The organism is Pseudomonas sp. ZY71, assembly GCF_036542145.1.
In the GTDB taxonomy this organism is placed as follows: domain Bacteria; phylum Pseudomonadota; class Gammaproteobacteria; order Pseudomonadales; family Pseudomonadaceae; genus Aquipseudomonas; species Aquipseudomonas koreensis_A.
The window spans coordinates 3,502,457-3,617,799 of the sequence record NZ_CP144274.1 but is presented as its reverse complement, the minus strand read 5'-3'; the positions used below and the strand labels follow the sequence as shown (position 1 = coordinate 3,617,799).

Annotated in this window: 99 protein-coding genes, 1 tRNA gene and 6 pseudogenes (2 of these 106 running past the window's edge); 56 read left to right on the top strand and 50 right to left on the bottom strand. The window is 58.4% G+C overall.

The annotated features are described in order from the left end of the window. The 5 genes and pseudogenes from VY732_RS15975 to VY732_RS15955 form a co-directional block, all read left to right on the top strand. On the top strand, nucleotides 1-386 hold the 3' end of the coding sequence (locus tag VY732_RS15975; RefSeq protein ID WP_154905268.1) for an acyl-CoA dehydrogenase C-terminal domain-containing protein. The gene continues 1,405 nt to the left of window position 1, outside the view; the window shows 386 of its 1,791 coding nt (coding positions 1,406-1,791); the start codon falls outside the window, past its left edge; it ends in the stop codon at nucleotides 384-386. A gap of 67 nt (nucleotides 387-453) precedes the next feature. Further along, entirely contained in the window at nucleotides 454-1,617 is a 1,164-nt protein-coding gene (locus tag VY732_RS15970) for an iron-containing alcohol dehydrogenase (RefSeq protein WP_154905267.1), read from the top strand. Between the two features lie 31 nt (nucleotides 1,618-1,648). Further along, nucleotides 1,649-2,083: an acyl-CoA thioesterase gene (locus tag VY732_RS15965; RefSeq protein WP_154905266.1), complete on the top strand. Its 435-nt coding sequence runs from the start codon at nucleotides 1,649-1,651 to the stop codon at nucleotides 2,081-2,083. Nucleotides 2,084-2,378: 295 nt separating this feature from the next. Further along, complete coding sequence (locus tag VY732_RS15960) at nucleotides 2,379-3,302, top strand: AMP-binding protein (protein WP_190329698.1); 924 nt, start codon at nucleotides 2,379-2,381, stop codon at nucleotides 3,300-3,302. Between the two features lie 35 nt (nucleotides 3,303-3,337). Beyond that, nucleotides 3,338-4,521: pseudogene (locus tag VY732_RS15955) on the top strand (acetyl-CoA C-acyltransferase). A 146-nt stretch (nucleotides 4,522-4,667) separates the two neighbouring features. Here the strand turns inward: VY732_RS15955 and VY732_RS15950 are convergent. The 6 genes and pseudogenes from VY732_RS15950 to VY732_RS15930 form a co-directional block, all read right to left on the bottom strand. Beyond that, nucleotides 4,668-5,831 (bottom strand): serine hydrolase domain-containing protein, encoded by a 1,164-nt coding sequence (locus VY732_RS15950; protein ID WP_154905263.1) that lies wholly within the window; start codon nucleotides 5,829-5,831, stop codon nucleotides 4,668-4,670. 118 nt (nucleotides 5,832-5,949) lie between these two features. Beyond that, on the bottom strand, nucleotides 5,950-6,627 hold the full coding sequence (locus VY732_RS15945) for a Crp/Fnr family transcriptional regulator (protein ID WP_163909910.1): 678 nt from the start codon (nucleotides 6,625-6,627) through the stop codon (nucleotides 5,950-5,952). Nucleotides 6,628-6,758: 131 nt separating this feature from the next. Beyond that, nucleotides 6,759-7,607, bottom strand: a complete 849-nt coding sequence (locus VY732_RS15940) for an SDR family oxidoreductase (protein ID WP_154905261.1) — start codon at nucleotides 7,605-7,607, stop codon at nucleotides 6,759-6,761. A gap of 69 nt (nucleotides 7,608-7,676) precedes the next feature. Further along, nucleotides 7,677-8,264 (bottom strand): annotated as a pseudogene (locus VY732_RS29995) (methyl-accepting chemotaxis protein); the annotation flags it as partial. 318 nt (nucleotides 8,265-8,582) lie between these two features. Next, nucleotides 8,583-9,314: pseudogene (locus tag VY732_RS29990) on the bottom strand (MCP four helix bundle domain-containing protein); the annotation flags it as partial. Nucleotides 9,315-9,389: 75 nt separating this feature from the next. After that, a pseudogene (locus VY732_RS15930) lies at nucleotides 9,390-9,839 on the bottom strand (transposase); the annotation flags it as partial. A 308-nt stretch (nucleotides 9,840-10,147) separates the two neighbouring features. Between VY732_RS15930 and VY732_RS15925 the strand changes: the two are divergent. The 3 genes and pseudogenes from VY732_RS15925 (at nucleotide 10,148) to VY732_RS15915 (ending at nucleotide 13,911) form a co-directional block, all read left to right on the top strand. Beyond that, nucleotides 10,148-11,008 carry a chemotaxis protein CheW gene (locus VY732_RS15925; protein ID WP_154905259.1) on the top strand — a complete coding sequence of 287 codons (861 nt, stop codon included), beginning with the start codon at nucleotides 10,148-10,150 and terminating at the stop codon, nucleotides 11,006-11,008. Nucleotides 11,009-11,021: 13 nt separating this feature from the next. After that, nucleotides 11,022-13,031: pseudogene (locus VY732_RS15920) on the top strand (PAS domain S-box protein); the annotation flags it as partial. Nucleotides 13,032-13,140: 109 nt separating this feature from the next. Continuing rightward, on the top strand, nucleotides 13,141-13,911 hold the full coding sequence (locus tag VY732_RS15915; RefSeq protein ID WP_223841598.1) for a putative bifunctional diguanylate cyclase/phosphodiesterase: 771 nt from the start codon (nucleotides 13,141-13,143) through the stop codon (nucleotides 13,909-13,911). Nucleotides 13,912-14,031: 120 nt separating this feature from the next. Here VY732_RS15915 and VY732_RS15910 read toward each other — a convergent pair whose 3' ends face one another. The 9 genes from VY732_RS15910 to VY732_RS15870 all read right to left on the bottom strand — a co-directional run bounded on the left by VY732_RS15910 (nucleotide 14,032) and on the right by VY732_RS15870 (nucleotide 24,458). Next, nucleotides 14,032-14,436 (bottom strand): phosphate ABC transporter substrate-binding protein, encoded by a 405-nt coding sequence (locus VY732_RS15910; protein WP_154905256.1) that lies wholly within the window; start codon nucleotides 14,434-14,436, stop codon nucleotides 14,032-14,034. A gap of 11 nt (nucleotides 14,437-14,447) precedes the next feature. Then, nucleotides 14,448-15,599: a hypothetical protein gene (locus VY732_RS15905; protein ID WP_154905255.1), complete on the bottom strand. Its 1,152-nt coding sequence runs from the start codon at nucleotides 15,597-15,599 to the stop codon at nucleotides 14,448-14,450. Nucleotides 15,600-15,623: 24 nt separating this feature from the next. Continuing rightward, nucleotides 15,624-17,246 carry a methyl-accepting chemotaxis protein gene (locus VY732_RS15900; RefSeq protein ID WP_154905354.1) on the bottom strand — a complete coding sequence of 541 codons (1,623 nt, stop codon included), beginning with the start codon at nucleotides 17,244-17,246 and terminating at the stop codon, nucleotides 15,624-15,626. A gap of 108 nt (nucleotides 17,247-17,354) precedes the next feature. Continuing rightward, nucleotides 17,355-19,067 carry a GMC oxidoreductase gene (locus tag VY732_RS15895; protein WP_154905254.1) on the bottom strand — a complete coding sequence of 571 codons (1,713 nt, stop codon included), beginning with the start codon at nucleotides 19,065-19,067 and terminating at the stop codon, nucleotides 17,355-17,357. Nucleotides 19,068-19,127: 60 nt separating this feature from the next. Beyond that, entirely contained in the window at nucleotides 19,128-20,588 is a 1,461-nt protein-coding gene (locus tag VY732_RS15890; RefSeq protein ID WP_154905253.1) for a class I adenylate-forming enzyme family protein, read from the bottom strand. Between the two features lie 39 nt (nucleotides 20,589-20,627). After that, on the bottom strand, nucleotides 20,628-21,554 hold the full coding sequence (locus VY732_RS15885) for an alpha/beta hydrolase (RefSeq protein ID WP_154905252.1): 927 nt from the start codon (nucleotides 21,552-21,554) through the stop codon (nucleotides 20,628-20,630). Continuing rightward, entirely contained in the window at nucleotides 21,551-22,420 is an 870-nt protein-coding gene (locus VY732_RS15880; protein ID WP_223841597.1) for an enoyl-CoA hydratase/isomerase family protein, read from the bottom strand. The genes VY732_RS15885 and VY732_RS15880 overlap by 4 nt, the downstream gene beginning before the upstream one ends. A gap of 545 nt (nucleotides 22,421-22,965) precedes the next feature. Next, nucleotides 22,966-23,592, bottom strand: coding sequence for a TetR/AcrR family transcriptional regulator (locus VY732_RS15875; protein ID WP_223841641.1), 627 nt, complete (start codon nucleotides 23,590-23,592; stop codon nucleotides 22,966-22,968). 182 nt (nucleotides 23,593-23,774) lie between these two features. Further along, on the bottom strand, nucleotides 23,775-24,458 hold the full coding sequence (locus VY732_RS15870) for a TetR/AcrR family transcriptional regulator (protein WP_154905249.1): 684 nt from the start codon (nucleotides 24,456-24,458) through the stop codon (nucleotides 23,775-23,777). A 194-nt stretch (nucleotides 24,459-24,652) separates the two neighbouring features. Here VY732_RS15870 and VY732_RS15865 point away from each other — a divergent pair, with 194 nt between their 5' ends. The 4 genes from VY732_RS15865 to VY732_RS15850 all read left to right on the top strand — a co-directional run bounded on the left by VY732_RS15865 (nucleotide 24,653) and on the right by VY732_RS15850 (nucleotide 27,529). After that, nucleotides 24,653-25,060, top strand: coding sequence for a hypothetical protein (locus tag VY732_RS15865; RefSeq protein WP_154905248.1), 408 nt, complete (start codon nucleotides 24,653-24,655; stop codon nucleotides 25,058-25,060). An 85-nt stretch (nucleotides 25,061-25,145) separates the two neighbouring features. Beyond that, the gene (locus tag VY732_RS15860; protein WP_154905247.1) at nucleotides 25,146-25,604 is read left to right on the top strand and encodes a DUF2147 domain-containing protein; all 459 of its coding nucleotides are present in this window, start codon (nucleotides 25,146-25,148) and stop codon (nucleotides 25,602-25,604) included. 9 nt (nucleotides 25,605-25,613) lie between these two features. Further along, nucleotides 25,614-26,615 (top strand): NADP-dependent oxidoreductase, encoded by a 1,002-nt coding sequence (locus VY732_RS15855; protein WP_154905246.1) that lies wholly within the window; start codon nucleotides 25,614-25,616, stop codon nucleotides 26,613-26,615. 11 nt (nucleotides 26,616-26,626) lie between these two features. Next, nucleotides 26,627-27,529, top strand: coding sequence for an alpha/beta fold hydrolase (locus VY732_RS15850; protein ID WP_154905245.1), 903 nt, complete (start codon nucleotides 26,627-26,629; stop codon nucleotides 27,527-27,529). A 51-nt stretch (nucleotides 27,530-27,580) separates the two neighbouring features. Here the strand turns inward: VY732_RS15850 and VY732_RS15845 are convergent, their stop codons facing one another. The 6 genes from VY732_RS15845 to VY732_RS15820 all read right to left on the bottom strand — a co-directional run bounded on the left by VY732_RS15845 (nucleotide 27,581) and on the right by VY732_RS15820 (nucleotide 33,370). Continuing rightward, nucleotides 27,581-28,450 carry a transporter gene (locus VY732_RS15845; protein ID WP_154905244.1) on the bottom strand — a complete coding sequence of 290 codons (870 nt, stop codon included), beginning with the start codon at nucleotides 28,448-28,450 and terminating at the stop codon, nucleotides 27,581-27,583. A 148-nt stretch (nucleotides 28,451-28,598) separates the two neighbouring features. Beyond that, complete coding sequence (locus VY732_RS15840; protein WP_154905243.1) at nucleotides 28,599-29,660, bottom strand: alpha/beta fold hydrolase; 1,062 nt, start codon at nucleotides 29,658-29,660, stop codon at nucleotides 28,599-28,601. A gap of 33 nt (nucleotides 29,661-29,693) precedes the next feature. After that, the gene (locus VY732_RS15835; protein ID WP_154905242.1) at nucleotides 29,694-30,224 is read right to left on the bottom strand and encodes a 2,4'-dihydroxyacetophenone dioxygenase family protein; all 531 of its coding nucleotides are present in this window, start codon (nucleotides 30,222-30,224) and stop codon (nucleotides 29,694-29,696) included. 85 nt (nucleotides 30,225-30,309) lie between these two features. Continuing rightward, complete coding sequence (locus VY732_RS15830) at nucleotides 30,310-31,392, bottom strand: zinc-binding dehydrogenase (protein ID WP_204280803.1); 1,083 nt, start codon at nucleotides 31,390-31,392, stop codon at nucleotides 30,310-30,312. A gap of 351 nt (nucleotides 31,393-31,743) precedes the next feature. Then, nucleotides 31,744-32,742, bottom strand: a complete 999-nt coding sequence (locus VY732_RS15825) for an AraC family transcriptional regulator (RefSeq protein ID WP_154905241.1) — start codon at nucleotides 32,740-32,742, stop codon at nucleotides 31,744-31,746. A 46-nt stretch (nucleotides 32,743-32,788) separates the two neighbouring features. Then, nucleotides 32,789-33,370, bottom strand: coding sequence for a TetR/AcrR family transcriptional regulator (locus tag VY732_RS15820; protein WP_154905240.1), 582 nt, complete (start codon nucleotides 33,368-33,370; stop codon nucleotides 32,789-32,791). A 183-nt stretch (nucleotides 33,371-33,553) separates the two neighbouring features. Between VY732_RS15820 and VY732_RS15815 the strand changes: the two genes are divergently transcribed. The 4 genes from VY732_RS15815 to VY732_RS15800 all read left to right on the top strand — a co-directional run bounded on the left by VY732_RS15815 (nucleotide 33,554) and on the right by VY732_RS15800 (nucleotide 37,600). After that, entirely contained in the window at nucleotides 33,554-34,648 is a 1,095-nt protein-coding gene (locus VY732_RS15815; protein WP_154905239.1) for an alkene reductase, read from the top strand. A 69-nt stretch (nucleotides 34,649-34,717) separates the two neighbouring features. Further along, nucleotides 34,718-35,506: an SDR family NAD(P)-dependent oxidoreductase gene (locus VY732_RS15810; protein WP_154905238.1), complete on the top strand. Its 789-nt coding sequence runs from the start codon at nucleotides 34,718-34,720 to the stop codon at nucleotides 35,504-35,506. Nucleotides 35,507-35,618: 112 nt separating this feature from the next. Beyond that, entirely contained in the window at nucleotides 35,619-36,482 is an 864-nt protein-coding gene (locus VY732_RS15805; protein WP_154905237.1) for an alpha/beta fold hydrolase, read from the top strand. A gap of 974 nt (nucleotides 36,483-37,456) precedes the next feature. Further along, a complete protein-coding gene (locus VY732_RS15800) occupies nucleotides 37,457-37,600 on the top strand; it encodes a zinc-binding dehydrogenase (protein ID WP_239511989.1) in 144 nt (47 codons plus the stop codon). Nucleotides 37,601-37,986: 386 nt separating this feature from the next. On the opposite strand, the gene VY732_RS15795 is transcribed toward VY732_RS15800, so the two are convergent. The 3 genes from VY732_RS15795 to VY732_RS15785 all read right to left on the bottom strand — a co-directional run bounded on the left by VY732_RS15795 (nucleotide 37,987) and on the right by VY732_RS15785 (nucleotide 41,333). Next, a complete protein-coding gene (locus VY732_RS15795) occupies nucleotides 37,987-38,529 on the bottom strand; it encodes an ankyrin repeat domain-containing protein (RefSeq protein WP_154905236.1) in 543 nt (180 codons plus the stop codon). Nucleotides 38,530-38,604: 75 nt separating this feature from the next. Further along, the gene (gene katB, locus VY732_RS15790) at nucleotides 38,605-40,146 is read right to left on the bottom strand and encodes a catalase KatB (RefSeq protein WP_154905235.1); all 1,542 of its coding nucleotides are present in this window, start codon (nucleotides 40,144-40,146) and stop codon (nucleotides 38,605-38,607) included. 575 nt (nucleotides 40,147-40,721) lie between these two features. Continuing rightward, the gene (locus tag VY732_RS15785; protein ID WP_154905234.1) at nucleotides 40,722-41,333 is read right to left on the bottom strand and encodes a TetR/AcrR family transcriptional regulator; all 612 of its coding nucleotides are present in this window, start codon (nucleotides 41,331-41,333) and stop codon (nucleotides 40,722-40,724) included. A 417-nt stretch (nucleotides 41,334-41,750) separates the two neighbouring features. Here VY732_RS15785 and VY732_RS15780 point away from each other — a divergent pair, with 417 nt between their 5' ends. The 6 genes and pseudogenes from VY732_RS15780 (at nucleotide 41,751) to VY732_RS15760 (ending at nucleotide 46,779) form a co-directional block, all read left to right on the top strand. Then, entirely contained in the window at nucleotides 41,751-42,332 is a 582-nt protein-coding gene (locus tag VY732_RS15780) for a TetR/AcrR family transcriptional regulator (protein ID WP_154905233.1), read from the top strand. A 145-nt stretch (nucleotides 42,333-42,477) separates the two neighbouring features. Next, complete coding sequence (acuI, locus tag VY732_RS15775) at nucleotides 42,478-43,464, top strand: acrylyl-CoA reductase (NADPH) (protein WP_154905232.1); 987 nt, start codon at nucleotides 42,478-42,480, stop codon at nucleotides 43,462-43,464. Nucleotides 43,465-43,490: 26 nt separating this feature from the next. Beyond that, nucleotides 43,491-44,354 carry an enoyl-CoA hydratase/isomerase family protein gene (locus VY732_RS15770; protein WP_154905231.1) on the top strand — a complete coding sequence of 288 codons (864 nt, stop codon included), beginning with the start codon at nucleotides 43,491-43,493 and terminating at the stop codon, nucleotides 44,352-44,354. Between the two features lie 308 nt (nucleotides 44,355-44,662). Further along, nucleotides 44,663-44,896, top strand: a complete 234-nt coding sequence (locus VY732_RS15765; protein ID WP_154905351.1) for a hypothetical protein — start codon at nucleotides 44,663-44,665, stop codon at nucleotides 44,894-44,896. A 22-nt stretch (nucleotides 44,897-44,918) separates the two neighbouring features. Then, a pseudogene (locus VY732_RS29985) lies at nucleotides 44,919-45,206 on the top strand (double zinc ribbon domain-containing protein); the annotation flags it as partial. A gap of 34 nt (nucleotides 45,207-45,240) precedes the next feature. Beyond that, the gene (locus VY732_RS15760) at nucleotides 45,241-46,779 is read left to right on the top strand and encodes an adenylate/guanylate cyclase domain-containing protein (RefSeq protein WP_223841594.1); all 1,539 of its coding nucleotides are present in this window, start codon (nucleotides 45,241-45,243) and stop codon (nucleotides 46,777-46,779) included. 21 nt (nucleotides 46,780-46,800) lie between these two features. Here VY732_RS15760 and VY732_RS15755 read toward each other — a convergent pair whose 3' ends face one another. Next, a complete protein-coding gene (locus VY732_RS15755; protein WP_154905229.1) occupies nucleotides 46,801-47,112 on the bottom strand; it encodes a hypothetical protein in 312 nt (103 codons plus the stop codon). A 270-nt stretch (nucleotides 47,113-47,382) separates the two neighbouring features. On the opposite strand from VY732_RS15755, the gene VY732_RS15750 reads away from it, so the two are divergent. Then, nucleotides 47,383-47,583, top strand: a complete 201-nt coding sequence (locus tag VY732_RS15750; RefSeq protein WP_154905228.1) for a hypothetical protein — start codon at nucleotides 47,383-47,385, stop codon at nucleotides 47,581-47,583. Between the two features lie 596 nt (nucleotides 47,584-48,179). Here the strand turns inward: VY732_RS15750 and VY732_RS15745 are convergent. Further along, nucleotides 48,180-48,267 (bottom strand) — tRNA-Ser (locus VY732_RS15745). A 122-nt stretch (nucleotides 48,268-48,389) separates the two neighbouring features. Between VY732_RS15745 and VY732_RS15740 the strand changes: the two genes are divergently transcribed. Beyond that, complete coding sequence (locus tag VY732_RS15740; protein WP_008081508.1) at nucleotides 48,390-49,061, top strand: Bax inhibitor-1/YccA family protein; 672 nt, start codon at nucleotides 48,390-48,392, stop codon at nucleotides 49,059-49,061. Between the two features lie 78 nt (nucleotides 49,062-49,139). Here the strand turns inward: VY732_RS15740 and VY732_RS15735 are convergent, their stop codons facing one another. Next, nucleotides 49,140-49,460, bottom strand: a complete 321-nt coding sequence (locus VY732_RS15735) for a YceK/YidQ family lipoprotein (RefSeq protein WP_331691167.1) — start codon at nucleotides 49,458-49,460, stop codon at nucleotides 49,140-49,142. A 57-nt stretch (nucleotides 49,461-49,517) separates the two neighbouring features. Continuing rightward, nucleotides 49,518-49,955, bottom strand: coding sequence for an Lrp/AsnC family transcriptional regulator (locus VY732_RS15730; protein WP_116032466.1), 438 nt, complete (start codon nucleotides 49,953-49,955; stop codon nucleotides 49,518-49,520). 138 nt (nucleotides 49,956-50,093) lie between these two features. On the opposite strand from VY732_RS15730, the gene VY732_RS15725 reads away from it, so the two are divergent. Next, the gene (locus VY732_RS15725; RefSeq protein ID WP_331691166.1) at nucleotides 50,094-50,987 is read left to right on the top strand and encodes a DMT family transporter; all 894 of its coding nucleotides are present in this window, start codon (nucleotides 50,094-50,096) and stop codon (nucleotides 50,985-50,987) included. Nucleotides 50,988-50,990: 3 nt separating this feature from the next. On the opposite strand, the gene VY732_RS15720 is transcribed toward VY732_RS15725, so the two are convergent. The 4 genes from VY732_RS15720 to VY732_RS15705 form a co-directional block, all read right to left on the bottom strand. Next, nucleotides 50,991-52,031 carry an FUSC family protein gene (locus VY732_RS15720; RefSeq protein ID WP_331691164.1) on the bottom strand — a complete coding sequence of 347 codons (1,041 nt, stop codon included), beginning with the start codon at nucleotides 52,029-52,031 and terminating at the stop codon, nucleotides 50,991-50,993. A 61-nt stretch (nucleotides 52,032-52,092) separates the two neighbouring features. Next, nucleotides 52,093-53,052, bottom strand: a complete 960-nt coding sequence (locus VY732_RS15715) for an HlyD family secretion protein (protein WP_077572665.1) — start codon at nucleotides 53,050-53,052, stop codon at nucleotides 52,093-52,095. A 5-nt stretch (nucleotides 53,053-53,057) separates the two neighbouring features. Continuing rightward, nucleotides 53,058-53,408, bottom strand: a complete 351-nt coding sequence (locus tag VY732_RS15710; protein ID WP_116032458.1) for a DUF3302 domain-containing protein — start codon at nucleotides 53,406-53,408, stop codon at nucleotides 53,058-53,060. Nucleotides 53,409-53,538: 130 nt separating this feature from the next. Beyond that, nucleotides 53,539-55,164 (bottom strand): NADP-dependent glyceraldehyde-3-phosphate dehydrogenase, encoded by a 1,626-nt coding sequence (locus VY732_RS15705; protein ID WP_331691163.1) that lies wholly within the window; start codon nucleotides 55,162-55,164, stop codon nucleotides 53,539-53,541. Nucleotides 55,165-55,554: 390 nt separating this feature from the next. On the opposite strand from VY732_RS15705, the gene VY732_RS15700 reads away from it, so the two are divergent. The 14 genes from VY732_RS15700 (at nucleotide 55,555) to VY732_RS15635 (ending at nucleotide 69,748) form a co-directional block, all read left to right on the top strand. Continuing rightward, nucleotides 55,555-55,911, top strand: coding sequence for a c-type cytochrome (locus VY732_RS15700; RefSeq protein ID WP_331691162.1), 357 nt, complete (start codon nucleotides 55,555-55,557; stop codon nucleotides 55,909-55,911). Nucleotides 55,912-55,987: 76 nt separating this feature from the next. Further along, a complete protein-coding gene (locus VY732_RS15695; protein ID WP_331695879.1) occupies nucleotides 55,988-57,316 on the top strand; it encodes a D-arabinono-1,4-lactone oxidase in 1,329 nt (442 codons plus the stop codon). A gap of 74 nt (nucleotides 57,317-57,390) precedes the next feature. Then, nucleotides 57,391-58,599: a DSD1 family PLP-dependent enzyme gene (locus VY732_RS15690; RefSeq protein ID WP_331695878.1), complete on the top strand. Its 1,209-nt coding sequence runs from the start codon at nucleotides 57,391-57,393 to the stop codon at nucleotides 58,597-58,599. A gap of 261 nt (nucleotides 58,600-58,860) precedes the next feature. Then, nucleotides 58,861-59,472 (top strand): transposase, encoded by a 612-nt coding sequence (locus tag VY732_RS29980; RefSeq protein WP_007915478.1) that lies wholly within the window; start codon nucleotides 58,861-58,863, stop codon nucleotides 59,470-59,472. Between the two features lie 56 nt (nucleotides 59,473-59,528). Next, nucleotides 59,529-61,127 (top strand): ShlB/FhaC/HecB family hemolysin secretion/activation protein, encoded by a 1,599-nt coding sequence (locus VY732_RS15680; protein ID WP_331691161.1) that lies wholly within the window; start codon nucleotides 59,529-59,531, stop codon nucleotides 61,125-61,127. 12 nt (nucleotides 61,128-61,139) lie between these two features. Beyond that, nucleotides 61,140-62,936 (top strand): DUF2341 domain-containing protein, encoded by a 1,797-nt coding sequence (locus VY732_RS15675; RefSeq protein WP_331691160.1) that lies wholly within the window; start codon nucleotides 61,140-61,142, stop codon nucleotides 62,934-62,936. An 11-nt stretch (nucleotides 62,937-62,947) separates the two neighbouring features. Further along, the gene (locus VY732_RS15670; RefSeq protein WP_331691159.1) at nucleotides 62,948-63,373 is read left to right on the top strand and encodes an ExbD/TolR family protein; all 426 of its coding nucleotides are present in this window, start codon (nucleotides 62,948-62,950) and stop codon (nucleotides 63,371-63,373) included. A 3-nt stretch (nucleotides 63,374-63,376) separates the two neighbouring features. After that, nucleotides 63,377-64,081, top strand: a complete 705-nt coding sequence (locus tag VY732_RS15665; protein ID WP_331691158.1) for an energy transducer TonB family protein — start codon at nucleotides 63,377-63,379, stop codon at nucleotides 64,079-64,081. Nucleotides 64,082-64,120: 39 nt separating this feature from the next. Next, entirely contained in the window at nucleotides 64,121-65,818 is a 1,698-nt protein-coding gene (locus tag VY732_RS15660; protein ID WP_108224805.1) for a putative porin, read from the top strand. Nucleotides 65,819-65,835: 17 nt separating this feature from the next. After that, the gene (locus tag VY732_RS15655) at nucleotides 65,836-66,465 is read left to right on the top strand and encodes a DNA repair protein (protein WP_331691157.1); all 630 of its coding nucleotides are present in this window, start codon (nucleotides 65,836-65,838) and stop codon (nucleotides 66,463-66,465) included. A gap of 17 nt (nucleotides 66,466-66,482) precedes the next feature. After that, the gene (locus tag VY732_RS15650) at nucleotides 66,483-66,953 is read left to right on the top strand and encodes a YbjN domain-containing protein (protein WP_127928070.1); all 471 of its coding nucleotides are present in this window, start codon (nucleotides 66,483-66,485) and stop codon (nucleotides 66,951-66,953) included. Further along, the gene (locus tag VY732_RS15645) at nucleotides 66,950-67,897 is read left to right on the top strand and encodes a peptidylprolyl isomerase (protein WP_331691156.1); all 948 of its coding nucleotides are present in this window, start codon (nucleotides 66,950-66,952) and stop codon (nucleotides 67,895-67,897) included. Before VY732_RS15650 ends, VY732_RS15645 begins: the two co-directional genes overlap by 4 nt. Before the next feature lie 158 nt (nucleotides 67,898-68,055). Then, nucleotides 68,056-69,036 carry a LysR family transcriptional regulator gene (locus VY732_RS15640; protein WP_331691155.1) on the top strand — a complete coding sequence of 327 codons (981 nt, stop codon included), beginning with the start codon at nucleotides 68,056-68,058 and terminating at the stop codon, nucleotides 69,034-69,036. A gap of 193 nt (nucleotides 69,037-69,229) precedes the next feature. Further along, the gene (locus VY732_RS15635; protein ID WP_077572681.1) at nucleotides 69,230-69,748 is read left to right on the top strand and encodes a GNAT family N-acetyltransferase; all 519 of its coding nucleotides are present in this window, start codon (nucleotides 69,230-69,232) and stop codon (nucleotides 69,746-69,748) included. Between the two features lies 1 nt (nucleotide 69,749). On the opposite strand, the gene VY732_RS15630 is transcribed toward VY732_RS15635, so the two are convergent. Further along, complete coding sequence (locus VY732_RS15630; RefSeq protein WP_331691154.1) at nucleotides 69,750-70,442, bottom strand: aspartate/glutamate racemase family protein; 693 nt, start codon at nucleotides 70,440-70,442, stop codon at nucleotides 69,750-69,752. 212 nt (nucleotides 70,443-70,654) lie between these two features. Here VY732_RS15630 and VY732_RS15625 point away from each other — a divergent pair, with 212 nt between their 5' ends. Next, a complete protein-coding gene (locus VY732_RS15625) occupies nucleotides 70,655-71,146 on the top strand; it encodes a hypothetical protein (protein WP_331691153.1) in 492 nt (163 codons plus the stop codon). A 416-nt stretch (nucleotides 71,147-71,562) separates the two neighbouring features. Here the strand turns inward: VY732_RS15625 and VY732_RS15620 are convergent, their stop codons facing one another. Together VY732_RS15620 and ccoN are read right to left on the bottom strand one after the other, a co-directional pair. Beyond that, entirely contained in the window at nucleotides 71,563-71,781 is a 219-nt protein-coding gene (locus VY732_RS15620) for a hypothetical protein (RefSeq protein WP_016983187.1), read from the bottom strand. 18 nt (nucleotides 71,782-71,799) lie between these two features. Then, the gene (ccoN, locus tag VY732_RS15615; RefSeq protein WP_116033033.1) at nucleotides 71,800-73,227 is read right to left on the bottom strand and encodes a cytochrome-c oxidase, cbb3-type subunit I; all 1,428 of its coding nucleotides are present in this window, start codon (nucleotides 73,225-73,227) and stop codon (nucleotides 71,800-71,802) included. A gap of 349 nt (nucleotides 73,228-73,576) precedes the next feature. Here ccoN and VY732_RS15610 point away from each other — a divergent pair, with 349 nt between their 5' ends. The 4 genes from VY732_RS15610 to VY732_RS15595 all read left to right on the top strand — a co-directional run bounded on the left by VY732_RS15610 (nucleotide 73,577) and on the right by VY732_RS15595 (nucleotide 78,304). Next, the gene (locus VY732_RS15610) at nucleotides 73,577-75,250 is read left to right on the top strand and encodes a nitrite/sulfite reductase (RefSeq protein WP_331691152.1); all 1,674 of its coding nucleotides are present in this window, start codon (nucleotides 73,577-73,579) and stop codon (nucleotides 75,248-75,250) included. Further along, nucleotides 75,247-75,726, top strand: a complete 480-nt coding sequence (locus tag VY732_RS15605; RefSeq protein WP_077572685.1) for a DUF934 domain-containing protein — start codon at nucleotides 75,247-75,249, stop codon at nucleotides 75,724-75,726. The genes VY732_RS15610 and VY732_RS15605 overlap by 4 nt, the downstream gene beginning before the upstream one ends. A gap of 233 nt (nucleotides 75,727-75,959) precedes the next feature. After that, nucleotides 75,960-76,934 (top strand): hypothetical protein, encoded by a 975-nt coding sequence (locus VY732_RS15600; protein WP_331691151.1) that lies wholly within the window; start codon nucleotides 75,960-75,962, stop codon nucleotides 76,932-76,934. A 695-nt stretch (nucleotides 76,935-77,629) separates the two neighbouring features. Then, entirely contained in the window at nucleotides 77,630-78,304 is a 675-nt protein-coding gene (locus tag VY732_RS15595; RefSeq protein ID WP_331691150.1) for a DUF3313 domain-containing protein, read from the top strand. Nucleotides 78,305-78,353: 49 nt separating this feature from the next. Here VY732_RS15595 and VY732_RS15590 read toward each other — a convergent pair whose 3' ends face one another. Further along, complete coding sequence (locus tag VY732_RS15590; protein ID WP_331691149.1) at nucleotides 78,354-79,349, bottom strand: DUF3829 domain-containing protein; 996 nt, start codon at nucleotides 79,347-79,349, stop codon at nucleotides 78,354-78,356. Further along, nucleotides 79,346-80,974: a J domain-containing protein gene (locus VY732_RS15585; protein ID WP_331691148.1), complete on the bottom strand. Its 1,629-nt coding sequence runs from the start codon at nucleotides 80,972-80,974 to the stop codon at nucleotides 79,346-79,348. The genes VY732_RS15590 and VY732_RS15585 overlap by 4 nt, the downstream gene beginning before the upstream one ends. A gap of 641 nt (nucleotides 80,975-81,615) precedes the next feature. On the opposite strand from VY732_RS15585, the gene VY732_RS15580 reads away from it, so the two are divergent. Continuing rightward, nucleotides 81,616-81,984, top strand: a complete 369-nt coding sequence (locus VY732_RS15580; RefSeq protein ID WP_077572690.1) for a DUF6124 family protein — start codon at nucleotides 81,616-81,618, stop codon at nucleotides 81,982-81,984. 254 nt (nucleotides 81,985-82,238) lie between these two features. Here VY732_RS15580 and VY732_RS15575 read toward each other — a convergent pair whose 3' ends face one another. Further along, a complete protein-coding gene (locus VY732_RS15575) occupies nucleotides 82,239-82,664 on the bottom strand; it encodes a YciI family protein (protein ID WP_331691147.1) in 426 nt (141 codons plus the stop codon). A 340-nt stretch (nucleotides 82,665-83,004) separates the two neighbouring features. Between VY732_RS15575 and tpx the strand changes: the two genes are divergently transcribed. The 7 genes from tpx to VY732_RS15540 all read left to right on the top strand — a co-directional run bounded on the left by tpx (nucleotide 83,005) and on the right by VY732_RS15540 (nucleotide 96,130). Beyond that, complete coding sequence (gene tpx / locus VY732_RS15570; RefSeq protein ID WP_016987527.1) at nucleotides 83,005-83,505, top strand: thiol peroxidase; 501 nt, start codon at nucleotides 83,005-83,007, stop codon at nucleotides 83,503-83,505. 175 nt (nucleotides 83,506-83,680) lie between these two features. Then, entirely contained in the window at nucleotides 83,681-84,988 is a 1,308-nt protein-coding gene (locus tag VY732_RS15565) for an MdtA/MuxA family multidrug efflux RND transporter periplasmic adaptor subunit (protein WP_123593354.1), read from the top strand. Then, nucleotides 84,985-88,086 (top strand): MdtB/MuxB family multidrug efflux RND transporter permease subunit, encoded by a 3,102-nt coding sequence (locus tag VY732_RS15560; protein ID WP_331691146.1) that lies wholly within the window; start codon nucleotides 84,985-84,987, stop codon nucleotides 88,084-88,086. The genes VY732_RS15565 and VY732_RS15560 overlap by 4 nt, the downstream gene beginning before the upstream one ends. Nucleotides 88,087-88,228: 142 nt before the next feature. Beyond that, nucleotides 88,229-91,336 (top strand): efflux RND transporter permease subunit, encoded by a 3,108-nt coding sequence (locus VY732_RS15555; RefSeq protein ID WP_331691145.1) that lies wholly within the window; start codon nucleotides 88,229-88,231, stop codon nucleotides 91,334-91,336. Beyond that, nucleotides 91,333-92,805 (top strand): efflux transporter outer membrane subunit, encoded by a 1,473-nt coding sequence (locus VY732_RS15550; RefSeq protein ID WP_331691144.1) that lies wholly within the window; start codon nucleotides 91,333-91,335, stop codon nucleotides 92,803-92,805. Before VY732_RS15555 ends, VY732_RS15550 begins: the two co-directional genes overlap by 4 nt. Nucleotides 92,806-93,106: 301 nt before the next feature. After that, nucleotides 93,107-95,188, top strand: coding sequence for a putative bifunctional diguanylate cyclase/phosphodiesterase (locus VY732_RS15545; RefSeq protein ID WP_331691143.1), 2,082 nt, complete (start codon nucleotides 93,107-93,109; stop codon nucleotides 95,186-95,188). Nucleotides 95,189-95,383: 195 nt separating this feature from the next. After that, complete coding sequence (locus VY732_RS15540) at nucleotides 95,384-96,130, top strand: SDR family oxidoreductase (protein WP_038368973.1); 747 nt, start codon at nucleotides 95,384-95,386, stop codon at nucleotides 96,128-96,130. 116 nt (nucleotides 96,131-96,246) lie between these two features. Here the strand turns inward: VY732_RS15540 and mapR are convergent, their stop codons facing one another. The 3 genes from mapR to VY732_RS15525 all read right to left on the bottom strand — a co-directional run bounded on the left by mapR (nucleotide 96,247) and on the right by VY732_RS15525 (nucleotide 99,951). Further along, the gene (mapR, locus tag VY732_RS15535; RefSeq protein ID WP_034155962.1) at nucleotides 96,247-97,656 is read right to left on the bottom strand and encodes a GntR family transcriptional regulator MpaR; all 1,410 of its coding nucleotides are present in this window, start codon (nucleotides 97,654-97,656) and stop codon (nucleotides 96,247-96,249) included. A gap of 420 nt (nucleotides 97,657-98,076) precedes the next feature. Beyond that, nucleotides 98,077-99,507, bottom strand: coding sequence for a cytochrome c oxidase accessory protein CcoG (ccoG, locus tag VY732_RS15530; protein WP_331691142.1), 1,431 nt, complete (start codon nucleotides 99,505-99,507; stop codon nucleotides 98,077-98,079). Between the two features lie 195 nt (nucleotides 99,508-99,702). After that, nucleotides 99,703-99,951, bottom strand: coding sequence for a DUF3203 family protein (locus VY732_RS15525; protein WP_077572698.1), 249 nt, complete (start codon nucleotides 99,949-99,951; stop codon nucleotides 99,703-99,705). A 125-nt stretch (nucleotides 99,952-100,076) separates the two neighbouring features. On the opposite strand from VY732_RS15525, the gene VY732_RS15520 reads away from it, so the two are divergent. Next, complete coding sequence (locus VY732_RS15520; protein WP_123593350.1) at nucleotides 100,077-100,589, top strand: MgtC/SapB family protein; 513 nt, start codon at nucleotides 100,077-100,079, stop codon at nucleotides 100,587-100,589. A gap of 107 nt (nucleotides 100,590-100,696) precedes the next feature. On the opposite strand, the gene VY732_RS15515 is transcribed toward VY732_RS15520, so the two are convergent. Then, complete coding sequence (locus VY732_RS15515; RefSeq protein ID WP_164979430.1) at nucleotides 100,697-100,855, bottom strand: hypothetical protein; 159 nt, start codon at nucleotides 100,853-100,855, stop codon at nucleotides 100,697-100,699. 217 nt (nucleotides 100,856-101,072) lie between these two features. On the opposite strand from VY732_RS15515, the gene VY732_RS15510 reads away from it, so the two are divergent. The 3 genes from VY732_RS15510 to glgB all read left to right on the top strand — a co-directional run bounded on the left by VY732_RS15510 (nucleotide 101,073) and on the right by glgB (nucleotide 108,812). Continuing rightward, nucleotides 101,073-103,067: an alpha-1,4-glucan--maltose-1-phosphate maltosyltransferase gene (locus tag VY732_RS15510; protein ID WP_331691141.1), complete on the top strand. Its 1,995-nt coding sequence runs from the start codon at nucleotides 101,073-101,075 to the stop codon at nucleotides 103,065-103,067. 169 nt (nucleotides 103,068-103,236) lie between these two features. Continuing rightward, a complete protein-coding gene (gene treS, locus VY732_RS15505; protein ID WP_331691140.1) occupies nucleotides 103,237-106,578 on the top strand; it encodes a maltose alpha-D-glucosyltransferase in 3,342 nt (1,113 codons plus the stop codon). A 2-nt stretch (nucleotides 106,579-106,580) separates the two neighbouring features. Continuing rightward, the gene (gene glgB, locus VY732_RS15500) at nucleotides 106,581-108,812 is read left to right on the top strand and encodes a 1,4-alpha-glucan branching protein GlgB (RefSeq protein ID WP_212621948.1); all 2,232 of its coding nucleotides are present in this window, start codon (nucleotides 106,581-106,583) and stop codon (nucleotides 108,810-108,812) included. A 122-nt stretch (nucleotides 108,813-108,934) separates the two neighbouring features. On the opposite strand, the gene VY732_RS15495 is transcribed toward glgB, so the two are convergent. The 8 genes from VY732_RS15495 to glgX form a co-directional block, all read right to left on the bottom strand. Then, on the bottom strand, nucleotides 108,935-110,002 hold the full coding sequence (locus VY732_RS15495) for an autotransporter outer membrane beta-barrel domain-containing protein (RefSeq protein ID WP_331691139.1): 1,068 nt from the start codon (nucleotides 110,000-110,002) through the stop codon (nucleotides 108,935-108,937). A 389-nt stretch (nucleotides 110,003-110,391) separates the two neighbouring features. Beyond that, complete coding sequence (locus VY732_RS15490) at nucleotides 110,392-111,174, bottom strand: endonuclease/exonuclease/phosphatase family protein (protein ID WP_331691138.1); 783 nt, start codon at nucleotides 111,172-111,174, stop codon at nucleotides 110,392-110,394. Nucleotides 111,175-111,372: 198 nt separating this feature from the next. Then, nucleotides 111,373-112,131 (bottom strand): PIG-L deacetylase family protein, encoded by a 759-nt coding sequence (locus VY732_RS15485; protein ID WP_331691137.1) that lies wholly within the window; start codon nucleotides 112,129-112,131, stop codon nucleotides 111,373-111,375. A 156-nt stretch (nucleotides 112,132-112,287) separates the two neighbouring features. Continuing rightward, nucleotides 112,288-112,974, bottom strand: a complete 687-nt coding sequence (locus VY732_RS15480) for a glycosyltransferase (RefSeq protein ID WP_331691136.1) — start codon at nucleotides 112,972-112,974, stop codon at nucleotides 112,288-112,290. Continuing rightward, complete coding sequence (locus tag VY732_RS15475; RefSeq protein ID WP_331691135.1) at nucleotides 112,971-113,570, bottom strand: SAM-dependent methyltransferase; 600 nt, start codon at nucleotides 113,568-113,570, stop codon at nucleotides 112,971-112,973. The genes VY732_RS15480 and VY732_RS15475 overlap by 4 nt, the downstream gene beginning before the upstream one ends. Next, a complete protein-coding gene (locus VY732_RS15470; RefSeq protein WP_331695877.1) occupies nucleotides 113,567-114,325 on the bottom strand; it encodes a PIG-L deacetylase family protein in 759 nt (252 codons plus the stop codon). Before VY732_RS15470 ends, VY732_RS15475 begins: the two co-directional genes overlap by 4 nt. Next, the gene (locus tag VY732_RS15465) at nucleotides 114,322-115,320 is read right to left on the bottom strand and encodes an acyl-CoA dehydrogenase family protein (protein WP_123593344.1); all 999 of its coding nucleotides are present in this window, start codon (nucleotides 115,318-115,320) and stop codon (nucleotides 114,322-114,324) included. The genes VY732_RS15470 and VY732_RS15465 overlap by 4 nt, the downstream gene beginning before the upstream one ends. Nucleotide 115,321: 1 nt before the next feature. Continuing rightward, nucleotides 115,322-115,343, bottom strand: the final stretch of a protein-coding gene (glgX, locus tag VY732_RS15460) for a glycogen debranching protein GlgX (RefSeq protein ID WP_331691134.1). The gene runs 2,138 nt beyond the window's last position; only the last 22 of its 2,160 coding nucleotides appear in the window; its start codon lies beyond the right edge, outside the window; it ends in the stop codon at nucleotides 115,322-115,324.

Sequence of the window (115,343 nt, the reverse complement as noted above, 5' to 3'; positions counted from 1 at the left end):
CGGTGCAGGTCGAAGCGGCGGGTACTCAGGCATCGCTGCGGGAAATGACCGAAGCGGTAGGGCTGCGTCTCGCCGAGTGGCGTGCACTTGGCACCTTGGTCGTCGATGCTTGTCGGCGCGATCCTCAGGAGATCGGTGCCGTGTCCGTCGATTTCCTTGCCTACTCCGCTTATGTGTTGCTGGCCGGCCTGTGGTTGCAGGTCGCGGTGCGTGCCAGTGCTACGTTGGCGGCAGGTAGTGATGAATCCACCTTCTACCGAGCCAAGCTACAAGCCGCCGATTTTTATTGGCGCCGGGTGCTTCCACGTGCCAGTGGTCACCGCGAAGCCTTGCTGGGTGGCGCGGATTGTTTGATGTCGATGGCCGAGGACGATTTCGCGTTCTGATGGCAGTAACCCGCATCAACCGATGCGGGCATTTCGAATAACGACGACAACAATAAGGACCTCTCGTATGCAGCCTTTCAGCTTTGCCACTACCGCCCAGATTCTCAGTGAAGCCGGCGCGGCCTCGCGCTTGGCCAGCCTGTGCTGCGAGCGCGGGGCGCACGCGGTATTAATCGTCACCGACCCGGGCATCGCCCGGCTGGGTCTACTCGATACGTTGCTGCCAGGTTTTGCTGCCGAGCAGTTGAAGGTCTCGGTGTTTGACGAGGTATTGGCCGATCCGCCGCAGGACTGTGTGCTTGCGGTGGTGCAGCAGGCCCGTGAAATGGGTGCCGACTTGATCGTCGGCTTTGGTGGCGGCAGCTCGATGGATGTGGCCAAGCTGGTCGCGTTGCTTGCGCACCCGGAGTGCCAGCAGGACCTGGCTGCGATCTACGGCGTTGGGAATGCCAAAGGGCGTCGCCTACCGTTGATTCAGGTGCCGACCACGGCCGGCACCGGCTCTGAGGTGACTCCGATTGCCATTGTAACCACCGGTGAAACCACCAAGATGGGCATCGTTTCACCGTTGTTGCTGCCTGACCTGGCGTTGCTTGATGCCGACCTGACCTTGGGGCTGCCGGCGGCGGTGACGGCGGCTACCGGTATTGATGCCATGGTACATGCGATTGAGGCCTATACCAGCAAGCTCAAGCGCAACCCAATGTCCAGCCTGCTGGCGCGCGAGGCGCTGGGGCTGCTCGCGGCGAACATCGACCAAGCGGTACACAACGGCGGTAACCGCGAGGCTCGCCAGGCGATGCTGCTCGGCGCGTGTATGGCCGGGCAGGCGTTTGCCAACGCCCCGGTGGCGGCTGTGCATGCACTGGCGTATCCGTTGGGTGGGCATTTTCATATACCCCATGGTCTGTCCAACGCCTTGGTGTTGCCACATGTGCTGCGCTTCAACCTGCCTGTTGCCGCGCCACTGTATGCCGAACTGGCACCGCTGCTGTTGGGGGGGCGTCTGCGCGCCGGCGATACGCAAAGCCTGAGCGAGCAGTTTGTCGTCGAGCTGGCGGCGCTCGGTCCACGCTGTGGACTGCCCAGTCGCCTTCGCGATGCCGGCGTGACTAAGGCCATGCTCGGGCAGTTGGCTCACGACGCGATGCAACAGCAGCGCTTGTTGGTCAACAACCCTCGTGAGGTTAGCGAGTCTGATGCGTTGGCGATCTACCAGGCCGCGTACTGATGTCCCTCATTACCGAATGGATCGAGCACCCATGAACCCGACGCAACCCTCGCGCTGCGACTATCGTCATTTCCAGATGATCGGAACCCGTTGGCACGACAACGACCTCTATGGGCACGTGAACAACGTCGTCTACTACAGCTTTTTCGACAGCGCGGTGAACAGCTGGCTAATCGAAGAGGGCGGCCTGGACATTCATGACGGCCCAGTGGTCGGCTACGTGGTCAGCTCCGGCTGTGACTACTTTGCTTCCATCGCCTTTCCCGAACGGATCGAGGTCGGTTTGGTGGTCGGTAAACTCGGTAACAGTTCGGTGCAATACGACCTGGCGATTTTCAAATCGGGTGAAGACTCCGCCTGTGCAGCCGGGCGCTTCGTGCATGTCTTCGTCGACCGCAATAATAACCGTCCTGTCCCTATTCCTGAGTCCTTGCGCATTGCACTGGCCCGGCTGCTGCGTGACTGAAAATCCCGCACTTTATGTGGCATTGCTCGAGGCGAGTCGGCGTGAAGGGGGTCGGTGACGCGGGATTTTACGGTGTTCAGACTACTTTTTCCGAGAGAGAGAGACTGTTGTCGCAGTTCGGATCAGCTGTCAGCTAAGTGAGAGTAGAAAAAAGCTCTAACAATGTCTTCTGGGCGACGTTGTTTAGCGCCTGGGTCCCCTACCATCGGCCTCGACGGTGTCACCCAATAATAATCAAGGTGCTTATCCGGAGGCTGTTCCAATGATTGGATTGACTCTCGCTGACGTTGCTCGTATGACTGATCAACCCCGGCCCGAGCGCAAGGTTCTCGTGTGTGGCGATCGAGAAACGACCGCCTCGCAACTTGACTTGCACGCCACCCGGGTGGCCAACGGTTTGTGGGATTTTGGCCTTGAAGATCGAGAGCGTATTGCGATCCTTGATCATCACAGCGATCAGTTCTACGAAATCTGGCTAGGTGCTGCTAGAACAAATCTTGTTCTGACACCGTTGAGCATTCACCTTTCGGCATCCGAAGTGGCTCAGGTGCTAGTGGATTGCGGACCTCGCGTCTTGTTCATCGGAGCAGATTTCGAAGAGTTACTCTCGCAGATTCGGCCCCAACTCACATTTGTCGAGCAAATCATTACCACTGGCGATGCCTATGTGGCGTGGCGGGATGAGCAATCTACTGTCGCGGCGAAACCAACCATGAAGGCGTCCGATGACTGCCTCCAGGTGTATACCTGCGACTCAACCGACCTGCCAAAGGGCGTTCAGCTTACAAGCGATAGCATTTTCAAAGCCCCGCTTGCCGCGTTATTAGCGGGAGAAATTAGTCCATACCGTGACATCGGGCCTGATGACATAGTGCTGCTCTGCTTACCCAATGGTCACATTGCCGGTTCTATTCTCGGTGCATTGGGTTTGGCCGTAGGCGCTCGCCTGGTCGTGATTCATGATTTTGTTCCCTCCCAAATAGTTGCGTTAATCGAACGAGAGCGAGTGACGTTGAGCATCATGGTGCCTGCGATGATCAGAAGTCTTGTCGCAGAACTTAAGCAGTCGGGACGTACCTGCGCCAGCTTGAATACCCGCATTTACAGTGCCGCGCCCATGGCGACCAGCGTGCTGATAAAGACAATGGAAAAACTTCCATATAGCAGGTTCGGGCAAATTTATGGACTGATGCAAACGTCTGGTCCGATCTCGGCATAGCTGTACCGAAAGCCTAAATCCACGAGGTGATTCAAATGCGTGAAGCTGTAATCGTATCGACTGCCCGTACACCCATTGGCCGTGCCTTTCGAGGCGCGTTCAACGACACTAAGTCGCCGACGCTCATGGCACATGCCATCCGCCATGCTGTTGATCGATCGGGACTGGAAGGCGATGTGTTCGAGGATGCGGTGATTGGGACGGTGCTTTCTGCAGGCACTGCTGGCGGGAACCTCGCTCGTACTTCAGTGTTTGCCGCCGGTCTGCCGGTGACAGTGTCTGGCCAAACCATGGATCGACAATGCGCGTCGGGGCTGATGGCTATTGCTACGGCGGCAAAGCAGATCATTTTTGATGGTATGGAAGCCACCATCGCAGGTGGGCAGGAGAACATCTCCGCAGTACAGAACGACTACTTCAACTGGAGCTTGAAAGAAGCTGATCCAGCAGTGGTCGCGCACGTCCAGAATGCCTATATGCCCATGTTACTCACCGCTGAATTCGTATCGGGCAAGTATGGTATTTCTCGCGAAGATCAGGATCGCTACTCGCTCGAGTCTCAGCTTCGTACCGCCCGCGCTCAAGCGCTCGGCCTGCTGGATGCTGAAATCGTTCCCTTCCAGGCGCGAGTGAAGGTTCAGGACAAGACCACGGGCGAGATTAGCTTTAAAGATGTGCTGTTGAGCAAAGATGAGGGTAATCGCGCCGATACCACTTATGAAGGTCTTTCCCAACTGAAACCAGTTGTTGAGGGGGAGTCATCACGGGGGGCAACGCCAGTCAGCTGTCCGATGGCGCCTCAGCTTGTGTACTTACCGAAGCGCGATTTGCAGAGCGTCGGGGGCTGGAACCTCTGGGGGTCTATCGCGGGATGACCGTAGCAGGCTGTGCACCCGAGGAGATGGGCATCGGGCCGATCCACGCTATTCCGAAGCTCCTGAAACAGCACGGTCTAAGAGTCTCGGACATCGGCTTGTGGGAATTGAACGAGGCGTTCGCTTGCCAGGTGCTTTACTGCCGCAATCAACTTGATATAGACCCAGCGTTATACAACGTAAACGGTGGAAGCATATCGATTGGTCATCCTTATGGTATGACTGGCGCGCGCCTTGTTGGGCACGCACTGCTCGAGGGCAAACGTCGAGGAGTGAAATTCGTAGTCGTATCTATGTGTATCGGCGGCGGCATGGGCGCAGCTGGGTTATTCGAGGTCGTCTAGGTCGTTTTAAAAAGACCATCACCTCCAGGTTTTGGGGTGACGCAAAGGAGCCACGTCCCTTTGCGTCGCCCCATTTTTTCGAACGCCATTGATAGCGGTAACCTTCTCAACTCCGGCGCCCATGCAGATGTGGACACCATTGCATCTCAGAGCGTCTTTTTCACCGAGGCGTAGACGGCATCGCGGATAGCGAACGGGAAAGTGCCGGACATGCCCTCAAAGGCGGTATTGGTCAGTGAAACCACCGTCAGTTTTTTGATTGGGTCGACGAACCAGTAATGACCATAGACGCCACCCCATTGAAGCGTGCCCTGGCCTTGAGGTGAATTGGATTTACTGGCATCGGACAGAACCGCCCAACCGTAACCGAAGCCCCACCCTGGTCCCTGGGTTTGTGCTTGGATACCCACGTGATCCTGCATCATTTTCTGCGTCGTCTGCGATGTAAGCAGCCCAGTGCCGCCCGTACGAACCGCTTCAAGAAAGCGCAACAGATCACCAGCCGTGCCAACCATGCCCGCACCACCGGAATGGTAGGACTCTGGGTTCAGGACACGGCTCGGCGCGAAGCGTACCGCGCCTTGAAGTCCTGGAATGTCGAGAGGCACTGAAATGCCGTCGTTCATCTCCATCGGTTCGAGTGCGCCATCCACATAAGGTTTGGCTAGCCGGGCGAGATCGCTGACCTGAAATCCGGTATCCAGCATTTTCAGAGGGCCGGTCACACGATCACGTACTACTTCACCCAAGCGGCGGCCTTCAACCCGCTCGATCACGGCTCCGAGCACGTCGATGGCAAGTGAATAGTTCCAGCCCTTACCGGGTGCGAACAGCAGTGGAGCGGCAGTCAGACGACCGAGGTTCTCATCAATACCGAGTCCTGGTTGATCCAGCCCGTCGGATACATTGAGACGGTGATAATCGCTGGCGTCCGGCATCGCGAAACGGTAACCCAGGCCACCTGTGTGAGTGAGGAGTTGATGAATCGTGATGCTTGGGGCACTTCCGTCAGCCATGCGAGGACGGAAGTTCGGGAGATAACGGGTTACTGGCGCATCGAGAGCAAGGTGTCCGTCTTCCACCAAGCCCATGACCGTGGCCGAGACAACTGGCTTGGTGAAGGAGGCCAATCGAAAAATCGTATTCTCTCGCATGGAGGTACTGGCTTCACGATCAGCCTGTCCGGCTGCATTGATGTAGACCAGTTCGCCATCCTGGCTGACAAGCACGACGGCACCAACGATACGGCGTTGATTAATGGCTTGCTGGATCACACCGTCCAGTCGTGTGTTCAAGAATGAATGTGGCATAGCGTTCCTCTCTTCAAAGTAGGCTTCCCGGTTTACATACCGGCAAGCACGTCCAGGCGCGTTGGCCGGACGCTTTCCGATATTGAGGGGAAACGTTTTCCAGATTGCATTGTGTAAGCTATCGTTCGTTCAAGCGGTGATGCTCTCGAACGTAACGGTTCAGCCCTGGCAGGTCCTTGATAGTGATCTTGCCGTAGAGCGGCTCTATCAGGCCCAGCCCTCTCAGTTCGTTGACCACTCGATTGACGCTTTGGCGTGTGCTTCCGACCATGAGGCCTATATCTACCTGAGAAAGCAGCAAGTCGATCCCTCGATCAGTAGGCTTCTGCAGGTCACTGAGTTGAGCAAAGCGGGACGCGATTCTTGCCGCGACCGGCAAGGTCAGCAGCTCCTCTATCAACTGAAGTGCTCCCCGCAAGCGACGGTTGATCTGGCATGCGAGCGCCGTTTCAACTTCATGGTGCTGTTCGCGCAGCAGTTTCAAGTCACTCGCCGACCAGACCCTCAATTTGGTTTCTCCCCGGGTAGTCAGCGTGACGGGGGAGGGCTCGTCATCAGTCACGGGAGCATCGGCTACTATGTCGCCTGGTCCATAGACGTAGAGCAGAACTTCCTGGCCGTCCTCGGTGAGGATGCATTTTCGGATGGCTCCGGAAACGATCTGGAAAATTTCCGTTACTCGATCGCCGTTTTGATACAGGATCTTCGAATCGGCAACGGTTCTTGGATGAGCACATCGCAAAACGGTATCCCGTACTTGAGGGCTCAGTTCATCGATCCAGTTGAAGCCTTTCATTTTTGGTGGCAGCTCCATCGTAGGCAATGTGCATCGGGATCCTGTTGGAAAGCGAGGTCGATCCGGGCTCGGCCGGTCGCGCTTTCGGATGTCTCGTCCTGGTTCGTTTTCGAGAGTTGTAAACCTCTCCGTTATCGAGCAATGCGTTGGACGATCCAGCGGCTGAGGGCTGACGGCGCGAGACGAGTGGCGATCGCCAGGAATCCGGCTTGCAGGCCGACAGTCCAGTGGGTTTTGTGGTTGCGTCGTTTTGCCGTCGCGCAAGCCCATACCGTGGATGCGACGTCGTGCGGTGTGAGCCGAATGCCCAGCGATTTTGCGCTGGGGATACGACCGTAATCATCAGCCATTGCGGTCTTTACGAAGCTCGGCCAGATATCGCTCACGCGGATGCCGAACTTGCTCCATTCCAGGTCGAGCCCTTCGGTGAATCCGCGCACGGCAAACTTGGTCGCCGAGTAGGTGGCCAGTTCAGGCTGGCCATAGATTGCGGTGGCCGAGGCCATATTGATGACATGAGAGGAGGGCGTCCCTCGCAGGTATTGGAAGGCGCTGTGGCAGCCGGTGATCATTCCCTGAACGTTCACGTCAAGCATTGCATGGTGTCTGGTCAACGGAACGGCTTCAAACTGCCCGGCTGTAAGAATCCCCGCATTATTGAGCAGCACGTCAAGCCGCTGGCCGCTTTGCGCCCAGAACTCCGTAAGAACCCGTTCCCATGCTGAAGGATCGCTTACGTTGAGAGCTCCAGAGATGGAGTTTCCTTCCCCCAAGGTCGCGGCGACCGCAGCGACACCCTCTGAATCTATATCGTATAGACCAACGAACCAACCGCGCTGCGCAAACAACTCAGCGCAGGCACGACCGATTCCGGAAGCAGCGCCTGTGACGAGGATTGCTGGCCTCCATTCTGGAAGAGGGGATTCGGACGGATTCCTGGCGGCTCGATTACTCTGCACCACAGTGATATGCGGTTTCATATTGTTGGTTTCCTCACGTGATGAACATTCATGTTTTCGAATAGGAATACCGCGACAGGAAAGGACTGTTCATAATGAAAATTTCAGTACCATTTCCCGTAACCCCTGAGCAAGTTTGGAAAGTTCGACACTGGCAACGTTAGACTGGCCTGCACCTTCGGCAGATTGCATTGACAGTTGACGAATATTGATCAAGTTGCGATCGACGTCACGAGTCACTTCTGCTTGTTGCCCGGCAGCGCTAGCAATGAGGAGATTACGCTCAGTGATTAGCTCAACTGCAGAAGCTATTTCATCCAGGGCACTGCCTGCGGAACTTGCCGTCGAAAGGGTGTTTTCTGCGCGCTTCGTACACTCAGTCATGGACTGTGTCGCGCCATCGACGTAACTTTGAATACCTGAAATCATTGATTCGATTTCAATCGTCGCTAGTTGAGTTCTGCGAGCCAGAGCCCGTACCTCGTCTGCCACAACAGCGAAGCCGCGGCCGCTTTCGCCAGCACGAGCGGCCTCAATGGCGGCATTGAGCGCTAGCAAGTTAGTCTGGTCTGCAATATTACGAATCACATCCAACACTCGGCCAACTTCTTTGCTCTTGTCAGCCAGTTCTAAAACCAGGACTGAGGTATTGCTCAAATCGTCCGCCACGCTTTTAATTGCACCGATTGTTGCAATGACTCTGTCGCGGCCCTGTTGAGAGGAGCGATTGGCAATGATTGATGAGTCGGAGGCGGAGACCGCATTTCGTGCTACATCGTCTACAGCCATCGTCATTTGACTGACCGCTGCAGCGGCCTGGATCACTTCTTCACTTTGCTTCTGCATGTGCTCAGCACTTTTGGTCGTGGCCGTCTGCATGCGTTCTGCTGAATCAGCCACTTTGTCTGCTGTGGTCGAGATAACCCTGATAGTGCTACTTAGACTGGATTGCATTCTAAGCAGGGCATTGAGCAGTTCTGCCAGTTCGTCCGTACCCTTGACGTTTACAGTCTCGGATAGGTTACCGTCGGCAATAGCCTGGGCTAACCCTGAAGCCATACGCAATCGTTGTGTAATGTTGCGAGTAAGAAGCCACGCCATGACTACTGTTAACGATATTACCCCAAACACAAGTCCCCGCATGAGTGCATTAAATGCTATGGCAACGCTCCGGGCATAGGCTGCAGCGTTCTGGTTAATTTTTTCTTCCATGTCGATCATTTGGTTAACGACCCGTAGCCATTCCACAAACGCAGGCCGGGCTTCGGTAAGCATGACTTCCGTTGCCTGAGGAACTTGGTCGCTCATTCGCAGGCTTACAACTTTGTCGATCAAGGGTAAGGCTCTTGCTTCTACCTCTTTGATTTTAGCGAGCGCCGCCAACTCTTCGTTTGTTATATCAACGCGGGACGAAAATAGTTTGTCCATAGACACGGTCGCCTGAGCGTAGTTTGCGCCAAGCTGTTCTATTTTTTTGAGTTCGTAGTCGATGTCCTGCTTTTTCTCAATCAGCAGGATATCGCGCAAGAGTATCGCACGGTCATGCACACTTCCTCGGAAGTTTACAGCTTCTCGACTTTTCAAGTTGTTGACGTCATTGATTAACGTCAGGGTATCCTCGATTTCTTTAACTCTACTCATGGCCAGCAGCATAGCGGCTAGTGTTAGAGCCAGCACAAAAGAAAATCCTAACCCCAACTTCTGCCCTACGCTCAAATTTGGTCCCATTTTTATCATCGTCTGTCAGTATTGTTAAAGTGAGAACCCGTTCTGCTGATTCCCGAAAAGTTACCGTTGGCAACGCGTACTTTGTGTCTGGACCAATGTGGCGTCGACGATGGTGCCTTGACGCAGTGACAGCCCCTGATTACCCAAATAGCCATCGACCATTGCCTGGATGCCAGCAGCCAGTTCGTGCTTCTCCAGAAAGCGACGGAAGTTGAGGAGGGTGATTTCATCCGGGATACGCCTCAGGTTCAGCCCCGTGAACAGGAGCAGAATCGTGGTTTCGTATAGCGCCTCTTCCATCGCCGGATCGCTGTAACCAAACCAATCTTGCATCAGGTGAATACGCAGCATCGCCATCAATGGGTATGCCGTATGGCCAATTTCACTCTGGAGAAAGTACGGCTCGACCAGAGCGATCAGGCGTTCCCACGGCACCAGCCAATCCATCTCGATCAGAAACAGTTCCTTGCGGGTTTGCTTGCGCTTAGCGTCGTAGTCGGCATCGGCGAAGGTAATCGGCGTCATCGGAAAGCTCGAGCAGGAGTGGGCGTATTGCGACCATACTATAACGCTGTTATTCTGCACAATAACAATGTTATATAATTTGAATCGATAACCGATGGTTGGTGGTGCCCTGAGCAGAGCTGATAGCCGCTAGGCGATGGACATTACAAATGGAGCACCGATCCGCTCTCCATACGTATCAGCAGAGGATCCAGAAAAATGAGGAAGGCGCATATTCTCCCCCCGGTTTTTGACACAGGACGCCTGGCAGCGGCATTTGCCGGAGGGCTCAGCCATCGAATGGAGAGTCCACATATGAGCATTACAATATGAGCCATCTATCGTTCTGGCTGTGGTTGACCGTAGCTTTCTGCATCGTGATGCTCGTCGCTTTGGGTATTTTTTACTGGGGCAACTTGAGCATCAACGCCGAGCCCAATGCCCCCATCGAGCCCATTGTCGAGGTTGAACCCAACGAATTGGAGCGGATCAAGCAAAGTGCACTGGGGCAGCTCGAGTACATTTCTGCCGTTCTGCACAGATCCACCAGCAACGCCTTGAAAGCCGACCGAACAGTTGGTCTAGAGGCGCCTATCATCACCCGTGACAATCAGTTCGACACTCTTGCCGAAAAAATGCATCAATTGATCGAGGTAACCTCCCACCTGCTTGAAAAAAGGCAGATCCTTGCAAGTACAGCCATCGATCGACTGTTGACCAGCAACGACACAACACCAAACGGGCACTATCTCTTTTTCACCCTCAACAGAGAGCCATTCGCGGTGAGCGTCTTAAGTGTCGATTCCATCGTCGAGGCTACTCAACTCATCATAAAACCGAGCATATCGCCGAAGCTCCGCCAGGCGATCAGGGTGCGAAACTCTCTGGTACCGGTGATTGACCTGGGGGCGCACCTCAGTGGAAGGCCCATCAACGTTGGTTTGAGCACCCGTATCGTCATCCTCGAAGTGAGCAGCGGCGATCGTATGCAAATGATCGGAGTGATGGTCGATGCGGTCGGCAAAGTGCTGGAAATTCCCCGGGTGGAAGTCGAACCGCCAGCGCCCTCCGACAGCAAGATCCACAACGACTTCAGCGCCGGCACGATCTCGGTTAACAACCGTACGGTCACCTTGCTCGACATCGGGCGAGGGTTGCTGACGAATGAGTTCCTCGTGATGCGCTCTTGATCGGTAAAACAAGATGACAAGCATGAATGCGGAACCATTCTTTACTAACCCTTACGACGACAGCCCGCCCGCGGAGCAAGCGGATACTGCCCACCGGCTCTACCGCAAGGCATTCGAGAACAATACCGATTGTTTGGCCTTTTACGAACTCGGTGAAGACAGCCGCTTGCGCATCCACGAAGTGAATCCGGCGTTTGAGCGGCTGCTCGGTCTGGACCGGGCAGGACTGCTCGGACGCTGCCTGGATGAGCTGCTGCCTGAAGCTATTGCCTGTCGAATAGTGAGCGACAGCCGCACCTGCCTTGCTACCGGAGCACCGATCGACATCGAGTATGAACTCGACCTGGCCATCAATCGTCGTTACTTCCTGCACAGTCTGATCCCTATGCAAGATGGGGCTGAATCCATTACACGCCTCTTTCATATCGCCCGCGACGTCACTGCAAGCAAGCGCTATGAACAGCAATTGCTGAGCGACAAGCTGACATTTTGCACTTTGGTCGAGAACACCCCCGATACCATCGCCCGCTACGACCGCCAATGCCTGCGTACCTACGCCAACCCCGCCTTCGCCCATATGGCCGGAGTATCCGCTGCGACTCTGCTCGGTAAAAAACCCAGTCACGCATCCAGCCCCCCCCAGATGCTCGCCTACGAGGCCGTGTTGCTGGAGGTGCTGCGCAGCGGCCAGCCCGACGAATACGAACTGGCTTGGCCTGGCGCCGACGGTCGCCTGATCAATAGCCACATCCGCATCGTCCCGGAGCGGGTTGCTGACGGCGAGGTGGTCAGCGTGTTGGCCGTGGGGCGCGATATCACCCAATTGCGACACACCGAGCAAGAGTTGCAGATCAGGGAACAGGCGTTCCGCACACTGGTGGAAAACTCGCTGGACGTCATAGTGCGCTTTGACCGCGAAGGCCGGCGTGTCTACTTCAACCCCGCCTACGAGCGGTTATGTGGCATTCCTGTCGACGAGGTCATGGGCACTCCCATTACCCACAGAAGCCCGCTTCCGGAAGAGATGACGAGGCACTATCACAGAGGCATCCTGAAGATCCTGCAGGGTGGCGAACCCGACACAGTGGAGGCCACTTGGATCAAGGCCAATGGCGAGCAGATCGTCCAGCATGTCCAGGCTGTGCCCGAACTCGACCAGAACGGCCAAGTCACCAGCGTGCTCACTATCGCCCGCGACATATCGGCTCTCAAGGCAACCGAGAGGCGTCTGGAACAGGCTGAAGCCATGGCTCACCTTGGGCACTGGCAACTGGACTATCAACTCGGAACCTTGCGGCTGTCGGCGGAGCTCTGTCGCATGCTCAACAAGCCCTGCGGTTGGTTGCCGTCCCTGAGTGAAGTTCTCACTCTACTCGTGCTTGAGGATCGTGGGCGGGTTTTCGGGCATATCCACCAAGCCTTCTCTGAGCGCAGCACATCCCTGATGCTGGAGTACTGCATCGCAGTAGGCGAACAGCACCTGCATCTGCATTCTTATCTGAGTATTGAATACGCTGCCGATGGCACACCGATACAAATGCTCGGTACCGCCCAGGACATCAGCAAACTGAAAGCCTATCAGAAACGACTGCATACTCTGGCCTTCTATGACGCGTTGACCGAACTACCCAACCGTGCACTGTTCAAAGAGCGTCTGCAGAACGCTCTGCTCCAGGCCGAACGCAGTGCTCGCCAGGTCGCGTTGGGGATACTCGACCTCGATAACTTCAAGGTGATAAACGATACGCTGGGCCACGGGGCTGGCGATGAGTTGTTGCGGGAAGTCGCCAAACGCTTGCGAGATTCCGTGCGCAGCATCGATACCGTGGCTCGTCTCGGAGGTGACGAGTTTGCCCTGATCTTGCCCCACCTCATCACCACAGTCGACTTGGACAGCATAGGCAGAAAAATTCTGCAGGCCATCACGGGTATCTACTGGATTCAGAGTCGGGAAATCTTCGTATCCGGCAGCCTCGGCATCGCCCGCAATCCGACAGATGCCGATAACATCGCCGAGCTTTTGCAATTCGCCGATTCGGCTATGTACTACGTCAAGGCGCGCGGCCGAAACAATGTTCAGCTCTATTCGCCGCACCTGACCCAACAGACCACAGACCACAGAGCGCCTGGCCTTGGCAGCCAGCTTGCGACGTGCGCAGCACAACGGCGAGCTGGCGTTGCACTATCAACCGCAAGTCGACTTGGCCAGTGGGCGCCTGATCGGCGCCGAAGCTCTGCTGCGCTGGGACCACCCGCAGCACGGGCAGGTACCGCCGGACACGTTCATTCCGATTGCCGAGGAAACCGGGTTGATCGTCGGCATCGGCGAATGGGTTCTGGACATGGCCTGTCGCCGTGCCGTCGCCTGGAACCGTGGCGATCGCTACCCGCCACTGAAAATAGCCGTCAATCTGTCGCCGCGGCAGTTCCAGATGAACGACTTGCTTGCCTCATTTCGCAGGATCATGCTGGACACCGGCTGCAAATCGGGCTGGTTGGCGCTGGAAATAACTGAAGGCTTGTTGCTGGACAACAATATTGCCGTACGCGAAACCCTCGAACAGCTGAATGCCATGGGTCTTGCCATCGCCATCGACGATTTCGGCACAGGCTATTCAGCACTCAGTTACCTGAGTCGCTTGCCCATCGAAACGCTGAAAATAGACCGTTCTTTCATCCACGACATTGAACACAACCGCGATAGCGCCGAGCTGGTCAAGGCAATTATCTCCATGGCCCACAGCCTGCGCTTATCGCTGATAGCCGAAGGCGTCGAAGAAAATTTCCAGCAAGAATTTCTGCAACGCTACGGCTGCCAAAGTGCGCAGGGCTGGCTGTATGGAAAACCCGTGTCGCAAGAGGATTTCGAAAACCTGTTGCTATTCCAGGATCGCGGACGGTGATACTTCTAGCGCGACTCCACGACAGTCAGGCGGGTTGTACTTACGCGCAACGCACCCAGCTTGGCGCACGCAAAAAAAAGCTTGGCGCGTGGCACCAAGCTTTTGATTCAACCTAAGAGATCAAGGCAAGATGAACAGTACTTTGACCTTGTCACTCACCGCCGATTTATCCACGTAACCGATAGCATCTGCCTGCGAAGCTACTTGGGTGATGACGGCTCCGTCGTCCGCTACGCTGGGCAACGGTTGACCCTTGCCGGTAAACACCAGACCCGACCAATAGGACTTGAGCTGCGACTCATTCTTGTTGGTCACAGCGCTGTAGAACTTGTCCTTAGTGGGGTTCCAGGGAGTCTGGTCCACACCCTTGAGCGAACTGTCCTTACCGAGAAAAATATTTGCCACTTCCGACTGGGTGGGTGTCGAACTTGCGCCTGTGTTGACGATCACCGCCACTTCGGCCTGAGCCAACGAGCCAAAGGTCAGTAACGTGCAGGCGCTGAGAGCGCTAATGGTAAGTTTCATTTTTGCTCTCCTTAGAATACGAAATCGACGCCGATACTGAAGATGTCACCGTCGAAATTACGCGAGGGGTTGCCGAAAGCGCCAGAACTCTGGGCAAACAGAATATTGTTGACGGTTTCCTGGGGGGTCTTGATGAAAACACCTGAAGTACCACCATGGGTGTCTACTCGCTTGAACTCGCCCTTGACTACAACTGACGGGGTGACGTTGTAGTTCAGGCCATAGGTCCAGGAGCTTTCGTGCCCAGAGTCATCTTTCATCTGGCCATAGGTGACGTGAGCCAGGAAATCGCCGAAGCGGCGCCCACCCATGAAGTACATTGCGTCAACGGGACTTGCTCCGGCTACAGTGCGATGAGTCAATTCGTCGCTGCTGACCCATACGCCGTTATCGTATTGGTAACCCAGCGAGGTAAACGCAGTATGGGTGCTATCAAGTTCAATGATTGTCTGGTCCACCATTCCGAACGGCGTGCTGACAACCGCGCGGTCATTAGAGGTCACATCCGTCTCGGCATAGCTGATACGCAGTGAACCGAAATCGTTGACGGCCAACGTAGCGTTAGCGGCAAAATAATTCTTGTAGTCCGCGTCGTAAAGCTTATCGAGTATGAATAATTTACGATTGTTGGCGACACCGCCGGACACCTGAACAGTCAGCGAGCCAAACGACAATGGCTCGGTATAGATAAAGTCGGCACCTTCGTAGTTGCTGATTTGGACCTGACTGTAGACTTCGTCTGGCAGACGAATCCAAGGGTTGGTGTAACCCACATTGAGCGTTTCCGAGTACATATAAGTCGATCCGCCCAGGCGGCCGACGCGGAACTTCAATTTATCGGTTGCCTGCCATGACAGGTATAGCCACTCCAGATTCCCCTGCCACTCATCTTGTTGTGGCTTGATGATCGCTTGAGCGGTCAAGCCGACAGTATCGGTAATACCGTACTGGAGTTGCCCACCCAGCTTCGACAGTTGGTCCCCCCGCCAATGATCGGTCGTCTGACCGGTGATGCCGTAACCATGGCTATCGTCCGCACCGCCCAGGTGCGTGACCCCCAAGGTACCAAAGCCATTGAAACGATAGTCGCCTTGATCCAGCGCGAACGCCGGACTGCTCGCCACGCACAACGCAGCGATACTTAAGACTCTTGTACTGATCATTCGGTTTGCTCTCTAAGTGTTGTGTTAAACGCTGAACTGGGCTGTTGCCGCCCTTAGGTCATCGCCTGTGCCAACCAACTGTTCGCCAAGGCGAGCAGTGGCGTCGGCACCATTAGCCGATGTTTGTGAATCGAGCTTGAGCACTTCAGTCTCTCGCTGGATAGAGTTCGACAGGTCGATTTGCTCATGGGTGAACTGAGCGATACCTGCATTCAACTCATTGATCTGGTGCACTGCTCCCGCAATGGCTTCCAGCGTTTGGGTGGCCTGCACTGAGCGTTCGATGCTGGCTTGGGCTTTGTCGCCATTGAGCACCATGATGTTGAGTACTCTGTTTGCACTGCTCTGCAAGCGCTGAATGATGTGCTGGATTTCGGCAGTGGACGCCGTGGTCTTCTGTGCTAGGTTGCGCACTTCATCGGCCACCACCGCAAACCCACGTCCTTGATCACCTGCGCGGGCTGCCTCGATGGCGGCGTTGAGTGCCAACAGATTGGTCTGTTCGGCAATATTACGGATGACGGTCAGGACGGAACCCACTTGCTGGGTTTCCTCTTCCAGTTGTTGCATAGCCTGCACGGCGTCAAGCACGCTGACACCGAGGTCACTGATGTTGTTCGACAGCCCGCCGATATTTTGGCGAGCGGAGTCGGCCTGCTTGAAAGCTGCACTAGCCTCCTGCGAGGCCAGTTGGGAGCGTTGCGCAACTTCCTGGATACTGACTGTCATCGTATGGATATCGCTGCTGATCGAATCGATACGACCTTGCTGGGACTTGGTGTTTTCTTCTGAACTCTGTGTCAGCAGGTAGAGATGCTTGGACATATCACCCAATGGGCTCGCCGCATCAACTATCTGGTGGATGGTTGCCTGCAACTTATTGAGAAAACTGTTGAACAGTTTGATCATTTCTCCAATTTCATCGTCCGAACGCACATCAACTCGTCGTGTCAGGTCGCCGTCGCCGCTGGCAATAGCTGTGAGGGAGTCAATCACGCCGTGGACGTTGTTCATGATCCTCCGAATGATTAGCACCGAACCTATGGTTACCAGCAAAACGAGTATCGCCGTCAGAATGTATCCAGCACGAGTGGTGGTGGCGTTATCCTTGCGGGTCTGCACCAGGCTGGCCTGAAAATCCTGGTAGGCATTGGTCCGGAAGGTTTCACCCAGCACTTGGGCGGTCTTTAGGTCAATGCTCATGCGGTCGATGTTGGGGCGTAAGCTTTCGAAGGTACCGGAGCCCTTAATCAGCTGCTCGGACGTCGAGAAAGCGTTATCGGAGTAGCGTTTGATCGCATCGTTCCACACCGTCAGTTTTTGACTGCGCACAGGCTGGTGCTCGGAAAGTTTTTTAAGCTCATCTTGCTTGGCAATAATTTCAGCAACCACTTTGCGCCCCTCGTTGAGGGTCTCCATCTCACCGGCAGCGACAGCGCTGTTGAGTTGACCCGGCAAGCGGGAAAACTGGAAGATCACGGCGTCTGCTTTTTCAAGCGTTGGATAACTGCCGTTTTCCAGCTCGAACAAGCGGGTGTCCGTGTTTGACAACTGCAAAGAGGTATAACCGACAAAAACCAGCAGTCCCAAAAGTGCCACTGCTGGCATGACCGACAACTTCAATGTCAGGGATGTTTTACTTAGCATTGATTGGTTTCTCAAAGGCGCAGCAGTGACGTTTAGAGTGCGCAAGGCAATGCTTGCCAGCCGGAACTCCATTGACCATTAGGATGGGTGTACAACCCACCTGCACCATTACAAAGGTGGCAGGATCGGAATCTGTATCGAGGCCACGCGCTGGCCATCGGGATGGCTGGGCGTGACACTGGAGGGTCTCGGAGCGACCACCGCATCTCGCTTATGAGTACCTTCCTCATTGCTCCGACTGGCCTCTGGAATCTGCGCCATTGCGTACTCAGCGAGTGCCGTGATGGTCAGCGCAGGATTTACTCCAGGATTTGCCGGCATCGCTGAGCCGTCACAAACCAGCATGTTTTGATAACCAAAAACGTGCAGATTCCGGTCAATCACTCCGCTTTTGGCGTCTGCGCCGATGACAGCACCACCCAGTACATGGGCGGTTGTCGGAATATTGCCCAACGCTTCCAATACGTTACTTTGGGCAATGCCGCCGGTGTGTCTGGCCAGCCATCGGGCCGCCTGGTTACCCATCTCGATGTATGTCGGGTTTGGCTTGTCGCGATTCTGCTCGGTGACGAGGCGATAGCCACTGCCCAGCCAACGCTTCCTGGGACGTAGTGCGATTGCATTGTCCAATGTCTGCATCACCAGCAGCATCACCATGTTTCGGCTCCAGCCAAATGGCCACAGCGACTTGAGCCACCGCACCGGGTGCAACACGATATTTCCCATCCACTTTAGTGGCCGCGTTACGCGGTTACCGTTACCGACCAACAGTGTGCTCATTAAACTCAGGAAGTCGGCGTTGCGGCCGTAGGTGAGAAACTCAATATGGGTATCTTGATCGACGTGCACACTGCTGCTGGCGGTGACATCGTTCCAGGTTTTGCGGTCCTGAGGCAGGCGCACGTTCAGAACTGACTCGCTATTGGTGCGTACCAGTTCACCGAGACGATCGCTGATCCGGGGCAGCGAGCCGCCGTGCTTGCAGTTGGCTAACAATTCATTGGTACCGAGCGCCCCGCCGGCGAAGATTACTCCGCGAGCGGTATAGGTCTGGCGATCACGAGCGAACCAGGCTCCGGGACGCTGGGTGGTCACGCGATAACCCTCGCTGCCATCGGCAGCCCCGAGCGGGATCACATCAACGACCTCATGCTCTGCCAGGACCTGCACTCCGCGCTTCTGCGCAAACCACAGGTAGTTTTTCACCAGCGAGTTTACGGCACCGACGCGACAGCCCACCATGCAGGCACCACAGCGCGTGCACCCTGTACGGTCAGGGCCCTCCCCGCCGAAATAGGGGTCCTTGACGGTCTTGCCCGGCTCACCAAAGAACACCCCAGTGGGGGCGCGAGTGAAGGTGTCTTCGGTTCCGAAGTGTCGCGCCATCTCTCGAGCTAGTTGTTGGTTAGTCGAATCGAAAGGCACCGTTTTTACGCCAAGCATGCGTTCGGCCGTATCGTAGTGGGGCTGCAACAGACTGTTCCAGTGACCGAGCTCGCGCCACTGCACGTTTTCGAAGAACGCTGGCTTGGCGCGATACAACACACCGCCGTACACGGTGCTGCCGCCACCGACACCCGTCTGGCTGGGGAAAAAGACATGGCGAAACAGCGACATTCGCATAATGCCCTTCAAGCCCAATGCGGGTGCCCATAAGTACTTGCTGAACTGCCAGGCCGATTTGGGAAGGTCCTCATCGCGATAACTTCGGCCGCGCTCGAGCACTCCCACGCGATAGCCTTTCTCCACGAGGCGCAGTGCCGAGACGCTGCCGCCAAATCCCGATCCGATCACCAGCCAGTCGAAGTCGGTGTTTTTCATAGTGTGTTCCCTTCTACGTGCCAGCTGCTTGCCGTCTAATGTCCATCAGGGAATTACGCGTCAATCGACCCATTCGATCCACATCTTGCGCAGCCTCAGCTTGTCGACCTTGCCCACGGCGTTCTTTGGCAGGCTGTCGATGATGTTGATCATGGAAGGTCTTTTGTAGCGCGTGAGCCGGTAGGTACAGTGCTCGTTCAAGTCCTCATGGGTTCCGGTTGATCCCGAACGAAACGTGACGTAGGCAACCACAATTTCGCCAAAAGTATCGTCGGGGACACCGAGCACCGCGGCTTCGAGAACCCCGGGGAATTCGTAAAGAGCATCTTCGATTTCCTTTGGATAGATATTCTCGCCGCCGCGAATGATCATCTCTTTAAGGCGCCCGACGATGGCCAGGTAACCGTCCTCATCGATCCGACCAATGTCGCCTGTGTGCAGCCAGCCATCGATGATGGTCTTGGCTGTTTCTTCAGGTTTTCCAAGGTAACCGCGCATGACGTTGGCGCCTTGCACCAGCACCTCGCCAATTTCGCCTTGTGGCAGATGCAGCCCCCTGGGATCGGCGATTGCGATGCGCTGCCCGGCTAAAGGCAGGCCGACAGTACCGACCTTGCGCAGGCCGTCGAAGGGGTTCATGGTCGAAGCGCAGGTGCCCTCGGACAGCCCATATCCCTCAAGCAGCGGAAAACCGAAGCGATCTTCAAATTTTTGCAGGAGTTCCGCCGATGCAGGCGCCGCGCCGCAGATGCCGTACCGAAGACTGGAGGTATCGGGTTTGACCTCACAAGGTAACGAGCTAAGCATTGCGTAGATGGTTGGAACGGCGGAAAAGTACGAAGGTTGAAGCGATTCGACGTCATCAAAAAAAGTGTCGACATTAAAACGCTTGCGCATCGTAACCCGACCTCCGCTGGATAGCGGAAGCAGGGTACTCACCAAAATGCCGTTAACGTGGAACAGCGGCAGCACCATTAAACAATGGTCCGCTGACGAGACCTTGAGCGACTGCCGGCCCATTTCCGACATAGCCTCAATGTTGGCATGATCGAGCATCACACCTTTTGGCAGACCAGTGGTGCCACTGGTGTAGATCAACAAAGCCAGTGCGGCAGGCTCTTCGAACGGTATACCTGTGCAGGGCGCCCCAGTTTCCAGAGAGGCTGCTGACAGGGTCGGCAGATTCGGGACTATGGTTTCACCGCTGGAGTTGATGAGCAGCTTCGCCCCTGAATCAGCCAATTGATGGGTGGCTTCTTTGATGGTAAGCCCTGGGTTAATAGGCGTGACCGCCGCCCCCAGACGCCAGGCGGCGAACATCGCCACCACAAACTCCACCTGATTGGGTAGCATGAGGGCGACGACATCCGCGAAGCCGACCCCCTTATCCGAAAATACTCCCGCTGCCGCGAGGACCCTAGAGTGGAACTGTTGGTTAGTCAGTTGGGTGGTATCGTCAGCGATGCACGGCGCATCAGGCTCGGAAGCTGCGCGCAGATCTGGAAGTTTGGAAAAGCTCATTTTTGTTGTTCTCTCCGAAAAATGACGGAAATGTTTTAATTAGTTGGCTGAAGGGCGGAGTAGGTGTTTTGTCAAAAATTGGACCTGATCCGACACCAGTTCTTCGAACGCCTCGCCCATGTAGAACTCGAAATGCCCAGCGCTATACAGTTTGGTTTCTCCATGCGGCGCCTTGCGCACCAGAGCGATCGTCTGTTCCGGTGGCGTGACGGTGTCAGTGGTGCTGACGCAAAACAGGATGGGGAATTTCACCTTCGAGGCGGATCGACCGGGTCGATAAGCCATGATCTCCGGGAGCACCCGCGCGGCGACGTGATTGACGAAAACCACGCCCTTTGGCATCAGGGCCAGATAGCCCGGCAAGGCGTCATGGGCATTCATCAAAGCCGGTTTACCGGGAGCTGCAGCGATTGGCACCATCACGGGAGGACGCCCCAGCAGCTTGGCTGCAAAATCACGCAGGAGCACCGGGGCTACCTGTAGCGAACCCTTCAAGCCCAGTGCAGCGGCGGAGGCCAGACCGTCGGTAAAAGGACATTGGCTAATGGCCGCCAGTAACTCGGGATGTCGGCTGGCCACGGTAATCGCATGGCCACCACCAAACGAGCTTCCCCATACGGCAGCCCGGCTCCCGTCGACATCGGCGCAACCTTTGACGAAGTCCAGCGCTGCATCCCAGTCCTCTAGTTGGCGCTTCACCGACATCAACTGTCTGGGCTGACCACCGCTGTCACCGAAATAGCGGTAGGTGAAGGCCAATGTAGCGATTCCCGCAGCAGCGAAGCGCTCAGAAAAGGCATCGAGGCGCATCTCACGAATCGCACCAAGCCCGTGACCGAGTATTACGATAGGCGGATTTTTCACTCCGACCGGCAAGTAGAGCCAGGCCGAACAGTAGGCTTCACCCGAGTCAAAGCGGATGTCCTTGCGTGTAAATGTGTATGGAAGTGGTGACATTTGATTCATTTCTTGCCCCCTTCGTTTGACAGGGGCAAGGAGCCTTGCTCAAGCGTTTGCTCGAAAATGGCCGGGTTGTAGAACGGTACACCGCCGTCGCGATCGGTCCGTTCAAGGTATTCGACCATCAGCGATTGAGCAGTTTCGGTCGGTGAGATCTTGATAAATTCGGTACGCTCTATATGCAGCCCCTCATCGAGGGTGCTGGATCCGCCGAAGTACACGGCCCGCTTGATTGCCTCAATAGACCCCCTGGATCGGGAGCCCAGATACCCGGCCAATTCGACGGCTCGATCCAGCAGCGCATCTGGCGCAACCACTTCGTCGATATAGCCAATTTCGAGGGCTTTGTGTGGCGACACCGGGCGGCCTTCGAGCATCATCATAAGCGCTCGATGGGCGCCGATCAGCCGTGGCAATCGCTGACTGCCGCCGCCACCGGGAAGGATTCCAAGAAGCACTTCTGGCTGCCCGATAAAGAAATCGCCGTCCGCCATCAGGCGGGCGTCGCAGGCAAGCGCGAGTTCACTACCAAGCCCCAGCGCAGAGCCGTTTAGAGCGGCGACGAAAATGACGCCACTGCGGTTCATCCGCAAAAAAGTGTCGTGCAGCTTGTCAAGCTGCATCCCACCGTCCAGCGGTGTAATGGACGCCGCTGCCGCTAAAGGTGGAACACCGCGAACATTCTTCGCGGTTCTTGCGATCACCGAAGCGAGACCCCGCCCGACTGTCGGAATACTCTTTCCGCCTTCCTGCAGCCAACGAACGTCTGCATGACCAATGAAACGCTCAGGATGAGTGCCGATGAGCACCACAGCTTTGATTGCGGCATCGCTCTCGACTTTGTCCAAAAGCGCCGATAGCTCGTTGGCCATGTCCAGTCCCATCAGCCCATGTGGACCTCCATCCAGCCGTGCAATCAACACAGAGCTACGGGGCTCAAAATCAAGGTGCGTGCTCGGCGTATATGTCTTTGTCATTTTTATTAGACCCTCTGGTGATACGCGTGGAGAGCAGGTCCGCGCTCCATCTGAAATATCCATCGCCTGACGGCTATCAGCTCTGCTTGGGTGATAACTATCGGTTCAAAATAATAACACTGTTATTGAGCAACATAACACCGTTATTCCGTGATCGCAATACACCTCCCTTGCACGAGCTTCCTGATGATGTCGATGACCTTCGCCGACACCGAATACGATATTGAAAGTCTAGTCGGAGGGGGACTTGAAACGGCTGCGCGAACAGCACCGCGGGGTAGAAAAACGGCGCTCACATTCCCGATTAGCCGACGCTTATGGGGAGCTCTTCGGTTGATCGAGGAACCGCTGACCCAGTTGGTCGCGGCAAGAATGGGAATACCCACCGAGAAATCGCGGTGGCTGCTCAAGCACCTTGTTGAAGCGGCGTATCTTCAGCTTTATTCGCGCGTTGCCCCCAAGCCCACAACAATGTTGGTGCACGTCGCTACCAGGATCTCCGAAGCAGGATCGTTGATGCCAGCGAAGAAACCCGCGAGTTCGAGCATGATAAATCCATGCGCGGCACTCCACAGTTGAAGTGCAATGAGGGCTGGATCTACCTTATCGACACATTTCGCGTCAGCCAGACGAGTGCATGCTTTGAGCAGCACCGAATAGGTCGAGTTGCGCTCTGCCGAATACCCGCTTGAAGCGGGCGCCGGGGTTCCACGTGAGGAGCTGTATCTACCGTCAATCGAAAGGCCGAACATCAAGTCATACAGGTGGGGATTGATATGTGCCAAGTCCCGGCACGCCAACACCATCGTACACAGGTCGACAATCGGGTCATCGGTAACAGGGACGCATTCGAAGACAGCAGTCAACCGGCTGAATCCCTCGTCGGAAACCGCTTGAAGAAGCTCCGAAACACCACCGAAGTACGTGTAAACCCCCATAGTCGACAGGCCGGCTTCGCTCGACACGGAGCGCGCCTTGACTTCGGAGGGACCGCTTGTAGCAAGCACGCGGATGGTCGCCTCGACGAGGCGAATGCGGGCATTGGGGAGTGAGTGATCATAGGTCATGCGCAAAAGAGTGACATAACAACGTTATACTTATCAAATCACATTGTGAGATGACCTAGCTTGCCAGTAGGGGAATGCCAGGTGGGTAGTGAAGAGTGGCAGGGCCGCATTCTGCACGCGGCGCCTGCGTGCTCGAGCTGAAACACCCATTGCACCGCGCTACCGACTGGTTGCGTGGTTTTTCAACTTTCGAGAGGGCTTGCCCACCCAGCAATCACGCCCGCAGTGGAAAATTCCACTTTTTCGCGTTTCGCTCCCAAGCCAATAACAATATTATTGCACATAGGCACCAGGATTTCCGAAGGGGGATCAGCCACATCCGTGAAGTGACCTCCGAGCTCAAGCATGATGAATCCATGCGCGGCACTCCACAGTTGTAGTGCAACGAGGGAAGGATCGACCTTACGAATGCATTTCTTATCAACCAGGCGGGTGCACGCTTTGACCAGAACAGAGTAAGTCATCTTGTACTCCGCCGAGTGTTCATTAGACACGGGCGTCGTGGTGCCACGTGAGGGGGTGTATCTGCCGTCTATTGATAGGCCGAACATCAAGTCATACAGGTGAGGATTGATTCGTGCGACGTCCCGGCACGCCAAAACCATCGTACAGAGATCGGCAACCGGATCCTCTGTAATGGGTACGCGATCGAAGACGGCAGTCAGCCGCTTGAATCCCTCGTTGGCGACGGCTTGAAGAAGTTCTGGCACACCGCCGAAGTGCGTGTAAACGCCCATGGTTGATAGGCCGGCTTCGCTCGACACAGAGCGGGCCTTGACTTCGGATGGGCCGCTTGTCGCAAGCACGCGGATGGTCGCCTCGACGAGGCGGGTGGGGGCATTAGGGAGTGAGTTATCAAAGGTCATGTTGCAATAGTGCCATAACGGCGTTATATTTATCAAATAACAGTGTTATACAGCAGGCGGTTAGAGGCCTAAGCAGGGCTGATGGGGGGTATCGATGCCAGGGGCATTCGGGGGCGTATCTCGAAGACGGTGAAGCGCAATAGGTGCTACGCCGGGTCCATCTACAACGAAAAACAATACTTTAGGATCTTCCAATGCAAATCAACTTCAGAAGTCTCGCAATCCTGTCCGCGTTCCTCTTCTTCGCCCTGGCTTTCACCTGGATGTTTGCCCCCAATATTTTGCTGGCAAGCTGGGGCGTCGATTTCTCTGACTCCGTCGGGCTGGTCGGACGCCGTGGGGCGGCGTTGTATGCGGGGATAGGTGTCATGTTTTTTTCGGCAAGAAATGCGGGGCCGTCCTTGGCGCGCTCATCTTTGATCGCAGGCTTTGTCGTGACCTGCTTGATACTCGCCGTCCTTGGTGTATTTGAACTGGCTATGGGGCATGCGGGCTTTCGGATCTTGTCTGCCGTTCTCATCGAAGTCGCGCTCATCTTCGCGTTCCTTTACGTCTCACGTGCCTCAAAAAGCGACCTTCAAACTGGAAGCACAATTCGATAGTCGTGAGGCACAAGACCCATTTCACAATCCGCAAAATGGCATCAAGTCGACAATAAAAATACGCTCAACCATGAGGATTCAGGCAATGCGCACTTTGAAAAAAGCAGGTGTCATCGGACTCACCCTAGCAGCAGCAGTCATGTCATCGGCACTGTGGGCAGACGACAACTCTCCCGTTGGTCTGTGGAAAAACATCGACGATGTCAGCGGTAAGCCGAGGGGGTTGATTCGAATCACCGAATCCGATGGCGCTCTGAAGGGCGTTATCGAAAAAGTGTTTCCCGCCCCCAACGAAGATCAGAATCCGAAGTGCGACAAATGTGACGGCGTGAACAAAAATGCGCCAATTGTCGGCCTGACTATTTTGACCAACTTGCGAAAGGACGGTGATGAATACACCGATGGCCAAATCCTCGATCCGGAAAATGGCAAGGTCTATAGCAGTAAAGTCAGCCTGACCGACAATGGCAAAAAGCTCAGCGTGCGCGGCTACATTGGCACGCCGCTGCTGGGGCGTTCACAGACCTGGGTACGCCAGGAATAAGGAAGTACGATGAAAGCATTTATTATCGATCGCTATGGAAAAAAGGTTGCGTTGCGGGTGACCGAAATGCCGGAACCTGAATTGGGCAAGGATGATGTTTTAGTCCAGATCCATGCGGCGGGTGTGAACCCCCTGGATGTAAAAATCAGGGACGGTGAGTTCAAGATGATTTTGCCTTATCGTATGCCGCTTATTCTGGGCAATGATTTGGCCGGGGTCGTCGTGCGGGTTGGCTCACAAGTGCAGCAATTCAAGCCGGGCGATGAGGTCTATGCGCGGCCAGATGATGATCGAATCGGTGCATTCGCCGAATTCATTGCTATCAATCAAGGCTCGCTGGCGATCAAGCCGAAAGATCTCACGATGGAAGAAGCTGCTTCTATCCCTCTGGTTGGCTTGACGGCCTGGCAGGCGCTGGTCGAAAAAGCGGACGTGAAGAAAGGCCAAAAGGTGTTAATTCATGCGGGCTCCGGTGGTGTAGGCACGCTGGCCATTCAGCTGGCCAAGCATCTGGGAGCGATCGTTGCGACGACCACGAGCACGGCGAATGTCGAGTGGGTAAAGCGCCTCGGTGCCGATATCGTGATCGATTACCGCAAAGACGATTTTGAAAAGGTCCTGCACGACTACGATGTGGTCTTGAACAGCCTGGGCACAGAGACTCTCGAGAAGTCGTTACGCATCCTAAAACCGGGTGGAAAGCTCATCTCAATCTCTGGGCCACCGGATGTGGACTTTGCGAAAAGCGCTGGGTTGTCCGGGTTCCTGAAACTGGTCATGGGCCTGTTGAGTTATGGGATCAGGAAAAAAGCCAAACGTCGTGGTGTCAGCTATTCATTCCTTTACATGAGAGCCAGTGGTGAGCAATTGCGTGAGCTTACTGCACTCATCGATTCCCGGATCATACGTCCGGTGGTGGACCGGGTTTTTCCATTCGAATCGACCCCGGATGCCTTAGCCTATGTTGAAACCGGTCGGGCAAAAGGCAAGGTCATCGTCAAGGTAAAATAACGAGTCGACCAATGTTCGAAAACTTCGAAACGCAGAGAATCACTGTAGGCGATATGGACATCGCCTGTGTTGCAGCGGGTGAAGGTGAGCCCGTATTGATGCTGCACGGTTTCCCCCAAACCATGGCGCTCTGGGCGCGTATCGCGCCTGGACTGGTCGCGCGTGGCTTTCGGGTTGTCTGTGCTGATTTGCGTGGGTATGGCGCATCGCAGAAGCCGCCGGCTCAGCCGGATCTGTCAAATTACGGATTTCGCGCCATGGCCGCGGATCAGGTCGGACTGATGCGTGTGCTCGGACATGAACGGTTCCATCTTGTTGGACACGACCGTGGCGCGCGCACTGCATACCGGATGACGCTGGATCATCCGGGCGTGGTGGCTAGCGTCACGCTGATGGACATCGTTCCTACGGCTGTGATGCTGACAGATCTGCGCAAGGACGTAGGCCACAGTTACTGGCATTGGTTTTTCCTTTCTCAGCCCGCACCCTTTCCGGAGCGCATGATTGAGGCGGATCCCGATTTCTTTTTCGAGAGCTGCCTATTCGGCTGGGGTGCCGCAGGGCCGGAGGATTTCGATGCTGACCAACTGGCGGCATATCGGAAAGCCTGGCGTGATCCAGCAACGATCGCTGGGTTTTGCAACGACTATCGCGCCGCCCTCACGGTGGATCTGGAAGACGATTTGTCCGATTCCGGACGACGCATCACCGCGCCCGCGCTGATTCTCTATGGCGCCTCGGGTGCGATGGCCAAGCACTATAATTTACCCGCCACTTGGGCGGATCGCTGCACCGTGATGGAGGCTTCTGCGATAGTGGGCGGCCATTTTTTTGCTGATTCTCGGCCGGGCGAGGTCATTGAGCGAGTCGCCGCATTTTTGGCAAACCATCCCATGCAATCGAAGTTTTCGTAAAGCGCGACGCCTCGCTTGGAGGCGGCGTGCTCATCGTCTCCGGCGTGAGGTTTAGAACAAGGTCGCGATACGGAGCTGGAATATCACATCTTGTTGGAAGCCCCCCCGTACATCGATGTCGGTGCCTACCATGCCCTGAATCTGCACTGTTGGCGCGATGAAGGTGCTGGCAAAGACGCGGAGTTGATCCTCGCGGGTGCGGGTACCGCTATCGATGCCGTTCAAGGTTGATTTACCGCCAAAGGTGCCCGAATAACCGAAAGACAGGGCGGTGGCGGGTGTGAAGTTGTAGCTGAGATACGACTGAACCTGATAGGTGGGATCGTGACTGACCTGGATACCGTCATTGGTGTGGTCGAAGCGGAAACTGGCATCTGCCGCGATGTCCAGTTTGACGCCATGGCCGAGTCCCTGGCTGAAACCGATCTGCTGCGTCAGGGCGACTGCTCCCGAGCCAAGCGAGGCTTCCAAAGGATGGTACGCACCGGTCGGCAAGGTGATGTAGCTGGTAAAGCCGAGAGTGGTGCCGGTCGGGTCCGTGGAGTGCAGCGCCCAAATCGCGGCGCCTAGCGTTAGATCGCCTATTCCGTTGTTTCTGGAAAGGTCGTTGCCACCAATTTTTGCGTCGGTGATCTTGCCGAATGGCAGGACAGCTTGCACTGCCCAGTCGATTCCATCTGTCTGGCCATAGTAGAGCGCGCGCTCTATTCCAAGGGCCAACCGGTCACTGGAATCGGGTACCTTGTTGCCGTCTTTGTCCTTGAACTGGCTGCCTGTCGCATAGTTTGCGTAGTGCACCAATGCAACAGTGCCTGCCGGCAGGTGGACATAATCGCCGGGGGCGAGGTCAAGCGCTGCGGCGTGTTCCGAACCGAGTACCAAAGTGAGGCAGATTGCTGTTCTGAATGTCGTAATTCTCATTGTATCGACTCGCTATATTATTGTTGTTTTTAGCTTTTTTTCAGGCGACCTTTTCCATCACTCAAGGCCTGGATCAAGGTGAGTTGCTGTGGCGCAGTAAGGGGGAGGGCCCAATCAATCCGGGCCCGACCAATCACTCAGTGAGTGGTCACAGGTTTTGCAGAAAGGTCAGCAACGCCTCATTGACGGCTTCGGGCTTTTCCTGTGGGGTCCAGTGCCCGCAATCTTTGATGATGAGCGTCCCACGCAGGTCGGTGCATTGCTCACCGGCTCGGGCGATCGATTGCTGGCTCCAGATGGTGGAAACGTCGCGGTCCCCTCCGATAAAGAGCGCAGGCATGTCTATCGTCCTGCCCTCGTATTGACCCAGTTCTTCCCAATCGAGATCGGCGTTGCGGTAGTAGTTGAGGGGGGCGGCAAGTCCGCTGTATTCCAATTCAGCTGCCCAGAGATCCAGATCGTCCTGACTGAACCAGGCTGGCAACGTATCCGGCTTCACCAGCAAGTCGTCGAATTGACCCGACCGGGGTACGCACATCGTGGCGCGTACGAATTGCGTGAGTGCTTCTTCGGGCAATTGCGTCAGGTCAACACCGATAAGTTCAGGCGGGAGAGGGGGATCAGCTGACAAGCTGTAGAAGACGCTGGCGAGCCAGCCCGGAAGGTCGCTTTCTGCATCGCGTAGTGCGCGATTATCAGGAAGGCAGAAATACTCCTGATAGAACAGCAGGTCCGGTCCGGCGATTTCCCGTTCCGCGATGCTTGGACGAACCTTGCCAAAGGTATTGCCCGGCAGGCACGCAAGTCCACGCCCGCCGAAAGGCATGCTAATGCCGACAACGGCATGAAAAACATCCGGCCTTGTCCATGCCGCCGTCCAGGCCACTGGCGCACCGATGTCGTGGCCGACGATCACGGCACTGGACTCGCCGAGTGCCTCCACGACGCCGACGCAGTCCGCGACCAGTTCGCTGATGCGGTAGGCGCGCGCGTCGCCGGGCTTGGATGATCTGCCATAGCCCCGCATGTCCATGGCTACTGCGCGATATCCGGCGGCCGACAAGGCTGCCAGCTGATGCCGCCACGAATGCCAGGATTCGGGAAACCCATGGCAGAGCAGGACCATTGGCCCCGACAAGCCGGCGATGGTCAGGTGGATACGTTGTTCATTGACTTGAACAGTTCTTGATTCCCAGTTGCTGGTATTCATTGAAAAACCTTCATTGTGGGCAGGCTCGGGAACCTAGTCGTGTGCGTATCGCGCGGTACCGCCAGTCAGGTATTGGACACCTTCATCACCGTTCGCCTGATCCCATTGCTCGGTCAGTTTCTGAACTGTGATTGCGTCGAGCACTGAATGAAATTGGCCATCGTCGGTGAAGCCGATGTTGGCTCCATTCACGATAAACAAAACGACCGTGTCGCCCTTGTTCGTATCGGGGACGTAGAAGGTGTGCATCGATGAAGCGGGTTCGTAGAGATAGGAGCCCGCTGTCTGAACCTGATCCGGGTACTCGGTATAAATCCAGCTACCTTTCAGCGTGTAGCCATGGACACCCCCAGTGTGCAGGTGAGTCGGCAACTTCGCGCCTGGGGCGAAGATTCCCATGACGGTCCAGATTCCGAGCTCGGGGTCAATGAACAACGGTTGAAAACTGACGCCGGGCCCCGCCGCATCCTTGAGGACCGGAATGTCGTTTATGTTGAGTGTGAGCAGCCGATCCTGCGGGAGCGAGAAAACCGGCGTCTTGCTTGCAGCCTGTGTACTGGTCATGGGATAGCCCTTGTCATTGTTATGGCGTTGTGTGAATCCGGACGACTGATTTCGGCCAGTGTTGTTTGCCGGCCGGGTCAGCCATTCATGGAATGATGATGACCTTGGCGTCCCGTTCCGGGTCCGCGAGCCGGTCGAAAGCATCCTGTACACCGTTCAGCCCGACATGGCTGGTGATGAGCGCGTCGACCTGGAGTCGGCCCGACGCAACATGGTCGAATGCCTGGGCGAACTCTTCGAACGAGTAGGCAATACAGAAGGAGAGATCGATTTCCTTCATGATGGCGAAGGACGGATAGAAGGTGTCCCGCTCCATGCAAAGACCCGCCACGACCACTTTTGAGCACGGCGCAGCGCCGGCCAGAATCTGCTGGATCACCCCCGGTACGCCGACGCACTCGAAGATCACTGAGGGGCGGAAGGGGAACCCGGCGAACATCCCGGTCTGACGACCATATCGGGATGGATCCGACGTACCGGCCATAGTTTTCCAAGAGTCATAAGGAGAATTTTCCCGTGGGTCGACCACAACGTCGGCACCGAGCTTCGCGGCCATCGCGCGTCGTGACGGCGAGAAGTCGGCGGCCACGATCGGGCCGATTCCGCGCATCTTCAGCACCGCAATTACCGCCAGTCCAATCGGGCCGCAGCCAATGACGATCGGCACGTCGTCAACGCCCAGGTTGCCCCGATTGACGGCGTGAAGCGCCACGGCGAGCGGCTCGGCGAGAGTCGCGATGTCGTTGGGGATGGCCTCGGGCACAGGAATCAGCAGGTCCTCTGACAACACCATGTACTCGGCGTAGCCGCCTGGTGTGTCGAGTCCGCCAAAGCCCAGGGTCACTGGTCGTGGGCGGAGGAGGAAAGGGGCCGAGACTGCCCGGGTGCCGAGCGAAAGCGTCCGGCGGCAGTCCGCACCGAAGTCGACCACTTCACCGCAGATTTCGTGACCGAGAACAACCGGTTCATCAACATTGAAGAGGTCGATGCCGGCGACCTCCTTCACGCTCGAAAGCAACTGGGCACCATGTTTGACGCAGTGCAGGTCGCTTCCACAGATCCCGCACGCAAGGGTTTTGACCAGAACTTCGCCCTTGCCAGGCCGAGGGATAGGCGCTTCGGTCAGCGCAAGGCTACCGTGGCGCATGACGACGGCGCGCATGCTCATGAGCCGCTCCTGTCATCGAGTGGTGTCTTGGGACCTATTGCCAAAGCAATCAGGCAGCAGCCGCTGGCAAATCGGCTGGTTTCGATATGGCGGTGATCGAACTCATGAAGAATGCTGAACGTGCTCGTCCTCATTTTCTTGATCCTCTATGGCGGAAGGCATCCGCTCTTTTTTATTGGTTTTAATAAACTGTCAGATCACCTCTCCTTAAACTTGGCATTGCACGAATTTTATTTGGCATTTGGCGACTAAAGCGGTCTCAAGAAATTGCCGCGCAAGGTTTTCCATCTTGCCGCGTGCCGACCTTGAAGACCGAGAGGCTAATGGTGGGCTTATGTGGGGATTGGGAGCTCAGGGGCTTTTATGGCGGCGTGTGATTAGCTGCCGTGGGGATTCGCCGTACCAGCGGCGGCAAGCCCGGGAGTAACTGCTCTGTTCGGAGTAACCGAGCATGCTCGCGATCTGTGCGACCTGCAGACCCCGCGTCGACAGTTGCCAGGCCATTTCTCGACGCACGTCATCGAGTATCTGCTCGAAAGAGGTGTCGGATTCGGCCAACCTGCGCTGGAGAACTCGAGGGTGGATAATCAAGGCTCGTGCAACTGAGACCAGGTCGGCCTGATCGACCTGCAACATACGATGGATCAACTCTCGCACGTGCTCGACCAGGGGAAGCATCTGACCGATCTGGGCGAGATAGTTTTCAGCGAGCGCCAGCACGGTGGGATCCCGCCCACGGATCTCACGGTTCAATGCATTACTGGGGATGTGGATGGAGTTACAGACACTTGCGAACTCAACCCGGCAACCGAAGACTTCACGATAGGTCTCGGGTACAGAGAGGGGATGATGCTTCATCGTGACTCGCAGCGGCACGAAGTCTTCGCCCAGCATCAGACGGAAGGCTTCCATGGCAACCACCAGGCCTTTCTCAATCATCTGGTTCCGGTAGGACAGTTGCCGTAACGCGATTTCAAACGTGAATACCGATGATCTTGGCCCGCGTTTCAGCTCTGCGACGTCGGGTGGTGCGCAATGGTAAAGATAGTGCGAGACGCCTTCGATCGCGTCAGCAACGGTCTCTGCGTGACGGATAAGAACCGCTACCGGCCCCAGAATCTGGATGCCCTGTCGCTTTGCGAGGCGCATACCGAAGTCTGGGCAATTCAGTTCCACTGCCGCCGTGCCGATCACTGTGGCCATCGCCCCGTAACTGATAAGGCGATCAGCGACACCGGCTGCCGACGGGTCCACACCATGGGCGCGCAGAAACTCATCGGGGTTGCCGCCGAGACTAGAGACCAGACTTGCGAAGTGGAGGAGCCCTGTGCCCGCTACTAAATCTGTCATAGTTGTTTAAGGGCCTGCATGATCTGCGTGATCGCCGCCCGGCCAGCTAGTTGGCCACTGACGGCGACAGTGGCGCAAGAATTTCCGCGCGGCAAACCTCCAGAATCTCATCTGCCAGAGGAGAATCATCCGGACAGGCCCGCGACAATACGACCGCGCCGATCGCATGGGCCAGCATGTCGATCATCTTTGTCCGCACTGTGTGCTGATCCGCATCACCCAGCTTAGTGCCCTCACGTTCAAGAGCTACAAGCATGTTTTCGATCCCGGCCGCAAACGTAGCCTTAATGTCCTCTGATTGACGCGCGGCGTCCCCGCAGAGGGCTGCCATCGTGCAGCCAACGCTCCGGGCATCACGGTGATCCCGTGACAAGTAAAGATTGAAGAACTCGGCAACGTCGAGACCGCCGCTATTTTCCAGGGTCTGCGAGAGCCCGCTCGCAGCCGCTTCTGCCATCAGATCGGCTTTGGAGCGGAAGTGCTTGTAGAACCCGCCATGGGTGAAGCCAGCGGTAGCCATCAGCTCCACCACCCCTACGCCGTCGTAGCCACGCTCACGAAACAGTGCGGAGGCTGTTTCGACAATGCGCGCCCGATTTTCCTGTGCCTGCGCTTTGGTGACTCTCATGTCCACATGCCTCTTTGATTCAGCCAGATGTCAGGTAGTCAATATACATTGATGTCAATCATAATCAAATTTGTTGACGGTTAAGATTATGATCATCATTATAATGGCTCGCTAATTTTTGGAAGGTCTGAGGTCATGTGCGACGCCCACCTGACCATCAATCAACGTTGAGGAAAAGAAGATATGACCGAAAAAAATTTATTTGAGACATACACCCTCGGCTCCCTGACGCTCTCCAATCGGGTGGTCCTGGCACCGCTGACGCGCAACCGCGCCGACGCAGGCTTCGTTCCGAGCAAGTTCGCCGCAACCTACTACAGCCAGCGTGCATCGGCCGGCTTGCTGATCGCTGAGGCCACGCAGATTTCGCAGCAGGGACAGGGCTACCAGGATACGCCCGGCATCTACTCGCAAGCGCAGATTGATGGCTGGCGTGAGGTCACTGCTGCCGTCCATGCGAAGGGCGGGCGGATCTTCCTGCAGCTGTGGCATGTGGGGCGTGTCTCACACATTGACCTGCAGGAGAACGGCGTCGCCCCTGTGGCGCCCTCGGCCATTCAGGCCGCGACCAAGACGTTCGTCAACAACAGCTTTATGGACGTCTCGGAGCCTCGGGCGCTGGAGCTCGACGAACTGCCGGGGATCGTCAGCGATTTCCGCCAGGCCGCGGCTAACGCCATTGCTGCTGGCTTCGATGGTGTTGAAATTCACGGAGCCAATGGCTATCTGCTGGACCAGTTTGTCAAGGACGGAGCCAACGTACGCACCGATGCCTACGGCGGCTCGATCGAAAATCGCGCGCGGCTGCTACTGGAGGTGACCGCGGCCGTGGTGGACGAGATCGGCGCCGACCGCACCGGTATCCGTATCTCTCCGGTTTCGCCAACCAATGGTGTCTCGAGCAGCGATCCGCAGGCACAGTTCGACTACATCGTTGACCAGCTCGACGCCTTGGGCATCGTTTATCTCCATGTCGTCGAGGGTGCAACCGGCGGCCCGCGAGATGTTGCGCCGTTCGACTTTGACTCCCTGCGTCGGCGATTCAAGAACACCTACATCGCCAACAACGGCTATGACGTGGATCTTGCTACGTCCCGGCTCACCGAAGACAAGGCAGACCTCTTTGCGTTCGGGCGCCCGTTCATTGCTAACCCGGATCTGGTGGAACGTCTGAAGACCGCGGCGCCGTTGGCTTCATTCGATCCGACCACACTCTTCGGTGGTGGCGCCGAGGGATACATCGACTACCCGGCACTTGTTGACTCCAACGCCCTGTAACGCTGGCGCCTCCTCGATTTGTACGTTGCATTTCCCAATATGGGTTCACCTAATCAAGAGAGCCAATACATGACTACCCGTTCCGCAGTTCTCATAACCGGCGCATCCACCGGCATCGGCGCCACTTACGCCGAGCGCTTCGCACGTCGCGGCCATGATCTCGTGCTGGTTGCCCGCAACAAAGCGCGACTGGAAACGCTCGCGGCTCGCCTCCGCGAGGAACACAGCGTCGCAGTCGATATCCTCCAGGCTGATCTCACCGAATCCAGCGACTTGGCCGCCGTCGAGACACGCCTGCGCGAAGATTCGCGAATCGGGATCCTCATTAACAATGCTGGAGCTGCCCAGTCCGGCAGTTTCATCGAGCAGACGACCGACGATGTCGCTTGGCTCGTCGCGCTCAACACAACCTCGTTGGTGCGACTCGCCAGCGCAATCGCCCCACGGCTTGCGCTGGCCGGCGAAGGCGCGATCGTCAATATCGGCTCCGTGGTTGGCTTGGCGCCGGAATTCGGCATGGCGGTTTATGGTGCCACCAAGGCCTTTGTGTTGTTCCTTTCCCAGGGACTGAGTCTGGAGCTCACGCCCAAGGGCGTCTACGTCCAAGCCGTGCTTCCTGCCGCAACTCGCACGGAGCTTTGGGGGCATGCGGGCATCGACGTCGATACACTGCCCGAAATGATGGAAGTGGGTGAGCTGGTGGATGCAGCACTGGTCGGCTTCGATCAGCGTGAGCTCGTGACCATCCCGCCATTACACGACGCTGCGCGCTGGGACGCCCTGCAGGTCGCTCGGCTAGCCCTGCTTTCGGACATCAGGCAGGCGCATGCAGCGGAGCGGTATCGCACGCCCTCGTAAACACTCCAGAGACGCGCAGAGGTAAGGGCGTCATCACCTTCAATCACCACAAACTAGACCGGAATCTCCCATCCCAGGATTGCCGGTCTACACCAGACATCTGGAGTAAGTAATGACCAATGCCGACAAATACCTTGGGTCGGGTACGTCCTACGCGAGTGCCGTGAACCGCTTGATCAATGTCGCAGGGACTGCGTTTGCCTACCGTGACCTGGGGCCTCGCAGTGGCGTGCCACTGATTTTTCTCAACCATTGGGGTGCGGTGTTGGACAATTTCGACCCGCGGATCGTCGATGGCCTTGCCAGTAGGCATCGTGTCATTGCCACTGACTATCGGGGGATCGGTGCGTCGGGAGGAACAGCACCCGTGACCATCAATGAGATGGCGCAGGATGCGATAGCCTTGATCCATGCGCTGGGATTCGAGAAGGTTGATCTGCTCGGTTTTTCCCTCGGAGGATTCGTGGCGCAGGACATCGCGCTGAAAGCACCAGACTTGGTGCGCAAGCTGATTTTGACCGGTACGGGACCAGCAGGTGGTGAGGGTATTGACAAGGTAGGAGCGGCATCCTGGCCACTAATGATCAAAGGCTTGCTGACGTTGCGCGATCCGAAGTTCTATATGTTCTTTACATCCACGGCCAATGGTCGCCAAGCAGCGAAGGCCTTTCTGAAACGACTGACGGAACGCAAGGCGGACCGGGACAAAGGACCCACGCCTAGAGCCTTATTGCGGCAGTTGAAGGCGATCAAGGCATGGGGGCAGCAGGCTCCCCAGGATCTTGGCAGCCTCGGGATTCCGGTACTGATCGCCAATGGTGATAACGACATCATGGTGCCCACTGTGCACAGTACTGATATGGCGCTCCGCATCCCGAACTCGCAACTGGTCATTTACGAAGATGCCGGGCATGGTGCGATTTTCCAGAATCATGCCAATTTCGTGTCAAGAGCGCTGTCCTTCCTACATGTCTGACACCCTGACTAGAGTGTTTCATCAATTCCCGAATTGGTTGCATTGAGCCTGCAACACTGCCACGCGGTGTTGCGTGGCGCAGTTGAACCGCGCTCGGCTCGTCTCGAAGCATGGTCGCGGCTCGATCGAAATCTCGATCTTGACAGCTTGCAGAAACGACGCAGGTAGCCGGGTTGGCCGATATCCCGCTGTTGCTCACGGACGTCGGCGTGTTCGACCTAGCAGTGGGCTGGGGTAATTCGAGCGTCCTGTTGACGGTCGTGCTCAAAGTCGCCCTCGCCTTGGCGTTCCGATTCGTCTCGCCCACCGAGCGAGAGGGCGCAGTGTTTCAAGCGAGCGTTTTAATATGATTCTAATTGAGGTTCGTTGAGATTTGGTGACAGCGACGTATATGACGCACGTAGCCGGGATCACGACCAAGCAGCCTCCGGAGGTCACATCGATGAAGTACGGCAAGCACCATTTCAGCCCCAGTTTGCACAACGAGGTGCGTTGTGATCTGTGTGGTGAGCATCTGGTCGACAGTCAGCACATCCAGGTCCAGCCGCCTAAGCCCGTCAAGAGCAAGGCGCAGAAACCCTGGAAGGGCTGTTACGTCCAACCGGGAGCCCATGTTGGCTAGAGACATGCTCGGCATGGGGCGCACCCCGAGTTGCGCGAGGCAAGCCCTGACTCTTCAATACGGGCTTGCGGCTCCAGAGCTTGGCAATACACAAAATGCGCCGGTTATTGATTCATGACTCGTGAGAAAACAGCTTGATGCAACCAGCTTGGCGTTGTCCACATAAAGAGCACGTTGAGTGTGTTCATCACGCCGGGCACGACACTGATGCGGCCAGCCTGTAGTGCGCGAATGCCCGCCCGTACTACTGGTGGCGGGTCCATCATGAGCATTTTCAGGTCGGGTGTGATCTTCTGTTGAGCTGTAGTAGCGAATCCTGTGTTTGTGCCACCTGGGAGCCAGCGGTGATCAATTGCGTGAGCTTACCGCTTTCATCGATTCCGGGGTCGTACGTCCGGTGGTGGACCGGGTATTTCCATTCGAATCGACCCCGGATGCCTTGGCCTATGTTGAAACCGCTCGGGCAAAAGGCAAGGTCATCGTCAAGGTAAAATAACGTCGCAGATATGCATCGTCGATCCGGCTTATACAAAGACTCAGTTCGACGCGAGCTTTCTGGAGTCCGATTCGAAGCTTGATGACTATCTGATGTCCGTGGTAACGGTCTGGGAGTACGCACTTTCCTGATCCAAACGCTTAGGGCAGTGGTGTCTACCTATTACGCGGATACTATCGCCGTTAATGCTGGAGTTCGGAAGGTAACTTCCCCGGACACTGACCTTTGTAAGCGAAAAGGCCACCACTGAGTTGCACATCCAATAGTTACCCATAGTCAACATGCTGAACAAAACGCTCGTGTCGGGTTCGATCGGCACCTTTGTCCCTGAAGCCAGTACACACTAAATGGGCAAGATATTGAATGGCGCTAGGCAAAGCGGGAAGTCAGTGCAATGTAGTTGTCCGGATTTCACCATTCATCAAGCGCGCCGCGTTGTTTCCCTGTGGATCCTCAGCATTTAGATCGGCGCCTCTTTTTGCCAGGGCGTCAAGCAGCTCCACTCGCCTGAACAGTCCGGCGTACATGGCGGCGGTTTGACCAGCGCCATTGCGCTGATCTGGGCTGCAATCAGTCGCCAACAAGCGTTGGGCAATCTTCACCTCACCCTTGAAGATAGCCCCCATCAGTGCCGTATTGCCTCTTTTGTCCTGCATGCATGCGTCCGCGCCGGCCGCCAGCAAGCGCTCCAATGCCTGCATATGACCGTGATAGGCCGCGAGGATAAGGGCGGTATAACCCTTTTCGTCTTGGGTATTGAGCGAGTACCCCGCGTCGATAAAGGTATTGAGTATTTCTACATCGCCCCGGCGTGCAGCGTCGAAATAGTAATCTTGCAACTGATTCTTTATAACCGTCGGATCGGTTGGCTGGTCTGCATAGACACTCAGCGACCAGCAGGTTAAAAATACTAAGGCATACATACGCATCGCACGACTCCTCTGTCTTCGAACGACGTCAAACCAAGAACTGGAGAGACGTCGTGTTGAGTACGATTCAATCAGTTAGTCGGTCAGCTTCGCTGCCAGCGACTTGACCCGAGCCAGATCGCCCTTGGCAACTTTGGTCACCCCGGTCCCGTACTCGGGATCGGCCTTGTAGAGAAACGACAGCATGATGTGCTTGCTCTCATCATCGGTGGTAGCTAGGGAACTGCCGAAACTCTCGATCAAGTCCTGACGTTCCTTCTGACTGAACGAGCGATACAGATCCCCGGCCTGCTTGAAGTTCTGCTCGCGCTGTATCTTCACCTGCTGGGTGCTGCCGGACAGCGCCAATTGGCTGTAACGCGCGCTTTGCGACTCTTCACGGGGCATCAGCCGACTCGGCTGGTAGTTCACCCCGGTGCTGGCGCTGCCGCTGTTCATCGCGCCATCCTGGTTGCCATTGTCCACCGCGACTTTCGGCGCGTTGATCGGCAATTGCAGGGCGTTGGCGCCCAGGCGGTACATCTGGGTGTCGGCATAGGAGAACACTCTGCCTTGCAGTAGGCGATCTTCCGATGGCTCGATACCCGGCACTAAGTTGGCCGGGGCCATGGCCACCTGCTCGGTTTCCTGGAACACATTGGCTGGGTTGCGATTGAGCACCATCTGCCCAACCTTGCGCTCAGGTATGCCCGGCCAGATCTTGGTGGCATCCAGCGGGTCGAAATCGAATTTGGACAGGTCCTGAGGTTTCAAGACCTGGACATACAGGTCCCATTTCGGGAAGTCCCCCTTGTTGATATGGGTTACCAGATCATTGGTCATATGGCTGTAATCACGACCTTGTACCTCGAGCACTTGTTTGGGATCGAGGTTGTTGATCCCCTGCAAACTCTTCCAGTGAAACTTCACGTAGTGCACCTCATCCTTGGCATTGACCAACTTGTAGGCGTGCACACCATTACCATCCATTTCCCGATAACTGGCCGGAGTGCCGGAGTCGGAATACAGCTCGGTCAGGGTCCGGGTGGCTTCCGGAACATGGGAGAAGAAATCGAAGCGCCGGGAATCGTCATCCAGGTTGGTGCGTGGATCGGGTTTGAACGCATGAACCATGTCTGGGAACTTGATCGCATCACGAATAAAGAAGGTCGGGAAGTTGTTACCGACCAGATCCCAGTTGCCGTCCGCCGTATAGAACTTGGTGGCGAAGCCGCGCGGATCGCGCAGTGTTTCCGGCGAGTGGTTACCATGCACTACCGCAGAAAAACGCACGAATACCGGCGTCACTTGGCCTGCAGCAAATACTTTGGCCTTGGTCAGGTCGCTCAGGCTATCGGTCACGGTGAAGGAACCATGGGCACCAGTGCCACGGGCATGCACCACCCTTTCTGGAATGCGCTCGCGGTCGAAGCGCTGCAACTTCTGAATCAACTGCACATCCTGCAAAAGCACAGGACCGTTAGCTCCGGCGGTTTGTGAGTTCTGATTATCTCCCACCGCCGCTCCGTTATCACGGGTCAGAGTGGCGGCCTGAACGGAAAGGGAAAGCAGACTTGCGGCAAGAATGCCGAGTATGCGTCGGTAGTAAAACGCCCCATGGTCAATGTTGGTAGTCATGCGAGATTCCTCTGGTTATAGGCGCATTCGAATGCGCCACGCAGAGGCTAGTGACCAGTGATTCAAAGTCTAAATAGAAAAAATATAAGGGTGCGATAAGGATAAAGGGATGGACAACGGTTCAATCGGCTAGCTTCTACTGTGGTGTGGTGTGGTGTGGTGTGGTCATTTGCCCGGGCAACTGTTTGGCGCTCGCATGACCAATCCGAACCTGCCAAGGTGTGACTGTTGAGCCAATCATCCGTTTAGCCGAGCCGAAATGAGGCAGATGTCCACTGCCTTTGATGGCTACGTCGAGCGTACGGCATAGGTGCAAACGCACGCCAGGTATAGCGCGGGGTGGCTGTCGTGACTTGCCATATCTGCGGGCTGCGATTGTCGAGCCTCACCAAGGCGCGCACGGGTGCTTGTGCCGGTCCCTGCGATGGACACGGCCCTTTACCATGGTATGCCGCTGGAAGTGAAATGCGCCAAGCTGGGCTAATCGAGCAGGTTGATTTCAACGCTCGAATTGCTGCACTGGTGCTCACTCAAAAATCAGGGGATCAACGAGCATTGAGGCCCTTTGGCGCTGATTATCGTGCGACTACTTTCATCGCAAGGCTGACGGTAGTTTGCATGTCGTCAAGGCCTGAGGATGTCTTGCCGATTACGCGTACTCCTTGCAGAAGACAAAGCATGAATTTAGCGGTAGCGGCACTATCTACCGTGGTTTCGACAGAGCCGTCGTTGATGCCAGCTTCAATGAGCCGTTGCAGTAGTACCTCCCGCTCCCGCATTGATGCCAAAGCCACTTCCGCAATTTCAGCGTCAACCCCCCCCACCTCGACTATGGCATTGGTAATAAGACAACCATCTCGACCGTCCTCTCCGCTTGAAATGGCAGCGTAGAAAAGAAGTGCCTGATGCAGCATTTCCCATCCAGATTGCCCGCTGGCTATTGCGTGCTTCAGCTGCCTTCTATGCTTGACTGACTGATGTTTGAGCGCGCGAAGGAATACCTCACGCTTATCCTTAAAGGCATTGTAGAGGCTGCCGCAGGTGAGATTTGTTGCATCGCAGATATTGACGATAGACGTGCCGTGAAAGCCACGTTGGCCAAAAAGTTTAGCTGCTTTATCAAGGATCTGATCTATGTCGAACTCACGGGGGCGGCCTAGGCTAGGGGAATCTTTGGTGGTTTTCATTGGCTGTCTATATGTAAATCTGCGGTTTTGAGGCGCTGTACCTGTCGCCACTCGAAAGAACTGAAGGGGGCTTGACTTCAGATGGTCCGATAGTCGCAAGCACGCGGACTGTCGCCTTGACGAGGTGAGCAGGGCATTAAGGGGTGAGTTATCAGAAATCATATTGCAACAATACCATAACACTGTTATGGTTTTAAAGTAGCGACGTTATGCCGCTGAGCTTAAAACTATAAAAAGAAATCGTTCGCAATGGTGCTGTTTGACTGACCAACAATACCGCCGCCAGTGATGTGATTTTGGGGGGGGGGGCGAATTGACCCGTTTGAGAACGCTACCGACTTCGACGTTGCGCCCATGCGCCAAATAGTCTGGTCCTCTCTTGCTCTTCCAATATGTTTAGATTACGATCATAATCATATGAAAATACATTCCTCTCGCTCCAAATTAGCGACACATGAACGCATTGTTGAAGCGGCCGCGCGGGCCATCAGGCGTAACGGTTACGCCGGCATTGGCATCGCTGAAATAATGAAACGTGTTGGTTTGACCCATGGCGGGTTCTACGCGCACTTTGCATCACGCGACGCGATGCTGGCCGAGGCCGCCGATCACGCGGGTGCAGAGATGGTCGCCCTGCTGGCCCGAGTAGCTATTGCCGCTCCGCCTGAGCAGGCGCTAGAACGGTTGGTGCAAACATATTTGTCGAAGGAACACCTCGAAAGCATTGAGAGTGGGTGTCCCATCGTGGCGCTAGGCTCGGAAATGCCGCGACAGGCGCCCGAGGTTCGACATCAGGTTACGTTCGGCATCAAAGAGATGATCAATGTCGTTGCCCGCGTATTACCCAGCAGGGGAGCGGCAGGCGCTAGCAAGGAGGCACTGGTAACGATGTCGACCATGGTGGGCGCCCTGATACTTGCACGTGCGGTGGATGATCCTCGGCTATCTGATGCATTACGCGAAGCAGCAATTGACAACCTCAGTACCACCAATCATTGACGCTGATATCTCCGCTAAGCGGGCCCCAGCCTAGGACGCTGAAGTTGCCGGAGAGAGCCCCAGATCCATGCTGACTACATCAGATGCAGGCCGCTTCGAGTGTGCGGCATCGACGGCCATCACCGGCTAAAAAGAGGAGAAGACGATGACCTTCAAAGCATTACTCGCAACAAAGACTGGCGATAAAATTTCGGCGAGTGTCGTTGACATGCATGAGCAAGATCTCATGCCTGGAGACGTTACCGTCAAGATCGATTATTCCACCGTGAACTACAAGGATGCGCTGGCCCTTAGCGGGTACGCCGACGTCATCAAGCAGTTTCCATTGATTGCCGGTATTGATTTTGCCGGCACTGTCGAAGCCTCATCTTACCCCGGCATCGCTGTGGGGGACCGCGTAGTCGCCAATGGTTGGGGGCTGAGTCAGACCCATCACGGCGGATTTGCTCAGAAGGCACGCGTAAAAGGCGAATGGCTGGTCAAGCTACCGGACATCTTCTCGACAATGGACGCAATGGCTATCGGCACGGCAGGGTACACGGCGATGCTGTCGGTACTGGCGCTGGAACATGGCGGTCTCACACCGGCTCGCGGTGACGTCCTCGTCACTGGCGCTAATGGGGGAGTTGGTTCCATCGCGATTGCGATTCTCTCCGATCTCGGCTACCGCGTGGTCGCGTCGACCGGGCGTGTTGAGGAGCAAGATTATCTGACCAGTCTAGGTGCGGCGCAGATCATCGACCGACGAACGCTCTCTGCCCAAGGAGCACCGATAGCAACTGAAAAATGGGCCGGCGCTGTGGACTCGGTCGGCAGTCATACGCTGGCGAGCGTATTGGCGCAGACCCAGTATCGCGGTGTGGTGACTGCCTGCGGTCTGGCTCAGGGTATGGATCTTCCAGGGTCGGTGTTGCCCTTCATCCTGCGCAACGTGACCCTTTCAGGCATTGACTCCGTCAATGCCCCGCTCGAATCCCGACTCCAGGCTTGGACGCGACTGGCAAGCGATCTCGACTTGAGTAAGCTCGCACGCACGACGCAGGTGGTTGGTCTCGCTGAGGTGCCCGAGGTGGTCGACCGGATGTTCGAAGGCAAAGTCCAAGGTCGCGTAGTGGTTGACGTCAACGCATGACCATAGGCTCCATCAAGGGATGCGAAATGATGCAACCGAGTACGATCAGCATTGCGCGACTTACACCGAAAGTCTGCAAGATCAAGTTCTCGAATCCACCGACAAATTTGATCGTGCCCGAGACTGTCACTCGGTTGCATGAAGTCGTAAAGGAACTGAGTGAGGACGAGAACGTTCAAGTGGTCATTTTCAGCAGCAGCGTCTCTGGCTACTTCTTCAATCATTTCGATCTTGATGAAGCTGGAAAATTTCCGATGCTGCCAGAGGTAGAAGGGATGCCGATGTGGGTTGATCTTGTCGTGCGACTTTCCAAAGCGCCGTTTATCAGTATTGCTTCAATTCGTGGGCGGACGAGAGGCGGGGGAAACGAACTGGCGTTGGCGTGCGATCTGCGTTACGCAAGCCGAGAGCATGGAGTGTTCGGTCAACCCGAGGTTGGTGTCGGCATTCTGCCGGGTGGTGGGTGCAGTGAGCGCCTTCCACGGCTCATCGGGCGTGATCGCGGGCTCGAAGCAATATTGAGCAGCGATGACTATGACGCTGATCTGGCAGAACGCTATGGATGGGTGACGCGATCTATCCCTGACGAGGAATTGGATCGATTTGTGGGTAGCATGGTGTCCCGACTTGCGTCATTCGACAAGTCAGCACTGGTTGCCGCCAAAGCCCAGGTCAGCAGAGCAACACTACCACCGGATGCTGATCTCTTGGCGGCTTATGGTGAGTACGTTGAGTCGCTGACGTGGCCGGGGTTCCAGGCGCGATTACCTCAACTTCGCCAACGAATTGTTGAAAAAGGGATCGAGGAGGTGGAGGCGCGCATGGGGTATTACATTGGTCTCACAAATCAACCACCTCTCATCTGGCGAAGCTTGTTATTGCAACCTTAGCGACTTTAATTAAATGATTTAGGCATAAGGGGCATAACAAGAGTCAAGTCCATTCCGGTTCCACGTATATGCAAAACCTGCTCATTTGAGCGGCGTTTTGTCCAGGATTAGTTGACCATTACAAAATGAGCTACCGGTGAAGACCAATACTTCATCCAAGGTTTTGGTTGAAGTGTGGGCCGGTAGGTTTTTCCAAAAGCCAGAAACGAATAAGCTCTTATTAACCCTGGTACACATGGTGGGTTAGTAGATGGGAAGTGGCTGAAAAATTACGGATCAAGTACAGACTATTAAAAAATGGTGAACCCATGAACTGTCTTATTTGTGCAGGTATCGCTGAACGTATTCAGTGCCATGGCTCTTGGGAGGAGAGAGATTGTCCCGCGTGCGGTCACTATAGAGTTTCAGATGCGCTCGTGTTGACACTGATGGAACAGGGGCAGATTTTTGATGTGACCAAAACAAGGATCTGGCTTGCCGGCAAGCGCAAGGAGGGTGTTATCCCTTCCATAGAGATCCATGAGGCGCTGTTGATGCAATGAGCGCCGGCAAGAACAGAACATCATGTTTCTGAATGGCGAATTTTGCCGGGGGGAGCTTCGGCGTTTGCAATATGTCAGCCTCTTTCTGTGCGGATATCGACGTCAGGTACTAGGGGAGAGTGCCTTATCCGTGCCGCCAGCGGGTTCGGCGCCTAATGTTAAGAAGCAGGCACCAGGCAAAGGCGGAGGTCGTATGCGCTGTGCAAACTGCGGATTCGAGAGTCTCTCTGGGGCCAGCTTCTGTGGCGCGTGTGGGGACAGGCTGTCTCACAGCTGCCAGCGTTGTGGCTACGAGGCGAGCCTTTCCGCCAAATTCTGTAGTGAATGCGGCGCACCGCTGACCGATGCGCCTGCTACGCCTTCACCGCGCCTCCCACCTGTTTCAGAGCCTTCGCCCGCGCCCATTCTTTACACGCCCCCACTACCTTACCGAGCGCATCCGCGCCGAACAGGCGGCCATGGAAGCCCGGGGCGAGACCGCCGGTGAACGCAAGACCGTCACGGCGCTGTTTGCCAACATGGCCGGCTCCATGGCGCTGATCCACGACCTCGATCCGGAAGAGGCCCAGCGTTTGTTCGAGCCCGTCATCGCGCTGATGATGGAAGCCGTCCACTACTACGAAGGCTACGTGGCCAAGACGCTGGGCGATGGCATCCTCGCGCTATTCGGGGACCCCATCGCCCATGAAGACCATCCGCAGCGGGCGCTGTATGCGGCACTGCGAATGCAGGAGGCGATACATGGCGACCGTATTCGTCTGGAAAAAGGCATTCCGCTGCAAATCCGCGTCGGCATCCACACTGGAGAGGTCGTCGTGCGTTCGATTCGCACGGACAATTTGCACACCGATTACGATCCGGTCGGGCACACGATTCACATTGCGTCTCGGATGGAGGGAATCGCCGCGCCATCGTCGATCCTGGTGAGCGAGTCCACCTACAAGCTGGCGGAGGGCTATTTCGAGTTCAAGGCTCTGGGGCCCACCCAGGTCAAAGGCATTCCCGAGCCGCTCATCGTGTACGAGGTGCAGGGTCTCGGCGCGCTGCGCACGCGCCTGCAATTGGCGGCACATCGCGGGCTGGCCAGATTCGTCGGCGGCCAGGTCGAGCTGGACCACCTGCATCAGGCGCTCGATCAGGACAAAGCGGGCCACGGGCAGGTCGTCGCGGTGGTAGGCGAGGCCGGGGTCGGGAAGTCGCGACTGTTCCATGAGTTCAAGGAACGCTCGCGGCGCGGCTGTCTGGTGCTGGAGACGTTCTCGGTATCGCACGGCAAGGCCTTTGCCTATTTTCCGCTCATCGAGCTGCTGAAAAACTATTTTCAGATCACTGCCCTGGACGACGAGCGGCGGTGCCGGGAAAAGGTTATGGGCAAGACCCTGACGCTCGAGCGCAGCTTCGAGGATCTCGTGCCCTACCTGCTCTATCTGCTGGGTATTGGCGAACGCAATTCGGCGCTCGCGGAAATGGATCCGCAGATCCGGCGCGATCGCATCTTCGACGCGATTACGCAACTTCTGGCGCGCGAGAGTCGCGATCAGCCGATCGAACTGCTGTTCGAGGACCTGCAATGGTTGGACCGCGAGACCGAAGCATTCCTCATGTGCCTCATCGACCGCGTGGCGAATGCTTCGATTCTGCTCCTGGTGAACTACCGGCCTGAGTATCAGCCTGTATGGACGCGCGCGGGTCATTGCAGCCAACTGGGGCTCGAACCGCTGGGCCCGGCCGAAGCCCAGGGGCTGCTCGCGGCCCTGCTGGGGGACGATCCCACCCTCGTCCCCCTCAAACAGCTCATTCTGGAGAAGACGGAGGGCAACCCTTTCTTCATGGAGGAAGTGTCGACAGACTGCATAAGAGGAGGGCGGCTAGGTACCGATTAGCGCAGAACAGGCGCCAAAACATCACCACTGATTTGATGCAGAGCCTGCCTCTTTCAAGCCAGGGTAATCATTGAGCGCAAGGCTAGACTCACCATCGTCCATTGGCTCGCGCACCTGTTTATGTATCACTCCGGCTTCAGCATCCGCACGCATCTGATCGAGCTCCCTGTGAAATGCCTTGTCCTGAACCGTGGGCTTACTGGTGTATGGCTTTCTTTCGGGTTCAGGTTGTGCTGCATAAGTCGTTACCGCATCAGGGGCGTGCTGTAGCTTTTCTTGAACTTGCGATTCCAGCATCGCACGTAGCGCATCTTTGTCGGGGCGAGTCAGCAATTTGTCACTCCTATTAGGAAACCAGGCACCCAGCAATCGACTGGGCCAGTGGCCGGTTGGGGAACATCCAATCAATCGTGTTGGACAATTTGGGTTGCAGATACAGCCACAGGATTTCAGGTTGAAAAGAAGAGGCGAATCATCAATTTCTTCCAACACGGCGATCGTGTCAAATTGGGTACATGCCTGGGATGATTCCGTAATCGATAGGAACGCAGGCAGTGAAAGAGTACCCGGCCGATCCTCAGCCGTTGGCACGTAGAAGGTTGCATGAACTGCCAGACGCACCTGGAAACCAACGCGACCTTCAAGCTGCCACTCAACGCCGATAACTCGGCGATTGACGACGATAGTATCGAGGTGGAAGTACAGACCCGTTACACGATACTTATGCGGCCAAATGCGGCAGGCCTGCTCAGCGCCGACTGCGCCGCCTCTGCGGACGCGCCGTTTAAGCTGGAAGCCTACTGATCCAGGCGGGCTTTGCCCGCAGCTGGTGCGGCGGCCGAAGGCAATCTTCGGTCGTTGCGTCTAGGGGGCTTGTCGGTGGGGACGGATCTCGATCTGAACCTGAGTAATTGATGCGTTCGGGTTAATGACATACTCCCGATTGGTTATGAGCAGAACCCAATAGCTTGCCTTGGAATTTCTCCTTTTTTGCTCTTGAAACACCCCCAAAACAAGTCCAGAATTGAGTCGTTTCTTGCTTCGGGAAGAAATGAAACCCCTTAATTTTCAATGGATCGGACGCTAGATACGAGTCTCGTTTCCCGCTCCAAAAACGCAAAAACGCCGCTCACTGAGCGGCGTTTTTGTTTGTGCGTAATTTGTTGGACTGCGTCGCAGTGAGATCACACCTCTGTTTTCGTTTCGGCGCTTCCTGCAGAATCTGATTCCAAACCCGTTCTTCAGGGCTGCAGGTGCAGGCAAGAGACCATACGAAGAATTAGCCGCTGGTCGAATAGTAAAGCTTCATCCAAGGTGTGGGCTGGAGTGTGGGCTGGGGTTATTTATCAGACAGCAGAAACGACAAAGCCCTGAAAAATCAGGGCTTTGTCGTATAAAGATGGCGGAGGCGATGGGATTCGAACTCATGGACCTGTTACAGTCGACGGTTTTCAAGACCGTTGCCTTAAACCACTCGGCCACACCTCCGTTGCGTTGCGGGCGCCATAATACCTGAATGAAACACACTGTCAAACTCTCTGCATGGCTTGTTACAGAGCGTCTGTTATGATCTTTGCGACTGAACGTTTCAAACCAACAGGAGTGTCGCCATGCGCGAACAGGATTACGCAGTTAATAACAGCGTGCAGGCTGAGCAGCTAGAGGTTAGCCGCGTCCTGCGCAACACTTACGGCCTACTGGCTCTGACCCTCGCATTCAGCGGCGTCATGGCTTTCGTCGCACAGCAGATGCGTGTTGGCTACCCGAATATTTTCGTGGTGCTGATCGGCTTCTACGGGCTGTTCTTCCTCACCAACAAACTCCGTGATTCCGCGTGGGGCCTGGTGTCCGCTTTTGCGCTGACCGGTTTCATGGGTTTCCTGCTCGGCCCGATCCTCAACCGTTACCTGGGCATGCAGGGCGGCGCTGAAGTGGTCAGCTCGGCGTTCGCGATGACCGCGCTGGTGTTTGGTGGTCTGTCGGCCTACGTGCTGATCACCCGCAAGGACATGAGCTTCCTCGGTGGTTTCATCACCGCTGGTTTCTTCGTGTTGCTGGGTGCAACGCTGGCGAGCTTCTTCTTCCAGATCAGCGGCCTGCAACTGGCGATCAGCGCAGGTTTCGTGCTGTTCTCGTCGGTGTGCATCCTGTTCCAGACCAGCGCCATCATCCACGGCGGCGAGCGTAACTACATCATGGCGACCATCAGCCTGTATGTATCGATCTACAACCTGTTCATCAGCTTGTTGCAGATCTTCGGCATCATGAGCCGCGACGACTGATCGCTGGCTGTGAAATAACAAAAAACCCGCTACGGCGGGTTTTTTGTTGTCTGCAGGAATGCGTGTGCCTGGAGCTATTCAATTGATCACGATGCTGCCGTCAGTCTGTTGCTTGTAGACGGTGTAGGGCAGCAACAAAGTATCGAGCACCCCGGAAGCCACCGCATCAATCGCCCAGCCAGGAAGGGCGGCGTTGTACTTGTTACCTTCGTCTATCGGCGCATGCAGACTGCAGAAGTCATACATCACACCGCTGTAGATCCTCGGCACCGCCCCGCAATAGGATTTGTTCGATCTCAAATCGTCCACGGCGACCTGGTCGTCGCGCATGACCGTTTGCACTGTCCCGCAACCACTCAACACTAATGCCATCAGCATCATTGCCGCCTGAACTTTCATACCGCCAATCCTTCGCCGGAAAAACCTCAATCTACGCTGAACGTGCAGCAAATGCACTTAGGCCATCGGCGGCAAACGACGCTTCACCGGCGTCTTCTTGACGATTGCAGTGTTGGTTTCGGCCAAGGTATTGAGTCGGTCGAGCAGGGTGTCCAGTTGTTCCATCGAGCGCACGTGCAGGCGAGCGATAAAGCAGTCCTCGCCGGTGACCTTGTCGCACTCGGTGAATTCGGGAATTGCCTGAATCTGCCGTTCGACTTCCTGCAACTGCCCTGGCAGTGGCCGCACCCGCACGATTGCCTGCAACTGATAACCGAAGCACTTCGGATCTATCTCGACGGTGTAGCCCTTGAGCACACCGCGCTCCTCCAGTCGGCGTAAACGCTCGGCCACGCTCGGTGAAGACAATCCGCTGATCTGCGCCAGTGCTTTGAGTGAACGCCGAGAATCTTCCATGAGGGCGCTGATAAGAATCTGGTCGATATCGTCGGTCATGGCGTAACTCCAGAATTAGGTGATTTCAAATAATCACCCTTGATAAAAAAGGCAGATCAGCAGTTTAGCCTGCCTTTTGCTCTGGAGTGACAGGATGTTCGCTTGGCATACTTTTCACACAAACTCTGGAGATAGATGATGGACAACACAATCCGTCGCGGCTCATTTGAAATGACCGCCGCCATGCTGATATCCGGGACGATCGGCTGGTTCGTGCTGGTCTCCGGGCAACCGGTGCTCGATGTGGTGTTCTGGCGCTGCGTGTTCGGTGCCGGCACCTTGTTGTTGATCTGTGCCGCTTTCGGCTTTCTGCGCCCGGGCATTCTGATCCGCAGCACATTTTTGCTCGCGGTGCTGAGCGGGATGGCAATTGTCGGTAACTGGGTGTTGTTGTTTGCCTCGTACTCCCGCGCTTCGATTGCCATCGGCACGGCGGTGTACAACGTCCAGCCGTTCATGCTGGTCGGGTTGGCGGCGCTGTTTCTCGGCGAAAAAATCACCCTGCAAAAGCTGTTCTGGCTGGCGATTTCGTTTATGGGCATGCTGGCAATCGTCAGTGCCCACGGCACTCAGGGTGAGAGCGGCAACGACTATCTGATGGGCATTGCATTGGCCTTGGGTGCGGCGTTTCTCTACGCCATTGCCGCGTTGATCATCAAACGCCTGACCGGCACGCCACCGCATCTGATTGCATTGATTCAAGTCTGCACCGGGATTTTGCTGCTGGCGCCGTTCGCGCATTTCAGTGCGCTGCCGCAAGCACCGAGTGCCTGGGCCAGTCTGGTCACCTTGGGCATCGTTCACACCGGTCTGATGTATGTGCTGCTGTACGGCGCGATCCAGAAGTTGCCGACCGCATTGACCGGCGCGCTGTCATTCATCTACCCGATTGCGGCGATCTTCGTCGACTGGTTCGCGTTCGGCCATCGCCTGGAAACCCTGCAATGGCTCGGCGTGGCGGCAATCCTGCTGGCCGCCGCCGGCATGCAACAGGGCTGGGGCCTGAAGCGCCTGCGGCTGGCTGCGCAGTAACCCTCAGATGTTCCAGTGCGGCGCGGTTTTTGCCAGGCGCTGGCGCATCTCGCCGATGTTCGCCGCCAGTTGCCGGGTCAACAGTCGGTAGCCATCCAGCGTGCTGTAAACCGGCGCATCGAGGTTGACTTCCGGCAACTCCAGCGGCTTGTCCAGGCGTTGCGAAGCGCCGGTTTTCAACGCCCGGGCCATGCCGATCAGTTGCACGCGAATCTGCCGGTGCTCGGCCTTCAGCGCAGATTGCAAATGCGCCATGGCCTCGGGGTCGCTGGCATCCGGTCGCGTGTTGCCAAGGATCTCCAGCGTGCTGATGCACATGCGCAGGTTGCGCTGGATGGCATCAAGTTCGGTCATGGAAATCTTCACTTCCTTGGACACCGACGGCATCAGCGAGCGCAATTGCACCATCACCGCGCCGAGTCGTCCCATCAACTTCAAATGCTCATCGGCGCTGACCGGTTGACCGCTGATGATCCGCCCGTACACCGTGGCGCAATCACGCAGGGCATCGGCGAGGTTGTAGCGCCACGAATACACCGCGTAGAGCGGCAGGGCGAAAGAGAAGGCCAGAGCGAGGGCGATTCCGATCAGAATATCGACCCCGCGCCATAAGCCGTCGGTGATCGGATTGTCGCCATGCCCGGCGACGATGAATACGGTAATCGCCGAGAGCAGGGCGGTGTAACCACCCTTGCCAATGGCGTGATAAGAGAAGAAACCGCAGACCACCGCCATCGCAAAATACGTCAGCCACGGCATGCCGAGCCACGCCTGCTGCGCCACCAGCAGCAATCCGACGCCGGCACCGATCAAGGTGCCGGTGGCGCGTTCGGCAGCTTTTTTGCCGATGTTGCCGTGATGCTGCAAACCGCCGATCACCACCAGCATGGTCACCGAGGCCCATTCGCCGTGGGGCAAGTTGATGCCGGTGGTCAGCAGGATCGTTGCCAGCAAGCCTAGGGCCACGCGCACCGCATGAATCAGCCGCGCGTGCCGGTAACGTCGATAAGGATCAAGCAACGGACGCAGGACACGGCGCAGCAAGGGCGGAAGTCGATGGGTGCTGTAAGTACTCAGTGCGGGCCTCTCGTGATTGGGCTTCAGGTCAATGGAAAGGGAAAATGTAATTCATCCATGCTGCCATACGCAGGAGGATTTTGCGCATCGTGCCTATATGGTGGAAGTGTTGGCTGTACAACGCCGCCTGTCCGTAGGCACCACCCGGCATCAGCTTGCTGTACTGGGCGAAGTCCGGATCGGTGATTTCGATGATCACCGGCACACGCCCGGCCGGCGGCGAACCGGTATAGCCGATCAGTGTGCCGGAAGGTTGCACCTGGCCTTCGGCAATCACCCCGATGACATTCTTCACCCGACCGGCGAACACCTTGCCGGGAATGCCGTCGAACGCGACTTCCGCCTCATCCCCGACGGTCAGGCGCAGCAGGCTGTTCTGGCGCATCCACGCGGCAAAGTATTGGCCTTCCTCGGGAATGAACACCATTGAGGGACGCAACGGCAACTTGCTCGCCATCATCCCCGGTCGCAAGGACACGTGAGTGACGAAACCTTTGCTCGGCGCGCGGACGGTGGTGTTGTCCAGCTCGAACTGGGCGTTGTCGAGTTGCGCTTGCAGATCGTCGGTGCGGGCGATGGCGGCATCCAGTTCGCGCTGGGTGCCGAAGTTGCGCCGGATCAGTTCGGTGATGCGGTAGCGATCACCCTTGGCGGCGATCAATTGCGCCTTGAGCGATTTCACCCGGTTTTGAAACGGTGTGGGGTCGATGCGAAACAGCACATCGCCTTTTTCCAGTGGCTCGTTACCCTTCACCGGCACGTCGATCACCTGGCCGCTGACGATGGGAATCACCGGCACAGACACGAAGTAAGTGCGCGCCACCTCGGAGTAGGGATGGTTGTAGTTCATGGTGAAAATCAAGGCGCCGATCAGCAGGATGCCGCCCAGTACGGCGGTGGGTACCGTCCATTTGTTCAGCGGGATACGGAAGATCTTGAATACTGCGACGCAGAACGCGGCGTAAGTCAGGATAAGCAGCAGGTCCATGGCGTTCAGCCCTCCCTGTTGTGGGGGGCAGGGGCGTTCAGTGCTTCGAGTCGTTCGATGCGACCTTGCAGTTCGACCACCTGTTGCTCCAGGTGAACCACATGGTTTTGCACAGATTTACCGTCACCGAACCCCCAGCCGCGATCTTCTCGATAGGCCATCGCCCAGATCCACAGGAAAGGCCAGAGCGCATGCAATGTGAACAGACTGACCCAGCCAGTGGCATGGATCGCATCCTGATGCGGGTGTTTACGATGAACAGCAATCTCATAGGGAATGTCGTGCAACACGATGATCCCGTAAAACAGTACGAGCCCGGCAAACACCAAAACCCCTAGCGCAAAGTAATCCAGCATGGTCAAGCTCCCGGCATCCAGCACAGTGCTGGCATCAGTGTAGACACTGATTTGCCGGGCGCTTGGCGACTTTGGATCAGAAGCGGATGCCGTCGCCTTTTTGCTTGTTCACGATCCCGCTGACAGTCGATCAGAAGATGTAATCGGTGGTCAGGAAGCTCGAATCACGCCCGCGAATGATTTCGCTGATCAGGTCCTTGTTGCTGTCCTGGAACTTGGTCGCCACCAGCGTACGGATCGAGAACACGCGCAACGCATCGTGTACCGAGAGCGTACCTTCGGCCGAATTCTTGCGACCATTGAACGGGTAAGTGTCCGGCCCGCGCTGGCATTGTGCGTTGAGGTTGATCCGCCCGACCTGGTTGGCAAAGGTGTCGACCAGACGGCCGACCGCCACCGGGTTGGTGCCGAAGATGCTCAACTGCTGACCGAAATCCGACTCCAGCACATAGTCGATCACGGTATCGAGATGACGGTACGGCACGATCGGCACGACCGGGCCGAATTGCTCTTCCTGATAGACGCGCATTTGCGGGTTCACCGGGTACAGCACCGCCGGATAGAAGAACGACTCGCGGGATTCGCCGCCATGGGGGTTGACCACTTCGGCACCCTTGCTGCGCGCATCGGCCACCAGACCGTGCAGATAATCGACCTTGCCTGACTCCGGCAGCGGCGTCAGCGACACACCGTTGTCCCACGGCATGCCCGGCTTCAGCGTGGCCAGTTTGGCGTTGAATTTCTCGATGAAGCTGTCGACCACGTCTTCATGCACGAAGAGGATTTTCAGTGCGGTGCAGCGCTGACCATTGAACGAAAGTGAACCGGTCACCGCTTCGCTGACGGCGTTGTCGAGGTCGACTTCGGGCAAGACGATGCCCGGATTCTTCGCATCCAGCCCCAGCGCGGCACGCAAACGGTGTGGTTTCGGGTGCAGTTTCTTCAGGTCGCTGGCGGCCTTGTTGGTGCCGATAAAGGCGAAAATGTCGATCTTGCCGCTGGCCATCAGCGCGCTGACGGTTTCGCGGCCGCTGCCGTAGATCACGTTGATCACGCCGGTGGGGAAGCTGTCGCGGAACGCTTCGAGCAGCGGACGGATCAGCAGCACGCCGAGCTTGGCCGGTTTGAACACCACGGTGTTGCCCATGATCAATGCCGGGATCAGCGTGGTGAAGGTTTCGTTCAGCGGGTAGTTGTAAGGGCCCATGCACAGGGCGACGCCGAGCGGCACGCGGCGAATCTGACCGAGGGTGTCCTGTTCCAGCTCGAAACGGCTGGAGCGGCGGTCGAGTTCCTTGAGTGCATTGATGGTGTCGACGATGTAGTCGCAGGTACGGTCGAACTCTTTTTCCGAGTCCTTGAGGTTCTTGCCGATTTCCCACATCAACAGCTTCACCACGGCATCACGCTGTTGGCGCATGCGGCCGAGGAAGGCTTCGACGTGCTGAATGCGTTCGGCTACGCGCATGGTCGGCCACAGGCCCTGGCCACGGTCGTAGGCGCGGACGGCGGCGTCGAGGGCGGTGAGGGCGGTCTCGGCATCGAGCAACGGCGTGCTGCCGAGGATGACTTGTTCGTCGCCATTGTCACCTTTCAGATAGACCGGGCTGCGCACGGTGGCGAGCGGGCCGTCCCAGCGGCGCAACTGGCCGTCGACCAGGTATTCGCGTTGCTCGACCTGAGCGTCGAGGCGGTATTTTTCCGGGATGTCGCTGACAGAAGGGAACAGGTTGCCAAGGATGTTTGCTGTGGTCATGTCGCTACCCCGTGTTGATGTCCGTATGCAGATCAAAAAGCCTTCACAGGTTATACGCCTGAATGCGCCGACATTTAAACCCGCAAATGTCACGCGAATGTCACGCAAAGGCGCACAGCAGAGCGGTGATTCCCACCGAAAACCCTGTAGGAGCTGCCGAAGGCTGCGATCTTTTGATGATCGTTCCCACGCTCTGCGTGGGAATGCAGCCCGGGACGCTCTGCGTCCCATTGGAACGCAGAGCGTCCCTTCAGGCATTCCCACGCAGAGCGTGGGAACGATCATCGGGGGAGAGGGCTGGCCCCGGATGCCCCCTCATTGTCCCGCAATGCCCTCAAGCCTTTGCAGCCGCTGCCTTAAGGTGTGAGCACAACAATAAGCGAGGCCGTTATGCGGGCAATCCGACTCACTCTACTGCTGGCGTTGGCCATGACGCTGCCCGGCTGCGGCGAAGACCCCAAACCCTCGGCCACCACCGGTCATAACGCCATGCCCAAAGACCCGGCACTGGCGCAGATCTACGCCAACAGCTGCCAGCTCTGCCACGCCAACCCGGCCGCCAACGCACCACTGACCGGTGACCGCAAAGCCTGGGAACCGCGCATCCGGCAGGGCGCCGACACGCTGCTCGACCACGCCATCAACGGCTACAACGGCATGCCGCCGATGGGCCAGTGCGTCGAGTGCAGCGAAGAACAATTCCTGCAACTGATCGGCTTCATGGCCGACCAGCCGCTCCCAGAATAAGGTGCCCGGCATGACCATGGATCTGACACGGCGTCAGTTGTTGCAACGGGCAAGTATCGTTGGCGCGTTCAGCGCGTTGGCGAGCCACCCGGCACTGGGCCAATTGATGCGTGCGCCGCGTTTGATTCCGTGGCGCAACTGGTCGGGCGGGCAGAGTTGCCTGCCGGCGGCGCGACTGGCGCCGAAGAATCTTGATGAGCTGGTGGCCGCTATCCAGCAGGCGCAAGGCAAGATCCGCCCGGTCGGTTCGGCGCATTCCTTCAGCGCGCTGGTGCCCACCGATGGCACGCTGTTGTCGCTGAGCTATTTCAATGGTCTGCTCGACCACGATGCGAAAACCCTGCAAGCCGAATTCGCTGCCGGCACACCGATGTCACGCATGGGCCAGCCGCTGAAAGACATCGGCCAGGCTTTGCAGAACATGGCCGACATCGATTACCAGACCCTCGCCGGAGCCATTGCCACGTCGACCCACGGTACCGGCAAAAACTTCCAGTCCTACTCGGCACATGTCTGCGGCATGCAACTGGTGACGGCCAGCGGTGAAGTGCTCGACTGCGACAGCCAACGCCATGCCGAAGTATTCAACGCTGCACGCGTCTCCCTCGGCGCACTCGGCGTGGCGACGAAGATCCGTTTGCAAAACCGCCCGGCCTATCGCCTGCGCGAGCGCCAATGGATCGCCAAGACCGAAGAACTGCTGGAGGACATCGACCACAACACCCGAGAAAACCAGCACTGGGAAATGCTCGTCGTCACCCATTCCGATTACGCCTTGTCCATCGCCCTCAACGAAACCGATGACCCGGCCACGCCGCCGATCAGCCCGGAAGAAGAGGGCGGCAACGAGTTCGTCACCCTGATCGAGAAGATCGACAAGTACGCCAGCGACTTCCCCGACCTGCGCCGCACGCTGCTCAACAACTTGCGCCATCTGGCCAGTTTCGATGACCGCGTCGGCGACTCGTTCGACATCTACGCCAATGTGCGCACGGTGCGTTTCAATGAAATGGAATACTCAGTGCCCGCCGAGCATGGCCCAGCGTGCCTGCGCGAGATTCTCAAGCTGATTCAGGACAAGGATCTGCGCACCTGGTTTCCCATCGAGTACCGCTACGTCAAGGCTGACGATATCCCGCTGAGCATGTTCGAGGGCCGCGACAGCTGTTCGATCTCGGTGCACCAGCATTATCAGATGGATCATCACAACTTCTTCGCAGCGGTCGAGCCGATTTTCTGGAAGTACAACGGCCGGCCGCACTGGGGCAAGTTGCACACGCTCAACGCGAAGAACCTGCAACCGCTCTATCCGCGCTGGCGCGAGTTTGTCGACGTGCGCCAGGCGCTGGATCCGAGCGGGCGGTTTCTCAATGCGCATTTGTCGTCGATTTTGGGGGTGAGCTGATGGCGGTCAATCGGCGCAATTTCCTGCTCGGCACTTTGGGTGTCGGCGCGTTGTTGGTGGGCGTGGGCGCAGTTTTGCGGCCGGGAGACCACGGCGCGCCGTACAGCGAATATTTCCGCGCACTGAACAAAGAGTTAAAGGAAAAAGGCCCGATGCGCCCGGTGCTGCTGATCGATCTGGATCGCCTCGATCACAACATCGATGTGGTGATGCAGTCGGTCAAACGCGGGGGCAAGCAATTGCGGCTGGTGGAAAAATCCTTGCCGGCGCCGGGATTGTTGAATTACATCGGCCAGCGTGCCGGGACGCAGAAGTTGATGTCGTTCCATCAACCATTTCTCAATCATGATGCCGTCACGTTTCCGCAATCGGACATCCTGCTCGGTAAGCCACTGCCGGTGCGCTCTGCCGAGATTTTCTATCAATCCCACAAAGGCCCATTCGACCCGGCGAAGCAGCTGCAATGGCTGCTCGACGGCCCCGAACGTTTGCAGCAATACCTTGCGCTGGCTCAAGGACTGGGCACACGGATGCGCATCAACATCGAGCTGGATGTCGGCCTGCATCGCGGCGGCGTCAGTGATGTGAATGTGCTGGGGCAGATGCTCACGCTGATCAGCGCCAACCCCCAACATCTGGAATTCGCTGGATTCATGGGTTACGACCCGTTCGTGGGTATGGGCGTGCCGGGGATTCTCGGCTCGCCGGAAGAACTGTTCGCCAAGGTCATGGTGATTTATCAGAACTGCGTCGATTTCACCCGGCAGCAGTTCCCGGGGTTGTGGCACGACGGGTTGTGCCTGAACACCGCCGGCAGTCCGAGTTATCGCATTCACGAAAACGAAAAGCTCAGCACTGAAGTTTCGGTGGGCACGGCGATGCTCAAACCGACGCACTATGATTTGCCATCGCTGGCCGAGCATGTGCCCGCGACTTACATCGCTACGCCGGTATTGAAGAGCACCGGCGCGGTGAACATCCCGGCGCTGGATGACAAGTCGAAGTTGTTTTCGTGGTGGGACGCGAATCAGCGTCAGACCTTCTTCATCTACGGCGGTAACTGGATGGCCGAGTTCGAATCGCCGAAGGGTTTACAGAGCAACAGCGTCTACGGTCGCAGTTCCAACCAGGAAATGGTCAATGGCTCGAACGCCGTGGGGCTGACGGTGGAAGATCAAGTCTTCCTGCGCCCGACCCAGACCGAAGCCGTACTTCTGCAATTCGGCGATCTGCTCGCCGTGCGCAACGGCAAAATCATCGACACCTGGCCCGTCTACACCTGATCCCAAATCACCACAAATCCCCTGTAGGAGTGAGCCTGCTCGCGATAGCGTCCTGTCAGTTGATATTTCTTTGGCTGACACACCGCTATCGCGAGCAGGCTCACTCCTACATTGGATGTGTGTACACCCATACGCCGTAATGAAGCTTTTATGACAAAAGTTCGGTAGCACATCGCCAGTCCGGTCATGCCTATGTAACGCGCTTGAGGGGCCCAATGGGGCGCTTTTCACAAGCCGAGGCGGGACGCCGGGAGTGAGGCAATGGGGACTATGGAACGCTACTCGAAAGTGGGCATGCAGGAACTCGATCAACGCCTGTCGAAGATCGTCGAAGCCGCGCGCAAGAAGCCGGTTTCGGTGTATCGCTACGGCGCGCCGTGGGTCTGGATCGTCTCGCAGGATGACTGGCAGGGCGCCTTGAAAGAGGTCTCGAGCTACATTCCGCCGGGCCATTCGCTGGTGTTGCTGCGCCCGCAGATCGACGATTTGCTCGATGCCCACCGCGAGCTCCTGCACGACCTCAATGCCGAGCCCGGCATGCTGATCCCCGCGCAAACCGTGATGCACATTCTGCTCCTGCAACTCCTCTATTCCGTGCCCAGCGAGCAGCAACTGTATGAACAGCTCAATTACAACCTGTTGTTCCGCTGGTTCGTCGGTCTTGGCCTGAACCAGAAAGTCTGGAGCTTCAACGCCCTCAGTCGCGACATCGCCACGTTGCTCAACGAGCCGCGTGCGGTGCTGCTCATTCAAAAAATCATTGGCGAAGTGTTCTGCGGCGCGTTGCTGCAAATGCCCGAGTTCTCGCTGAACTTTGCGCTTTTGCACACGTGGCTGGGCAAACACGCCTGCGCCTCGACAGCCAGCAATTGACGCCATACACGCGGCGTTCGAAACGCCAACAGGTCATCGCGAATTCAGGGGGTAGTGTGGAACCGATTTTCAAGTCACGGCTGGCGCTGTGGGGCTGGCTGCTGGTGACGGCGGGCGCGCAGCCGGCGTTGGCCGAAGAGGCTGCGCAAAACGCAGCAGCGCAGCGTCTGGTCGACGTCAACGAATACTTCGTGCGCGGCAACACCGTGCTCGATGCGCGGGCGATCGAAGAGGCGGTCTACCCGTTTCTCGGTCCGCAAAAAGCCCTCACGGATATCGAAGGTGCTCGGGACGCGTTGCAAAAGGCCTATCAGCAACGTGGCTATCAGTCAGTGTTCGTCGAGCTGCCGGAGCAAGCGGTGGCCGACGGCATCGTCTACCTGCAAGTCAGCGAAACCAAGGTCGGCCGGGTGCGTGTGGTCGGCGCCAAACACTATTCGCCGCTGGATATTCGTGACGACGTCCCGGCGCTGAAGGAAGGCGAGGTGCCGGACTTCGCCAAGGTTCAGGGCGAACTCGCACAACTGAACAAAACCCCGGGCCGCCAGGTGATGCCGCTGGTGCGCGAAGGTCAGCGCCCCGGCACCATGGACGTCGATTTGCAGGTCGAAGATCAAAACCCGTGGACCGCCAGCGTCGGCCTCAACAACGACTACAGCGCCGACACGGAAAAGCTGCGCACGGTCACGAGCCTCGGCTACAACAACCTTTGGCAACTCGGCCACAGCGTCAACCTGACGTTCTTTACCGCACCGCAAGAGACCGACAACGCCAAAGTCTGGTCGGGTTCGTACACCGCGCCGCTGACCGAGCGCTGGAGCGTGCAGTTCTCCGGTTACCAGTCCGACAGCAACGTCGCCACCATCGGTGGCAGCAACGTACTCGGTAAGGGCCATTCCTATGGTGTCTCGGCGATTTACACGTTGCCATCGAGCGGCAACTGGTCGAACTCGCTGTCCGCCGGCATCGACTTCAAAGACTTCGACGAACGCCTGACCCTGTCCGGCGAGAGCGACAAAGTCCCGTTGCAATACGCGCCGTTTACCTTCGCCTACAACGGCTATCGCTACACCGAGAAGAGCCAGCTCGGACTCGGCCTGAGCCTGGTCGCCGCCACTCGCAGCATTTTCGGTTACGGCAGTTCCGACGAAGACTTCGACTACAAACGCTACCGCGCCAAACCGAGCTTCGCCGTACTCAAGGGCGATACGAATTACACCTGGACCTTCGACAGCGACTGGCAGAGCGCGAGCAAAGCCGCGTTCCAGTTGGCCTCGGGGCCACTGGTTTCCAACGAACAATTCTCCGCCGGCGGCGCCACTTCAGTGCGTGGCTATCTGGCCGCCGAGCGCACTGGTGATGACGGCTTGCTGCTCAGCCAGGAACTGCGCACGCCATCGCTGGCCAAGTACGCCGGCACGTGGATGCAGGACTGGCGCTTCTATGCCTTTGCCGAAGGCGCGCAACTGTATCTGCGCGACGAACTGCCGGATCAGGACGCCAATTACGCCCTGGCCAGCGTCGGCCTCGGCACCCGCGCCAGCCTGAGCAAATGGCTGTCCGGCAGCCTCGACTGGGGCTACCCGCTACTCGAAGGGCCGAACACCTCGAAGCAGGAATCGCGCCTGCACTTCAACCTTCAAGCCACTTTTTAAAGGAGCACGTTCATGCAGCGCCTCTTCCTTTCGTTGTTGATCTGCCTGGGCTTCGTGCTCCCGGCCACGGCTCAGGCCTGGTGGCAGGACGACTGGCATTACCGCAAACAGATCGCTGTCGACACCACGCCACAAGGCGCGGCAATCAATCAGGCCCTCGGCCGCACCGCGCTGTTGGTGCGCCTGCACACCGGCAATTTCACCTTCGACGGCGTGAAGGAGGACGGCTCGGACCTGCGCTTCGTCGCCGCCGATGACAAGACTGTTCTCAATCATCAAATCGAAAGCTTCGACGCACTGATGGGCATGGCGCTGATCTGGGTCGATGTGCCGAATGTCGAGGGCGGTCAGCGCCAGGACATCTGGATGTACTACGGCAATCAGAAAGCCCCGGCGACCGGCAACGGCCAGCTGACTTTCGATCCGAATTACACCGCGCTTTATCACTTCGACGGTGCCACCGGCACCCCGGCCAAAGACACCACGGCCTACGGTAATACCGCACAAAGCGCGACCGGCGCGGCGATTGACGGCGTAGTCGGGCGCGCCTTGCAGTTCAGCGGCCAGCCGTTGTTGCTGCCGGCCAGTCCATCGCTGCAACACAACGCCGGCAGTGCGTTCACCTTCAGTGCCTGGCTGCGTCTGGATCAGGCCAATGGCGAACAACTGATTCTCGCCCGTCGCGAAGGCGCCAACAGTCTGCTGGTCGGTGCCAATCAAGGCGTACCGTTTGTAGAAATCGATGGCCAACGCGCTGTCGCCACGCAAGCGCTGAATCCCAGCCAATGGCAACACGTTGCGCTGACCGCTGAAGGCGCCAAAGTGACCCTGTTCATCAACGGTCGCGAAGCGGCCACGCTAGCCCAGGCGATGCCGGCCTTCAACTCGGTCATGGCGATCGGCGCTGACGTGCACGAAGGCCCATTCCAGCCGTTCGTGGGCGCCATCGACGAATTGCGCCTGTCGAAAGTTTCTCGTCCGGCAGCGCTGTTGCTGGCCGACGCGACTTCACAAGGTGCCGAGTCGAAACTGGTCGCTTACGGCGTCGATGAAGAGCAATCCGGTTTCGGCTTCGGCAGTCTCGGCTTCCTGCTCAACGCGGTGCCAATCGACGCTTGGGTGATCATCGCCGTGCTGGTGCTGATGATGTTCCAGTCGTGGATCATCATGCTGCGCAAGAACCGCAGCCTCAGCCGCGTATCTGCCGCCAACGAAGACTTCCGCGTGCAGTTCGCCAAGGTCGGCACGCGTCTGGAGATGTTCGCCGACGACGCCCAACTCGCGCAGCGTTTGCAGCATTCCTCGCTGTGGCGTCTGTACTTGGTGGCGGTGAAAGAGATCCGCACCCGTCGCGAGCAGGGCGCCGATACCTCCTCGGTATCCGCCGCCACCATCGAAGCCATCCGCTGCTCCATGGACGGCGTGCGCACCCGCGAAAACCAGCAACTGAGCTCGAAACTCTCGACCCTGTCCAACGCCATCGCCGGCGGCCCGTACATCGGCCTGCTCGGCACGGTGCTGGGGATCATGGTGGTGTTCCTCGGCACCGCAATGGCCGGCGACGTCAACATCAACGCCATCGCTCCGGGTATGGCTGCCGCGTTGCTCGCGACCGCGATGGGCCTGTTCGTCGCGATCCCGGCGCTGTTTGGCTACAACCGCCTGATCACTCGCAACAAGGAGGTCAGCGCCGACATGCGCGTGTTCGTCGACGAGTTCATCACCCGTCTGGCGGAGATGCACGGCGAGAGCCAGTTCAGTGAGTCGGCGCATCGCGGCCATCACGCCAACCACTCCGTACCGGCCTGAGGAGCACTGACATGGCGTCCGTAAATGCCTCCCACGACGATGACGAAGATGCCGCGGTGGACAGCATCAACATTACCCCGCTGGTCGACGTGCTGATGGTGGTGCTGGTGATGTTCATCCTCACCGCCACCGCGCAGGTTTCCGGGATCCAGATCAACCTGCCCAAGGCCAGCGCCTCGGTGTCGCTGTCCGAGGCCAAGACCAAGGCGATTTCGGTCAACGACGGCGGCCAGGTGTTCCTCGACGCCTATCCGGTGACATTGACCGAGCTGGAAGAACGCCTGCGCATCGAGAAAGCGCAGAGCCCGGATTTCCCGGTGATCGTGCGCGGCGATGCGACCGTGCAATACCAGAAGGTCATCGAAGTGCTGGACCTGTTGCGCCGGCTCGAACTGTCCCAGGTCGGTCTCGTCACCGGCAAACCGAGTCAGGGCTGAGTCATGACCGCACAACTCCCGATCGAGCCGCTGCCGGTGAAAAATCCAGCGCTGCGTTATGCGAAGTGGGGCGCCGGATTGCTCATCGGCGTGCTCGCTGCTTGGTTTCTCTGGCAGTGGGCCAATGACATGAGTGGCATCCGCCGTGAAGCGCCGAAGGTGCCGACGATCATTCCGTTGCCGCCACCGCCACCTCCGCCGCCGGAAAAACCGCCGGAACCGGAAACTCCGGTGGAAGAAAAAGTCGTCGAGCCCGAGCCAACGCCGGAGCCGGAAGAGGTCAAGCCCGAGGAAGAAGCGCCGCCATCGCCGGCGGACGATCTGGCCAACCCGATGCAAATGGACGGTGATGCTCAAAGCGGCAATGACGCTTTCAACATCGGCGCGGGCAAGGGTGGCGGCATGGCCGGTGCCGGCGGCGGGCGTCTGGGCACTGGGACGTACAGCCAGTTTCTGGCGTTCACCTTCCAGCGTTTGCTGCGCGAGAACCCTGAGCTGCGCAACCTCGCGTTTTCGCTGCAGGCCGATGTCTGGCTGAGCAGCGTTGGCGAGATCACCCGCGTCGAGCTGATCAAGTCCAGCGGTAACCCCGAAATCGATACTCAGGTGCTGGCGGCGCTGCGCGGTGCCCCGGCGCTGAGCGAACGGCCACCGGCCTCCATCACTTTGCCTGTGCGCCTGTCCCTGCAAGGGCGGCGTCCGGGTTAATTCATTTATTTACGCTTTGGCGAAAGGAGTTGTGTGCAGATGATTTCCAACGTGAATCGATTGTCCCTGGCGGTCGGCATGGTCATCGCGACCCTGGTCGGTCAGGCCGTGGCAGCGCCTGCGCCCTCGGAGAACGCCACGATCAATCTGATCCGCTTGCTGGTCGAGCAGGGCATTCTGAAACAGGACAAGGCCGACGCACTGATCGCTCAGGCGCAGAACGAAGCGGCCCAAGCGAAACAGGCTGCGGCATCCACCGCCGTGGCGGCCGGGCCAGTGGCGGCGCCGGGCGATGTCCGCGTGCAATACGTGCCAGCCGCGGTGCGTGACCAGATCCGCGACCAGGTCAAAGCTGAAGTCATGGCCACCGCCAAACAGGAAAACTGGGCGGCGCCCAACAGCTTCCCGGAATGGGCGGCGCGCATCAGTTTCGACGGCGACATTCGTCTGCGTGACGAGTCGCGCTACTACTCGGACAGCAACAGTAACGAGATCGTCGACTTCGCCAAGCTCAACAACAACGGCCCGTACGACGTAAACCCCAACAGCAGCACCAATCTGCCGCCGCTGCTCAACACCCGCGAAGACCGTACCAACCAATTCCGCATCCGTGCGCGGCTGGGCATGAAAGCGGAGATCTCGCCGCAATGGACTGCCGGCATCCGCATCGGCACCGGCTCGGACAACAACCCGGTATCGACCACGCAAAGCCTCGGTGGCGGCTTCGCCAAAAAGGACATCTGGCTCGATCAGGGCTACCTGAACTGGAAACCTACGGATGAATTGACCCTGACCGGCGGGCGCTTCGCCAACCCGTTCATGTCCACCGACATGCTCTATTCCAACGATTTGAATTTCGACGGCGTGGCAGCGATTTTCGACCACAAGCTCAACCGCGATTGGGGCGTGTTCGGCACCGTCGGTGCGTTCCCGGTGGATTACACCAACGACACCGCCAGCAGCAACGGCTTCGACAAGGAAGAGAGCGACAACAAGTGGTTGTACGGCGCGCAGATCGGCGCCAAATGGGCGATCAACAGCAACAACCGCTTGAAAGGTGCGCTGGCTTACTACCGTTTCGACGACATTCAAGGCCAGCGCTCCAGCCCTTGCGAACCGTGGGCCGGCGCGCCGGGTTGCGACAGCGATGGCAGCCGCGCGGCGTTCATGCAGAAGGGCAACAGCGTGTTCCTGCTGCGCGACATCACGCCGAACCCGCTTAACCCGACCACCACACCGCAACCGCAGTTTGTTGGTCTTGCTTCGGAATTCAATCTGCTTGATCTGAACGTGGTGTGGGATGCCGATCTGCCAGAAGATTTCAAACTGCGCAGCCAGGGCAATTACATCCACAACCTTGCCTACGACGAAGGCGACATGCGCAAGCGTTCGGCCGGGCAGATCGTCAACAACCTCGACAGCAACGGCGACATCGAAAGCGGCGCCAATGCGTGGATGGTGCAGTTCACCCTCGGCAGCGCGCTGGACCTGAAAAAGCAGGGCGACTGGAACATGTTCGCTGGCTACAAATACATCCAGCCCGACGCCTTGCCGGACGGCTTCAACGACTCGTCGTTCCACCTCGGCGGCACCAACGCCAAGGGTTATTTCATCGGCGGCAACTACGGTCTGGCGAAGAACGTTTATGCCACCGGTCGCTGGATGAGCACCGAAGCGGTGTACGGCGCGCCGTTCGACATCGACGTCTTGCAGCTTGAGATCAACACGCGCTTCTAAGGCGCCGGGAGAGGGTTATGAAAACGCGATTTGTGTTGCTCGGGCTCGGGCTGTTGATCGCCACCGGGGCCAGTGCCGAAGGCATGGAAGAACGCCTGCGCACGCAATTGCGCAGCACCACGCAACAGTTGCAGGCCCTGCAAAGTCAGCAGGCCCAGGCCAGCGCCGCGCAACTGGCGGCGCAGAACGAGGCCAAGGCTGCGCAGGCGCAAATCAAGCAATTGACTGCCGAACTGGCCAAGACCAAAGGCGTTGCCGAACAGCTCGCCGGACAGCAACAGAGCCTGCACAGTCAGGCGCAGGCACAAGTGGCGGCCAGCGCCGAGCAGACCGGCAAGTTCAAAAAGGCCTATGACGAGTTGCTGGTCATGGCCCGTGCCAAAGAGGCAGAACGGTCTAAGCTTCAAGCGCAATTGGCTGAACGTGACACACAAGTGCAGCAATGTTCAGTCAAGAATCAGCAGATGTACGGCGTCGCCAAGCAGATCCTCACTGCCTACGAAAACATCGATGTGGCCGAGGTGATGAAGATCCGCCAGCCCTTCGCGGGCAGCGCCCGGGTCAAGTTCGATGAACTGGCTCAGGGGTTCGGTGACGAGCTTTACAAGACTCAATTCGACGCGCCGCAAGCCGCGCTCTCGCACTGATAGACAAGGAAGAAGTAATGACTCAATTGATCAGCCACGTATCGCCAAAATCCCTGACCGAAGTTCTGCAAGCGGCCGGTTATCGCGTCAACGAAACCGAACAGAACGGCATCGTCCAGTTGCTCAGCGCCAGCCAGGGCATCGGTTACGCCGTGCGTTTTGGTAATCCGGCGGTGGAGCAGGGCAGCTACGTTGATTTCACCTTCAGCTGTGCGCTGCGGGTGCAGGGTGAGTTGCCGCAAGGTGTGGCCGAGCAGTGGAACGCCAGCCGTCGTTTTGCGCGTTTGTCGTTGCAGGGCGAGTTTCTGGTGATGGAAATGGATGTGGTGGTGGCGGCGGGCGTGAGCAACGATCACCTGCGCGGCAACCTGGAATTGTGGGATCGCCTGCTGCAGGAATTCATCGTTTATCTGCGTGACTTCACCCAGAACGGCACCGCGCAGACCGCCAAAGTCGCCGTCGCCGAGCAAGAGGAAGTCGCGCTGTGAAAAAGCCTGCCATGGTGATCAGCGCTGCGGCAGTGGCGCTGTTGGTGGTGGCCGTGGCGCTGGTGGTGCGGCCGGGCAGTGACCCGGTCGCCGCCCAGCAATCATCGTCCGTGACGGTGGTTGCAACGGGGCCGGCGGTGGCGCGGTTGGGTAATCAGCAGGTAACCCCTGCGGAACTTCAGACGTTGCTGGCGACGGTGCCAGCGGAAACCCGCGAACAATTGCGCGGCAATCGTGAGGCGCTGGAGCGCTGGATTCGCACGCGTCTGGCCGAGAAAGCGGTGCTGGAGCAGGCTGATGCGCAGGGTTGGGCGCAGCGTCCGGAGGTTGCGCGGCAGACTCGTGCGGCGACTGAGCAGATCGTGTTCCGTGATTACTTGCGTTCGGTCAGTCAAGTGCCGGCGGATTATCCGAGTGCGGCTGAGTTGCAGCAGGCCTATGACGCGGGCAAAGCCAATTGGCAGACGCCGGCGTTGTATCGGGTCAGTCAGATTTTCCTTGGGGTAAATGATCCGCAGAATCTTGAATCGGTGCGCAAACAGGCGCTCGAACTGAGCAAAAAGGCCCAGGCGACGCCGTCAGAATTTGCTGCATTGGCGACTCAATATTCGCAGGATCGCGTCACCGCTGAACGCGGTGGCGATAGCGGCCTGCAACCGTTGCAGCAACTGGTGCCGGAAGTGCGTGGCGCCGTGGCGCGGCTCAAGGTCGGCGCGGTTTCCGATCCCGTCCAAAGTGCCGCCGGCTTCCATGTGATCAAACTCACCGAGCAACAACCTGCACGCACCGCAACCCTCGATGAACTGCGCGATCAACTGACCCAGGCCTTGCGTGCGCAGCGCCAGGAACAAATCGCCCAAGCCTATCTGGACGGCATGCTCAACACCGCCACATTGAGCATCGACGGTGCCGAACTCAACAAAGTTCTCGAGGAAAAGCACTAATCCCACCTTCACCACAACCCCCCTGTAGGAGTGAGCCTGCTCGCGATAGCGGTGTGTCAGGTTAAGAAATGTCGACTGACACACCGCTATCGCGAGCAGGCTCACTCCTACAGGGGAATTGCGTAACGACAAATACAAAGATCGACAGGGAGTCATCGATGTCATTCACCGAACCCGCAGGACGACCGGGCACCAGCGATTACCGCTGGCCACACGACAACAGCGAACCGTGGCTCGCACACGCCGCGACCATCGACGCCGACGTCGCCCAATACTTCCTGGTCAGCGCCCGCTGCGGCTGCTTCATGCAAGCCGCACGCAGCCTCAACGTGCGCTCGACCTTGCTGCGCAAACAACTCGCGCAGCTCGAACAAGAACTGCAACACACCCTGTTCAGCTTCCAGGGCAGCGCCCTGAGCCTGACCCGCGAAGGTCAGCAACTGCAGGCCAAACTGGTAGCACTGGCCAACGAACGCAAACTCCCGGTGATCGAACAACCATTGATTCGCCTCGCCGTCGCCGAATCTATCCTCCACGACATCCTCGGCCGCGACCTCATCGCACTGCTGCGCCGCAACGCCAGCGTGCGTCTGGAAATCATCGCGCTGGACAGCGAACTGTCCCTGCGCGCCGTCAGCGCCGACATCGTCCTCTGGCTGGCCAACGGCGAAACCCCACACCCCGGCCCGACCTTCGCCACCAGCGAACCGCAAGCGCTGGCGCGTCTCGACTACCTGCCACACATCGCCAAACGCTACTCCCGCGTCACCGCGCGCCCGGACACGCCTGATGACCTCGCCGACTTCATGCTGGTGCAATGGCAGCATGATCGGCAGATCGACAGTTTTCGGCCGTGGAATGAACTGGTCGAACAGCGTCTGGCCGGGGTGGTGCAGATGCAGTCCTATGAATTGATGCTGGAGATGATTCGCTGTAGCGCTTGCATTGGGTTGTTGCCGGCGTACATGAGCCGGTTTGACCGGGGTCTGATCGCACTGCCGGGGCTGTTCGAAGAACCCATGCAATTGCAGGCGTGGCTGGCGGTCAACGCCGAGTCACAGAATGTGGCCGAAGTGCAGACCCTGACCGACCTCATTCACCACACCTTCAACGAACGCCGGGAATGGTTTCAGCCCTGACGCAATCCTCTTGTGCCCGCATTCCCCCTGTAGGAGTGAGCCTGCTCGCGATAGCGGTGTGTCAGATTGATCAATATTGACTGACACACCGCTATCGCGAGCAGGCTCACTCCTACAGGTATTTACCTATGGCAGATGTTGTGTTTGGCGGTTTAGAGTGGTCGGCCACACATCGATCCAGGAAGGATCCGCCATGCCCGACCACAACGCCGCCATTCACATCGAACGCTTCGGCGAGTCGCACCTCGAGGCTGTCACTGCGCTTTACAACGAGCGGGCCGTCACCCGGCAGGTGTTGCAGATGCCGTTTCAGTCCGTCGACGTCTGGCGCCAACGGCTGCTGGCGGAAAATGAACGGGTGTTGAAGCTGGTCGCGCTGCATCAGGGCCAGGTCATCGGCCATCTGGGGCTGGAAAACTATTCGCGGATTCGTCGCAGCCACGCCGGCAGCGTCGGTATGGCAGTCGCCGTGGCGTGGCAGGGCAAAGGCGTGGGTTCGAAGCTGTTGGCGGCGGCGCTGGACGTCGCCGACAACTGGATGAATCTGCACCGCGTCGAACTCTCGGTTTACGCCGACAATGAAGCCGCCATCGCGCTCTACCGCAAATTCGGTTTCGAGACCGAAGGCCTGTTTCGTGATTACGCAGTGCGCGACGGGCAATGGGTCGACACCCTGAGCATGGCCCGCCTGCGCAGTCGTCCGAAGACCTGAATCAGTCGCCCAAGGCGAACGCCACCGCCGACTGCGCATGCAGCTCGGTGGTGTCGAGCAGGGGTAGGGCGCTGTGTTCGGGTTTGAGCAACAGGCCGATTTCCGTGCAGCCGAGAATGATCGCCTGCGCGCCGCGTGCGGTGAGGGATTCGATCACTCGTTGATAGATTTGCCGAGACTGATCGCTGATCACGCCAACACAGAGTTCGTCGTAGATGATTCGGTGCACGTCCTTGCGCTCGGCTTCGTCCGGCACCAATACCGTCAAACCCTGAGCAATCAAACGTTGCTTGAGAAAGTCCTGTTCCATCGTGAATGCCGTGCCGAGCAAGCCGACGGTGCGAGCATCAATCTCCAGCGCGGCGTGTGCGGCCGGTTCGGCAATGTGCAGAAACGCAATGCTGATCGCCGCCTGAATCTGTTCGGCCACCTTGTGCATGGTGTTGGTACACAGCACCACACATTCCGCGCCGCCGGCTTCGAGCCTGCGCGCGGCATCGACCAGAATCGCTGCCGCATCGTCCCAGCGCCCGGCGTGCTGGGCCTGCTCGACGGCGCCGAAATCGACGCTGTACATCAGCAATTGCGCTGAGCGCAGCGGGCCGAGACGATCACGGACTTGCTGATTGATGAGTCGATAATATTCGGCGCTGGATTCCCAGCTCATGCCGCCGATCAGGCCGATGGTGCGCATTGGATGTCCTCAGGCAAATGACAGTGTCGAACGTTCAGGTCTGCCCGGAGTTTCCTTTTCTTCATGCTTCGATACCAGCAGCAAGTGACTGTACTGCTGATCTTTCACGCAAGTGTCATGGTGCTTCATCGGGCCTGGTGCAGGTTAAACGTACGCCGGGGCTGGTATCTGCCACTATCGACCTTTGCAGCTCCTTTCCGAGGAACACCGCTATGGACGACGTACAACAACTGGGCGAGATGCTTCATCATTACGCCGAGAGCGAAGCGCACAAGAAGCAACTGTTCGAGACGCAATCGGCAGCATGGGCTACGCGCATTACTGCTCTGTTCGGCGATATTCAGCAATGGCTGGAACCGGTGCAGGCACCGAATCTGCTGGAGGTGAGTCGTGAGGCTTATGTCGCGTTCGGGCCCAGCACGCCGGTGGAGACCTCGACCTTCAAGACGGAAAAGCTGAGCATTGTGATTGCCGGCAAACCGGTGGAATTTGTGCCGGATGTGATGGGCAGTGGCGGGCAGATTTCACTGGCGGTGATGGGGCTGACGGCGGCGCGTTATGGCAGCATTTCGTTGGTAGGGCTGCCGAACGGTGAGTGGCAGTGGCGCAAGACCAATGGGCTGAAGGATCCGGATACGTTTGCCTTCGACGCCAACTTCCTAGCCCAACAACTGCAAAGCCTGATTCCTCGCGACCGTAGTTAAGATCAAGAGCTTACCCCCTCACCCCAGCCCTCTCCCCCAGGGGGGCGAGGGGGAAAGGGAGCCGATCTTCATTGTTTTTGAGATTGCATTCACCCGAGATATTTCAGGTCGGCGTAACTCGAACAAACCACTCGGTCAGTTCCCTCTCCTTCCGGGTGAGAGGGGAAAGGGAGCCGATCTTCGTTGTTTTTGAGATTGCATTCACCCGAGATATTTCAGGTCGGCGTCACTCGAACAAACCACGCGGTCAGTTCCCTCTCCTTCCGGGTGAGAGGGGAAAGGGAGCCGATCTTCGTTGTTTTTGAGATTGCATTCACCCGAGATATTTCAGGTCGGCGTCACTCGAACAAACCACTCGGTCAGTTCCCTCTCCCTCTGGGAGAGGGCTAGGGTGAGGGCAGCCCATCTGACACCCCTCACATATCGAGATTGACCCACCCCGGCTTCGCCACTTCCGGCGCCACCGCTTTCACGGTTTTACCGGTGGCCAGCTCCACCCGCCGCGCCACCTCCGGGTCATCGGCAAACGGCACCATGCTCGCTTCATCCAGACTGTCCGCCGTCTCCCGCCGCAAGCAGTACTCCACCGCCAGCCACAGAAACACCACGCCCAACACATCAAAGAAAATCTCCATCACGAGCGGCTCCCTGCCTCAGGCGATCTGCGCTTCACGGTGGGCCAATGCCACGTCGGCAACCCGCACCGTACGCCACACGTTGTAAGCCATCAGCAACATCCCGGTGAGGAAAAACACCCCGCCGGCAAAGCGCACGATGAACCCCGGATGACTGGCCTGCAGCGCTTCGACAAACGAATAGGTCAGCGTGCCGTCCTCGTTGATCGCCCGCCACATCAGGCCTTGGGTGATGCCGTTGACCCACATGGAGGCGATGTACAACACCGTGCCGATGGTCGCCAGCCAGAAGTGCAGGTTGATCAGCGGCGTGCTGTACATCTGCTCGCGGCCAAACACTTTCGGCACCATGTGATAGGTCGCGCCGAAGGTGATCATCGCCACCCAGCCCAAGGCGCCGGCGTGGACGTGGCCGATGGTCCAGTCGGTGTAGTGGGAGAGGGCATTGACCGTTTTGATCGCCATCATCGGCCCTTCGAACGTCGACATGCCGTAGAACGCCAACGACAGCACCAGGAAGCGCAAAATCGGGTCGGTGCGCAACTTATGCCAGGCACCGGACAAGGTCATCATGCCGTTGATCATCCCGCCCCAGCTCGGCGCGAGCAGGATCAGTGACATGGCCATGCCCAGCGACTGCGCCCAGTCCGGCAGCGCGGTGTAGTGCAAATGGTGCGGGCCGGCCCAGATGTACAGGGTGATCAGCGCCCAGAAGTGCACGATCGACAAACGATACGAATACACCGGCCGATTGACCTGTTTTGGCACGAAGTAATACATCATCCCGAGGAACCCGGTGGTCAGGAAAAAGCCCACCGCGTTGTGCCCATACCACCACTGCACCATCGCATCGGTGGCGCCGGAATACACCGGATAGGACTTGAACCAGTCCACCGGAATCGACAGGTGATTGACCACATGCAACATGGCGATCACCAGAATGAACGCGCCGAAAAACCAGTTGCCGACGTAGATATGTTTGGTCTTGCGCTGCACCACGGTAGTGAAAAACACCACGGCGTAGGCGACCCAGACCACGGCCATCCACACCGCGCCGGAGAATTCGATCTCGGCGTATTCCTTGGTGGTGGTGTAGCCCATTGGCAGGGTGATCAGCATGATCACGATCACCGATTGCCAGCCCCAGAAGGTGAACGCGGCGAGTTTGTCTGAATACAGCCGCACCTGGCAGGTGCGCTGCACCGCGTAGTAACTGGCGGCGAATTGCGCGCTGCCGGCGAATCCGAAAATCACCAGGCTGGTGTGCAGCGGTCGCAGTCGGCCGAAGGTGGTCCATGGCAGGTCCAGGTTCATCTCTGGCCACACCAGTTGCGAGGCGATAAAAACCCCCATCGCCATGCCCACCACACCCCAAAAGATCGTCGCAATGACGAATTGGCGGACGACCTTGTAGTTGTAAGCCTGTCCGATTGTTGCTGTGCTCATGGTCAGTTCATCCACGGTTGCAAAGTCTTGCCAGGCCACCCGGTCTGGCATGAGCTGCACTGTAGAAACCCCGCCAGAAACAAAACAGGCTCAGGAATCTTAGATTTGTGCGGATCAGATTGACGGGCTGACTGCGGCGTTCTGCCGCGCCCTGATATGGTTTTTATCGCTTCAGGTGAATCTGTAACGTGCTGCGCTGCTTCGTCATAGTGCTCTGAAGAAAACTGTAGGAGTGAGCCTGCTCGCGATAGCGGAGTGTCAGTCAACATCTCAGTTGCCTGACACACCGCTATCGCGAGCAGGCTCACTCCTACAGGAATTGTGTGCGTCCTGATGAGGTGGCAGTGGCATGTATCAATACGATGATTACGACCGGGCGCTGGTGTTCGAGCGCGTTGCGCAATTCCGCGATCAGGTCGAGCGCTTCATGGCCGGGGAGTTGAGCGAAGAGGAGTTCCTGCCGCTGCGCCTGCAAAACGGCCTGTACATGCAAAAGCACGCCTACATGCTGCGTGTGGCGATTCCCTACGGCACCTTGAGCGCCGAGCAGATGCGCACGTTGGCCAGCATCGCCAGCGACTACGATCGCGGTTATGGCCACTTCACCACGCGGCAGAACATGCAGTTCAACTGGATCGAATTGGCCGAGGTGCCGGACATCCTCGAACGCTTGGCGCAGGTCAACATGCATGCGATCCAGACCTCCGGCAACTGCGTGCGCAACATCACCACCGAGGCCTTCGCCGGGGTGGCGGCAGATGAACTGATCGACCCGCGCCCACTGGCCGAAATCCTGCGGCAGTGGTCGACGATCAACCCGGAATTCCTCTTTTTGCCGCGCAAATTCAAGATCGCCATCTGCTCGGCCAAACAGGATCGCGCGGCGATCATGATGCACGACATCGGCCTGTACCTTTACCCCGGACGCGACGGGCAGATGCTCCTGCGAGTGATCGTCGGCGGAGGTCTGGGGCGCACGCCGATTCTTGGTTTGCAAATCCGTGAGGGCTTGCCGTGGCAGCATTTGCTGTCCTACGTTGAAGCGGTTTTGCGCGTGTACAACCGCCACGGTCGGCGCGACAACAAGTACAAGGCGCGGATCAAGATTCTGGTCAAGGCGTTGGGCATCGAGGCGTTTGCCAAGGAAGTCGAAGAGGAGTGGCAACACCTCAAGGACGGCCCGGCGCAGTTGACCGAGGCCGAATATCAGAGGGTCGCCAGCGCGTTCGTGCCGCCGGTTTATCACACCCTGGCCGACACCGATCTTGACTTCGGCACGCGCCTGGCGGAGAGCCCGGCGTTCGCCCGCTGGGTCGCGCGCAACGTGCAACCGCACAAGGTGCCGGGCTACACCAGTGTGGTGCTGTCGACCAAACCGGGTATGGCTTCGCCACCGGGGGATGTCACCGCTGTGCAGATGCTGGCGGTGGCCGACTGGTCGCAATGTTTCGGATTTGGCGAGATTCGTATCGCCCATGAGCAGAACATCGTCCTGCCCGACGTGGCGAAAACCGACCTTTACGCGCTGTGGCAACTGGCGTGCAAACACGATCTGGGCAGCGCCAACGTCGGCCTGCTGACCGACATCATTGCCTGCCCCGGCGGCGATTTCTGTGCCTTGGCCAACGCCAAATCGATCCCGATCGCCCAGGCGATTCAGGCGCGTTTCGATAATCTCGATTACCTGCACGATCTGGGCGATATCAGCCTGAACATCTCCGGCTGCATGAACGCCTGCGGCCACCACCACATCGGCAATATCGGCATCCTCGGCGTCGATAAGAACGGCAGCGAGTGGTATCAGATCACCCTCGGTGGCGCCCAAGGTAAAAACAGCGCGTTGGGCAAAGTTATCGGCCCGTCGTTCAGCGCCGCTGAGGTACCGCAGGTGATCGAGCGGATCATCGGCACCTTCGTGCGCTATCGCGAGCACGAGGAATTGTTTGTCGACACCGTGGCGCGGATCGGCCTGGAGCCGTTCAAGGAGCGGGTCTATCCGAAGACGCTGGAGGCCGCGGTATGAATAATTTGTTGCGGCTGGAGCTGGGTGTCGCGCGGATTGTGACGGACGATCCGTGGACGCTGGTGCGCGAGCCATCGACGCCAAGGCCTGATGGTTTGTTGATGCTCCCGCTGACGCATTGGCTGGAATCGCCGTCGACTCATGCGGTGTGGCTCGGCCCGGACGATGAGGTTGAAAGCCTGGTGCCGTGGTTGGCCTCGTTGCCACTGATCGCGCTGGACTTCCCGAGTTTTCGCGACGGCCGCGCTTACAGCCAGGCGTATCTGCTGCGTAGCCGGTTCGGCTGGGCAGGGGAGTTGCGCGCGATTGGCGATGTATTGCGCGATCAGCTCAGCCATATGCGCCAGTGCGGGTTCGACAGTTTCGCGGTGCGCGAGGACAAGTCTGCCGAGGATGCGCTGAAGGGGTTGGCCGGCATGAGCGTGTTGTATGGGCGTTCGGTGATCGAGCCACGTCCGCTGTTCCGTCGGCGCTGACGCTTGAAAAGATCGCAGCCTGCGGCAGCTCCTACAGTTGACCTCATGTAGGAGCTGCCGCAGGTTCGGGCCGCGTTCGGACGATCTTTTGATCTTCGATGTACACCGGGGAAACCCCTAGAAACCTGATGAATCGGGCATTTCTCCTTGGGTCAGTGGTGGCCTTTTGGTAGAGTCGCCGTCGCCAGCGGGTTTTCGGCTGGACGATGGAACCGAAGAAGGGAGTCTGATCAGTGAGTCCGGGCAAAAAAATCCTCGGCCTCACAGCGTTGCTTTTGATGGTGACGCTGTGGGCCAGTTACTTTTATGTATTCAAGGAAAACCGCGACGGCCAGCTCGGCGGCGTCGGCGAAAGCACCGCATGGTGTGGCACACCACCGACTACGGAAGCAGCGCTGCTGGGCAAGGATCAGTTGACCTTGCGCGTCACCAACAACCTGCGCGGCGAGTTCATGCTCAGTGGTTCGCTGGTGGTTTCGGAGCGCACCTTCAACCGCTATGACCTCGCTCGCAACGAATTGCGTCTGCGTCTGGAACCGTTGCAGTGGTCCTTCGGCGTCACGCCGATCTTCCTTGAGCAGGTCAAGGTGCAGCCGCTGAGCCGCAACCTGTCGGCCACCAACAAAAGCGCCTATGCCGAACTTGAACCGCGCCCGATCGGTGTGCAGGGTCAGGTCACCGAATTTCCTTTCGACACCTATCGCTACGGCTACAAACCGGTGCTTTATTACCTCAAGGGCAGCGAACGCATTGATCTGCGCTTCAAGAACATCACCACGCTGATGGAGATGTCCAACACCTTCACGCCGATCCAGAAGTACAACCGCGTCGACTACATCAACGAGAAAACCTCGATGATTCGTGACGAGGATTACAAGGCTTACGGGCCGCACGAATGCGCGTTCAGCGTCGAGCGCAAGGGTTCGTTCAAGGCTGTCGTGCTGTTGCTGCTGTTGGTGTTGTGCCTGCCGTTGTTGCTGGTGTTTTACCGTAATGAACCGGGGATCGACTTCCTCGCCACGCTGTTGGGCGCGGCGATCGTACGGGTGCTGCTGATCGGGCCGGTGCAGGATTTCCAGCTGTACAACATCGACTTCCTGTTGGGCGCGGCGATTTTGCTGGTGGGCACGGTGTCGTTGATCAAGGCCATGCACATCAACAGCCGGCGGGAGATGGCGTTGCGTAGTGGTGAGACTTCATCCTGGTAATCGGGTGAATCCTTAAAAGCCCCTCACCCTAACCCTCTCCCGGAGGGAGAGGGGACTGACCGAGGTGTCTGGCGTCCTGCACCGACGTGAAAGACCGAGTCGATTATGGATTCAAAGCCAATCAGTCTCCTCTATCTACCTCTGGAAGAGGGGACTGACCGAGTTGGCTGTCGTCCTGCACCGACGTGAAAGGCCGAGTCGATTATGGATTCAAAGCCAATCAGTCTCCTCTATCTACCTCTGAAAGAGGGGACTGACCGAGTTGGCTGTCGTCCTGCACCGACGTGAAAGACCGAGTCGATTATGGATTCAAAGCCAATCGCTCAAGTCGGCGGAACTCTCGAATCTCCCCCAATCGGTCCCCTCTCCCTCTGGGAGAGGGCTAGGGTGAGGGAAGGCAATTTCCAGCCGGTCACTTAAGCGCCGGATCGCCCATGTTCATCTTCTTCCAGCCCTGCAACAGCATCTGCAGCGTTCTGGCTCAGATTGCTCCAATGCAGCGGATTCTTGAAGTTCACAAATGGCCAAGAGCTCGATGCAGCGTTGCCGGATGCTCGACGTCTTTCAAATGACGCTTGTGATCCGCCGCGCAGCGTTGCGTGAATATTGTGCTTTGCAATCGCAATTACTGAGGTTTTAGCTATACCTGTAACTCCCCCGGGCGAAGTTTTCGGCCTTCTGACAGGAGTTACAGCATGAAGCTAGCAGTGATGATGGGCACACTGTGTTTTGCCACCCTCGCAGTGGTAGGTTGTTCCAGCAAAACCGTCGACCCGAAAGAGTACTCCGGCTTCCTCAAGGACTACAGCCAGCTCAAAGAGGCCAAATCGCCGTCCGGTGCCGAGGTCATGCGCTGGATCGATCCGAAGGTCGACGTCAGGAAATTCACCAGCGTTTATATCGAGCCAACCCAGCTCTACCCGAAACCGCAACCGACCGCGAAGATCTCCCAGCAAACCCTCAATGGCATCACTGCCTACTACGATCAGGCGCTCAAGCGTGAAATCGGCAAAGACTTGCCGTTGGCCACCGGCCCAGGCCCTGGCGTGATTGTGGTGCGTGCGGCAATCACCGCCGTGAGCAGTTCCACCGAAGGACTGCACGCTTACGAGGTGATTCCGATTGCGTTGGTTGCCGCTGCGGTCAGCACCGCCAGCGGTATTCGCGATCAGGAAACTACGTTGGCCACCGAAGCGGTGTTCCTCGATGGCGCGAATAACAAGGTCGTCGCGCAAGTGGTGCGCAAAGGCACCGGCAAGCCACTGGAAAATGATTCGCAGGCAATGAGCACTAACGACGTCAAACCCGTCATTGATGGCTGGGCCTCAGACCTGCGTCAGTCGTATCTGAAGCTCAAGAAAGCCAAGTAAGCGCACCAGGCCGGATTGTCCGCGAGGACCGTCCGGCCTGTGCACACCCTCAGAAATTGGCGCGTGCCTGGCGGTTGTAGTGGCTGAGCAGGGCGTCGTAGCCACGGGTGACAGCGTAGTAATCGTCGCTCAAGCGTTGCGGTTCGGCGTGGTTCTGCCAGTCCTTGTGCAGGGTGTTCAGCGCGTCGAGATAGTGCTGCGCAGGCTCACGGATGTGGCGCCACAGCTCGCGCGCATCATCGTCTTTGTTACGAAAACCAGGCTCACGCGGGCCGATGAAAGGCCCACCGCGATTCCACGCCTGTTGCAGATCAGCGGTGGTTTCGGCCACGGCTTGTGGGGTCAGAGTACGGTGCTTCATCCCGTCTTCCAGCCGCTCCAAGGTCTCCCGGGCCTGAATCATGTACGCCAGCAGCGACCAGTGGATCTCCTTGCCTACGCGTTCCTCAAGGAGCTTGAGCTGTTCGGGTCGCTGCGCGATGTCCAGTGGCAGCAGTTCATCCCTCAAGGCAGTCGATGCGCTGATATAGGCATTGCTGGCGGTCTGAATTTGCGCAAGCAGCTGCGGTGTCTGGTTGAACGGGACGACAAAGAAGCTCGCACTTTTATCGAGTCGAGTCGGTGGCGAAATCACCGATGCCCACTTCAGTGCTTGCGCGTAGTCACGGACTTTCTGCGACAGCGCTGGCTGGTAGGCCAGCAGCTCGAGCTTTTCGTTGATATCCCGCAGGCAGGTATCTTCCTGGATGTCACGCACAGTGAATGCATCACTGTTATCGAAATCCTGAGGCTCGGAAATATACTTTCCGAACGCATCAGCGGTTGGCCGCTGATGTTGGTTTTTGTCGTAGGCGTTACGCCAGTGCACATCGACGCGGTTGACGCAGGCGATGATCGGGCTCAACGCGTTGGCCTGCGCGGTCACGGGGGATTCGCGCTGATCAAGCCACAGGTCGAGCTTCAGGAACGGTCGGGTCGCGCTCGCCAACCCCATCACCACCAGCACCACCACAACGCCGCTGACAAACATGAATCTTGAGGTCATGGTCGTGCCTCCGCCGGATACCACTGTTCACGGGTGGCCGGAGCGCCGCAATCGAAAGAACTCGCCGGCAACCGGCTACACAAACGCTCGGCCCAGGGTTGCAGGCCTTGATTGCGATTGACCGTGCCTTGGCTGGCGGCCACTTTGAACACGCCCAGCACCAGCACCAGGGCGACAACCCCAAGTAGCGTCAGGCCGATTTTCGCCGGCAGGTTGGTCTTTTCCCAGGACGTGTGTGGCTTGACCTGACGGCGACGGATCAAACCCACGCTGGCAAGCGTGGCCGCATAGACGACGCCAGCAATGGGGCCGAAAAACCAAGTGAGCCCGGCCACCATCAATGCACAGGGAATCAGATCGCGCAGTACGCCGAACGGCGCAGCGTCCTTGGCGAACCCCGGCCACAACCGTGCGCTGAGGCGGTCATCCAGCTGCCAATGGGTGTGCGCCAGTTCGTGCGTCAGCCAGTTGATGCCCGCAGCGATCACGCCAAACACGATCGTTGAGGTCATGACGATATTGATCAGCCCGGTGACGCGCAGCCCCAGCGGGATGAAATGAGTAAACGCACCGATCAGACAGGCCAGCACCACGGCAACGTAGGTCGGCCATTCGCCGCGTTTCAGTTCCCAGTCGCGCCAGAAGAACGCGGTGCCACCGGGCAACTCAGCGCAGACTTTCGGATGATTGGCGTACAGCGCCGAACTCAAATGTCGGCAATGCTCCCAATCTTTCTCACGCAGGCGCCGGGCCAGCGCCCGACGCTGGCTGAACGGGCCGCTACCGAGCAACAGGCGCGCGGCGCGGTGTTCGGCAGTGGCGGGCGGCTCTTGCGCGAGTTGACGCTGTTGCGCGATAAAAATCGGTGCCTCATGGCGCGCGGTCAGACGCTTCCATTCATCTTTCGGGCATCGGTTGGAAGGGCCGGAATGCCAGCCCTGGCCCGCACAAACCTGCTCGAAAACAGCGCAGGACCAGTATTCGCTGTCCAGCAGCAATCGACTGAGGAACAGGTTGAACCAAAGTCGGTGTACTTCAGCGTCGAGCCACAGGTATTGGCCGCACTGTGCGTAGGCCTGCAAAAAGGTCGCACTGTCCTCACGTTCGAGGGCATCCCGCAGCGGTCGAGTAATGCGTTCGCGCTGCTGATCGAGCAAATGTTCGATGGATTCCTCGTCCAGTTCCAGGCGCTGCCAGGCACTGAACCAGTGATAAGTCTGCACCGCCCAATCGACCATCAGCGCCGATGTATCCGGGTTCTCGATGCAGTGCTGCAGCAGGGTCTCTTCGAGGATATGCGCGCAACCCTGCTCAACGGCGAGGGCATGGCGCTGTTGCAACTGCGCAAGGCTGGTGCCGTGCAGCGAGCGAGTTGCCTGTTGCAAGGCATCGACTTCGACCACGGTCAGGCCGGTCAAGTCCCAAGTGTCGTCCTGCGCTTCGTTGTCTTCGTTGGCCTGCGCCCATTCCTTGTAATTCAAGGCTTGCTCGTAGGCGTCACGCAGGCGCTGGAAGCCCTCGGCGTCTTCGTCCGGACGGGTCTGTTTGAGCAGGGCAGCGTATTGGCGTTTGATACTGCGCGTATCGGCGTCGGCCGTGAGGCCAAGGACGGTCCAGCAACTCATTGCGTGTACAACTCCATGAAAACCTGCGACGCGGTCCAGTGATGGCACTTTGATTTTGCGCACCCTACCTGTTTCGCGTCGAAAAGTCCTCAGCCGTGGTTTATTTGCCGACGAACCAGCGGAAATACGGGTTGCCGCCATCGCCGCGCATCACCCGCCAACTGACCCTGCAAGGGGACGGCGCAGTGGCGACAGGAGCTGTCGAGTGATACGGGGCTGCGATCTTTTGATCGTGTTTTTTAAATGCAAAATCAAAAGATCGTCCGATCGCGGCCCGAGCCTTCGGCAGCTCCTACCTGTGCGTATTTCAATTCGGGATGTTTAAGGTTGTTTTGAATTTGCGGAACGTTCCCACAAGGTTTTCAGGTTGTCCGTCGGACGTCGGGTCTCTAGCCTGTGTTCGTCGCTGCCAAATCAGCGACCGGGACTGGAAACCCCGACGGGTATTAGTGGCGCGTACACGCTTTTCATAACGTATCCTTGCGCACTTCGAATGTGTGCACTCCGTTATGGCGGCTGTGCGCGGGAGACCTTCGGGTCGACCGGGTCGCCGCTGCCCGGGTTTCCAACCTGCGTACAGCTGCCACCTCTTCGTCCGGAAACCGAATGGGGCAGCTCTAACTTTCCAGTGGAGTTACACCATGAAAAAACCAACACCCAATCCCCCAGAATCAGACGCCGACAGCACATCCCCCTACGCTTCAGTCGACAGTAAAAAACTCCACGAAGCCGCCGACCGCGCCCTCGACTACTACCTCAATCCCGCCGCAGGCATCATGTCCAGCGTCAACGAGCCGGAACCCATGTACCTCGCCAATCCCAGGTACAACACCGAATCCCTGCTCGCCAACGCCAGCGAAACCCTCGGCTCGGCCAGCGAGATGCTGATCAACTTTGCCGCCTCGCTGGAAACCTCGCAGCGCAAGACTGCACTGGGTATCGCACAGGTTGTCATGTTGGGAGAACTGGCGGTGAATCAAGCCTTGGATCACGTCGAACTCAAGAACTGATCTCTCTTGAATGATCGTTCCCACGCGCAGCAAAGGAATGCAGCCCATGACGCTCTGCGTCAAATTCGCGAACTGGAACGCGGAGCGTCCCTTGAGGCATTCCCACCCAGAGCGTGGGAATGATCAAGATCCGCTCTACGCCCGAGTGATCGATTCTGTAGCTGTCGAATGAAATGAGGCTGTGATCTTTTGACTTTGCTTTTTGAGATCAAAAGATCGCAGCCTTCGGCAGCTCCTACATGGGGATATCCGGTTCAGCTGTTTTTCTTGGCCTGTTCGCGAACGCGTTCTTCTTGGGCACGCGCTTCGGGGGTGAATTCGGCGCCGAAGTCTTCGGCAGAAAATATCTGGCGGATTTCAATATCAGAATCGCCTGACATTGGGTTAGGGCAGCGCTTGACCCATTCGATGGCTTCTTCTTTTGATTTCACTTCCCAGATCCAGTAACCCGCTACCAGTTCTTTGGTCTCGATGAACGGCCCGTCGGTGACCGTGCGTTTGTCCCCGGAGAAATGCACGCGAGCGCCTTTGCTGCTCGGGTGCAGGCCATCGCAATCGATCAGGATGCCGGCCTTGACCAGTTCTTCGTTGAAGTTGCCCATGGCGGTGATCAGTTCTTCGCTGGGCATGATGCCGGCTTCCGAATCGGCGCTGGCTTTTACAAGGATCATGAATCGCATGGCGGGTACTCCGTGGATTGTGGGGATTCGTTGTTTAGTCGAACGGGCCAGCGGTGAATCGACAAGGTCTCAGGTAAAAGTGCGGAGAATTTTTCACACCGCAGATCCATTGTAGGAGTGAGCCTGCTCGCGATAGCGGTGTGTCAGTCAACATTTGCGTATATGAAAGACCGCTATCGCGAGCAGGCTCACTCCTACAGGGGAGCGGCGGTGGTTTTGTATACAATTTTTTGCGCAGGCACCTAACAATTTCAGTCAGGGCATAGGTCGTCGGACAATTTCGTGGTTAACTTCGGCCTCTTGCATGCTTTCCAATCAAAACATCAGAAGGACTCAAGTCATGGCTCAAGTCACCCTTAAAGGCAATCCGGTTCAAGTCAACGGCCAGTTGCCACAAGCCGGTTCCAAGGCGCCAGCCTTTTCTCTGGTTGCCGGCAATCTGTCCGACGTCACCCTGAAAGACTTCGCCGGCAAGCGCAAAGTGCTGAACATCTTCCCAAGCGTCGACACCCCGACCTGCGCCACCTCGGTGCGCAAGTTCAACGCTCAGGCCAACGAAGTAGCAAACACCGTAGTGCTGTGCATCTCCGCTGACCTGCCGTTCGCTCAAGCGCGTTTCTGCGGCGCCGAAGGTCTGGAAAACGTACAGAACCTGTCGACCCTGCGCGGTGCCGAGTTCATCGAGAACTACGGTGTGGCCATTGCTGACGGCCCGCTGAAAGGCCTGACCGCTCGCGCCGTTGTGGTTCTGGACGAAAACGACAACGTCCTGCACAGCGAATTGGTCAAGGAAATCGCCGAAGAGCCTAACTACGAAGCGGCGCTGTCCGTTCTCAAGTAAGCGCTTTTACAATTGTTAACGGCCTGGCCCTGTCCAGGCCGTTTTCATTTGTGTATCAGTGTTTTGCCTCACACCTTGAAACGTAAGGTGTAAGTAAATTGCCGGTAAAGCTGCTTTGCTAATTCCCCATCAGTGCTTATCGTTCAGCCTCCCGTAAAAGAAGCCCACGCGCCCAATGGTTAATGACTCCATGCAATCGTCCCCTCGTAACTCCCGTCGCTGGCTGATCAGCCTGCTTGTCTTGTTGGTGATCGCCGTCCTGTGCTGGAAATTCTGGCCCGCCGGTTCAGCCCACAAAGAGGGCGCTGACAAGGCGGCAGCCGGGCACACCGGGCGTTCGGGGATGATGCGGCCGGGCTTCGGTGGCGGCACCGGGCCGATTCCGGTGCGCGTGGCGCCGGCAGTCACGGGCGACTTCCCGCTGTATTACAAGGCACTGGGCACGGTGACCGCGCTCAACACCATCAACGTGCGCAGCCGGGTGGGCGGCGAGTTGGTCAAGATCAACTTCGAAGAGGGCCAGATGGTCAAGGCTGGTGACCTGCTGGCCGAGATCGACCCGCGCCCGTACCAGAACGCCTTGCTACAGGCTGAAGGCACGTTGCTGCAGAATCAGGCACAACTGAAAAACGCCCAGGTCGACGTCGAGCGTTATCGCGGTCTGTACAAAGAGGACAGCATCGCCAAACAGACGCTGGACACCGCCGAAGCACTGGTCGGCCAGTATCTGGGCACGGTCAAGACCAACCAGGCCGCAGTCAACGACGCCAAGCTCAATCTCGAATTCACCAAAATCCGCGCGCCGATTGCCGGTCGCGTCGGTCTGCGTCAGGTCGACGTCGGCAACCTCGTCACCGCCAACGACACCACGTTCCTCGCGGTGATCACCCAGACGCAACCGATCAGCGTCGCTTTCACCTTGCCGGAAAACAGCCTCGAAACCGTACTCGCGCGTTATCGCAGCGGCGCCAAGCTGCCGGCTGAAGCGTGGGATCGCGGCGACACCAAACTGCAAGCCACCGGGGTGCTGCAAAGTCTCGACAACCAGATCGACGTCGCCACCGGCACCCTGAAGTTCAAGGCCCGCTACGACAACCGCGATCAGGCGCTGTTCCCCAACCAGTTCGTCAACGTGCACTTGCTGGCTGACACGCTGAAAGGCGTGGTCCTGGCACCGTCGGCGGCCATCCAGTTTGGTACCAACGGTACCTTCGTTTATGCGCTGGACGGCGACAAGAAAGTCACCATTCGCCAACTGAAGATCGGCGCCAGCGACGGCGAAAACACCGTCATCACTGAAGGCCTGACTGCCGGCGATCGTGTGGTACTGGAAGGCACCGACCGCCTCAAGGAAGGCAGTGAAGTGGAAGTGGTCAACGACAGCAACCAAGTGCCGACCACGCCGACCGAACACCTGCAAGGCAAATCTGCCGCCACACCGACTGACGCTGCTGTCACCGATAAGGCCAAGAAGGGCGCATGAACATTTCGCGGCTGTTCATCCTCCGACCGGTAGCCACCACCCTGAGCATGCTGGCCATCGTCCTGGCCGGCCTGATCGCGTACCGCTTACTGCCGGTTTCTGCGCTGCCACAGGTCGACTACCCGACTATCCGCGTCATGACCTTGTATCCCGGCGCCAGCCCGGATGTGATGACCAGTGCCGTGACCGCACCGCTCGAGCGCCAGTTCGGGCAGATGCCGGGCCTGACGCAAATGGCCTCGACCAGCTCCGGCGGTGCGTCGGTGCTGACGTTGCGTTTCAGCCTCGACATCAACATGGACGTCGCCGAACAGCAGGTGCAGGCCGCGATCAACGCCGCGACCAATCTGCTGCCAACCGATTTGCCCGCGCCACCGGTGTACAACAAGGTCAACCCGGCGGACACCCCGGTACTGACCCTGGCGATCACCTCGAAAACCATGTTGCTGCCCAAGCTCAATGACCTGGTCGATACACGCATGGCGCAGAAAATCGCCCAGATCAGCGGCGTCGGCATGGTCAGCATTGCCGGCGGTCAGCGTCAGGCGGTGCGAATCAAGGTCAACCCGGAAGCGTTGGCGGCCAACAGCCTGAACCTGTCGGACGTGCGCACCCTGATCGGCGCCTCCAACGTCAACCAGCCGAAAGGCAACTTCGACGGCCCGACCCGGGTGTCGATGCTCGATGCCAACGACCAACTGACCTCGCCCGAGGACTACGCCAACCTGATCCTCGCCTACAAGAACGGCGCGCCATTGCGGCTCAAGGACGTGGCGGAAATCGTCGATGGCGCCGAGAACGAGCGCCTCGCTGCGTGGGCCAACCAGAATCAGGCGGTATTGCTGAACATCCAGCGTCAGCCGGGTGCCAACGTCATCGAGGTGGTCGACCGCATCAAGGCGTTGCTGCCGAGCATCACCGACAACCTGCCGGCCGGCCTCGAAGTGACGGTGCTGACGGATCGCACTCAAACCATCCGCGCCTCGGTCACTGACGTGCAACACGAACTGCTGATCGCCATCGCTCTGGTGGTGATGGTGACATTCCTGTTCCTGCGCCGCGCCAGTGCGACGATCATTCCCTCAGTGGCGGTGCCGCTGTCGCTGATCGGCACCTTCGGCGTGATGTACCTCGCCGGTTTCTCGGTCAACAACCTGACCCTGATGGCGCTGACCATTGCCACCGGTTTTGTGGTCGACGACGCGATCGTCATGCTGGAAAACATTTCGCGCTTCATCGAAGAGGGCGACAGCCCGATGCAGGCCGCGCTCAAGGGTGCCAAACAGATCGGCTTCACCCTGATTTCCCTGACGCTGTCGCTGATTGCAGTACTGATCCCGCTGCTGTTCATGGCCGATGTGGTCGGGCGCCTGTTCCGCGAATTCGCCATCACCCTGGCGGTGGCGATCCTGATTTCGCTGGTAGTCTCACTGACCCTGACGCCGATGATGTGCGCGCGTCTGCTCAAGCGTGAGCCGGAAGAACATGAGCAAGGCCGTTTTTACCGGGCCAGTGGTGCGGTGATTGACTGGATGATTGCCGAATACGGTCGGATGCTGCGCTGGGTGCTCAAGCACCAGCCACTGACCTTGCTGGTGGCAATCGCTACGCTCGGGTTGACCGTATTTCTTTACATGGTCGTGCCGAAGGGCTTCTTCCCGGTGCAGGACACCGGGGTGATTCAGGGCATTTCCGAAGCACCACAGTCGATTTCCTTTGCGGCCATGGGCGAGCGCCAACAGGAACTGGCGAAAATCATTCTCGAAGATCCGGCGGTGCAGAGCCTGTCGTCCTACATCGGTGTCGACGGCGACAACGCCACGCTCAACAGCGGGCGCTTGCTGATCAACCTCAAGCCCCATGGAGATCGTGATCTGAGCGCCACTGAGGTGATCGCGCGCCTGCAACCGCAATTGGACAAACTGGTCGGCATTCGCCTGTTCATGCAGCCGGTGCAGGACCTGACCATCGAAGACCGCGTCAGCCGTACGCAATACCAGTTCAGCATGTCCTCGCCGGACTCCGACCTGCTCAGCCAGTGGAGCGGGCGTCTGGTCGAAGCGCTGGCGCAGCGTCCGGAACTGACCGACGTTGCCAGTGATTTGCAGGACAAGGGCTTGCAGGTGTATCTGGTGATCGACCGCGATGCGGCATCCCGCCTTGGCGTCTCGGTGGCGAACATCACCGATGCGCTGTACGACGCCTTTGGTCAGCGGCAGATCTCGACCATTTACACCCAGGCCAGCCAGTACCGCGTGGTGCTGCAAGCCCAGGCCGGAGAGAAGATCGGCCCGCAGGCGCTGGACCAGATTCACGTCAAAACCACCGATGGCGCACAGGTACGCCTGTCGAGTCTGGCGCATATCGAGGAGCGTCAGGCGCAACTGGCGATCACTCATATCGGCCAGTTCCCGGCAGTGATGATGTCGTTCAACCTGGCACCCGGTGTAGCGCTGGGACATGCGGTCGACATTATCGAGCAGGTGCAGAAGGACATCGGTATGCCGGTCGGCGTGCAGACCCAGTTCCAGGGTGCGGCCGAAGCTTTCCAGGCGTCGCTGTCGAGCACCTTGCTGCTGATTCTGGCGGCGGTGGTGACCATGTACATCGTGCTCGGCGTGTTGTACGAAAGTTACATTCATCCGATCACTATTCTGTCGACCTTGCCGTCTGCGGCAGTCGGTGCCTTGCTGGCGCTGCTGCTCAGCGGCAATGACCTGGGCATGATCGCGATCATTGGCATCATTTTGCTGATCGGTATCGTGAAAAAGAACGCGATCATGATGATCGACTTCGCCCTCGATGCTGAACGCACCCAAGGCATGGCGCCGGAGCAGGCGATCTATCAGGCCGCGCTACTGCGCTTCCGGCCAATCCTCATGACCACGCTGGCGGCGCTGTTTGGTGCGGTGCCGTTGATGCTGGCCACCGGTTCCGGGGCTGAACTGCGTCAACCGCTGGGTCTGGTGATGGTCGGCGGTCTGCTGGTGAGTCAGGTGCTGACGCTGTTCACCACGCCGGTGATCTACCTGTATTTCGACCGCCTCGGGCGACGCTTTGGCAAGACCAATGCTGACACTGAAGAGGTGTCGGTATGACTGTCCATACACATAACCCCTGTAGGAGTGAGCCTGCTCGCGATGAGGCCGGCACATTCAATATCAGTGAAGGCAGACACACCGCTATCGCGAGCAGGCTCACTCCTACAGGGGATGGGTGTGACGTTGGGGATCGTGGTCAATGAACCTCTCCGGTCCTTTCATCAAACGTCCGGTGGCGACGATGCTGCTGAGCCTGGCGATCATGCTGCTCGGCGGTGTCAGCTTCGGTCTGCTGCCGGTGGCGCCGCTGCCGCAAATGGATTTCCCGGTGATCGTCGTACAGGCAAGCCTGCCCGGCGCCAGTCCGGAGGTCATGGCGTCCACCGTGGCCACGCCGCTGGAGCGCTCATTCGGCGCGATTGCCGGCGTCAATACCATGAGCAGCCGCTCCAGTCAGGGTTCGACCCGGGTCATTCTGCAATTTGACCTCGATCGCGACATCAACGGCGCCGCGCGGGAAGTGCAGGCGGCGATCAACGCCTCGCGCAACCTGTTGCCGAGCGGTATGCGCAGCATGCCGACCTACAAAAAGGTCAACCCGTCGCAGGCACCGATCATGGTGCTGTCGCTGACCTCCGATGTACTGGAGAAAGGTCAGCTCTACGACTTGGCCTCGACCATTCTGTCCCAGAGCCTGTCGCAAGTGCAGGGCGTCGGTGAAGTGCAGATCGGCGGCAGTTCGCTGCCGGCGGTGCGCGTCGAACTCGAACCGCAGGCGCTGAACCAGTACGGCGTGGCGCTCGACGATGTGCGCAAGACTATCGCCGATGCCAACGTGCGCCGGCCAAAAGGTTCGGTCGAGGACGGTCAGCGTCTATGGCAGATCCAGGCCAACGACCAGCTGGAAAAAGCCAAGGATTACGAATCACTGATCATCCACTACGCCGACGGCGCCGCGCTGCGCCTCAAGGACGTGGCCAAGGTCAGTGACGGCGTCGAAGATCGCTACAACAGCGGCTTCTTCAACGATGACGCGGCCGTGCTGCTGGTGATCAACCGCCAGGCCGGCGCCAACATCATCGAGACGGTCAACGAGATCAAGGCGCAATTACCGGCCCTGCAAGCCGTCCTGCCCGCCAGCGTGAAATTGAACCTGGCCATGGACCGCTCGCCGGTGATCAAGGCCACTTTGCATGAAGCCGAGATGACCCTGCTGATTGCGGTGGCGCTGGTGATTCTGGTGGTGTTCCTGTTCCTCGGTAACTTCCGCGCCTCGCTGATTCCGACATTGGCGGTACCGGTGTCGCTGGTCGGCACCTTTGCGGTGATGTACCTCTACGGCTTCTCGCTGAACAACCTGTCGCTGATGGCGCTGATTCTGGCCACCGGACTGGTGGTGGACGATGCCATTGTGGTGCTGGAGAACATTTCCCGGCACATCGACGAAGGCGTCAAACCGATGCAGGCCGCGTACCTCGGGGCCAAGGAAGTCGGTTTCACCTTGCTGTCGATGAACGTCTCGCTGGTGGCGGTATTTCTCTCGATTCTGTTCATGGGCGGGATTGTCGAAAGCCTGTTTCGCGAGTTCTCCATCACCTTGGCGGCGGCTATTGTGGTGTCGCTGGTGGTCTCGCTGACGCTGACACCGATGCTCTGCGCCCGTTGGCTCAAACCGCACACACCGGGGCAGGAAAACCGTCTGCAACGCTGGAGCCGCCGCACCAACGACTGGATGGTCGGCAAATACGCCACCAGCCTCGACTGGGTGTTGCGCCATCGTCGTCTGACCTTGCTCAGTCTGCTGATCACCGTTGGCGTCAACGTCGCGCTGTACGTGGTGGTGCCGAAAACCTTCATGCCGCAGCAGGACACCGGCCAGTTGATCGGTTTCGTGCGCGGTGACGACGGTCTGTCGTTCAGCGTGATGCAGCCGAAAATGGAAATCTTTCGCCGTGCCGTGCTCAAGGACGAGGCGGTAGAGAGTGTCGCCGGATTCATCGGTGGCTCCAACGGCACCAATAACGCTTTCATGCTGGTACGTCTGAAGCCGATCAAGGAGCGCCAGCTCAATGCACAGAAAGTCATCGAGCGCCTGCGCAAGGAAATGCCCAAGGTCCCCGGTGCACAATTGATGCTGATGGCCGATCAGGATCTGCAGTTTGGCGGCGGCCGCGAACAGACTACCTCGCAGTACAGCTACATCCTGCAAAGTGGCGATCTGGGCGAGTTACGCAAGTGGTATCCAAAAGTGGTTGCCGCGTTAAGGGCATTGCCTGAGCTGACCGCGATCGACGCGCGCGAAGGCAAGGGTGCCCAGCAAGTGACGTTGATCGTCGACCGCGATCAGGCCAAGCGCCTGGGGATCGACATGGACATGGTTACCTCAGTGTTGAACAACGCCTACAGCCAGCGGCAGATTTCGACGATCTATGACAGCCTCAACCAGTATCAGGTGGTGATGGAGGTCAATCCGAAATACGCCCAGGACCCGGTGACGCTCAAGCAGGTGCAGGTGATCACCGCTGACGGTGCGCGGGTGCCGCTGTCGACGATCGCTCATTATGAGAGCAGCCTGGAAGATGACCGCGTCAGCCACGAAGGCCAATTCGCCTCGGAAGACATTTCCTTCGACATGGCCGAAGGCGTGACGGTGGAGCAGGGCAGTGCCGCGATCGAGCGGGCGATTGCCAAGTTGGGTCTGCCGGAAGATGTCATCGCGAAAATGGCCGGTACCGCCGACGCTTTTGCCGCGACGCAGAAGAGCCAGCCGTTCATGATTCTCGGCGCGCTGCTGGCGGTGTATCTGGTGTTGGGCGTGCTGTATGAAAGCTACATCCATCCGCTGACGATCCTGTCGACCCTGCCGTCGGCCGGTGTCGGTGCGTTGCTGTCGATCTATGCGCTGGGCGGCGAGTTCAGTCTGATCTCGTTGCTCGGGTTGTTCCTGCTGATTGGCGTGGTGAAGAAAAACGCCATTCTGATGATCGACCTCGCGCTGCAACTGGAACGGCATCAGGGCCTGTCGCCGCTGGAGTCGATTCGCAGTGCCTGTCTGCAACGCTTGCGGCCGATTCTGATGACCACCCTGGCGGCGATTCTCGGCGCCTTGCCGTTGCTGCTCAGCCGGGCCGAAGGTGCGGAAATGCGCCAGCCGCTGGGTTTGACCATCATCGGCGGACTGATTTTCAGCCAGGTGCTGACGCTTTACACCACCCCTGTGGTTTACCTCTATCTCGACAAGCTGCGCCATCGTTTCAACAAATGGCGTGGCGTGCGCACTGACGCCGCTCTGGAAACTCCGCTATGACTGACCGTTCGCTTATCAATCTGGCTACTGTACGAGGCTCGCGTCTGCTGAGCCTGTCGCTGTGCGTGGCGATGCTCAGTGCCTGCGCTGTCGGCCCGGACTACCAGCGCCCGCAAACCGTGGAAATCGCCCAGTACAAGGAGGCCGAAGGCTGGACTCAGGCCAACCCGAGTGATTCGTTGGCCCGGGGTGCGTGGTGGGAGTTGTACGGCGATCAGCAGCTCAACGGCTTGATCGAAAAACTCAACAATTCCAACCAGACCGTCGCGCAGTCGGAAGCCCAGTACCGGCAAGCGCAGGCTTTGGTGCGCAGCGCGCGCGGGGCGTTTTACCCGAGTGTCGATCTGAGCCTGGGTAAAACCCGCTCAAGCCAAGGCACCGGCAGCAGCAGTTCGAGTCTGAGCAGTTCCTCCAGCGGTATCCGCGACACCTACAATGCTGAGCTGGGCGTCAGTTGGGAAGCAGACGTGTGGGGCAAGCTGCGCCGTGGACTGGAAGCCGATGAGGCCAGCGCCCAGGCCAGTTTTGCTGATTTGGCCGCCATGCGCCTGAGCCAGCAGTCGGAACTGGTGCAGAACTACCTGCAACTGCGCGTGATCGACCAGCAAAAACGTCTGCTCGAAGCCACGGTTGCCGCTTACGAACGCTCGCTGAAAATGACCCAGAACCAATACCGCGCGGGCGTTTCCGGGCGCGATGCGGTAGCACAGGCGCAGACGCAACTGAAAAGCACCCAGGCCGATCTGGTTGACCTGATCTGGCAGCGTGCGCAGTTCGAAAATGCGATTGCCGTGCTGACCGGTCAAGCGCCGGCGGATTTCAACATTGCTGAAGTGCAGACCATTCCGAAGTTGCCGCAGGTGCCATTGAGCTTGCCCTCGCAGTTGCTGGAACGGCGCCCGGACATCGCCTCGGCAGAGCGCTCGGTGATCGCCGCCAACGCCAACATCGGCGTGGCCAAAGCCGCGTACTACCCGGATCTGAGCTTGAGCCTGAGCGGCGGTTACAGCAGCAGTACCTCGCAGAACCTGATCAGCCTGCCGAACCGTTTCTGGTCGGTCGGGCCGAAACTGGCGTTGCCGCTGTTTGACGGTGGCATTCGTTCGGCAGAGGTCGACCGCACCGAGGCGGTATATGACCAGACCGTGGCCAAGTACCGCCAGACCGTGCTCGACGGTTTCCGCGAGGTGGAAAACTACCTGGTGCAGCTCAAGGTCTACGAGGATGAAGCGGCGGTGCGCCAGGAAGCCCTCGATGCCGCCCGCGACTCCCTGCGCCTGACCGAAAACCAGTACAAGGCCGGGTTGATTGCTTACATCGATGTGGTGGTGGTGCAGGCCACGGCGCTGAGCAACGAGCGCAGCGTGCTGAACATTCTGCAAAGCCGTTTGATCGCCAGTGTTCAACTCATCGCAGCGCTGGGCGGTGGTTGGGACGGACAACTGGATGTCAGCGATAACACCCGCTGAAGGTTGGCTTCACTGATCGTTCCCACGCTCCGCGTGGGAATGCAGCCCGGGACGCTCCGCGTCCCATCCAGAGCCGAACGCAGAGCGTCCGCTGAGGCATTCCCACGCAGAGCGTGGGAACGATCGGGTAAAGCCGTGAGCGCCGCGCCAGAGCCTCGTCTGCCGATCAAACGAGCGTTTCATCGGCTTGATGGCCATTTGCTTACTTTGTCAGTGCGTTCTTCTGTGCAATCAGTACAATCGCCGCATTTGCCCGACCGAGAATGGACGCAATCCGCGTTGGGTGGCCACGAGAATTCCCATGCTCATCGGTAGTTATTCCTCCACCCTGGTTTTCATTTCGTTGTGCGTGGCGATTCTCGCTTCCTACACCGCGCTCGATCTCACCGGTCGCATTGCCACGGCCAAGGGCCGAGCTGTTCATTTCTGGACGGCCGGAGGTGCGTTTGCCATGGGCATCGGCGTCTGGTCGATGCACTTCATTGGCATGCTCGCCTTCAAGCTGCCGATCGATCTCGGCTACGACATCACCCTGACCGCGCTGTCACTGCTGATCGCGGTCTTGTCCTGCGGGTTTGCCTTGTGGTTGGTCAGCCAGCCGAAGCTGCCGATTCTGCAACTGGCGTTCGGCGCTCTGATCATGGGGGCCGGGATCAGTGCCATGCATTACACCGGCATGGCGGCGATGCGCATGACACCGGGGATCGACTACGATCCGACGCTGTTTGGCGCCTCGCTGCTCATCGCTGTCGGCGCGTCGGCGGCGGCGCTGTGGATCGCCTTTCGCCTGCGTCAGCATTCGCCGTACGTGCGGCTGATTCGTGGCGGCGCAGCAATCATCATGGGCATCGCCATTGTCGGCATGCATTACACCGGCATGGCCGCCGCGCAATTCCCTGATGGCAGTTTCTGTGGCGCCACCGTCAATGGCTTGAAGGGCAACGGCCTCGACAGTCTGGTGTTGATCACCACGTTGGCAGTGCTGTCGATTGCCTTGCTGACCTCGATTCTCGACGCCCGCCTCGAAGCGCGCACCGCTGATCTGGCGCACTCATTGACCGTGGCCAACCGCGAACTCACCCAACTGGCCCTGCACGATACCCTGACCGGCCTGCCGAACCGCATGTTGCTCGACGACCGGATCAATCAGGCGATGAAAAAGGTTCATGAGCAGGGCGGCTGTTTTGCCTTGATGTTCATCGATCTGGACGGCTTCAAACCGGTTAACGATGCGTTTGGTCATCACATGGGCGATCAGTTGCTGCGTGAAGTGGGGTTGCGTCTGCGTGAAGACTTGCGCGGCCCGGACACACTGGCGCGTATTGGTGGCGATGAATTCGTGTTGCTGGTGCGTCTGACCGAACCCAATGACGCGCTGGGGCTGGCGGCACGTCAGGTCGGTCTGATTGCGCAATCGTTCCGTGTCGCCGAGCATGACTTGCAGATCTCCGCCAGCGTCGGCATTGCCCTGTATCCGGGCAATGGCCAGAACGCGCAGGAGTTGCTGATGAACGCCGACGCGGCGATGTACCACGCCAAGGGCGGCGGCAAAAACGGTTACAGCTTCTTCGATGCATCGATGAACAACAACGCGCGCAAGCAATTGCAGTTGTTGCAAGATCTGCGCGCGGCGCTGGAACACAGCCAGTTCAGTCTGTATTACCAGCCGAAGTTCGACGCCGCCAATGGCCGTCCGGTCGGTGCTGAAGCGTTGCTGCGCTGGCAACACCCGATTCACGGTATGCTGATGCCGGACAAGTTCATCGAACTGGCAGAGAAATCCGGGCTGATCATTCCGATCGGTGAATGGGTGCTCAATGAAGCCTGCCGGCAGATGCGCGAATGGTACGTGCTCGGTTACACCGATTGGCGCATTGCGGTGAACCTGTCAGCCCTGCAGTTCTGCCACACCGGGCTGGTGCGCAGCGTGGCCAAGGCGTTGGCTACGCACCACTTGCCGGCCAACAGCCTGACTCTGGAAATCACCGAAACCACGGCGATGAGCGATGCCGATGCGAGCATGACGGTATTGCAGGAGTTGTCGGACATGGGCGTCGATCTGTCGATCGATGACTTCGGCACCGGTTATTCCAGCTTGATGTACCTCAAGCGCTTGCCGGCCAACGAGTTGAAGATCGACCGTGGCTTTGTACGCGATCTGGAGCATGACAGCGACGATGCGGCGATTGTCTCCGCGATTGTCGCGCTGGGGCAGGCGCTGGGATTGCGGATTGTCGCCGAGGGTGTCGAAACCGGTGTGCAGCAGGAATTTCTGACGCAGTTGGGCTGTGATTCGTTGCAGGGCTATCTGTTGGGGCATCCGATGCCGGCGGACAAATTCATGCAGGATATTGCGCGGGGTGAGCAGTTAGCGGCGGTCTGATCGACTGCGTTATCGTTCTTCGCGAGCAGGCTCGCTCCTACATTTTGAATGCATACCCCTGTGGGAGCGACGGTGCGACGATTCGACCTGCTCGCGAAGGCGTCCGGCCCGACACAACAGACCTCATGCAAAACCCGCCAATGGCGGTTATTCTTCCCCCCGACTGTTACGTGTGCATTTGGGGGAAAGGCCAGCATGGATAAAGTCATTGTGATCACCGGTGGCGGGCGCGGGATTGGCGCCGCTACGGCGTTGTTGGCTGCCGAGCAAGGCTATCGGATCTGCATCAACTATCAGTCGGATGAACAAGCCGCGCAAAGCGTGCTGGAGCAAGTCCGCGCATTGGGCGCACAAGCCATCGCCGTGCGCGCCGACGTCAGCATCGAAGACGAAGTCATCGCGCTGTTCCATCGCGTCGACACCGAGTTGGGCCGCGTCACCGCCCTGGTGAACAATGCTGGCACCGTCGGGCAAAAGTCGCGGGTCGACGAAATGTCCGAATTTCGCATTCTCAAGATCATGAAAACCAATGTCCTGGCGCCAATTCTCTGCGCCAAGCACGCGATCCTGCGCATGTCGCCCAAGCACGGCGGGCAGGGCGGCAGCATCGTCAACGTGTCGTCGGTGGCCTCGCGTCTTGGCTCGCCAAACGAATACGTTGATTACGCCGCGTCCAAAGGTGCACTCGATACCTTCACCATTGGCTTGTCCAAGGAAGTGGCGGGTGAGGGGATTCGGGTCAACGCGGTGCGCCCGGGTTACATCTATACCGATTTCCATGCCTTGAGCGGTGATCCGGATCGGGTCAGCAAGCTGGAGTCGGCGATTCCGATGGCCCGTGGCGGCCGGCCGGATGAAGTGGCGGAGGCGATTGTCTGGTTGTTGTCGGACAAGGCGTCGTATGCGACCGGGACGTTTGTTGATTTGGGGGGCGGGCGTTAATTCAGCGGTGGCCGCTCTGGCCCTATCGCGAGCAGGCTCACTCCTACATTTGGAATGCGTTCCCCTGTAGGAGTGAGCCTGCTCGCGATAGCTTCTGACGGGGCAGCAATAATCTGTCAGAACGACCGCACAATCCGCCCCAACGTCTCCATCGCCTTCTCCGAGTCCTCAGTCCAAGGGCTGCCATAGTTCAGCCGAATGCAATTCCTGAAGCGCTGCGTCGGCGAGAAAATCGGCCCCGGGGCGATGCTGATGCCTTGCGCCAGTGCCATCTGAAACAACTTCAATGAATCCATCTGCGGCGGCAGTTCCAGCCACAAGAAGTAGCCACCGGCCGGTTGGCTGACCCGCGTCTGCGCCGGGAAGTAACGGGCAATCGCAGCGAGCATCGCGCTTTGCTGTTCTTCCAGTGCGTAGCGCAGTTTGCGCAGGTGCCGGTCGTAGCCGCCGTGTTGCAGATAATCGGCAATCGCTGCTTGCGCCGGCATCGAGGCGCACAGCGAGGTCATCAATTTCAGTCGTTCGATTTTCTGCGCATAACGCCCGGCGGCGACCCAGCCGATGCGGTAGCCGGGGGCCAGGCTTTTGGCGAACGAGCCGCAGTGCATCACCAGACCTTCGGTGTCGAAAGCCTTGGCCGGTTTCGGTGCCTGTTGGCCGTAATAGAGTTCGGCGTAGACATCGTCTTCAATCAGCGGCACTTGGTGGCGGCGCAGCAGTTCGACCAGTTCCTGTTTCTTCGCCTCGGGCATGGTCGCGCCCATCGGATTCTGGAAACTGGTCATGCACCAGCAGGCCTTGATCGGGTGACGTTCGAGGGTTTGCGCGAGGACGCCGAGGTCGATGCCGTCGCGCGGGTGCACGGGGATTTCCACGGCTTTGAGTTTCAGGCGTTCCAGTACTTGCAGGCTGGCGTAGAACGCCGGGGCTTCGATGGCCACCAGATCGCCCGGTTCGGTGACCGCTTGCAGGCACAGGTTCAGCGCTTCGAGGGCGCCGTTGGTGATCAGCAATTCTTCCATCGGCAGCATCAGGCCGCCGACCATGTAGCGCAGAGCGATTTGCCGGCGCAGTTGCGGATTGCCCGGCGACATGTCGGTGACGACCATGCGCGGGTCCATCTCGCGGGCGGCGCTGGCCAGCGAGCGCGACAGGCGTTGCAGCGGAAACAGGGTCGGGCTGGGGAATGCTGAGCCGAAGGGGATGGTGCTCGGATCTTTGATCGAATCGAGGACCGAGAACACCAGTTCGCTGACGTCGACTTCGGTCGAGTCGTTGACGTGGCTGCTGATCACCGGTTCTGAGAACGGGCTCGGCGCGTGGGTGTTGACGAAGTAGCCGGAGCGCGGCCGAGCACGGATCAGGCCACGGCGTTCGAGCAGGTAATAGGCCTGGAACACCGTGGACGGGCTGACGCCGTAGGTCTGGCTGGCGTAGCGCACCGAAGGCACGCGCTGGCCGGGGCCAAGGACGCCGGAGCGGATCAGTTCAGCGATGTCGTCGGCGAATTTTTCGTAGCGTTTCATCGAGGAGCCTTGGTGCTGGTTGATGATGAGGTGTGTCAGGAGAACTGCCCCTCACCCTAGCCCTCTCCCAGAGGGAGAGGGGACTGATTGGGGGATGCTTGCTAAATACACCGACCTGAAAGTGCTTCGCCGAATCCATAATCGACTCGACCTGATAGTGCTTTGCCGAATCCATAATCGACTCGGCCTGAAAGTGTTTTGCTGAATCCCAATCGACTCGGCCTGAAAGTGTTTTGCTGAATCCACAATCGACTCGGCCTGAAAGTGTTTTGGTGAATCCATAATCGACTCGGCCTGAAAGTGTTTTGCTGAATCCATAATCGACTCGGTCTGTCAGGTCGATGTATAGCGACAGACACCTCGGTCGGCCCCCTCTACCCCCGGGAGAGGGCTGGGGTGAGGGGAAAAGATTCTAACGGCTCAGCGATTCATCGGCGCAACAAACCTGCTCTTCGCCACGCTATAAACCTCAGGCTCATCGCTGTCGGCAATCTTGAAACTCAAGGTTTGCGAGCTGCTGGCCGGGCGCTCTGTGGTCATCGCCACCGACACCGGCACATCGACAATCTCACCCGGGGCCAGGCTCAGCTCGGTCTTGCCTTGCAACTGGAAGCCGTCGCCGTCCACCAGCGTCAGGTTGTAATCCTGGCGTTGCTGGGTCTTGTTGATGACTTTGAGGCTATAGATGTTTTCGATCTGGCCGTGACCGTTTTCACGGAACAAGCCGCGATCCTTGGTCACGTCCAGCGAGACCATCGGCCGCTCGACCAACGCCAATGCCAATGCGCCGATCATCGCCACCAGCACTACGGTGTAACCGATCAAACGCGGACGCAGCAGGTGAGTCTTGCCACCCTGCAATTCGCGCTCGGAACTGTAGCGGATCAAACCACGCGGGTAGTTCATTTTGTCCATGATCGAGTCACAGGCATCGATGCACGCGGCACAACCGATGCACTCCATCTGCAAGCCATCGCGGATGTCGATGCCGGTCGGGCAGACCTGCACGCACAACTGACAGTCGATGCAATCACCGAGGCCAGCCTCGAGCGGTTTCACGTCGCGTTTACGCGGGCCACGATTCTCGCCACGGGCCACATCGTAGGAAATCGCCAGGGTGTCCTTGTCGAACATCACGCTCTGGAACCGCGCATACGGGCACATGTGCATGCACACCGCCTCACGCAGCCAACCGGCATTGATGTAAGTGGCGGCAGTGAAGAACAGCACCCAGAACAGACTGACGCCGCCGATTTGCAGGGTCAGCAGTTCTTCGGCCAATGGCCGGATCGGCGTGAAATAACCAACGAAAGTCAGGCCAGTCAGCACGCTGATCGCCAGCCACAAGGTGTGTTTGGCCGCGCGCCGGGCCAGTTTGTTCAGGCTCCACGGCGCGGCTTGCAGTTTGATTCGCTGGTTGCGCTCGCCTTCGGTGATTTTCTCGCACCACATGAAGATCCACGTCCACGAACTCTGCGGGCAGGTGTAGCCGCACCAGACCCGGCCGGCAAACACGGTGATGGCGAACAGGCCGAACGCAGCGATGATCAGCAGCGCCGAAAGCAGAATGAAATCCTGCGGCCAGAACGTCGCGCCGAAGATGTGAAATTTGCTTTCGGAAAGATCCCAGAGCACTGCCTGACGTCCGCCCCAGTTCAGCCATACGGTGCCGAAAAACAGCACGAACAGAAAACCCGCGCCGCTCATGCGCAGGGTGCGGAACAGGCCGGTGAAGCTGCGGGTGTGGATCTGGTTGTCGCTGGACTTGGCCGTCGCCTTCATTGGGCGTGCGGGCACACTTTTGATAGTTGGAGATGCTTCTACGGTTCGGACGGGGATTTGTTCGCTCATGGTTATTCGCTCATCAGCCTCCATCAGGCCAGAGCACTATGAGCGCCGATCTGTTTGCATAACAGACTCAGGTATTTCAATAAAAAGCGGATCAGATGTGATTTTGCGCATTGCCTGCGACAACTTGAAGCAACCCGCAGGTAAAGGCGCAAACGCCTATCTCAGGCGTTTGCGCGGGGGGTTGATCAAGGTCAGTCAAATCACCGAACCACTCTCGTCGGCCTTCAAATGCTTGCGGCCGTCCTTGGCGCCTGCGACGGTCAATTCGTCGGCTTCTGCCTCGGTGATGTAAACGCGGCGGCCTTCTATTTCCACGAATGACATGGATTTTTCGCTATCCGTCATGACTTCCAATGTGTCGCAAATGCGAATTTCCTCGCCATGTTCGACGGTGAAAAAACACACTTTTTGCTCGGGGTTAGATTCATCGACTCGAAGAGGCATAGGGGCGGTCCTTTTTTTCGGGGAGGTCTGCAACGTTAGGGCGCACGCTGCGCTGATCGTTCTGCGCAACTGATTAATGGTCGCCGCTGTCCATCGTTTACCGAGCCAATAACAAGGACTGCACGATGAACGCGTGGTGGCATGAAGTGTGGGAAACCCTGCAAGCGGAATTCGCCGACGTCGGAGATGCTTCGCAATTGACGCGCATCACCGTGCGCCTGCTGATGGCGGCGGTTCTCGGCGGAATTCTTGGCTTCGAGCGTGAGCATAAAGGCAAGGCGGCCGGGGTGCGCACGCATATGTTGGTAGCGCTGGGGGCGGCGTTGTTTGTGCTGGTGCCGCAGACGTCCGGAGCCGAGTCCGATGCGATGAGTCGCGTGGTGCAAGGGGTGATAGCCGGGATCGGCTTTCTTGGTGCCGGCACTATCCTGAAAAACAAGGAAGGCGATGAGGGACATGTCAAAGGCCTGACCACCGCTGCCGGGCTGTGGATGACCGCGGCCATTGGTGTCGCGGCCGGCCTTGGCAGGGAAGCGACGGCGCTGCTCAGTACCCTGCTGGCGCTGGGGATTTTCAGCGTGATGCCGCGGATCGTGAAACTCTTCGAAAAAGAAGAGGAGAAGACTGATGACCACTGATTGTGGCGATTTGTGGGAGCCAGCCTGCTGGCGATAGCTGCGCATCAGGCAATGAAGAGATGACTGGTCTGGCCTCATCGCTTGCAGGCAAGCTCCCACACTGTCAGTTACACGATAACGGGCGGCATCGTGCTAGGCGGTTCTTCCTTCGGCGGTGGCGTGGTGCCTGGTGGTTCCTGCTCCGGAACCGGCTGCGGCTCGGTCTCGGGCAAAGTGGGTTTGTCGATGTTCGGATCAGGCGTTTCAGCCGGGATCGGGATGTTCATCTGATGACCTCCGTGTGGCACATGGCGTGAGAAGTGCTTAAGTGGATTGACCACCCTGCACGCAATTCGATCCGCTTTTCTGACACGGTAATTTCATCTGAACTTTTCCCGGCACCGGTCGCTCGGAACCTAAGTGAGTTCATTCCGGGGCAGGTGCTTTGTTGTGAACACTGATCCGGCACAAGAGCGTCCTTGGGGCGTTAAGGAGAGATGCTCAATGACTGCTGAAAAACCCTCTGAACAAAGCTACAACCCGCACATGCCACTGTCGCAGGCCTTGCTGCTGCCGCGCATTGTCATTGAGAACACCATGCCGACGCTCGATGGCGGGCAGTTCGCCGTGAAGTCGATTGCCGGCCGCGAAGTGGTGGTCACCAGCAAGGTGTTTGCCGACGGTCACGACAAACTCGCGGTACGCATCCGCTGGCGCGAGGAAGGCGAGGAAACCTGGCAAAGTAAGGTCATGGCAGATCAGGGCAACAATGGCTGGCAAGGCCAGTTCCGCCCTGAGCATCAAGGGCGCTTCCTCTATTGCATTGAGGCGTGGATCGATCACTTCGCCAGTTTTCAGTATGAGCTGGAGAAGAAACACACCGCTGCAGTTCCGGTTTCGCTGGAATTGCAGGAAGGCCGGAGCATGGTGCAACAGGCCGCCGAACGCAGCGAAGGGCAGCTCAGCGAACAGCTTGCCGCGTTGCACCACGAATTGTCCGGTTTGCTCGAAACCGAGCAGGTCGCGCTGTTTCTGCACTCGCGCAGTGCGCAATTGATGGCTGAGGCCGATCACCGCGCCTACTTGAGCGTCAGTCCTGAATTCCCCATGGACGTCGAACGCGAACTGGCCGAGTTCGCCAGTTGGTATGAATTGTTTCCACGTTCGATCACCGACGATCCGCACCGTCACGGCACTTTTAACGATGTGCACTCACGTCTGCCAATGATTCAGGACATGGGCTTCGACGTGCTGTACTTCACGCCGATCCACCCGATCGGCCGCGCCCATCGCAAGGGTCGCAACAATTCCCTGACCGCCGGCCCCGATGATCCGGGCAGCCCTTATGCCATCGGCAGTGAGGAGGGCGGTCATGAGGCGATCCACTCGCAACTCGGCACCCGCGAGGATTTCCGTCGACTGGTGGCTGCTGCCGCCGATCACGGTTTGGAAATCGCTCTCGATTTCGCCATTCAGTGTTCCCAGGATCATCCGTGGCTCAAGCAGCACCCGGGCTGGTTCAACTGGCGCCCGGACGGCACGATCAAATACGCAGAGAACCCGCCGAAGAAATATCAGGACATCGTCAACGTCGACTTCTATGCGCCGGAGGCGATTCCGAGCCTTTGGATTGAGCTGCGTGACATCGTCATTGGCTGGGTCGAGGAGGGCGTGAAAATCTTCCGCGTCGACAATCCACACACCAAACCGCTGCCGTTCTGGCAATGGCTGATCGCTGATGTGCGGGCGCTGTACCCGGAAGTGATTTTTCTCGCAGAGGCCTTCACCACACCGGCAATGATGGCGCGTCTGGGCAAGGTCGGCTACACACAGAGCTACACCTATTTCACCTGGCGCAACAGCAAGGCTGAGCTGGCGACGTATTTCACTGAACTCAATGAATCGCCATGGCGCGAATGCTACCGGCCGAACTTCTTCGTCAATACGCCGGACATCAACCCGGCGTTCCTGCATGAATCCGGGCGCCCGGGGTTTCTGATTCGCGCGGCGCTGGCGACCATGGGCTCGGGCCTGTGGGGCATGTATTCGGGGTTCGAGCTGTGCGAGTCGGCGCCGGTGCCGGGCAAAGAGGAATACCTCGACTCGGAGAAGTACGAGATCCGCGTCCGCGACTTCACCGCGCCCGGCAACATCATTGCCGAGATCGCCCAGCTCAACCGCATTCGTCGGCAGAACCCGGCGCTTCACACGCACCTGGGCCTGAAGATCTATAACGCGTGGAACGACAACATTCTGTACTTCGGCAAACGCAGTTTTGACGGCAGCAACTTCATTCTGGTCGCGGTCAGCCTCGATCCGCATAACGTGCAGGAAGCGAATTTCGAACTGCCGCTGTGGGAAATGGGCCTGCCCGACGACGCGACGACCCACGGCGAAGACTTGATGAACGGGCATCGCTGGGACTGGCATGGCAAATATCAGTTCATGCGTTTGGACCCGGCGTACCAGCCGTTCGGCATTTGGCGGATTACTGCCTGAACACAGATCCATTGTAGGAGTGAGCCTGCTCGCGATAGCAATCTTGCAGGCGACAACTCTGCCGAATATGAAACCGCGATCGCGAGCAGGCTCACTCCTACAGGTTGCTCAGCGTTTTCGAGTCAGGTGATCGGCTCACGGCTTTTCTAGAATTGAACAGGAGTTTCACATGGCGAAGAAACCCAAGGCAGCCACCTTCATCAAAGACCCGCTCTGGTACAAGGACGCGGTGATCTATCAAGTTCACGTCAAATCGTTTTTCGACTCCAACAACGACGGGATCGGCGACTTTCCCGGCCTGATCGCCAAACTCGATTACATCGCCGACCTCGGCGTCAACACTATCTGGCTGTTGCCGTTCTATCCCTCGCCACGTCGCGACGACGGCTACGACATCGCCGAATACCGTGGCGTGCACAGCGATTACGGGACCATGGCCGACGCCAAGCGCTTTATCGCCGAGGCGCACAAACGCGGTTTGCGAGTGATCACCGAACTGGTCATCAACCACACCTCGGACCAGCACCCGTGGTTCCAGCGGGCGCGCAAGGCCAAGCCCGGCTCGGCGGCGCGGGACTTCTATGTGTGGTCGGATGACGACCAGAAATACGACGGCACGCGGATCATTTTCCTCGACACGGAAAAATCCAACTGGACCTGGGACCCGGTCGCCGGCCAGTATTTCTGGCACCGCTTCTATTCGCACCAGCCGGACCTGAACTTCTACAACCCGCAAGTGATGAAAGCCGTGCTCTCGGTGATGCGCTACTGGCTGGACATGGGCATCGACGGCTTGCGTCTCGACGCCATCCCGTACCTGATCGAGCGCGACGGCACCAACAACGAAAACCTGCCCGAGACCCACGACGTTCTCAAGCAGATTCGCGCGGAAATCGACGCCAATTACCCCGATCGCATGCTGCTCGCCGAGGCCAACCAATGGCCGGAAGACACCCAGCTGTACTTCGGTGATACCGATGCCGCGGGCCTTAACGGTGATGAATGCCACATGGCCTTTCACTTTCCGCTGATGCCGCGCATGTACATGGCGCTGGCCCAGGAAGATCGCTTCCCGATCACCGACATTTTGCGCCAGACCCCGGAAATTCCTGCCAACTGCCAGTGGGCGATTTTCCTGCGCAACCACGATGAGCTGACGCTGGAGATGGTCACCGACAAGGAACGCGACTACCTGTGGAATTACTACGCCGCAGATCGTCGCGCGCGGATCAACCTCGGTATTCGTCGGCGTCTGGCGCCATTGATGGAGCGCGATCGCCGCCGCATCGAACTGCTCAACAGTCTGCTGTTGTCGATGCCCGGCACGCCGACCCTGTATTACGGCGACGAAATCGGCATGGGCGACAACATCTACCTCGGTGACCGCGACGGTGTGCGCACGCCGATGCAATGGTCGATCGACCGCAACGGCGGCTTCTCCCGCGCCGATCCGGCGAGTCTGGTGCTGCCGCCGATCATGGACCCGCAGTACGGCTATCTGTCGGTCAACGTCGAAACCCAGTCCGGCGATCCGCATTCGCTGCTGAACTGGACCCGCCGTCTGCTCGCCGTGCGCAAGCAGTCCAAGGCTTTCGGCCGTGGCACCTTGAAGATGCTCTCGCCGAACAACCGTCGCGTGCTGGCCTACACCCGCGAATTCACCGATGTCGACGGCAAACACGAAATCATTCTGTGCGTGGCCAACGTCTCGCGCAGTGCGCAAGCGGTGGAGCTGGACCTGTCGGCCTACGTCGGCATGGTGCCGGTGGAAATGCTTGGCGGTAATGCGTTCCCGCCGATTGGTCAGTTGAATTTCCTCCTGACCCTGGCGCCGTACGGTTTCTACTGGTTTGCGCTGGCCGCGGAAAACCAGATGCCGAGCTGGCACGTCGAACCGGCGCAGAGCCTGCCGGACTTCACCACGCTGGTGTTGAAGAAACGCATGGAAGAACTGCTCGAAGCGCCGTCACGGACGACGCTGGAGCAGAGCATTCTGCCGAGCTGGCTGCAGAACCGCCGCTGGTTCGCCGGCAAGGATGCAGCCATCGACAAGGTGCATCTGGCCTACGGCGTGCGCTTCGGCGATGCGCAGCATCCGGTGCTGCTCAGCGAAATCGAAGTCACCAGCGCTGGGCAGACCAGTCGCTATCAACTGCCTTTCGGCTTTATTGCCGAAGATCAGGTTGGCCCGGCGTTGCCGCAGCAATTGGCTCTGTCCCGTGTAAGACGAGTGCGACAGGTCGGCTTGATCACCGACGCGTTCAGCCTTGAAGCGTTTGTTCGCGCAGTGCTGCAAGGCATGCAGAACAACACGGTGCTGGAGTCGGCCGAGGGCGAAATCCGCTTTGCGCCGACCCCACATCTGGAAAAACTCGGCCTCGGTGCCGAGTCGGAAGTGCGTTATCTGTCCGCTGAGCAATCAAACAGTTCGGTGGTGATCGGCAACAGCCTGGTGCTCAAGCTGATACGTAAAGTCGCTTCTGGCGTACACCCGGAACTGGAGATGAGCGCTTACCTGACCGAGGCCGGATTTGCCAATATCTCTCCGCTGCTCGGCTCGGTGATCCGCCGCGATGGCAAGGGTGAAGACAATCTGCTGATGATCGCTCAGGGTTACTTGAGCAATCAGGGCGATGCCTGGGAATGGACGCAGAACAACCTCGAACGAGCGCTGCGTGATGAACTGGCCGACGCCATGTCCGAGCAGGAACAGCATTACAACGCCCTCGGTGAGCTGAAGGATTTTGCCGGCATGCTCGGTCAGCGTCTGGGTGAGATGCACAAGGTGCTCGCCGCGAAAACCGACAATGCCGACTTCGCGCCGCAGGTGTCGACGGCCAAGGACATGCAGGCGACGGGCAAGGATGTTGTGGCCCAGGTCGAGCACGCCTTGAAACTGCTCAAGCAGCATCAGGGCGAACTCAGCGCTGCGGATCAGAAACTGGTCAAACGTCTGGTCGACGAGAAGAAAACCATCCTCGCCCATGTGCAGGAGCTGGCGAAGAAAGCCGTCGGCGGTTTGCGCATTCGCGTCCATGGCGATCTGCATTTGGGCCAGGTGCTGGTGATCAAGGGCGATGCCTATCTGATCGACTTCGAGGGTGAACCCGCGCGGCCATTGAGCGAGCGGCGTGGCAAACACAGTCCGTACAAAGATGTCAGCGGCGTGCTGCGCTCCTTCGATTACGCGGCAGCGATGACCATCAACGTGCACAACGTTGACCACAGCGCTGAGTCTGAAACCGCGCGGCGTCTGGTCGCCGAGCGTTATCTGCGTGAGGCCCGTGAGGCATTTGTTCAGGCATATCGCCGTGCGGCAGCTAGTCTTGATCATGCCTGGCAAGATCCTGAAGGTGCCGACGCCGCGCTGGCGTTGTTCGGCCTGGAGAAGGCGGCCTATGAAGTGGCCTATGAAGCCGAAAATCGCCCCACGTGGCTGCCCGTGCCGTTGCACGGTTTGTACGGGTTATTGACGGGGCTTAAACCCTTTTCCGATCTTGGTGGAGAGTAGTCATGAGTTTCTCAAACAAGGAACAGGGTCAGGTCAAAGAAGCACTGCTGCCCTCGGCGAAAGATATCGACGCTTTGGTCCGCGCTGAACATCACGACCCTTTTTCCATTCTTGGCCCGCACGGCGATGGCGCTGGCGGGCAGTTTATTCGCGCTTATCTGCCCGGTGCATTGAGCGTCGTGGTGCTGGACAAGGACAGCGGCGAAGAACGCGGTCCGTTGGAGCAGACCGAAACGCCGGGGCTGTTTGTCGGTCATTTCGATCAGGCGCGACCGTACCAGTTGCGCACGCGCTGGGCCGGCGGCGAGCAAGTTGCAGAGGATCCGTACAGCTTCGGCCAGTTGCTCGGTGAAATGGATTTGTATCTGTTCGCCGAGGGCAATCACCGCGACCTCAGTGCGTGCCTCGGCGCCCAGCTGAAAACCGTGGATGGTGTCGACGGCGTGCGTTTCGCCGTGTGGGCGCCGAATGCCCGGCGCGTGTCAGTGGTGGGGGATTTCAACGTCTGGGACGGCCGCCGGCATCCAATGCGCTTGCGTCATCCGTCCGGGGTCTGGGAGTTGTTCATCCCGCGCCTGCAAGCGGGGGAGTTGTACAAATACGAGATTCTCGGTGCCCACGGGATTCTGCCGCTCAAGGCCGACCCGATGGCGCTGGCTACCAGCCTGCCGCCGGACACCGCGTCGAAAGTCGCTGAGCCGTTGCAAATCGACTGGCAGGATCAGGACTGGATGAGCAGCCGCCGTGACCGTCACAAGCATTCGGCGCCGCTGTCGATCTATGAACTGCACGCAGGTTCCTGGCAATGCGAGCTGGATGATCTCGGCGAAGTGGCGCGCCAGTACACCTGGCCGGAACTGGCCGAGCGGCTGATTCCGTATGTGAAAGAACTGGGTTTCACCCACATCGAACTGATGCCGATCATGGAACACCCGTTTGGTGGTTCATGGGGTTATCAGTTGCTGTCGCAATTTGCACCGAGCGCGCGCTATGGCTCGCCGGCGCAGTTTGCCGAATTTGTTGACGCCTGCCACCGGGCCGAGATCGGCGTGATTCTCGACTGGGTGCCGGCGCATTTCCCGACCGACACCCATGGTCTGGCACAATTCGACGGCACCGCACTGTACGAATACGGCAACCCGCTGGAAGGCTTCCACCAGGACTGGGACACGCTGATCTACAACCTCGGGCGCACCGAGGTGCATGGCTACATGCTGGCTTCCGGGTTGCACTGGTTGAAGCATTTCCATGTCGACGGTTTGCGCGTCGATGCGGTGGCTTCGATGCTCTATCGCGACTATTCGCGAAAGGCCGGGGAATGGGTACCGAACCGTCATGGCGGACGCGAGAATCTGGAAGCCATCGACTTCCTCCGGCACTTGAACGACGTGGTTGAACTGGAAGCGCCGGGTGCGCTGGTCATCGCTGAAGAATCCACCGCGTGGCCGGGTGTCAGCCAAAGTACGCAGCAGGGCGGTCTGGGTTTCGCCTACAAATGGAACATGGGCTGGATGCACGATTCGCTGCATTACATCCAGCAGGACCCGGTGTACCGCGCGCACCATCACAACGAGTTGAGTTTTGGCCTGGTCTACGCCTGGTCCGAGCGTTTCATCCTGCCGATCTCCCACGACGAAGTGGTGCACGGCAAGCACTCGCTGATCGACAAGATGCCCGGCGATCGCTGGCAGAAATTCGCCAACTTGCGCGCCTATCTGAGTTTCATGTGGACGCATCCGGGCAAAAAACTGTTGTTCATGGGCTGCGAGTTTGGCCAGTGGCGCGAGTGGAATCACGATCAACAGCTGGATTGGTATCTGCTGCAGTATTCCGAGCACAAAGGTGTGCAGAAACTGGTGGGTGACCTGAATCGGCTGTACCGCGAGGAACCGGCGCTGCACGATCAGGACGACGCGCCGCAGGGTTTCCAGTGGTTGATCGGCGACGATGCGATCAACAGCGTTTATGCCTGGCTGCGTTGGAGCAAGGACGGCAAACCGGTGCTGGTGGTGGCCAACTTCACGCCGGTGCCGCGTCAGGCTTATCGCGTCGGTGTGCCGTTTGCCGGGCGCTGGACTGAATTGCTCAACAGCGATGCCGACACCTATGCCGGTTCCAATTATGGCAATGGCGGCGGGGCATTTACCGAGGAAGTGCCGAGCCATGGCCAGTCGTTGTCGCTGGAGCTGAACCTGCCGCCGTTGGCGGTGTTGATCCTCAAACCGGAGGGCTGATCCGAGACCGCGTCGCTGCCTTCGCGAGCAGGCTCACTCCTACATTTGAATGCGTTCCCCTTGTAGGAGTGAGCCTGCTCGCGATGGCGTCAGCACAAACACTATCGCCGCCAAGCCAAACGCTACCAACGCATCCGCACCCCAAGGCTGCCAATGATCCCGTTCAAATCATTGTCATCGACATCACTGCTGTAATCGGCACTGACATACAGACTCACCGCCGGCGTCACCCGCGCCACCAGGCCCAATCCCAACTCGACGGTGGATGACTTGCGGCTGCTGCTGATCTTGTCGACCTGATCCAGCGTCACGGTATTGCCGGTGTAAACGGTGTGCCAGAGGTTGGTGCGCACATAGGGTTCGACCGGCAGACCATTCAGATCGTAACTACCTTTCAACCGTGCGCCGACGCGGCCGCTCCACGCCGTCAGATCGGAGGAAGAGGCATTGCCGGAACCGGAGTAGGGCGTGTCGAGGGTGATGCGCTGATTGATCAATTGCGCTTGCGGTTCCACTACCCAATTTTCACTCAAGCCAATCGGGAAGCCGCCTTCGACCGAGAAGGTCATGGCACTGCCTTCGGTGGCTTGGCGGGCGCCTTGGCCGTTGCGACTGAAACCGCTGACCCGACCACCACTGGCGGATAAATCCACGTGCCAGCCCTGGGCGCCGATCAGGCTGTAATAGGCACCGAGGCTCTGGCCTTGCAGATTGAGCGTGTCACTGTTCGGATCGGCCAAAGCGCGACTGGTGAGCACGCCGTTGCCATTGGCTTGAATCTGGTTGACGCCGCCGATCAGGCCGATGGTCTGGGTATGGCTGCCACTTTGCAGAGTCAGTACGGCTGGCCCTTTGAAGTCGCCGCTGCCGGGTGTTGCGTAACCCGACGACAGCACATCGGTTTGTGCCTGACGCGCACTTCTGCCGTACAACTCATCCCAGGCTGACGGGGCGAGGTCTTCAGTGATCAGGTTCGCCCCCTGCAAGTCCGGGCGAGGGCTCAAGCGTTGCGGGCCGGGGGTAATGACGGTGACGGGCAGTGTCATGACCGGCACATCCGCGCGATACCACGGGGTGGTTTCATCCGCCGCAGGACCGGCCTGCGCCTCCATGGATGAGCACAGCAAGATAGAACTCGACACTGTGCAGAAAGTGATTTTGATCTCGTGTGGGGTGATGGGCGTTTTCATGGAGGTCTACCTTGCAGGCGCATGCATTCTCTCTGTGTGGCGTCTCTCCTACCCCGAACGAGGGGCGACCGAATGGAGTGGGGCGAACCGTGACCGCTCGATTTCGCGAGTGTCCGAAGGTTCGTCCCGGGTAGTGATTCCGGGGGTAGTAAGGTAGAGATAAGAAGAGTCGAGCGTGCCCGTCAAGAAATTGAACGATGAGCGGTAGTAGCAAAACGGGCTTTGCAAGCGTTTGTTTTTCTGCACATAACTAAGTGGTTGTTTGCATGGATAAACGCAGCGAAAGCCCCGGTCCAGAGGCATTCAGTTGCCGACAGATGGTCTGTCGGCAACTTTTGACCGCCGAATGAGCTGATCCATCGCGTCCGGCATTGCTGTCAATATTGCGGCTACAGGTGTACCTCGACAGCCAGTGGCAGATGATCCGACAGATGGGTCCACGGCTTGCTACCGAGGATCTGCGGGTCGTGGCTGCTGGCGTTGCGCAGGTAGATCCGGTCCAGTCGCAGTAACGGAAAACGCGCCGGGTAAGTTTTGGCCGGGCGTCCGTGATGACGCTCGAAGGCTTCGTGCAGATAGTCGCGACGGGCGAGGGCGACATTGCCCTGCAACTGCCAGTCATTGAAATCGCCAGCGATGATCACCGGGGCATCGTCGGGCAGCGATTCGAGCAATTGGCAGAGCAGCTGTAGCTGCAATTGCCGATGACTCTCGAGCAGACTCAAATGCACGCAGATCGCATGCACTTCGGCATGCCCCGGCACGTCCAGCACACAGTGCAGCAGACCACGGCGTTCGGGGCCGGTGATCGAGACGTCGAGGTTGCGGTATTCACGGATCGGGTATTTCGACAGCAGCGCATTGCCGTGGTGGCCGTCGGGGTAAACGGCGTTACGTCCGTAGGCGAAGTCGCTCCACATGCTGTCGGCGAGAAATTCGTATTGCGAGGTTTGCGGCCAGTCGTTGTAACGGTTCGAATGCCGCTCATGTTCACCCACCACTTCCTGGAGAAACACCAGATCGGCCGAGGTGCTGCGCACCGCTTCACGCAGCTCCGGCAGAATGAAGCGCCGATTGAGCGCGGTGAAGCCTTTGTGGGTGTTGACCGTCAACACCCGGAGACGATGAATGACGGGCGCGTCGACAACATGACGCTTGGGATCGCTGGACACGGTTACTCCTCTGGATTGCGGGCCGCTTATTCATGCGACTGATGGCGAGGGGCGGCAGTTCCTTCTGATCAATCCACAAAGCCTTGTAGGAGTGAGCCTGCTCGCGATAGCGGTGGATCAATCAACATTTGCGTCAATGACACACCGCTATCGCGAGCAGGCTCACTCCTACAAAGAGCTCGGCAGTGTCGTAGAGATTCAGACAAAGACAATTTCGTAGGGCAGGCGCATCCGCTCGAGAAGCACCGGCGGCAGCATCGGCGCAATGCCGATCGCCGGTTCGCCCTTGAGCTGGCTGGCATAGGCGTGGGTGGCGTGGCTCTTGCGCGCCAAGGTCCAGGTGTCGAGGCGCAGTTTGCGCGCGCGTTCCCAGGGGATCAGTTGCTGGTCGCGCTCGGGCCAATGCCAGGCCCACACCGGTACATCATGGAAGGTCGCGCCAGCCTGTTCCGCCGCTTGCGCACTGGCCCGGCCCACCGCTTCGTGGTCGTCGTTGCCATCGCCGCGCCAGGTGCTGAACACCACGTCGCCGGGGCGCAGGTAGCGGCTGATGAATTCGGTCACTTGCGCTTGCTGGTCGCACAGGGCGTTGTCGGTGAAGCCGCCACGCACCCATTTCAGGCTGTGCATCGGCAGGCCGAGGCGGCGCAGGGCTTCGACGCTTTCCTGTGGGCGGAACACGCTCAGACGTTTCTCCGACCATTGCCGCGAACCCGGATGGCTGGCGCTGCCATCGGTGACCGAGAGCAATTGCAGCGGATGACCGAGGCTGGAGAGTAATTGCAGCAGACCGCCGCAGGTGACCACTTCATCGCCCGGATGCGGTGCGATGACCACGGCGCGGGCACCGTCGGGCACCAGGCTGCGGGTATTGATCACGGGGATGTTGTCCAGTTGCGCGGCGCTGTTCCAGATTTGCGCCGATGAACTGCTGTCGCTGAGGGTTAACGGTTTCATGATATGACGTCCTTGTGTTGTCTCGCCCTCAGTCGTGCGCATGACAGTGATTGCCCGACGCTACCGACCCGTGAAGGCTGGTTGAATGCCTTGCGACGCTCCGAACCCTGGATTGCCGCGCAGCAGAGTATTGCTCATGAAGCGAACTTCGTCGCGTCACAGATCAATCTGATCCGCTTTTTTTTGCTCCATCTGTGCCAGATTTCGCAGATAGTCGCCAAAGCCACCGCGCGCACGGCTGTCGAACCGCGCGCTGGTGAGCACTTGCGGGCGATGACTCCAGGCGATATTGGCGCCATCCCGCTCCAGCTCCCGCACCAACTGCACATCTTCGTCGCACGCCAGCGGTTTAAAGCCCCCGGCCCAGCGATAGGCGTCGGCGCTGATGCCCAGATTGGCGCCGTGAATGTGCCGATGGCCATCGCAGGCCCGGTAATGCCGGTGGTAGCGGATTTGCGCCGCCGCATCGAACGACTCGTGCCAGCGTTCGACCGTGACGGTACCGCAGACGGCGTCCGCACCCAAGCCCAGCTGCGCCACCAGCCAGTCGTCGGCGACGCGGCTGTCGGCGTCCGAACAGGAGATCCAGCGCGCGCCGCGTTCCAGCAACAGCTGTGCGCCGGCCGCACGCGCCTGGCCGACGTTGCGCGCGTCGATGTGCAGGCTCAGCACCGGATAGCGACTGACGATCTGCGCCGAGCGGTCGGTGCAGCTGTCGAGCACGACCAGAACCTCGACCCGTTCTCCGGCCAGCAAGCAGTGCCGGCTGGCGCGCACGGCCGCGCTCAGGCATTCGTCAAGCAAGTCTTCCTCGTTGTGCGCCGGGATCAGAATGCCGATCATCGCAAGCCCTCCAGTGCCGCTACTGAGCGCGGTTCGCGGCTCCACACCTCAAGAATGAAGTCCGCTTCCTGATGCAGAACCACTCGCGGTAGGTGCAGTTTTTCGTGAATCAGGTCGTGTACCTGCCGCGCATTCAGCGGGCAGCCGTCGATGGGCGGACGCCAGTGACAGGCGAGGAACTGGCCGTCGGCAGTCAGGCAATTACTGGCCCGACGGATCACGTCTGTCAGATCTTCACCATCGAGGTAGTAGCCGATCTCGCTAAATACGATCAGGTCGAATTTTTCCTCCGGCCAGTCGCCGGGAAGACGGTTTTGCCGCACTTCAGCGTGATCGAACAGGCTCAAACGGGTGCGCGCCAACGTCACCGCCGCACTGGACGTGTCACAGCACAGCAAGCGATCGCAACGACCGGCGAGTTCGGCGCTCAACTCGCCGTTGGCGCAGCCCGGTTCGAAGATTGCCCGATAGCGCGGACGCGGCAGGGCGGCGAGGGTGATTGCGCGTTTGCGCTGCTCGTACCAGCGCTCGCGGAAGGCCCAGGGGTCGTCGTTGCCGGCAAACAGGCCATCGAAATAGCGATCTTCGACACTCATAGAAACACCACTTCGAAAGGTTGCAGCAGGCGATCAAGCACATAGGGCGCGAGCACCGGGCCGAGTCCGGCGTCAGGATCGCCCTCCAGTTGACTGGCGAAGGCGTACACCGCGTGGCGCTTGCGTGCGACTTGCGCCGGCGTCAGGAGAATCTTGCGTGCGCGTTGCCACGGTACGAAAGCGTCTTCCGGGGTTGCCCAGTGCCAGGTCCACACCGGCAATTCATGGCAAGTCGCACCGACGCGACGGGCAGCCTCGGCGCTGGCGCGGCCGACGGCTTCGTGGTCGCAATGACCGTCCTCGCTCCAGGTGGTGAAGATCACGTCGTCGGGACGCAGATGACGCTCGATGAACTCCACCAACTCGGTCTCCTGAGCCGCGACCTGCGTGTCGCTGAAACCGCCGCGCAGCCACTTCATGCGATGCATCGGCAGGCCGAGTCGGCGCAGCGCTTCGGCAGATTCCTGTGGGCGCACCACGCTCAGACGTTCGACCGGCCAACGACTGGAACCGGGGTGGCTGGCGCTGCCGTCGGTGACCGAAATCAGTTGCAGAGGCCGACCGGCCTCGGCGAGCAATTGCAGCAAACCACCACAACCGAGTACTTCGTCGTCCGGGTGCGGCGCGACGATCACCGCCCGCGCACCCGGTGGCACCAGGCTGAGGATGTCGATGCTGTCCAGTTCCGCCAGATGCCGCGAAGCCTGCCATTGATGCAGGCTGGTGCCCTGGCCGACAATCGGGTTGGTTTTCATAACGTCCATGCCTCGCCGCTTTGTTCGGCAATCAACTGACCGAGCGCAGCCAGATCGCGTTCGGCATGACTCTGGCGCAAGAACACCGGCAGATCGGCGCTGAGCCGGGCAAAGTGCCGATCCTTGCAAAACGGCCCGGCGCCGAGGGCGCGACCGACCTCACGCATCACCTGTTCTGCCGACTGCTCGACCACCGCGCGGGCCCGACGGGCCAGCAGTTCGGCGTTGTCCTCGGGATGGGCATCGATGTGCAGCGCGCTGAACCGCAGCACATCGGCGGCCGCCTGCAACGCGCTGTCGACCGCGCCGAGATGGGCGAGGGCGTGCGGTTCCGGGCGTTGTCCACACTGCGCGCGCAACGCTTCGGCGATTTGCCGCGCGGCGCCGTACCAGCACGCGGCAATGCCGATCCCGCCTTGCCAGAAACCGGGTCGTTGCAGATAGTCGCCGGGGTTGCCGATGGCCTGCGCTTCGGCGCCGTCGAACAGCACCTCGACGCTACCGGTAGCGGCCATGCCGACCGCTTGCCAGCCTTGCTCGGTGACAGTCACGCCCGGTTGGTCGAGGGCAACGGCGACCAATTGTTGCTGATCATCGGCATCCCACGCGGTGAGCAAGGCATGGCTGAGCACAGCGGCCCCGGAGCACCAAGCCTTGCGCCCGTGCAACGCGACCATGTGCCCGGCCGGGCTGATCTTGACCCGCGCTTGCGGCGGTTCCGCTGCCCACATGCCCCAGGTGCTGCCCGGTGTCGGCGAACCGCCCAGTTGTTCGATGATCGCCAATGCGTCGGTGTGGCCTTCGAACAGTTTGCACAAACCGAGATCATGCCCGCCGACTTCCGCCAATTGCTGAAAACGTTCCAGCGTGTGGCCACTGCCCGGCAACGGCAAACGATCCAGCCCGGCTTCGACCAGCGCCCGCAGGCAATTGCCGAGCGCTACGGTGTGCGGATAATCCGCCGGACGCCGGGCGAGATAACGGTGCAGGTCCATATCAATCTTCTTCATCACGTTGC

Bases quoted from the DNA above. Each gene is read 5' to 3' on its own strand.
- VY732_RS15480 (WP_331691136.1), bottom strand. From the start codon at position 112,974: ATGATCGGCATTCTGATCCCGGCGCACAACGAGGAAGACTTGCTTGAC.
- VY732_RS15675 (WP_331691160.1), top strand. From the start codon at position 61,140: ATGCAGCGCCTCTTCCTTTCGTTGTTGATCTGCCTGGGCTTCGTGCTC.
- VY732_RS15475 (WP_331691135.1), bottom strand. From the start codon at position 113,570: ATGAGTGTCGAAGATCGCTATTTCGATGGCCTGTTTGCCGGCAACGAC.
- VY732_RS15590 (WP_331691149.1), bottom strand. From the start codon at position 79,349: ATGACCTCAAGATTCATGTTTGTCAGCGGCGTTGTGGTGGTGCTGGTG.
- VY732_RS15810 (WP_154905238.1), top strand. From the start codon at position 34,718: ATGACTACCCGTTCCGCAGTTCTCATAACCGGCGCATCCACCGGCATC.
- VY732_RS15465 (WP_123593344.1), bottom strand. From the start codon at position 115,320: ATGGACCTGCACCGTTATCTCGCCCGGCGTCCGGCGGATTATCCGCAC.
- VY732_RS15865 (WP_154905248.1), top strand. From the start codon at position 24,653: ATGCAAATCAACTTCAGAAGTCTCGCAATCCTGTCCGCGTTCCTCTTC.
- VY732_RS15730 (WP_116032466.1), bottom strand. From the start codon at position 49,955: ATGACCGACGATATCGACCAGATTCTTATCAGCGCCCTCATGGAAGAT.
- VY732_RS15520 (WP_123593350.1), top strand. From the start codon at position 100,077: ATGAACGCGTGGTGGCATGAAGTGTGGGAAACCCTGCAAGCGGAATTC.
- VY732_RS15875 (WP_223841641.1), bottom strand. From the start codon at position 23,592: ATGACCTATGATCACTCACTCCCCAATGCCCGCATTCGCCTCGTCGAG.
- VY732_RS15885 (WP_154905252.1), bottom strand. From the start codon at position 21,554: ATGAATCAAATGTCACCACTTCCATACACATTTACACGCAAGGACATC.
- acuI (WP_154905232.1), top strand. From the start codon at position 42,478: ATGACCTTCAAAGCATTACTCGCAACAAAGACTGGCGATAAAATTTCG.
- VY732_RS15640 (WP_331691155.1), top strand. From the start codon at position 68,056: ATGTCATTCACCGAACCCGCAGGACGACCGGGCACCAGCGATTACCGC.
- VY732_RS15840 (WP_154905243.1), bottom strand. From the start codon at position 29,660: ATGAATACCAGCAACTGGGAATCAAGAACTGTTCAAGTCAATGAACAA.
- VY732_RS15605 (WP_077572685.1), top strand. From the start codon at position 75,247: ATGAATAATTTGTTGCGGCTGGAGCTGGGTGTCGCGCGGATTGTGACG.
- VY732_RS15770 (WP_154905231.1), top strand. From the start codon at position 43,491: ATGATGCAACCGAGTACGATCAGCATTGCGCGACTTACACCGAAAGTC.
- VY732_RS15860 (WP_154905247.1), top strand. From the start codon at position 25,146: ATGCGCACTTTGAAAAAAGCAGGTGTCATCGGACTCACCCTAGCAGCA.
- VY732_RS15960 (WP_190329698.1), top strand. From the start codon at position 2,379: ATGACTGATCAACCCCGGCCCGAGCGCAAGGTTCTCGTGTGTGGCGAT.
- VY732_RS15515 (WP_164979430.1), bottom strand. From the start codon at position 100,855: ATGAACATCCCGATCCCGGCTGAAACGCCTGATCCGAACATCGACAAA.
- VY732_RS15750 (WP_154905228.1), top strand. From the start codon at position 47,383: ATGAACTGCCAGACGCACCTGGAAACCAACGCGACCTTCAAGCTGCCA.
- VY732_RS15470 (WP_331695877.1), bottom strand. From the start codon at position 114,325: ATGAAAACCAACCCGATTGTCGGCCAGGGCACCAGCCTGCATCAATGG.
- VY732_RS15940 (WP_154905261.1), bottom strand. From the start codon at position 7,607: ATGAAACCGCATATCACTGTGGTGCAGAGTAATCGAGCCGCCAGGAAT.
- VY732_RS15620 (WP_016983187.1), bottom strand. From the start codon at position 71,781: ATGGAGATTTTCTTTGATGTGTTGGGCGTGGTGTTTCTGTGGCTGGCG.
- VY732_RS15795 (WP_154905236.1), bottom strand. From the start codon at position 38,529: ATGCGTATGTATGCCTTAGTATTTTTAACCTGCTGGTCGCTGAGTGTC.
- VY732_RS15495 (WP_331691139.1), bottom strand. From the start codon at position 110,002: ATGAAAACGCCCATCACCCCACACGAGATCAAAATCACTTTCTGCACA.
- VY732_RS15740 (WP_008081508.1), top strand. From the start codon at position 48,390: ATGCGCGAACAGGATTACGCAGTTAATAACAGCGTGCAGGCTGAGCAG.
- VY732_RS15585 (WP_331691148.1), bottom strand. From the start codon at position 80,974: ATGAGTTGCTGGACCGTCCTTGGCCTCACGGCCGACGCCGATACGCGC.
- VY732_RS15835 (WP_154905242.1), bottom strand. From the start codon at position 30,224: ATGACCAGTACACAGGCTGCAAGCAAGACGCCGGTTTTCTCGCTCCCG.
- VY732_RS15910 (WP_154905256.1), bottom strand. From the start codon at position 14,436: ATGAAACTTACCATTAGCGCTCTCAGCGCCTGCACGTTACTGACCTTT.
- VY732_RS15655 (WP_331691157.1), top strand. From the start codon at position 65,836: ATGAAAACGCGATTTGTGTTGCTCGGGCTCGGGCTGTTGATCGCCACC.
- VY732_RS15850 (WP_154905245.1), top strand. From the start codon at position 26,627: ATGTTCGAAAACTTCGAAACGCAGAGAATCACTGTAGGCGATATGGAC.
- VY732_RS15925 (WP_154905259.1), top strand. From the start codon at position 10,148: ATGAGCCATCTATCGTTCTGGCTGTGGTTGACCGTAGCTTTCTGCATC.
- VY732_RS15665 (WP_331691158.1), top strand. From the start codon at position 63,377: ATGACCGCACAACTCCCGATCGAGCCGCTGCCGGTGAAAAATCCAGCG.
- VY732_RS15715 (WP_077572665.1), bottom strand. From the start codon at position 53,052: ATGGACCTGCTGCTTATCCTGACTTACGCCGCGTTCTGCGTCGCAGTA.
- VY732_RS15540 (WP_038368973.1), top strand. From the start codon at position 95,384: ATGGATAAAGTCATTGTGATCACCGGTGGCGGGCGCGGGATTGGCGCC.
- VY732_RS15635 (WP_077572681.1), top strand. From the start codon at position 69,230: ATGCCCGACCACAACGCCGCCATTCACATCGAACGCTTCGGCGAGTCG.
- VY732_RS15560 (WP_331691146.1), top strand. From the start codon at position 84,985: ATGAACATTTCGCGGCTGTTCATCCTCCGACCGGTAGCCACCACCCTG.
- VY732_RS15575 (WP_331691147.1), bottom strand. From the start codon at position 82,664: ATGCGATTCATGATCCTTGTAAAAGCCAGCGCCGATTCGGAAGCCGGC.
- VY732_RS15580 (WP_077572690.1), top strand. From the start codon at position 81,616: ATGAAAAAACCAACACCCAATCCCCCAGAATCAGACGCCGACAGCACA.
- katB (WP_154905235.1), bottom strand. From the start codon at position 40,146: ATGACTACCAACATTGACCATGGGGCGTTTTACTACCGACGCATACTC.
- VY732_RS15525 (WP_077572698.1), bottom strand. From the start codon at position 99,951: ATGCCTCTTCGAGTCGATGAATCTAACCCCGAGCAAAAAGTGTGTTTT.
- VY732_RS15670 (WP_331691159.1), top strand. From the start codon at position 62,948: ATGGCGTCCGTAAATGCCTCCCACGACGATGACGAAGATGCCGCGGTG.
- VY732_RS15890 (WP_154905253.1), bottom strand. From the start codon at position 20,588: ATGAGCTTTTCCAAACTTCCAGATCTGCGCGCAGCTTCCGAGCCTGAT.
- VY732_RS15785 (WP_154905234.1), bottom strand. From the start codon at position 41,333: ATGAAAACCACCAAAGATTCCCCTAGCCTAGGCCGCCCCCGTGAGTTC.
- VY732_RS29980 (WP_007915478.1), top strand. From the start codon at position 58,861: ATGGGGACTATGGAACGCTACTCGAAAGTGGGCATGCAGGAACTCGAT.
- tpx (WP_016987527.1), top strand. From the start codon at position 83,005: ATGGCTCAAGTCACCCTTAAAGGCAATCCGGTTCAAGTCAACGGCCAG.
- VY732_RS15630 (WP_331691154.1), bottom strand. From the start codon at position 70,442: ATGCGCACCATCGGCCTGATCGGCGGCATGAGCTGGGAATCCAGCGCC.
- VY732_RS15895 (WP_154905254.1), bottom strand. From the start codon at position 19,067: ATGAAAAACACCGACTTCGACTGGCTGGTGATCGGATCGGGATTTGGC.
- VY732_RS15845 (WP_154905244.1), bottom strand. From the start codon at position 28,450: ATGAGAATTACGACATTCAGAACAGCAATCTGCCTCACTTTGGTACTC.
- VY732_RS15555 (WP_331691145.1), top strand. From the start codon at position 88,229: ATGAACCTCTCCGGTCCTTTCATCAAACGTCCGGTGGCGACGATGCTG.
- VY732_RS15820 (WP_154905240.1), bottom strand. From the start codon at position 33,370: ATGAGAGTCACCAAAGCGCAGGCACAGGAAAATCGGGCGCGCATTGTC.
- VY732_RS15625 (WP_331691153.1), top strand. From the start codon at position 70,655: ATGGACGACGTACAACAACTGGGCGAGATGCTTCATCATTACGCCGAG.
- VY732_RS15765 (WP_154905351.1), top strand. From the start codon at position 44,663: ATGAACTGTCTTATTTGTGCAGGTATCGCTGAACGTATTCAGTGCCAT.
- VY732_RS15855 (WP_154905246.1), top strand. From the start codon at position 25,614: ATGAAAGCATTTATTATCGATCGCTATGGAAAAAAGGTTGCGTTGCGG.
- VY732_RS15880 (WP_223841597.1), bottom strand. From the start codon at position 22,420: ATGGCCAACGAGCTATCGGCGCTTTTGGACAAAGTCGAGAGCGATGCC.
- VY732_RS15760 (WP_223841594.1), top strand. From the start codon at position 45,241: ATGCGCCTGCTACGCCTTCACCGCGCCTCCCACCTGTTTCAGAGCCTT.
- VY732_RS15950 (WP_154905263.1), bottom strand. From the start codon at position 5,831: ATGCCACATTCATTCTTGAACACACGACTGGACGGTGTGATCCAGCAA.
- glgB (WP_212621948.1), top strand. From the start codon at position 106,581: ATGAGTTTCTCAAACAAGGAACAGGGTCAGGTCAAAGAAGCACTGCTG.
- VY732_RS15965 (WP_154905266.1), top strand. From the start codon at position 1,649: ATGAACCCGACGCAACCCTCGCGCTGCGACTATCGTCATTTCCAGATG.
- VY732_RS15510 (WP_331691141.1), top strand. From the start codon at position 101,073: ATGACTGCTGAAAAACCCTCTGAACAAAGCTACAACCCGCACATGCCA.
- VY732_RS15735 (WP_331691167.1), bottom strand. From the start codon at position 49,460: ATGAAAGTTCAGGCGGCAATGATGCTGATGGCATTAGTGTTGAGTGGT.
- VY732_RS15905 (WP_154905255.1), bottom strand. From the start codon at position 15,599: ATGATCAGTACAAGAGTCTTAAGTATCGCTGCGTTGTGCGTGGCGAGC.
- VY732_RS15780 (WP_154905233.1), top strand. From the start codon at position 41,751: ATGAAAATACATTCCTCTCGCTCCAAATTAGCGACACATGAACGCATT.
- VY732_RS15485 (WP_331691137.1), bottom strand. From the start codon at position 112,131: ATGAAACCGTTAACCCTCAGCGACAGCAGTTCATCGGCGCAAATCTGG.
- treS (WP_331691140.1), top strand. From the start codon at position 103,237: ATGGCGAAGAAACCCAAGGCAGCCACCTTCATCAAAGACCCGCTCTGG.
- VY732_RS15610 (WP_331691152.1), top strand. From the start codon at position 73,577: ATGTATCAATACGATGATTACGACCGGGCGCTGGTGTTCGAGCGCGTT.
- VY732_RS15825 (WP_154905241.1), bottom strand. From the start codon at position 32,742: ATGACAGATTTAGTAGCGGGCACAGGGCTCCTCCACTTCGCAAGTCTG.
- VY732_RS15700 (WP_331691162.1), top strand. From the start codon at position 55,555: ATGCGGGCAATCCGACTCACTCTACTGCTGGCGTTGGCCATGACGCTG.
- VY732_RS15830 (WP_204280803.1), bottom strand. From the start codon at position 31,392: ATGAGCATGCGCGCCGTCGTCATGCGCCACGGTAGCCTTGCGCTGACC.
- ccoG (WP_331691142.1), bottom strand. From the start codon at position 99,507: ATGAGCGAACAAATCCCCGTCCGAACCGTAGAAGCATCTCCAACTATC.
- mapR (WP_034155962.1), bottom strand. From the start codon at position 97,656: ATGAAACGCTACGAAAAATTCGCCGACGACATCGCTGAACTGATCCGC.
- VY732_RS15970 (WP_154905267.1), top strand. From the start codon at position 454: ATGCAGCCTTTCAGCTTTGCCACTACCGCCCAGATTCTCAGTGAAGCC.
- VY732_RS15815 (WP_154905239.1), top strand. From the start codon at position 33,554: ATGACCGAAAAAAATTTATTTGAGACATACACCCTCGGCTCCCTGACG.
- VY732_RS15870 (WP_154905249.1), bottom strand. From the start codon at position 24,458: ATGACCTTTGATAACTCACTCCCTAATGCCCCCACCCGCCTCGTCGAG.
- VY732_RS15805 (WP_154905237.1), top strand. From the start codon at position 35,619: ATGACCAATGCCGACAAATACCTTGGGTCGGGTACGTCCTACGCGAGT.
- ccoN (WP_116033033.1), bottom strand. From the start codon at position 73,227: ATGAGCACAGCAACAATCGGACAGGCTTACAACTACAAGGTCGTCCGC.
- VY732_RS15725 (WP_331691166.1), top strand. From the start codon at position 50,094: ATGGACAACACAATCCGTCGCGGCTCATTTGAAATGACCGCCGCCATG.
- VY732_RS15550 (WP_331691144.1), top strand. From the start codon at position 91,333: ATGACTGACCGTTCGCTTATCAATCTGGCTACTGTACGAGGCTCGCGT.
- VY732_RS15900 (WP_154905354.1), bottom strand. From the start codon at position 17,246: ATGCTAAGTAAAACATCCCTGACATTGAAGTTGTCGGTCATGCCAGCA.
- VY732_RS15710 (WP_116032458.1), bottom strand. From the start codon at position 53,408: ATGCTGGATTACTTTGCGCTAGGGGTTTTGGTGTTTGCCGGGCTCGTA.
- VY732_RS15545 (WP_331691143.1), top strand. From the start codon at position 93,107: ATGCTCATCGGTAGTTATTCCTCCACCCTGGTTTTCATTTCGTTGTGC.
- VY732_RS15595 (WP_331691150.1), top strand. From the start codon at position 77,630: ATGAAGCTAGCAGTGATGATGGGCACACTGTGTTTTGCCACCCTCGCA.
- VY732_RS15650 (WP_127928070.1), top strand. From the start codon at position 66,483: ATGACTCAATTGATCAGCCACGTATCGCCAAAATCCCTGACCGAAGTT.
- VY732_RS15705 (WP_331691163.1), bottom strand. From the start codon at position 55,164: ATGACCACAGCAAACATCCTTGGCAACCTGTTCCCTTCTGTCAGCGAC.
- VY732_RS15565 (WP_123593354.1), top strand. From the start codon at position 83,681: ATGGTTAATGACTCCATGCAATCGTCCCCTCGTAACTCCCGTCGCTGG.
- VY732_RS15660 (WP_108224805.1), top strand. From the start codon at position 64,121: ATGATTTCCAACGTGAATCGATTGTCCCTGGCGGTCGGCATGGTCATC.
- VY732_RS15945 (WP_163909910.1), bottom strand. From the start codon at position 6,627: ATGAAAGGCTTCAACTGGATCGATGAACTGAGCCCTCAAGTACGGGAT.